The 90,493-nt window shown below is 68.8% G+C and carries 85 protein-coding genes and 5 pseudogenes; 42 read left to right on the forward strand and 48 right to left on the reverse strand.

From position 1 onward, the window contains the following. Window positions 1–104: 104 nt before the first annotated feature. The 3 genes from AB0M87_RS16305 to AB0M87_RS16315 all read right to left on the reverse strand — a co-directional run bounded on the left by AB0M87_RS16305 (window position 105) and on the right by AB0M87_RS16315 (window position 4,118). Window positions 105–1,541, reverse strand: coding sequence for an aldehyde dehydrogenase family protein (locus AB0M87_RS16305; RefSeq protein WP_365853240.1), 1,437 nt, complete (start codon window positions 1,539–1,541; stop codon window positions 105–107). Between the two features lie 156 nt (window positions 1,542–1,697). After that, window positions 1,698–2,882: a thiolase family protein gene (locus tag AB0M87_RS16310; RefSeq protein WP_365853242.1), complete on the reverse strand. Its 1,185-nt coding sequence runs from the start codon at window positions 2,880–2,882 to the stop codon at window positions 1,698–1,700. A gap of 120 nt (window positions 2,883–3,002) precedes the next feature. Then, window positions 3,003–4,118 carry a glycosyl hydrolase family 18 protein gene (locus AB0M87_RS16315; protein ID WP_365853244.1) on the reverse strand — a complete coding sequence of 372 codons (1,116 nt, stop codon included), beginning with the start codon at window positions 4,116–4,118 and terminating at the stop codon, window positions 3,003–3,005. 70 nt (window positions 4,119–4,188) lie between these two features. On the opposite strand from AB0M87_RS16315, the gene AB0M87_RS16320 reads away from it, so the two are divergent. From AB0M87_RS16320 to egtD, 5 genes are all read left to right on the forward strand, one after another. Beyond that, window positions 4,189–4,641: a type II toxin-antitoxin system PemK/MazF family toxin gene (locus AB0M87_RS16320; RefSeq protein ID WP_365853246.1), complete on the forward strand. Its 453-nt coding sequence runs from the start codon at window positions 4,189–4,191 to the stop codon at window positions 4,639–4,641. 184 nt (window positions 4,642–4,825) lie between these two features. Continuing rightward, window positions 4,826–6,115 (forward strand): ergothioneine biosynthesis glutamate--cysteine ligase EgtA, encoded by a 1,290-nt coding sequence (egtA, locus tag AB0M87_RS16325; protein WP_365853248.1) that lies wholly within the window; start codon window positions 4,826–4,828, stop codon window positions 6,113–6,115. After that, window positions 6,112–7,413, forward strand: coding sequence for an ergothioneine biosynthesis protein EgtB (gene egtB / locus AB0M87_RS16330; protein ID WP_365853250.1), 1,302 nt, complete (start codon window positions 6,112–6,114; stop codon window positions 7,411–7,413). The genes egtA and egtB overlap by 4 nt, the downstream gene beginning before the upstream one ends. Further along, complete coding sequence (egtC, locus tag AB0M87_RS16335; RefSeq protein ID WP_365853252.1) at window positions 7,413–8,168, forward strand: ergothioneine biosynthesis protein EgtC; 756 nt, start codon at window positions 7,413–7,415, stop codon at window positions 8,166–8,168. The genes egtB and egtC overlap by 1 nt, the downstream gene beginning before the upstream one ends. Next, complete coding sequence (egtD, locus tag AB0M87_RS16340) at window positions 8,165–9,136, forward strand: L-histidine N(alpha)-methyltransferase (protein ID WP_365853254.1); 972 nt, start codon at window positions 8,165–8,167, stop codon at window positions 9,134–9,136. Before egtC ends, egtD begins: the two co-directional genes overlap by 4 nt. On the opposite strand, the gene AB0M87_RS16345 is transcribed toward egtD, so the two are convergent. After that, the gene (locus tag AB0M87_RS16345; RefSeq protein ID WP_365853439.1) at window positions 9,111–10,331 is read right to left on the reverse strand and encodes an extracellular solute-binding protein; all 1,221 of its coding nucleotides are present in this window, start codon (window positions 10,329–10,331) and stop codon (window positions 9,111–9,113) included. The genes egtD and AB0M87_RS16345 overlap by 26 nt on opposite strands. A 295-nt stretch (window positions 10,332–10,626) precedes the next feature. On the opposite strand from AB0M87_RS16345, the gene AB0M87_RS16350 reads away from it, so the two are divergent. Both AB0M87_RS16350 and AB0M87_RS16355 read left to right on the forward strand, forming a co-directional pair. After that, a complete protein-coding gene (locus tag AB0M87_RS16350; RefSeq protein WP_365853256.1) occupies window positions 10,627–10,842 on the forward strand; it encodes a dodecin in 216 nt (71 codons plus the stop codon). 64 nt (window positions 10,843–10,906) lie between these two features. After that, entirely contained in the window at window positions 10,907–11,914 is a 1,008-nt protein-coding gene (locus AB0M87_RS16355; protein ID WP_365853258.1) for an MsnO8 family LLM class oxidoreductase, read from the forward strand. Between the two features lie 35 nt (window positions 11,915–11,949). Here the strand turns inward: AB0M87_RS16355 and AB0M87_RS16360 are convergent, their stop codons facing one another. Genes AB0M87_RS16360 through AB0M87_RS16370 form a run of 3 tightly spaced genes read right to left on the reverse strand, consistent with a single transcriptional unit; the run spans window position 11,950 to window position 15,363 of the window. Continuing rightward, window positions 11,950–12,696 carry a succinate dehydrogenase/fumarate reductase iron-sulfur subunit gene (locus tag AB0M87_RS16360; RefSeq protein WP_365853260.1) on the reverse strand — a complete coding sequence of 249 codons (747 nt, stop codon included), beginning with the start codon at window positions 12,694–12,696 and terminating at the stop codon, window positions 11,950–11,952. Then, entirely contained in the window at window positions 12,693–14,642 is a 1,950-nt protein-coding gene (locus tag AB0M87_RS16365; RefSeq protein WP_365853441.1) for a fumarate reductase/succinate dehydrogenase flavoprotein subunit, read from the reverse strand. The genes AB0M87_RS16360 and AB0M87_RS16365 overlap by 4 nt, the downstream gene beginning before the upstream one ends. Window positions 14,643–14,658: 16 nt before the next feature. After that, on the reverse strand, window positions 14,659–15,363 hold the full coding sequence (locus tag AB0M87_RS16370; protein ID WP_365853262.1) for a succinate dehydrogenase: 705 nt from the start codon (window positions 15,361–15,363) through the stop codon (window positions 14,659–14,661). 96 nt (window positions 15,364–15,459) lie between these two features. Between AB0M87_RS16370 and AB0M87_RS16375 the strand changes: the two genes are divergently transcribed. Then, window positions 15,460–16,362 (forward strand): LysR family transcriptional regulator, encoded by a 903-nt coding sequence (locus AB0M87_RS16375; protein ID WP_365853443.1) that lies wholly within the window; start codon window positions 15,460–15,462, stop codon window positions 16,360–16,362. Here AB0M87_RS16375 and AB0M87_RS16380 read toward each other — a convergent pair. From AB0M87_RS16380 to AB0M87_RS16395, 4 genes are all read right to left on the reverse strand, one after another. Further along, the gene (locus AB0M87_RS16380; RefSeq protein ID WP_365853264.1) at window positions 16,332–18,515 is read right to left on the reverse strand and encodes an EAL domain-containing protein; all 2,184 of its coding nucleotides are present in this window, start codon (window positions 18,513–18,515) and stop codon (window positions 16,332–16,334) included. The two genes, AB0M87_RS16375 and AB0M87_RS16380, sit on opposite strands and share 31 nt — an antisense overlap. Beyond that, on the reverse strand, window positions 18,512–19,324 hold the full coding sequence (locus AB0M87_RS16385) for an SAM-dependent methyltransferase (protein WP_365853266.1): 813 nt from the start codon (window positions 19,322–19,324) through the stop codon (window positions 18,512–18,514). The genes AB0M87_RS16380 and AB0M87_RS16385 overlap by 4 nt, the downstream gene beginning before the upstream one ends. A gap of 248 nt (window positions 19,325–19,572) precedes the next feature. Continuing rightward, window positions 19,573–20,544 carry an SCO0930 family lipoprotein gene (locus tag AB0M87_RS16390; RefSeq protein ID WP_365853268.1) on the reverse strand — a complete coding sequence of 324 codons (972 nt, stop codon included), beginning with the start codon at window positions 20,542–20,544 and terminating at the stop codon, window positions 19,573–19,575. A 120-nt stretch (window positions 20,545–20,664) separates the two neighbouring features. Next, window positions 20,665–20,982 carry a hypothetical protein gene (locus AB0M87_RS16395; protein WP_365853270.1) on the reverse strand — a complete coding sequence of 106 codons (318 nt, stop codon included), beginning with the start codon at window positions 20,980–20,982 and terminating at the stop codon, window positions 20,665–20,667. Between the two features lie 124 nt (window positions 20,983–21,106). On the opposite strand from AB0M87_RS16395, the gene AB0M87_RS16400 reads away from it, so the two are divergent. The 5 genes from AB0M87_RS16400 (at window position 21,107) to AB0M87_RS16420 (ending at window position 23,961) form a co-directional block, all read left to right on the forward strand. Next, window positions 21,107–21,268: a hypothetical protein gene (locus tag AB0M87_RS16400; RefSeq protein WP_365853272.1), complete on the forward strand. Its 162-nt coding sequence runs from the start codon at window positions 21,107–21,109 to the stop codon at window positions 21,266–21,268. A gap of 15 nt (window positions 21,269–21,283) precedes the next feature. Further along, complete coding sequence (locus AB0M87_RS16405; RefSeq protein ID WP_365853274.1) at window positions 21,284–22,048, forward strand: hypothetical protein; 765 nt, start codon at window positions 21,284–21,286, stop codon at window positions 22,046–22,048. Between the two features lie 32 nt (window positions 22,049–22,080). Continuing rightward, the gene (locus AB0M87_RS16410) at window positions 22,081–22,542 is read left to right on the forward strand and encodes a universal stress protein (RefSeq protein ID WP_365853276.1); all 462 of its coding nucleotides are present in this window, start codon (window positions 22,081–22,083) and stop codon (window positions 22,540–22,542) included. Between the two features lie 141 nt (window positions 22,543–22,683). Next, window positions 22,684–23,178, forward strand: a complete 495-nt coding sequence (locus AB0M87_RS16415) for a hypothetical protein (RefSeq protein WP_365853278.1) — start codon at window positions 22,684–22,686, stop codon at window positions 23,176–23,178. Window positions 23,179–23,304: 126 nt separating this feature from the next. After that, on the forward strand, window positions 23,305–23,961 hold the full coding sequence (locus tag AB0M87_RS16420; RefSeq protein ID WP_365853280.1) for a zf-HC2 domain-containing protein: 657 nt from the start codon (window positions 23,305–23,307) through the stop codon (window positions 23,959–23,961). Here the strand turns inward: AB0M87_RS16420 and AB0M87_RS16425 are convergent. The 5 genes from AB0M87_RS16425 to AB0M87_RS16445 form a co-directional block, all read right to left on the reverse strand. Continuing rightward, window positions 23,949–24,788 carry an amidohydrolase family protein gene (locus tag AB0M87_RS16425; RefSeq protein WP_365853282.1) on the reverse strand — a complete coding sequence of 280 codons (840 nt, stop codon included), beginning with the start codon at window positions 24,786–24,788 and terminating at the stop codon, window positions 23,949–23,951. The genes AB0M87_RS16420 and AB0M87_RS16425 overlap by 13 nt on opposite strands. Continuing rightward, window positions 24,785–25,756, reverse strand: a complete 972-nt coding sequence (locus AB0M87_RS16430) for an aldo/keto reductase (RefSeq protein WP_365853284.1) — start codon at window positions 25,754–25,756, stop codon at window positions 24,785–24,787. Before AB0M87_RS16430 ends, AB0M87_RS16425 begins: the two co-directional genes overlap by 4 nt. A 46-nt stretch (window positions 25,757–25,802) precedes the next feature. Beyond that, the gene (locus AB0M87_RS16435) at window positions 25,803–27,146 is read right to left on the reverse strand and encodes a wax ester/triacylglycerol synthase family O-acyltransferase (protein WP_365853286.1); all 1,344 of its coding nucleotides are present in this window, start codon (window positions 27,144–27,146) and stop codon (window positions 25,803–25,805) included. A 426-nt stretch (window positions 27,147–27,572) separates the two neighbouring features. Beyond that, complete coding sequence (locus tag AB0M87_RS16440) at window positions 27,573–27,746, reverse strand: hypothetical protein (protein ID WP_365853288.1); 174 nt, start codon at window positions 27,744–27,746, stop codon at window positions 27,573–27,575. Window positions 27,747–28,080: 334 nt separating this feature from the next. Then, window positions 28,081–29,535: an SDR family NAD(P)-dependent oxidoreductase gene (locus AB0M87_RS16445; protein ID WP_365853290.1), complete on the reverse strand. Its 1,455-nt coding sequence runs from the start codon at window positions 29,533–29,535 to the stop codon at window positions 28,081–28,083. A 301-nt stretch (window positions 29,536–29,836) separates the two neighbouring features. Between AB0M87_RS16445 and AB0M87_RS16450 the strand changes: the two genes are divergently transcribed. Continuing rightward, complete coding sequence (locus AB0M87_RS16450) at window positions 29,837–30,250, forward strand: SH3 domain-containing protein (RefSeq protein ID WP_365853292.1); 414 nt, start codon at window positions 29,837–29,839, stop codon at window positions 30,248–30,250. 61 nt (window positions 30,251–30,311) lie between these two features. Here the strand turns inward: AB0M87_RS16450 and AB0M87_RS16455 are convergent, their stop codons facing one another. Beyond that, a complete protein-coding gene (locus AB0M87_RS16455) occupies window positions 30,312–32,654 on the reverse strand; it encodes a GH92 family glycosyl hydrolase (protein WP_365853294.1) in 2,343 nt (780 codons plus the stop codon). Window positions 32,655–32,915: 261 nt separating this feature from the next. On the opposite strand from AB0M87_RS16455, the gene AB0M87_RS16460 reads away from it, so the two are divergent. Further along, complete coding sequence (locus AB0M87_RS16460; RefSeq protein ID WP_365853296.1) at window positions 32,916–33,896, forward strand: DMT family transporter; 981 nt, start codon at window positions 32,916–32,918, stop codon at window positions 33,894–33,896. Here AB0M87_RS16460 and AB0M87_RS16465 read toward each other — a convergent pair. Then, a complete protein-coding gene (locus tag AB0M87_RS16465; protein ID WP_365853298.1) occupies window positions 33,866–35,095 on the reverse strand; it encodes a transglycosylase family protein in 1,230 nt (409 codons plus the stop codon). The two genes, AB0M87_RS16460 and AB0M87_RS16465, sit on opposite strands and share 31 nt — an antisense overlap. Window positions 35,096–35,604: 509 nt before the next feature. After that, the gene (locus tag AB0M87_RS16470) at window positions 35,605–36,774 is read right to left on the reverse strand and encodes a sugar phosphate isomerase/epimerase family protein (RefSeq protein ID WP_365853300.1); all 1,170 of its coding nucleotides are present in this window, start codon (window positions 36,772–36,774) and stop codon (window positions 35,605–35,607) included. Between the two features lie 1,711 nt (window positions 36,775–38,485). On the opposite strand from AB0M87_RS16470, the gene AB0M87_RS16475 reads away from it, so the two are divergent. Beyond that, entirely contained in the window at window positions 38,486–39,985 is a 1,500-nt protein-coding gene (locus AB0M87_RS16475) for an APC family permease (RefSeq protein ID WP_365853302.1), read from the forward strand. Next, the gene (locus tag AB0M87_RS16480) at window positions 39,982–40,785 is read left to right on the forward strand and encodes a nitrilase-related carbon-nitrogen hydrolase (RefSeq protein ID WP_365853304.1); all 804 of its coding nucleotides are present in this window, start codon (window positions 39,982–39,984) and stop codon (window positions 40,783–40,785) included. The genes AB0M87_RS16475 and AB0M87_RS16480 overlap by 4 nt, the downstream gene beginning before the upstream one ends. Window positions 40,786–40,850: 65 nt before the next feature. Here AB0M87_RS16480 and AB0M87_RS16485 read toward each other — a convergent pair whose 3' ends face one another. Beyond that, window positions 40,851–41,783 carry a LysR family transcriptional regulator gene (locus AB0M87_RS16485; RefSeq protein ID WP_365853306.1) on the reverse strand — a complete coding sequence of 311 codons (933 nt, stop codon included), beginning with the start codon at window positions 41,781–41,783 and terminating at the stop codon, window positions 40,851–40,853. A 72-nt stretch (window positions 41,784–41,855) separates the two neighbouring features. Here AB0M87_RS16485 and hisD (AB0M87_RS16490) point away from each other — a divergent pair, with 72 nt between their 5' ends. After that, the gene (gene hisD / locus AB0M87_RS16490) at window positions 41,856–43,184 is read left to right on the forward strand and encodes a histidinol dehydrogenase (RefSeq protein WP_365853308.1); all 1,329 of its coding nucleotides are present in this window, start codon (window positions 41,856–41,858) and stop codon (window positions 43,182–43,184) included. Next, window positions 43,181–44,413: an ester cyclase gene (locus AB0M87_RS16495; RefSeq protein WP_365853310.1), complete on the forward strand. Its 1,233-nt coding sequence runs from the start codon at window positions 43,181–43,183 to the stop codon at window positions 44,411–44,413. Before hisD (AB0M87_RS16490) ends, AB0M87_RS16495 begins: the two co-directional genes overlap by 4 nt. A 162-nt stretch (window positions 44,414–44,575) precedes the next feature. Here the strand turns inward: AB0M87_RS16495 and AB0M87_RS16500 are convergent, their stop codons facing one another. Continuing rightward, complete coding sequence (locus AB0M87_RS16500; RefSeq protein ID WP_365853312.1) at window positions 44,576–45,574, reverse strand: LacI family DNA-binding transcriptional regulator; 999 nt, start codon at window positions 45,572–45,574, stop codon at window positions 44,576–44,578. Between the two features lie 234 nt (window positions 45,575–45,808). On the opposite strand from AB0M87_RS16500, the gene AB0M87_RS16505 reads away from it, so the two are divergent. The 7 genes from AB0M87_RS16505 to AB0M87_RS16535 all read left to right on the forward strand — a co-directional run bounded on the left by AB0M87_RS16505 (window position 45,809) and on the right by AB0M87_RS16535 (window position 53,211). Continuing rightward, entirely contained in the window at window positions 45,809–46,948 is a 1,140-nt protein-coding gene (locus tag AB0M87_RS16505) for a hypothetical protein (RefSeq protein WP_365853314.1), read from the forward strand. After that, window positions 46,945–47,757 carry an alpha/beta fold hydrolase gene (locus AB0M87_RS16510; protein WP_365853316.1) on the forward strand — a complete coding sequence of 271 codons (813 nt, stop codon included), beginning with the start codon at window positions 46,945–46,947 and terminating at the stop codon, window positions 47,755–47,757. Before AB0M87_RS16505 ends, AB0M87_RS16510 begins: the two co-directional genes overlap by 4 nt. Before the next feature lie 9 nt (window positions 47,758–47,766). Beyond that, window positions 47,767–49,077, forward strand: coding sequence for a histidinol dehydrogenase (gene hisD / locus AB0M87_RS16515; RefSeq protein WP_365853318.1), 1,311 nt, complete (start codon window positions 47,767–47,769; stop codon window positions 49,075–49,077). After that, on the forward strand, window positions 49,074–49,847 hold the full coding sequence (locus AB0M87_RS16520) for an SDR family oxidoreductase (protein WP_365853320.1): 774 nt from the start codon (window positions 49,074–49,076) through the stop codon (window positions 49,845–49,847). Before hisD (AB0M87_RS16515) ends, AB0M87_RS16520 begins: the two co-directional genes overlap by 4 nt. Continuing rightward, window positions 49,844–50,626 carry an aldolase/citrate lyase family protein gene (locus tag AB0M87_RS16525; RefSeq protein WP_365853322.1) on the forward strand — a complete coding sequence of 261 codons (783 nt, stop codon included), beginning with the start codon at window positions 49,844–49,846 and terminating at the stop codon, window positions 50,624–50,626. Before AB0M87_RS16520 ends, AB0M87_RS16525 begins: the two co-directional genes overlap by 4 nt. 134 nt (window positions 50,627–50,760) lie before the next feature. Then, a complete protein-coding gene (locus AB0M87_RS16530) occupies window positions 50,761–52,107 on the forward strand; it encodes an MFS transporter (RefSeq protein WP_365853324.1) in 1,347 nt (448 codons plus the stop codon). Window positions 52,108–52,212: 105 nt separating this feature from the next. Then, window positions 52,213–53,211 carry an ester cyclase gene (locus tag AB0M87_RS16535; RefSeq protein ID WP_365853326.1) on the forward strand — a complete coding sequence of 333 codons (999 nt, stop codon included), beginning with the start codon at window positions 52,213–52,215 and terminating at the stop codon, window positions 53,209–53,211. A gap of 94 nt (window positions 53,212–53,305) precedes the next feature. On the opposite strand, the gene AB0M87_RS16540 is transcribed toward AB0M87_RS16535, so the two are convergent. Beyond that, entirely contained in the window at window positions 53,306–54,331 is a 1,026-nt protein-coding gene (locus AB0M87_RS16540) for a LacI family DNA-binding transcriptional regulator (protein ID WP_365853328.1), read from the reverse strand. Window positions 54,332–54,459: 128 nt separating this feature from the next. On the opposite strand from AB0M87_RS16540, the gene AB0M87_RS16545 reads away from it, so the two are divergent. The 4 genes from AB0M87_RS16545 to AB0M87_RS16560 all read left to right on the forward strand — a co-directional run bounded on the left by AB0M87_RS16545 (window position 54,460) and on the right by AB0M87_RS16560 (window position 57,889). Next, complete coding sequence (locus AB0M87_RS16545; protein WP_365853330.1) at window positions 54,460–55,311, forward strand: phytanoyl-CoA dioxygenase family protein; 852 nt, start codon at window positions 54,460–54,462, stop codon at window positions 55,309–55,311. Window positions 55,312–55,875: 564 nt separating this feature from the next. Continuing rightward, window positions 55,876–56,343, forward strand: coding sequence for a hypothetical protein (locus tag AB0M87_RS16550; RefSeq protein ID WP_365853445.1), 468 nt, complete (start codon window positions 55,876–55,878; stop codon window positions 56,341–56,343). Further along, the gene (locus tag AB0M87_RS16555) at window positions 56,340–56,912 is read left to right on the forward strand and encodes a DUF4126 family protein (protein ID WP_365853332.1); all 573 of its coding nucleotides are present in this window, start codon (window positions 56,340–56,342) and stop codon (window positions 56,910–56,912) included. The genes AB0M87_RS16550 and AB0M87_RS16555 overlap by 4 nt, the downstream gene beginning before the upstream one ends. Before the next feature lie 263 nt (window positions 56,913–57,175). Continuing rightward, a complete protein-coding gene (locus AB0M87_RS16560; RefSeq protein WP_365853334.1) occupies window positions 57,176–57,889 on the forward strand; it encodes a DUF1990 family protein in 714 nt (237 codons plus the stop codon). Between the two features lie 39 nt (window positions 57,890–57,928). On the opposite strand, the gene AB0M87_RS16565 is transcribed toward AB0M87_RS16560, so the two are convergent. The 4 genes and pseudogenes from AB0M87_RS16565 to panD all read right to left on the reverse strand — a co-directional run bounded on the left by AB0M87_RS16565 (window position 57,929) and on the right by panD (window position 60,054). Next, complete coding sequence (locus tag AB0M87_RS16565) at window positions 57,929–58,675, reverse strand: hypothetical protein (protein WP_365853336.1); 747 nt, start codon at window positions 58,673–58,675, stop codon at window positions 57,929–57,931. Between the two features lie 485 nt (window positions 58,676–59,160). After that, window positions 59,161–59,256: pseudogene (locus AB0M87_RS16570) on the reverse strand (arylsulfatase); the annotation flags it as partial. Window positions 59,257–59,280: 24 nt separating this feature from the next. After that, the gene (locus AB0M87_RS16575) at window positions 59,281–59,619 is read right to left on the reverse strand and encodes a GNAT family N-acetyltransferase (RefSeq protein WP_365853338.1); all 339 of its coding nucleotides are present in this window, start codon (window positions 59,617–59,619) and stop codon (window positions 59,281–59,283) included. A gap of 3 nt (window positions 59,620–59,622) precedes the next feature. Beyond that, the gene (panD, locus tag AB0M87_RS16580) at window positions 59,623–60,054 is read right to left on the reverse strand and encodes an aspartate 1-decarboxylase (RefSeq protein WP_365853340.1); all 432 of its coding nucleotides are present in this window, start codon (window positions 60,052–60,054) and stop codon (window positions 59,623–59,625) included. Window positions 60,055–60,499: 445 nt separating this feature from the next. On the opposite strand from panD, the gene AB0M87_RS16585 reads away from it, so the two are divergent. Beyond that, window positions 60,500–60,739 carry a helix-turn-helix domain-containing protein gene (locus tag AB0M87_RS16585; protein ID WP_365853342.1) on the forward strand — a complete coding sequence of 80 codons (240 nt, stop codon included), beginning with the start codon at window positions 60,500–60,502 and terminating at the stop codon, window positions 60,737–60,739. Window positions 60,740–60,803: 64 nt separating this feature from the next. Continuing rightward, window positions 60,804–60,932 (forward strand): annotated as a pseudogene (locus AB0M87_RS16590) (3-hydroxyacyl-CoA dehydrogenase family protein); the annotation flags it as partial. 359 nt (window positions 60,933–61,291) lie between these two features. Here the strand turns inward: AB0M87_RS16590 and AB0M87_RS16595 are convergent. Continuing rightward, window positions 61,292–61,930, reverse strand: coding sequence for a hypothetical protein (locus AB0M87_RS16595; protein WP_365853344.1), 639 nt, complete (start codon window positions 61,928–61,930; stop codon window positions 61,292–61,294). Between AB0M87_RS16595 and AB0M87_RS16600 the strand changes: the two genes are divergently transcribed. The 4 genes from AB0M87_RS16600 to AB0M87_RS16615 all read left to right on the forward strand — a co-directional run bounded on the left by AB0M87_RS16600 (window position 61,921) and on the right by AB0M87_RS16615 (window position 65,014). Next, window positions 61,921–62,628 carry a hypothetical protein gene (locus AB0M87_RS16600; protein ID WP_365853346.1) on the forward strand — a complete coding sequence of 236 codons (708 nt, stop codon included), beginning with the start codon at window positions 61,921–61,923 and terminating at the stop codon, window positions 62,626–62,628. The two genes, AB0M87_RS16595 and AB0M87_RS16600, sit on opposite strands and share 10 nt — an antisense overlap. Before the next feature lie 12 nt (window positions 62,629–62,640). After that, window positions 62,641–63,231 carry a hypothetical protein gene (locus tag AB0M87_RS16605; RefSeq protein ID WP_365853348.1) on the forward strand — a complete coding sequence of 197 codons (591 nt, stop codon included), beginning with the start codon at window positions 62,641–62,643 and terminating at the stop codon, window positions 63,229–63,231. A 104-nt stretch (window positions 63,232–63,335) separates the two neighbouring features. Next, window positions 63,336–64,532 carry an SMI1/KNR4 family protein gene (locus tag AB0M87_RS16610; protein ID WP_365853349.1) on the forward strand — a complete coding sequence of 399 codons (1,197 nt, stop codon included), beginning with the start codon at window positions 63,336–63,338 and terminating at the stop codon, window positions 64,530–64,532. 266 nt (window positions 64,533–64,798) lie between these two features. Then, on the forward strand, window positions 64,799–65,014 hold the full coding sequence (locus AB0M87_RS16615; protein ID WP_365853351.1) for an NrdH-redoxin: 216 nt from the start codon (window positions 64,799–64,801) through the stop codon (window positions 65,012–65,014). Between the two features lie 546 nt (window positions 65,015–65,560). On the opposite strand, the gene AB0M87_RS16620 is transcribed toward AB0M87_RS16615, so the two are convergent. Continuing rightward, window positions 65,561–65,704, reverse strand: a complete 144-nt coding sequence (locus AB0M87_RS16620; RefSeq protein ID WP_365853353.1) for a hypothetical protein — start codon at window positions 65,702–65,704, stop codon at window positions 65,561–65,563. 421 nt (window positions 65,705–66,125) lie between these two features. Between AB0M87_RS16620 and AB0M87_RS16625 the strand changes: the two are divergent. The 4 genes and pseudogenes from AB0M87_RS16625 to AB0M87_RS16640 all read left to right on the forward strand — a co-directional run. Next, window positions 66,126–66,389, forward strand: a pseudogene (locus tag AB0M87_RS16625) (transposase); the annotation flags it as partial. Then, window positions 66,343–66,537, forward strand: coding sequence for a hypothetical protein (locus AB0M87_RS16630; protein ID WP_365853447.1), 195 nt, complete (start codon window positions 66,343–66,345; stop codon window positions 66,535–66,537). The pseudogene AB0M87_RS16625 and the gene AB0M87_RS16630, both read left to right, overlap by 47 nt. A 28-nt stretch (window positions 66,538–66,565) precedes the next feature. Next, window positions 66,566–66,949: a transposase gene (locus AB0M87_RS16635; protein WP_365853355.1), complete on the forward strand. Its 384-nt coding sequence runs from the start codon at window positions 66,566–66,568 to the stop codon at window positions 66,947–66,949. Window positions 66,950–67,484: 535 nt separating this feature from the next. Further along, window positions 67,485–67,745, forward strand: coding sequence for a helix-turn-helix domain-containing protein (locus AB0M87_RS16640; protein ID WP_365853357.1), 261 nt, complete (start codon window positions 67,485–67,487; stop codon window positions 67,743–67,745). 244 nt (window positions 67,746–67,989) lie between these two features. Here AB0M87_RS16640 and AB0M87_RS16645 read toward each other — a convergent pair whose 3' ends face one another. From AB0M87_RS16645 to AB0M87_RS16660, 4 genes are all read right to left on the reverse strand, one after another. After that, window positions 67,990–68,394: a hypothetical protein gene (locus AB0M87_RS16645; protein WP_365853359.1), complete on the reverse strand. Its 405-nt coding sequence runs from the start codon at window positions 68,392–68,394 to the stop codon at window positions 67,990–67,992. Further along, complete coding sequence (locus AB0M87_RS16650) at window positions 68,394–69,287, reverse strand: phytanoyl-CoA dioxygenase family protein (RefSeq protein WP_365853361.1); 894 nt, start codon at window positions 69,285–69,287, stop codon at window positions 68,394–68,396. The genes AB0M87_RS16645 and AB0M87_RS16650 overlap by 1 nt, the downstream gene beginning before the upstream one ends. Before the next feature lie 43 nt (window positions 69,288–69,330). Next, on the reverse strand, window positions 69,331–70,503 hold the full coding sequence (locus AB0M87_RS16655) for an aminotransferase class III-fold pyridoxal phosphate-dependent enzyme (RefSeq protein ID WP_365853363.1): 1,173 nt from the start codon (window positions 70,501–70,503) through the stop codon (window positions 69,331–69,333). Window positions 70,504–70,607: 104 nt separating this feature from the next. After that, window positions 70,608–71,480, reverse strand: coding sequence for a phytanoyl-CoA dioxygenase family protein (locus AB0M87_RS16660; RefSeq protein WP_365853365.1), 873 nt, complete (start codon window positions 71,478–71,480; stop codon window positions 70,608–70,610). 110 nt (window positions 71,481–71,590) lie between these two features. Here AB0M87_RS16660 and AB0M87_RS16665 point away from each other — a divergent pair, with 110 nt between their 5' ends. Further along, on the forward strand, window positions 71,591–72,577 hold the full coding sequence (locus AB0M87_RS16665; RefSeq protein ID WP_365853367.1) for an alpha/beta hydrolase: 987 nt from the start codon (window positions 71,591–71,593) through the stop codon (window positions 72,575–72,577). Here AB0M87_RS16665 and AB0M87_RS16670 read toward each other — a convergent pair. From AB0M87_RS16670 to AB0M87_RS16735, 14 genes and pseudogenes are all read right to left on the reverse strand, one after another. Next, on the reverse strand, window positions 72,550–73,260 hold the full coding sequence (locus AB0M87_RS16670) for a hypothetical protein (RefSeq protein ID WP_365853369.1): 711 nt from the start codon (window positions 73,258–73,260) through the stop codon (window positions 72,550–72,552). The genes AB0M87_RS16665 and AB0M87_RS16670 overlap by 28 nt on opposite strands. Window positions 73,261–73,799: 539 nt before the next feature. After that, window positions 73,800–73,931, reverse strand: coding sequence for a hypothetical protein (locus tag AB0M87_RS16675; protein ID WP_365853371.1), 132 nt, complete (start codon window positions 73,929–73,931; stop codon window positions 73,800–73,802). Beyond that, a complete protein-coding gene (locus tag AB0M87_RS16680) occupies window positions 73,928–74,350 on the reverse strand; it encodes a TetR family transcriptional regulator (RefSeq protein WP_365853373.1) in 423 nt (140 codons plus the stop codon). Before AB0M87_RS16680 ends, AB0M87_RS16675 begins: the two co-directional genes overlap by 4 nt. Window positions 74,351–74,461: 111 nt before the next feature. Next, the gene (locus tag AB0M87_RS16685; RefSeq protein WP_365853375.1) at window positions 74,462–75,328 is read right to left on the reverse strand and encodes an NAD(P)-binding domain-containing protein; all 867 of its coding nucleotides are present in this window, start codon (window positions 75,326–75,328) and stop codon (window positions 74,462–74,464) included. Next, window positions 75,325–77,577 (reverse strand): AAA family ATPase, encoded by a 2,253-nt coding sequence (locus AB0M87_RS16690; RefSeq protein ID WP_365853377.1) that lies wholly within the window; start codon window positions 77,575–77,577, stop codon window positions 75,325–75,327. Before AB0M87_RS16690 ends, AB0M87_RS16685 begins: the two co-directional genes overlap by 4 nt. Further along, a complete protein-coding gene (locus AB0M87_RS16695; protein WP_365853379.1) occupies window positions 77,574–78,977 on the reverse strand; it encodes an NAD(P)/FAD-dependent oxidoreductase in 1,404 nt (467 codons plus the stop codon). The genes AB0M87_RS16690 and AB0M87_RS16695 overlap by 4 nt, the downstream gene beginning before the upstream one ends. Window positions 78,978–79,032: 55 nt before the next feature. After that, window positions 79,033–79,596, reverse strand: coding sequence for an FAD-dependent oxidoreductase (locus AB0M87_RS16700; RefSeq protein ID WP_365853381.1), 564 nt, complete (start codon window positions 79,594–79,596; stop codon window positions 79,033–79,035). Window positions 79,597–79,648: 52 nt separating this feature from the next. Beyond that, window positions 79,649–80,437: pseudogene (locus AB0M87_RS16705) on the reverse strand (FAD-dependent oxidoreductase); the annotation flags it as partial. Window positions 80,438–80,494: 57 nt separating this feature from the next. Beyond that, a complete protein-coding gene (locus tag AB0M87_RS16710) occupies window positions 80,495–80,911 on the reverse strand; it encodes a nuclear transport factor 2 family protein (protein ID WP_365853383.1) in 417 nt (138 codons plus the stop codon). Then, complete coding sequence (locus tag AB0M87_RS16715) at window positions 80,908–82,422, reverse strand: aldehyde dehydrogenase family protein (protein ID WP_365853385.1); 1,515 nt, start codon at window positions 82,420–82,422, stop codon at window positions 80,908–80,910. The genes AB0M87_RS16710 and AB0M87_RS16715 overlap by 4 nt, the downstream gene beginning before the upstream one ends. Next, complete coding sequence (locus AB0M87_RS16720) at window positions 82,419–83,201, reverse strand: gamma-glutamyl-gamma-aminobutyrate hydrolase family protein (protein WP_365853387.1); 783 nt, start codon at window positions 83,199–83,201, stop codon at window positions 82,419–82,421. Before AB0M87_RS16720 ends, AB0M87_RS16715 begins: the two co-directional genes overlap by 4 nt. Beyond that, the gene (locus tag AB0M87_RS16725; protein WP_365853389.1) at window positions 83,198–84,307 is read right to left on the reverse strand and encodes a Zn-dependent alcohol dehydrogenase; all 1,110 of its coding nucleotides are present in this window, start codon (window positions 84,305–84,307) and stop codon (window positions 83,198–83,200) included. The genes AB0M87_RS16720 and AB0M87_RS16725 overlap by 4 nt, the downstream gene beginning before the upstream one ends. Beyond that, window positions 84,304–85,680, reverse strand: a complete 1,377-nt coding sequence (locus AB0M87_RS16730) for a glutamine synthetase family protein (protein WP_365853391.1) — start codon at window positions 85,678–85,680, stop codon at window positions 84,304–84,306. The genes AB0M87_RS16725 and AB0M87_RS16730 overlap by 4 nt, the downstream gene beginning before the upstream one ends. Next, window positions 85,673–86,284: a hypothetical protein gene (locus AB0M87_RS16735; protein ID WP_365853393.1), complete on the reverse strand. Its 612-nt coding sequence runs from the start codon at window positions 86,282–86,284 to the stop codon at window positions 85,673–85,675. The genes AB0M87_RS16730 and AB0M87_RS16735 overlap by 8 nt, the downstream gene beginning before the upstream one ends. Before the next feature lie 424 nt (window positions 86,285–86,708). Here AB0M87_RS16735 and AB0M87_RS16740 point away from each other — a divergent pair. Further along, window positions 86,709–87,201 (forward strand): annotated as a pseudogene (locus tag AB0M87_RS16740) (fatty acid--CoA ligase); the annotation flags it as partial. A gap of 114 nt (window positions 87,202–87,315) precedes the next feature. Here the strand turns inward: AB0M87_RS16740 and AB0M87_RS16745 are convergent. Further along, window positions 87,316–88,740 carry an APC family permease gene (locus AB0M87_RS16745; RefSeq protein WP_365853395.1) on the reverse strand — a complete coding sequence of 475 codons (1,425 nt, stop codon included), beginning with the start codon at window positions 88,738–88,740 and terminating at the stop codon, window positions 87,316–87,318. Window positions 88,741–89,231: 491 nt separating this feature from the next. Next, window positions 89,232–90,113, reverse strand: a complete 882-nt coding sequence (locus tag AB0M87_RS16750; RefSeq protein WP_365853397.1) for an NAD(P)-binding domain-containing protein — start codon at window positions 90,111–90,113, stop codon at window positions 89,232–89,234. Window positions 90,114–90,493: the final 380 nt, after the last annotated feature.

The following is a 90,493-nucleotide window of genomic DNA, read 5'->3' on the forward strand; positions in this document are numbered from 1 at the left end:
GAGGAACACCTCCGCACGGCGGATGCGCGGTTCGGCTCGGAGGTCCGCCGGTACCCCGCCTCGCCCCGGGCCCCCCCCCCCCCCCCCCCCGGCCGGTTCCGGCACTAGAAAGGATGGTCGGCCGGTTCCCCGCGGACCGTGGTCCAGCGCAGTTCGGTGAATGCCTCGAGATTGGCCTCACCGCCGAACCGCGCCCCGGTTCCCGATGCCGCCACCCCGCCGAAGGGCGCCACCGCCTCGTCGTTGACCGTCTGGTCGTTGATATGGGTGATCCCGGTGGGGATGCGGTCCGCGAGTTCCAGACCCAGAGCGGTGTCCCGGGTGACGATGCCGAGCGAGAGACCGTACGGGCCGGTGGCGGCCATACCCGCGGCTTCGTCGAGTGTGGCGAAGGACCGCACGGGCGCCACCGGTCCGAAGACCTCCTCCTGGTACGCGGGGGTGAGGTCGTCGGCGTCCGCGAGCACGGTGGGCCGGTAGAACAGGTCCTGGTGCGACCCGCCCGCGGCGAGCTTCGCACCCCGGGCCGTGCTGGCCTCCACCAGACCGTGGATCTTGGCGAGTTGGGCCGAGTCGATGATCGGCCCCAGATGGACCTGCGCACGGTACGGGTCGCCGACGGCCAGCGAGTCCGCCTTGGCGGCGAGCCGTTCGACGTACTCCGAATAGAGCGACGCGTGGACGAGATGCCGCCCGGTGGTCATGCAGATCTGGCCCTGGTGGAAGAAGGACCCCCAGGAGGCCTGCGCGACGGCCGCTTCGACGTCCGCGTCCTCCAGCACGATCAGGGCCGAGTTGCCGCCGAGTTCCAGATGCGCCCGCTTGAGCCTGCGGCCTGCCGCCTCACCCACCGCACGGCCTGCGGCGGTGGAACCGGTGAAGGAGATCACCGGTACGCGCGGGTCGTCGACCAGCGCCTGTCCGGCCTCCGCGCCGCCCGGCAGGATGTACAGCAGCTCCTCCGGCAGTCCCGCCTCGGCGAAGACCGCACCGAGGGAGATCCCCCCGCAGACCGCGGTACGCGGGTCAGGCTTGAGCAGCACGGCGTTGCCGATGGCCAGGGCGGGGGCGACGGAGCGAATGGAGAGGATCAGCGGGGCGTTGAAGGGGGCGATGACACCCACGACACCGACCGGGACGCGACGGGTGTACGAGAGCCGCGGTTCCTCGCTGGGCAGGACCTGTCCGGTGGGGCGGGAGGCGAGCGCGGCCGCCTCGTAGCACTCCTCCGCCGCGACGTGCAGCTCGAAGGCGGCCTTGCCCGGTACGGAGCCGGATTCGCGGACCAGCCATTCGGTGAGTTCGTCGGCGTGCGCGGAGAAGAGGTCGCCCGCCTTGCGCAGCACGGCGGCGCGCAGGAAGTGCGGTGTACGGGCCCAGGCGCCCTGGGCCGTCCTGGCTGCCTCGGCCGCGACGGCGATGTCCTCGGCGGTGGCCAGGGTGACCGTCGCGAGCGTCTCGCCGGTGGCGGGCTCGGTGACCGGAGATTCACCGCCGCCGAGCTTCCGGGCCTGCCAGGTCTTGGGATCGAGCAGAGGCATGACGCATCTCCAGCGGCTCAGGGACGTTCAACGCGAGTGTTCAACGAGAGCGTGCAACGGGGTGTTCGAGGGCGGTCGTTCATACGCGGGCGCCGCGTACGGCATCGTAGTCATCCGGTCGCCAGGCCGTACCGGAAAGGGCTCCTGCCCCGGGTCTCAGCGTTCGAGTACCAGCGCGAGCCCCTGACCGACCCCGATGCACAGCGCCGCGAGCCCGGTGCCCGACCCCGCGGCGGCGAGTTGATGGGCCACCGAGCCGGCGAGACGCGCTCCGGAGGCCCCCAGCGGGTGCCCGATCGCGATGGCGCCGCCGCGTGGGTTGACGAGCGCCGGGTCGAGTTCCGGCCACTCGGCGAGGCAGCCGAGTGACTGCGCGGCGAAGGCCTCGTTCAGCTCGAAGGTGGTGAGGTCGGCGAAGCTCCTGTCCGCTTTGGAGAGCGCCTGCCGGACCGCCTCGACGGGGCCGAGTCCGAAGAGCTGCGGCTCGATTCCGGTCACCGCCGACGCCCGGATCCGGGCGAGCGGTTCCCGGCCGGTGGCCCGCAGCCCCGCTTCGTCGACGAGCAGCAGCGCCGCCGCGCCGTCGTTGAGCGGTGAGGCATTCCCGGCGGTGACGGTGCCGTCCGCGCGGAAGACCGGCTTGAGCTTGGCCAGCGTCTCCATGCTGGAACCGGGGCGGATGCACTCGTCACGCAGCAGACCGGCGCCCTCGTACGGCACGACCTCACCGTCGTACAGGCCCGCATCCCAGGCCGCCACCGCCCTGCCGTGGCTGCTCAGCGCGAACGCGTCCTGCTGTTCCCGGGTGATGGCATGTTTGTCGGCGATGAGCTCCGCACCCTCCCCGAGAGCGACGGTCCACTCCTCGGGCATCCGGGGATTGGTCATGCGCCAGCCGAGCGTCGTCGAGTGCAGCTGCTGATGCCCTGCGGGGAAGGCGCGTTCGGGCTTCTGCATCACCCAGGGGGCGCGGGACATCGACTCGACACCGCCGGCGACGGCGACCGAGGCGTCTCCGAGGGCGATGGCCCGCGCTGCCTGGATGACGGCTTCCAGGCCGGAGCCGCACAGCCGGTTGACGGTGACCCCGGGAACGGACGCGGGCAACCCGGCGAGCAGCACGGCCATCCGGGCCACATCGCGGTTGTCCTCGCCGGCCCCGTTGGCGTCGCCGAAGTACACGTCGTCGATGCGCGCCGGGTCGAGGTCCGGTGCGCGGTCCACGAGCGCCCGGACCACATGGGCCGCGAGGTCGTCCGGGCGTACGGAGGAGAGCGCACCTGCGAACTTCCCGATCGGCGTGCGGACTGCGTCGACGATGTAGACGTCGCGGATGCTCATCGAATCTCTCCCACGCCCATCCCGCGCCCGCCCGATGCGTTCGCCTGATGAACTTTTGTTCATGATTGGCTACGCCCGAGTCTCTGCTTCGTGCCCTCCCGTGTCAACGGGCCCGGGCGGTCAGCCGTTCGCGAGTACCTTCCATAGCCCAGGGTCCTCGAATCCGAGCGCCCACAGCGAGGTGTTGCGGACTCCGTACTTCCGCAGGGCCCCCAGATGCACAGCGACACCGCGGGCGTCCTGGTACCAGACGGTTCTGGGCACCTTGCCGTCGCGGTAGGTGAAGTGCGGGGTGCCGGACACCGTGTCGAACTGATAGGAGGCGCCTTCCTTGCGGCGCAGCTCCTCCGCCTGCTTCCAGGTCACGTTGCGCGCGCTGCCCTCGCCGTCGGCCCGCCAGTCCCAGCCGTAGGCGGGCAGCGCCATCTCGATCTTCGCGGGCGCCACCAGCGCGGTCGCCCGCCGCAGGATCTCGTCGTACCAGTCGGTGGAGGCCACCGGCCCGGGCTCGCCGCTCGCCCAGTGCAGGTCGTACGCCATGATGCGCATACGGTCGACGGCGCGGCCGATCGCGGCGTAGTCCCAGATCCGCCCGGTGCCCGCGGTCTGGGCGGAGACGGTCACGACGCACTGTTTGTGCCGGCTGTGGAGGGCGGCGCAGAGGTCGGTGACGAAGGCGGCGTAGGCGGACCGCACCTTTTCGTAGGTGGCCGTGGGCGTCGTGGTGATCGTCTCGTAGTCGATGTCGACGCCGTCGTAATCGTTGCTGTCGGCGAGCGCGACCAGGGCACCGACCTGCGCGGCACGATCAGTGGGTGTGGTGAGGATCTTCGCGAGCCGGCCCGGCTCCATGGTGTCCATGTCCATGACGGTGGGCACCACGTCGATGCCGGCCCGGTGCAGCCCTTCGACGATCCGGGCGTTGCCCGCGCCGGGATGTCCTTCGAGCCGGCCGGCCGAGGCGATCTTGTACCAGAAGGGGCTGACGGTGTGCAGTTGACCCGCATGGCTCAACGCGTCCTGGTACGCGTCCTCCACGTCCCAGTACGGGAGCCACGCCGAGGCGGTCCGGGTCGCCGCGGCACCGCGGGAGGAGCCCGCCGGACCCGGCGATCCTGCGCGGGCCGGATCCGGCGGCGCGGAGAACGCCAGGGTGGCGGGAAGTGCTGTCAGCAGCAGACAGCCGAGCGCGGCCAGGGAACGAAGACGCCGGCGGCGGGGGTGCGAAATGACCATGGACCGAGCCTGCGGCCGGAACCCGGGACCCGCCCCGCGGGATGCTCCGTCCAGGCTCTAACGTGACCGGATGACGACCTGTCGCGACGCACACGCAGACCTGCCGGGCAGCACCGGCCCGCACGCCACGACCGAGGCCGAGCCCCGGGCCATCGGACCGGTGCGCACCTCCTACGCGCCGGACCGCGACGGCGCCCCGGACCCCGGCGAAATCGTCTGGACATGGGTGCCGTACGAAGAGAACGACGGCCGCGGAAAGGACCGTCCGGTGCTGGTGGTGGCCCGGGAGACGGCGGGCACCCTGCTGGCCGTACGGCTCTCCAGCAAGCGCCATGACCGGGACCGCGAGTGGCTGGCCATTGGAGCCGGCCCGTGGGACCGGGAGGGTCGCGAGTCCTGGGTGGATCTTGACCGGGTGCTGCGGGTCCACGAAAACGGCATGCGGCGGGAGGCGTGCGCTCTGGACCGGCCGCGGTTCGACGCCATGGTACAGCGCCTGAAGGAACGGTACAGCTGGGGCTGAGCAGCCACGCGGCCGACCGCGCGGTTCGGCCACGGTGAGCACGAGGTGAACGTCCGCGCAACGGCGATCGGGGCCCTCCATGGCCCACTTGTGCGGACCGCCGGCAGTGGCTTAGGTAGGACGGAGCATCCTTCGGAAGGCACCGGAGGAGGCTTGCCGGTATCTTCGGACCGAGGAGCCGATCATGTCCCTACCCCTGCTCAGCGAAGTGGACGCGGAGGACCTGCTCCGATGCATCTGCTTCAAAACTGGCCCACCGCGACGTATCGGAGTCGAGCTCGAATGGCTCGTCCACGATCTGCGCGATCCCCGGGTTCCGCTGTCCGAATCACGGATCGCACAAGCCCATGCCGCGGTGCGGGCCCTGCCGCTCGCCGCCGCGCTCACCTTCGAACCCGGCGGCCAGCTGGAGCTCAGCTCGCTTCCCGCCACGTCCCTCAGCGAGTGCATCGGATCCGTCTCCGCCGACCTGGACGCCGTACGCGGTGTCCTGCGCGGCCAGGGCCTGGTCCTCACCGGCCTCGGCCAGGATCCCTGGCATCCCCCTCGCCGGCTGCTGCATGAACCTCGCTATGACGCGATGGAAGCCTGCCTGGACCGGAGCGGGCCCGCGGGCCGCGCCATGATGTGCGGGTCCGCGTCGATCCAGGTCTGTCTGGACGCCGGGAACGAGGAGCCGGGTCCGCTCGGCTACGGAAGACGCTGGCGGCTGGCGCATCTGCTGGGCGCCGTCCTGGTGGCCGCCTTCGCCAATTCGCCGCTCCGGCAGCGGCGCCGCACCGGTTGGCTGTCCACCCGGCAGTCCCAGTGGGCCGACCTCGATCCGGTCCGCTCGCTGGCCCCGGCCCTCGGCGCGGAGCCGCGGGACACCTGGGCCGCGCATGTGCTGGACGCACCGGTCATGTGCATCCGTGACGACAACGGTCCCTGGACGACGCCGGAGGACCTGACGTTCCGCACCTGGGTGCGCACCGGGCTGCCGAGACCGCCGACCCGCGAGGATCTCGACTACCACATGAGCACCCTCTTCCCGCCGGTCCGGCCGCGCGGACATCTCGAACTGCGCATGATCGACGCCCAGTCCGGTGAGGACGGCTGGATCGTGCCGCTGGCGGTGACCACCGCGCTCTTCGACGACCCGGCGGCGGCCGAGACCGTGTACCGGGCCGTCAAACCCCTCGCTGAGATCGCCGGCCCGTGCCAGGCGCCGCGCAATCCGCTGTGGACGAACGCCGCCCGGTCCGGTCTCGCCGATCCGGAGCTGCGCGCCGTCGCCGCGGTCTGCTTCGACGCGGCGCTGGACGCACTCCCCCGGATGGGCGCATCCACGGCGGTGCAGAACGCGGTCGCCGCGTTCACGTCCCGCTACGTCGATCGGGGCCGCTGCCCCGCCGACGATCTGCTCGAGGCGGGGCTCGGCCCCGCTCTCCCTCCCGCTCAGCGGATCGACCACCGGAAGGACATCCGGCCATGACCGACGACTCCACGGCGCTGCGGCAGAGCGCGCTCAAAGCGCTCTCCGGCGCGCGCAGCCGCACCACCGCCCTGACCGAATGCGTCGACGACCGTGACCTGACAGCGCAGCACTCGCCCCTGATGTCCCCCCTGGTCTGGGACCTGGCGCACATCTCCAACCAGGAGGAGCAGTGGCTGCTGCGGGCGGTCGCCGGCCGGGAGGCGATACGCCCGGAGATCGACTCGATCTACGACGCGTTCGAGCACCCGCGGGCGATCCGCCCCACGCTGCCGCTGCTTGCCCCCGCCGAAGCCCGCAGCTATGCCACCGAAGTACGCGGCAGGGTTCTCGACGTCCTGGAAAGCACCCCGTTGCAGGGACGGCCCCTGGTAGAGGCCGGGTTCGCCTTCGGGATGATCGCCCAGCACGAACAGCAGCACGACGAAACCATGCTGATCACCCACCAGTTGCGCGCAGGCCCCGCCGCGCTCACCGCTCCGGCGCCGCCTCCGGCGGACGCCACCGGACTCCCGGACGAGGTTCTCGTCCCGGCCGGCCCGTTCACCATGGGCACGTCCACCGAGCCGTGGGCCCTCGACAATGAGCGGCCCGCACACAGCCGCCTCGTCCCGGCTTTCCGGATGGACACCAGCCCGGTGACCAACGGCGCGTTTCTGCACTTCATCGAGGACGGCGGTTACCGGGACGCACGCTGGTGGACGGATCAGGGCTGGGATCTGGTCCGCGGTCACGAGCTCGAAGCGCCGCTGTTCTGGCGCCGGGAGGGCGGTCAGTGGCTGCGCCGCCGTTTCGGGGTCGTCGAACCCGTCCCGTCGGACGAACCGGTGCTCCACGTGAGCTGGTACGAGGCAGACGCCTATGCGCGCTGGGCGGGACGGCGGCTGCCGACCGAGGCCGAGTGGGAGAAGGCCGCCCGGCACGATCCGGCGACCGGCATCTCCCGTCGCTATCCCTGGGGCGACGGGGAGCCGACAGCCGAGCGGGTCAATCTCGGCCAGCGGCACCTGGGGCCCGCGTCCGTCGGCAGCTATCCCGCCGGCGCGTCCCCGCTCGGTGTACGGCAGCTGATCGGCGACGTCTGGGAGTGGACGTCGAGCGACTTCCTGCCCTACCCGGGTTTCGTGGCCTTTCCCTACCGCGAGTACTCCGAAGTGTTCTTCGGCCCCGATCACAAGGTGCTGCGCGGCGGCGCCTTCTCGGTGGACGAAGTGGCCTGCCGGGGTACCTTCCGGAACTGGGACCTGCCGGTGCGCCGCCAGATCTTCGCCGGCTTCCGTACCGCCAGGGATGCCTGATGTGCCGCCACATCGCCTGGCTGGGTGAAGCGGAGCCGCTCGGCGACATCCTCGTGAAGCCCGTGCACGGTCTGTTGCGCCAGTCCTGGGCCCCTCGCCACCAACGGTACGGAACGGTGAACGCGGACGGTTTCGGTGTCGGCTGGTACGCCGAGGGCGACCCGGCCCCCGCCCGCTACCGGCGCGCCGGGCCCATCTGGGCCGACCTCTCGTTCGCCGACCTCGCCCGGGTGGTACGCAGCCGCGCGGTGCTGGCCGCCGTCCGGGATGCCACCGCGCCCGGAGCCGACGGTGAGGCCGCGGCCGCGCCCTTCGCGGCCGACCGCTGGCTGTTCAGTCACAACGGTGCGCTCACCGGCTGGCCGGTGAGCGCCGCGTCGCAGGCCGCGTCCCTCCCGGTGGTCGAACTGCTCGCCATGGAGTCGCGCTGCGATTCGGCGCTGGTCTGGGCACTGGTGCTGCACCGGCTGCGGGAGGGTGACGGCGCGGGCCAGGCACTGGCCGACACCGTGCTCGATCTCGCCGCCGCGGCGCCCGGCTCCCGGCTCAACCTGCTGCTGACGGACGGCCCGTCCATCACCGCGACGGCCTGGGGCGACACACTCTGGTATCTCGCCGAACCGGGCCGCCGCACGGTGGTGGCCTCCGAGCCCTACGACGACGATCCACGCTGGCACCGGGTCCCGGACCGCACCCTGCTGGAGGCGACCCGCACCGACGTCCTGCTCACCCCCCTCAAGGAGCCCCCCGCGTGAGCCCTTTTCAGCTGACCCGCACCCTGCCGGAGGATGCCACCGGAGCCGCACTGCGTGCCGATGTGCTCCACGGCCTCTCCCGTACGCCGAAAACGCTGCCGCCGAAGTGGTTCTACGACGCCCGGGGCAGCGAACTCTTCGAGGAGATCACGGCGCTGCCCGAGTACTACCCGACCCGCGCCGAACGGGAGATCCTGCTCTCCCGCGCGGGAGAGATCGCGGTCGCCACCGGCGCGCGCACCCTGATCGAGCTGGGTTCGGGCTCCTCCGAGAAGACCCGCCACCTGCTCGACGCGCTGCCCGGCCTGGAGGTGTACGTTCCGGTGGACGTCAGCGGCAGCGCGCTGAGCGCTGCCGCCGATGCGCTGCTCGCCGAGCGGCCGGCCCTCTCCGTACACGCGCTGATCGCGGACTTCACCCGCGAGCTGACACTGCCCCGCACCCCGGGTCCCCGGCTCGTCGTCTTCCTGGGCGGGACGATCGGCAATCTGCTGCCCACCGAACGCGCCGCCTTTCTGCGGGCCGTGCGGGAACTGCTGGAACCCGGCGACGCGCTGCTGCTCGGCACCGACCTGGTCAAGGACGCGTCGGTGCTGGTTCCCGCCTATGACGACCGGAGCGGTGTCACCGCCGCGTTCAACAAGAACGTGCTGAGCGTCATCGACCGCGAGCTCGGCGCCGACTTCGATCCGGCCGCTTTCGACCATGTCGCCGTCTGGGACAGCGAGAACGAGTGGATCGAGATGCGCCTGCGGGCCAACAGGGCGCTCACCGTCAAGATTCCGGAGCTCGATCTCGTGGTGCACTTCGACGCCGGCGAGGAGATGCGTACCGAGGTGTCGGCGAAGTTCCGGCAGGACGGCGTCCGGTCCGAGCTGTCCGCCGCCGGCCTGGAACTCCGGCACTGGTGGACCGACACCGAGGGGAGGTTCGCGCTGTCGCTCAGCGCTCCACCAGCTCGTCGGTGAGCAGTTTCGACGCGGCCTTCGCGGCTGTGCCGGGGTCCTCGCCGTTGAGCACCTTCGTCATGTACGGCTTGATCGGGTTGTCCGCCTCGACCGCCGCCCACTGCGGCGAGTTCGGGGTGGCCCGCCCGCGGGCAGCGCCCGCGGCCATCGCCGCGGTGCCCTCCTCGCCCTTGACGGCGCCGGCCAGGGTGGTCTTGTTGGGGACGTAGCTCATGGTCCGGGCCAGCTCGGTTTCCCACTTCTCGCCGGCCAGGGCTTCGACGACGTCGACCGCCGCGTCGGCGTTGTCGGCCTTTTCCGGGATGATCAGGTCGGAGCCGCCGGTGAACACCGCGGCCGGCTTGCCGGCCGTCTTGCCGGGGATGGGGAAGAACCCGAGCTTGCCCTCGAGTTCCGGGTTGCTCTTCACAATGGCCTGCGCGGTGCCGGGCACGGCGATGATCTGGGCGATGTTGCCGCCCGCGAAGACATCGGCCTGCTGGGGGTGTGCCTCGTCCGCGTTCCTGGGGCCGTCGCCGAGCGCCTGCAGAAGCCGATAGAAGGCCATCGCTCGGAGTGCCGCCGGGGTGGCGAGGGCGCCGGTGAACAGGCCACCCGACTCGACGGCGAGTTCGCCGCCCTCGTCCCAGATGAAACCGGAGAGGGTGTACCAGTCCTGGCCGGCCAGATAGATCCCCTGCTGATCACCCTGGTTCAGCTGCTCGGTGTCGTTGATCCATGCCTTGCGGGTCCGGGGCAGCTCGTTGATCCCGGCGTTCCTGAAGAGATCCTTGTTGTAGATGACGACCCGGTTCGCCGCGTACCAGGGGATACCGAACTGTGCGCCGTTGATGCTTCCCGGGTCGGCGAGCCCGGGCAGCCAGTCCTTGCTGCCGAGGTCCCTCACCGATTCGAGGGTGAGGTCGCGCAGGGCTCCGCTGTCCGCGTACATGGCGACCTGGGTGTTGCCCACTTCGATCACGTCGGGACGCCCACCGGTCTTCGGCCCGTCCGTCAGCGCGGCGTTCACCTTCGCGCCGATGCCACCCCACTCCTGGATCCGGATGTCCAGCCGGGTGTCCCGGTGCTTGCTCTCGAAGTCCTCGGTGAACTGCTGGATGAACTCGTCGGACGCGCTGCCCTTCATCAGCCAGACCAGCACGGTCCTGGAATGGCCGCCGGTGCCCGGCAGCGAACCACAGGAGGTGAGCGACATGACCGAGAGCAGAGCGGTACAGACGAGGCCGAGACGGCCCTTCACGACAGGGCGGTATTTCACGAAGGTCACCTCTGCGTATGGAAACGGCAGTTCATGACCCGACGTGGGGGAAGCTCAGACGGCTTGACCGGGCATGGAGGGGAGTTTGGTACAGACCAATCGCCGCGGTCAAGGGGTAGCCGCCCGGTCGTGAGCGGCTTGTGACGGGGTACGACATCTCGCGGAGCGCGGGCGGGTGGGGCACCGTGGAGTAGTCCACCATCGAGCGACGGGACGAAAGGAGTGCGACGCCATGTCGGACAACACCTACCGGGTGACGGAGATCGTCGGCAGCTCACACGAGGGCATCGACCAAGCCATCCGTAACGGCGTGACCCGGGCTTCAAGGACGCTGCGCGAACTCGACTGGTTCGAGGTCACCCAGGTCCGCGGCCACATCGTGGAGGGGCGGATCGAGCACTACCAGGTCGGCCTCAAGGTCGGTTTCCGGCTGGAGGACGGCGAGTAGGGCCGGCTACCGGGGCCACGGCCCGACCGGGGAATGCGGGACCCTCCGACGCGTTGAACCCTGTGTGAGCTCCGCCATCTCCGCCACCCGGTTCTCGGTACTCGACCGCTCGCGCGTTCGCGCCGGCCACGACGGTCCCGGGGCGCTGCGTGACACCGTGCGCTTCGCGCAGCAGGCCGAGGCTCTCGGCTACCACCGCTTCTGGGTTTCCGAGCATCACAGTGTGCCGGGCGTCGCCGGCTCCGCTCCCACGGTGCTCGCCGCTGCCGTGGCGGCAGCGACCTCGACGATCCGGGTCGGTACCGGCGGGGTGATGCTGCCCAATCACCAGCCGCTGGTGGTGGCTGAACAGTTCGGCGTACTGGAATCGCTCTTCCCCGGCCGGATCGACATGGGCCTCGGCCGCTCCGTGGGGTTCACCGACGGGATACGCAGAGCTCTCGGTCACGGCAAGAAGGACGCCGAGGAGTTCGCCACCCTGGTGGCCGAACTGCTCGGCTACTTCTCCGGCGAACAGTCCGCGCATCCCCACGTGCACGCCCGGCCGGCCGAAGGGCTGCGCATCCCCGCTTTCGTGCTGGCGACGGGCGCGGGCGCGCAGGTCGCGGCCGCGGCGGGGCTGCCCCTGGTGATCGCCGCCGTCCGCGGGGAGGGCGAGATGCTGCGCGCCGTCGACGGCTACCGGGACGCCTTCCGCCCGTCCGCCTGGGGCGAGCAGCCGTACGTCGTGCTCTCCGGCACGGTCGCGGTGGCCGCCACCACCGAACAGGCCCGCCGGATCCTGCTGCCCGAGGCGTGGTCCACGGCGTACTCACGCACGCACGGCGAGTTCCCGCCGCTCGCCCCCGCCGAGACGATCGCGGGCCTGCGGATGACCGAACGTGAGCGCGCCCTCTTCGATGAGGCGCAGCGCGGACAACTGCACGGCACCGAGGACGAGGTCGCGGACGGGCTGGAGAAGCTCATCGACCGCAGTGGGGCCGACGAGTTCCTGGTCACCACGAGTACGTACGACCGCGCCGCCCTGCTCGACTCGTACCGGCGGCTGGCGCGGATCACTGCCTCACGCTGATCGCCGTGCCGGGCGACATCTCCCATGGCCGGACGTCAGCGGCTGACCTTGCGGGTGGCGCGCAGCCACTCCTTGTTCATCGCGGTGATCGAGGGCAGCGGGATGCCCTTGGGGCAGGCGGTGGCGCACTCGCCGGTGAGGGTGCAGCCACCGAATCCCTCCTTGTCCATCTGCGCAACCATGTCCAGGACCCGGGTCTCCCGCTCCGGCACGCCCTGCGGCAGCACGTTGAGATGGTTGACCTTCGCCGAGGTGAAGAGCATCGCCGAGCCGTTGGGGCAGGCCGCCACGCAGGCGCCGCAGCCGATGCACTCGGCGTGCTCGAAGGCGAAGTCGGCGTCCGGCTTGGGCACGGGCGTGGCATGCGCCTCGGGAGCCGCACCGGTCGGGGCGCTGACGTAGCCGCCGGACTGGATGATCCGGTCGAAGGCCGAGCGGTCCACGACCAGGTCCTTGACGACCGGGAAGGCCGAGGCCCGCCACGGTTCGACGTCGATGGTGTCGCCGTCCTGGAAGGCCCGCATGTGGAGCTGGCAGGTGGTGGTGCGCTCGGGGCCGTGGGCGTCGCCGTTGATCACGAGGCTGCAGGCACCGCAGATGCCTTCACGGCAGTCGTGGTCGAAGGCGACGGGCTCGTCGCCCTTGACGGTGAGCTCCTCGTTGAGGGTGTCGAGCATCTCGAGGAACGACATGTCCGGCGAGACGCCATCGACGTGGTAGGTGGTCATGGCGCCGTCGGTGGTCGCGTTCTGCTGGCGCCAGACGCGCAGGGTGAGCCTCATGCGTAGCTCCGCTGAGTGGGGTGGACGTACTCGAAGACCAGGTCTTCCTTGTGCAGGACGGGTGCCTCTCCGGTACCGCTGAACTCCCAGGCCGCGGCGTAGGAGAACGCTTCGTCCCGGCGTTCGGCCTCGCCGTCGGGCGTCTGTGACTCCTCACGGAAGTGGCCGCCGCAGGATTCGGCCCGGTGCAGGGCGTCGAGGCAGGTCAGCTCGGCGAGTTCCAGATAGTCGACGACGCGGTTGGCCCGCTCCAGCGACTGGTTGAACTCCTTGCCGGTGCCCGGCACCTTGATCCGGCGCCAGAACTCCTCGCGGAGTTGCGGCAGCCGGTCGAGTGCCTTGCGCAGCCCCTCCTCCGTGCGGGACATCCCGCAGAACTCCCACATCAGTTCACCGATCTCACGGTGGAAGGAGTCCGCGGTGCGGTCCCCGTCGACGGAGAGCAGCAGATTGAGCCGGTCCTCGGTCTCCGCGATCGCGGAGACGACGGCCGGGTGGTCCGCATCGATCTCGTCGTGGTGCGGGTTGCGGGCCAGGTAGTCGTTGATGGTGGACGGCAGCACGAAGTACCCGTCGGCGAGGCCCTGCATCAGCGCCGAGGCGCCGAGCCGGTTGGCCCCGTGGTCGGAGAAGTTGGCCTCGCCGATCGCGAACAGACCGGGGACGGTGGTCTGCAGGTCGTAGTCGACCCAGAGCCCGCCCATCGTGTAGTGCACGGCCGGGTAGATACGCATCGGCGTCTCGTACGGGTCTTCCGCCGTGATCCGCGCGTACATGTCGAAGAGGTTGCCGTACTTCTCCTCGACGGCCTTACGGCCCATTCGGGCGATCGCGTCGGCGAAGTCCAGGTAGACGCCCTGCCCGCCCGGCCCCACCCCGCGGCCTTCGTCGCAGACGTTCTTGGCGGCGCGTGAAGCGATGTCGCGGGGCACCAGATTGCCGTAGGACGGGTAGGTGCGCTCCAGGTAGTAGTCGCGCTCGTCCTCGGGGATCTCGTTGGCCGGGCGCATGTCGCCCTTCGCCTTCGGGACCCAGATCCGCCCGTCGTTGCGCAGCGACTCGCTCATCAGGGTGAGCTTGGACTGGTGGTCCCCGGTACGCGGGATGCAGGTGGGGTGGATCTGGGTGAAGCACGGGTTGGCGAACCAGGCCCCGCGCCGGTGGGCCCGCCAGATCGCCGTCGCGTTGGAGTTCATGGCGTTCGTCGAGAGGTAGAAGACATTTCCGTAACCGCCGCTGGCCAGCACCACCGCGTCCGCGAAGTAACTGCTGATCTTCCCGGTGATCAGGTCCCGGGCGACGATGCCGCGGGCCCTGCCGTCGACGACGATCAGGTCGAGCATCTCGGTGCGGGGGTGCATCTCGACATTGCCCGCGGCGATCTGCCGGCTCAGCGCCTGGTAGGCGCCGAGCAGCAGCTGCTGGCCGGTCTGCCCACGGGCGTAGAAGGTGCGCGAGACCTGCACCCCGCCGAAGGAGCGGGTGTCGAGGAGCCCGCCGTACTCCCGGGCGAAGGGCACGCCCTGGGCGACGCACTGGTCGATGATCTCCACGGAGATCTGGGCGAGCCGGTGGACGTTGGACTCGCGGGACCTGAAGTCCCCGCCCTTGACGGTGTCGTAGAACAGCCGGTAGACGGAGTCGCCGTCGTTGCGGTAGTTCTTCGCGGCGTTGATGCCGCCCTGCGCTGCGATGGAGTGGGCCCGCCGCGGTGAGTCCTGATAGCAGAACTGCACGACGTGGTAGCCCTGTTCGGCGAGGGTGGCGCCTGCGGAGCCGCCGGCCAGTCCGGTGCCGACGACGATCACGGTGTGCTTGCGGCGGTTGGCCGGGTTGACCAGTCCGGCCTCGAAGCGACGGGTGTCCCACCGCTCGGCGACCGGGCCCCGGGGGGCCTTGGTGTCGACGACCGGCGCGCCGGTCCGGTACCGCGCGTAGTCGTTCATATGGGGTTCGGTCATGTCAGTTCACGACTCCGGTCATGACGGCGACGGGTACGGCGATGAAGCCCACCGTGAGCACCAGCGCGAGAACGTTGGCGGTGGTCTTGAGCACCCGGTCACGGGTGGGCTTTCCCGCGCCGAGGGTCTGGGCCGCGCTCCAGAAGCCGTGCCTGATGTGCAGGCCGAGTGCGAGCATCGCGACGATGTAGATGACATCGCCGTACCAGGTGTTGAAGGTGGCGACGACGTTCTCGTACGGGTGTCCCGGCTGGGCGTTGCTGTTCACCGTGAGGGTGGTGAGGTCCAGCAGGTGCCAGACGATGAAGAGTGCCAGGATGATGCCACCCCAGCGCATGGTGCGCGTCGCGTAGCCGGCGCGTCCGCGTTTGTGCGTATAGGCGACCGGGCGGGCCCGCACATCCCGGCGGCTGAGCTGGTAGGCACAGACGGCGTGCAGTACCACCGCTGCGACGAGTACCACTCGGATGATCCACAGCGCCCACTCGTAGTGCAGGAACGGCTCGCCGATGGTGCGCAGCCAGTGCGCGTAGTGGTTGAAGTCCCCCGAGCCGAAGAAGATCTTGAGGTTCCCCAGCATATGGACGACCAGGTACAACAGCATGATCAGGCCGCTCACGGCCATGATCGTCTTTTTGCCGACGGTCGAACCCCAGACCGTCCGCGCCATGGACGGCCTTCGCTCCGTCTTCGTTGCCAGTGCCATGGCAAGAGACGTTACGGCGACACCGGACAAGAGGTCCAAGACATGGAACGCCTCATATCCATAGGCATGCACTATCGCCGCGTTATGGTGGCCAGTATGCAGTTCCAGCAGCTCAGCTATTTCGTCGCCGTCGCCGAGACCCGGCACTTCACCCGCGCCGCCGAGGAGGTGCATGTCGCTCAGCCGTCGCTCTCCCAGCAGATCCGGGCGCTGGAGAAAGAGCTCGGCGCGGAGCTGTTCAGCAGGGCGCGGGGGAATATCGCTCTCACCCAGGCCGGCGAAACCCTGCTCCCGCTCGCCCGCCGCATCCTGGCGGACGCGGAGACGGCCCGTCATGAAGTGCAGGAGCTGGCTCAGCTGCGCCGGGGGCGGGTCCGGCTCGGCGCGACGCCGAGTCTCTGCACCGGACTGCTGCCCGACGTGTTGCGCGCCTTCCACGACCAGCACCCCGGTATCCAGCTGCTGATCGAGGAGGGCGGCTCGCACGACCTCGTACGGGAACTGGCGCGCGGCGCACTCGATCTGGCCCTGGTGGCGCTGCCGCTGCCCACCCCCTCCCCCGCACTCACCACGATCGAACTGCTCCGGGAGGATCTTGTGGTGGTGTCGTCGACGGCGGCCGGCGCCCCACGCTCACCGCTGCGGATCACCGATCTCGAAGGGGAGCCGATGGTGATGTTCCGGCACGGGTACGACCTGCGGGATCTCACCCTGTCGGCCTGCCGGGCGGCCGGTTTCGAACCCTATTTCACCGTCGAGGGCGGCGAAATGGACGCGGTACTCGGTTTCGTGCGTGCCGGGCTGGGTGTCGCCGTGGTCCCCAGCATGATCGCCGTGCGGGCCGGGAGCGGACTGCGGGTGACACCGCTGGCCCGCCCGGGACTTCGGCGCACGATCGCGCTGGCGCACCGCAGCGACGTCGCGCCACCGCGTGCGGCGCGCGTTCTGCAGGACGTACTGCTCGCCAGTCACACGGCGTCGGCCAGCGACAGACTGTGAATCCGGTCGGGTGCGCCCGGCCTGGCGTAGTACCAGCCCTGGGCGGTGTCGCAGCCGAGGTCGCGCAGCTGCTCGGCCTGCGTCCCGGTCTCCACCCCCTCCACGGTGACGGCCAGCTGCAGGCTGTGCGCCAGCGCGACGATCCCCTCGACGATCTTGAGATCCACCGGGTCGGCGGGAAGCTGCTGCATCGACTGGGTGAAGGAGCGGTCCAGCTTCAGCACGCTCACCGGCAGCCGGCGCAGATTCGCGAGGTTGGAGTAACCGGTTCCGAAGTCGTCGAGCGCGATGTCCACGCCCATGTCGGCCAACTGCCGCAGCGGCTTCAGGAGATCGTCGTCCGCCCCGATCAGCGCCGATTCGGTCACTTCGAGGCACAGCGCGCCGGGGTCGAGGCCGGTGCGTTCGAGCACGGCGACCGTGTCGGCGACCAGCCCGGGATGGTAGAGCTGAGTGGGCGAGAGGTTCACATTGATCCGCAGCGGACCGCCGTCGTGGTGCGCCGGATGCCGCTGCTGCCAGCCTCTGGCCTGCCGCACGGACTCCTCCAGCACCCAGCGGCCGAGCGGCACGATCAGTCCGGTGTGCTCGGCGAGCGAGATGAACCGGTCGGGTCCGAGCACTCCGTGCTGCGGATGCGACCAGCGCACCAGGGCTTCCGCGCCGTGCACGCTGCCGTCGCCGAGATGCACCAGCGGCTGGTACTCGATGAAGAACTCGCCGCGCTCCAGCGCCGTGGGCAGGGCGGTGGTCAGTCCGTGCCGGGTGATGGCGCGGGCATCCGCCTCGGCATCGGCCAGCTGGTACCGGTTACCGCCGGCGGCTTTGGCCCGGTACATCGTGATGTCGGCACTGCGCAGCACCTCGGCGGGGCTCTGCATACCGGACGGCCCCTCGACGACGCCGATGCTGCCCCGGACGGTCAGCTCCCGCCCGTCGATCCGGATGGGAGTGGCCAGCGCCGACAGGATGCGCGCCGCGAGCTCCTCGACCTCGTGCGCGGTGTCGTCGCCGGTGGTGAGGGCCACGAACTCGTCGCCACCGAGCCGGGCCACCATCTCGCCGGACGCGGTCGCGCAGCTCTGCAACCGGTCGGCCACCTCGACGAGCAGCCGGTCACCGGCAGAGTGGCCGAGTGAGTCATTGATCGCCTTGAAGCCGTCCAGGTCGAGATAGCACAGGCCGAATCGCGTCCCGTTCTTGGCGGCGAGCGCCTTGTCGAGCCGCTCGAAGAACAGGGTCCGGTTGGGCAGGCCGGTCAGCGCGTCGTGCGTCGCCTCGTAGCGCAGCCGCAGATTCAGCAGCCGGCGCTCGGTGGTGTCCTCCATCAGCGCCAGCTGATACTGCGGCCGGCCCTCCGCGTCACGCAGCAGCGACACGGTCAGGTTCGTCCACAGGACCGTGCCGTCATTGCGGTAGTAAGGCTTCTCGATGCGGTAGTGCTCGCGCTCGCCGCGCACCAGCTCCGCATGCAGTCCCCACACCTGAGGAGCGTCCTCGGGGTGCACCCACTCGGTCACTTTGCGGCTGCGTACGTGATGGTCGAGGCCGCCGAACATCTGCAGCAGGGCGTCGTTGACCTCCAGGACATTCCCGTCGAGGTCGGCGATGCCGATACCGATCGCCGCGTCCTCGAACACCGCGCGGAACCGGGTTTCGGTGACGTGCAGCGCAGACTCCGCGGCGCTGCGGGCGGCGAGTGCCGAGCGGGCGATGGCTTCCTGCTCGGCGAGGGTGCGTTCCCGCAGCGCCTTGGAGAAGCCGGCCGCGATGGCGTGCTGCAGACGGGCGCAGCGTGCCCGGATCTCCTCGGGGGTCAACTCGGCCGCTGCCGCGCTGCTGCCGCAGTAGAGCACCAGGTAGGAGTCGACCACACCGAGGGTGTGGCTGAGCGCATCGGGGTCGGTGCAGTGCGCGGCGACCAGATCGGCCCCGACCCGATGCGCGGGGGCCGGGTCGAAGGGCCAGGCGTGCAGGGCGTCGCTCAGTCGGCGGGCCAGCGGCAGCAGGTGCTTCTCGAACTCGGGCCTGGTCAGGGAAGTGGCGGTGGACGGGAAGATGGCCCGGCTCCAGATGGTCGCAAAACGGCCCAGTCTGTCCTCGGGGCTGTCCTGGTCCGCGGTGGATCCCGGCTTCCGCTGCGGCATGTTCACGCCTTGAGCCCCACACCGACGTAGCCGGAAAAGGCGTACGGATCCTCCTGGTCGACCGGTGTGTCGGGCCGCCATTCCGGCATCTTGACCAGGCCCGGCTCCACGAGTTCGTACCCGTCGAAGAACCGGGCGACCTCCTCGCGGGAACGCATGACGAGCGGGTTGCGGATGTTCTTGTAGACGCCGACCGCTCCGCCCGCCTGTTCCTGCGGTACCGGGATGCCCTCGTACGAGGCGTGGGTGACGATCAGCAGGCTGCCGGGCGCCAGGGCGTCCCGCAGCGCCACCACGGCCGCGGACGGGTCGTCGGAGTCCTCGATGAAGTGGAGCACGGCGACCAGCAGCAGCGCCACCGGCCGGTTCAGGTCGAGGAGTTCCCCGACCTCCGGGCTGTCCAGGATGTCCCGGGGCTTTCGCAGATCGGCGGCGACCACAGCGGTCAGGTCGTTGCCTTCCAGCACGGCCTTGCTGTGGGCGACTGCGACCGGGTCGTGGTCCACGTAGACCACGCGGGACTCCGGGGCTACCGCCTGGGCGACCTCGTGGACGTTTCCGAAGGTGGGGATACCGGAACCGATGTCCAGAAACTGCGTGATTCCCCGGTCGGCCGCGAATCGGACCGCGCGGCGCATGAAGGCACGGTTCGCCTGCATCACCTTGGGCAGGCCCGGCATGAACTCCATGGCTTTACGGGCGGCTTCCCTGTCCACCTCGAAATTGTGCGAACCGCCCAAGTAGTAGTCGTAGATCCGCGACACACTCGGCACCGAAAGATCGATGCCCTGCGGGGCCCAGGCAGGACGCTCCATCAATGTCTCCAACGAGTCGGCACGACGGTCCGGCCATGTCCATGGCCAGTGTTCGAGCCGAATCTACTGACCCACCGGCAAGAGAGCGAGCAAAAACGGAAATTGGCGGTCCGTTATTGGTCACACGCCGCTGGCAAGTGCGACCGGCCCGTCCCTGCGTGGGGGTGCGGGGACGGGCCGGAGTGCTGGAAAGGAACACGGAGCAAAGGGGCTGGAGCAAGGGGGCAAGGCGCAGGGTACTGGAGCCGTTACTTTCCCGCACCCACCAGTTTCGCCTCGGGGGTGATCGCGTACCAGGTGCCGCCGACCCCCTGACCGTTGGTGTCACCGGGTTTGATGTCCCCGGAAAACGTGTAGACGGGCCAGCAGTTGATCGACTGCTGCTTCAGCCCGTCGGGGCGGTTGAAGGTGACAAAGCCCTTTTTGATGATGCCGGCCGTCTGGTCCTTCGGCACCGGTGCGACGACCGGCCACTTGGAGAGGCAGGCCCCGGTGCACGCCGACTTCATCGGCCAGGCGGAGTCCTTCGTCAGGCGGTAGACCGTCATTCCCCGCTTGTCCACGATGATGTTGCCGAGCTTCGGGTCCTTCCGCACCGAGAGCCCGGGCATAGAGTCCGCCGATCCCGCTGCCGTGGCGCCCGCTGCGGCGGGTGCCGCCTTCTTGCCGTCGGGCGCCGACGCGTACCAGGTGCCGCCGACACCCTGGCCGTTCGCGTCACCCGCTTCGGTGTCCTTCGCGTACCGGTACATCGGCCAGCCGGCGATCGTGAGCTGCTTGCTGCCGTCGGCCCTGGTGACCTCGCCGAGCAGCGCGGCATCCGTGCCGGGGGCCGAGGTGACACTGCCGGCGGGCACCGCCGGCCAGGCCTTCGCGCAGTCGCCGTCGCAGTTCGACTTCGGCGGGCTCGCGGTGTCCTTGTCGAAGCGGTAGAGCGTGAATCCCGCGCTGTCCGTGACCACCTTCCCCAGCTTCTTGCTGTTCCAGACGGCGAGCTGACCGGCCGGCTTCTGGTCTCCCGAGGCGGAGACCGATCCGTATCCGCCGTCCGTCCCGTATCCGTCGTCGCCCGGCTGAGCTGCCGCCTGTCCGGCGGGCTGCGCGTCGCCCACGGTCTGCCCGTTCGGGGACGATGTGCCCTTGTCCTGACCGCACGCCGTCGTCAGCGCCAGCACTGCCACCGCCGTCACCGCGAGTGAGGCGTTCCGCCAGGTATTCATGTGAACTCCTGCTGTCCGTTGGGGGTGCGGCGCACGTTGTGTGCCGTAGTTGGCCCTAGGTACGGGTGGCAGCCCCCCTGCCGTTCAATGGACCGCGAGATAATTCCGGTACGCCGGCGGTCAGTTCGGCGCCCCAAACACAAAACAGTAGATCTCCCCTCGTTCCGGCGAATCCGGGCCGATGGCGGAGTGGGCACCGGCGGCCTGGATCATGCTCCTCGGCATGGACCGATCGCCGGGAACGCTCATTCCGCTCGCCGCACGGCTGGTGGCCGCGACGGCATTCGTCTGGCTGACGCTGATTCCCGTGCCGGCGGCGGCGAGCAACTGCTCGTACGCCTCCATCTCCCAGTCCGGGCAGGTCGCGTCTGGCACCGTGGTGGCGGTCGGCGGCAGCGGGACCGGCAGTTGTTCGGCGGGGCCGAAGCCGGCACCCAAACCCCCGCCACCTGCACCGCCTCCTCCCCCGCCACCGGCTCCCGTCCCGCCGCCGGTGTACCACCCGGCGCCTGCCCCGCCGCCTGTTCCGCCACATCCGCTGCCTCCGCCGCCCAAACCGTCGGTGCGGCCGAAGCCGGCGCCGAAGCCGGTGGCGCTCCCGGACTACCGGGCACCGGTCCACAAGAAGCCGTCGAACGGGCCGTCCATCGTCACCCTCACGCTGCTGATCACGGCTCCCGCGGTCTTCGCCGTGGCCGTGCTCCGTCCACGCTCCTCCCGCTGACCGTCGGAGACACCCTTGTCGGAATGGCTTGTTCTCACGATCGCCATGGCGGCCGCCTGTGCCGTCGTCCTGACCATCGCTTTCCTCAACAACCGGCGCGTCGGCGATGACGACGACCCCTCGGAGACTCCGGACGTCATCGAGTACATGACGATGATGATCGGCGTGATCTATGCGATCGTGCTGGGCCTCGCCATCGCGGGCGTCTGGGAGGGCCGCAGCGCCGCGCAGGAATCCGTGCGCCAGGAGGCCCAGGCCCTGCACGAGGTGGATGCCCGCTCCGCGGTCTATCCGGCCGCCGTCCGAGGACGCATCCGCACCGATGTCGGTACGTACGTCAGCTACGTGCTGGACACCGAGTGGAAGCACATGAGCGAACACGGCGAGCTCGCGCCGCAAGGCGGCCGGCTCCTCGAACAGGTGCGCAGGGACGTCACCGACTACAAGCCGCGGAACGACCACGAGGGGCAGGCCTATCAGCCCCTGGTGGACCAGGTGGCGGCGGCCGACGACGCCCGGAGTTCCCGTGGACAGAGCGCGGGGGCGACCATGCCGGGGGTGGTCTGGTTCGGCCTGATCATCGGTGCGCTGATCACGGTCGGACTGATCTTCACGCTGCAGATCCGGCGCTCCGCCAAGGAGTTGCTGCTGGCCGGGCTCTTCAGTGCGCTGATCGCGTTCCTGCTGTTTCTGATCTGGGATTTCGACGCACCCTTCGGCCGCGGCATCTCGGCCACCGCAGCACCGTTCCTCGATCTCTTCCCGCACGTCATGAAATAGGCGGCCGAACGCAGAAGCGATAACCTCCTCGCGTGACAGATCAGCAGCCTCACCAGTTCGAACGCGGTACCGACGGTCCCAAAGTGATCGTTGCCGGCATAGACGGTTCTGATTCGTCGCTGCGTGCCGCCGCGTATGCCGGGGGGCTCGCGAGACGGCAGAACGCGCTTCTCGCGATCGTGTACGTGCAGCCCGTGCTGTCGACGGGGGCCTCGCTCGGGGCCCCCGTTTCCGACACGACCGGCGAGATCGCCGAAGAACTGGTGGCCGAACTCCGGGCGGCGACGGAGCGGGTGAAGGGGATATTCGCTGTGCGCTGGGAGTTCCACACCTTCCGTGGAGATCCCTACAACGGTCTGGTCACCGCTGCCGACGAGCTCAAGGCGGACGCGGTGGTGGTCGGCGCTTCGGAGTCGGCCGGACACCGGATCATCGGGTCGGTGGCCGTCCGGCTCGTCCGGGCCGGCCGGTGGCCGGTCACCGTCGTCCCCTAGCTCCTCCTGTCCGGCGACGCACGCACGGACCAATCCTGCGCTTCTGGCCACGCGCCGGCTCCGGCACCGGTTCAATGCACTCTGGAGTGCCTGGGCGATCCCGGGCAGCACCTGGCCGAGGTACGAAAGAGGCGAAACGGGATGCGTCCCGAGAGCACCAACGGGACCGGCGACGGCGAACTGCTGGTACCGATGGCATGGATGTACGCCGAGTACATCGCCGATGAACTGCTGCGCACCGGTCAGCTGATGCCGCCGACCACGATCGAGTACCGGGCAGGGCGGGACGCCCTGGCGCTGACCGTCTTCCTTTCGGACGGTGCCACCGGCGATGTCCGAACGGTGGCACGGCTCGACGAGTGGCTGTCGCTCACGGCTTACGACTCCGGCTGGCGGGAGTGGGTCTGCGGACGGCTCGACCGGCTTGCGGCGACAGCCTCCGGCGGCCCTGATCTTCCGCTGGCCGCAGCGGCCTGGCACTGGCTCGAGGGCACCGAACTGCTGGCAGCGGACCTCGACGCGGTCGAGCCGGGCGGTGCGGCTCCCGACACGGCGGAGGGTGACTGGCCCCAGGTGTGGACCCCGGCCTGGCAGTTGGGGCTGCCGCTGGGCCACCTGGCGATCCACCTGTTCTAGCGCACCGGGCCGAACGCGCACCGCTGCGGTCATGGACGTCGAGTCGGCATGTGCCCGACGCGCGGGCGGGGGTGAGTGATTCGGCGGTGTGCCGCGTACCTGAGGGTGACCTGAAAGGACGGCTGCATGAGGTCACTGGAACTCCACCGCGCTGTCGGCGCGTATGCCATCGGGGTCCTCGGCCCGGCGGATGCCTTCCGCTTCGAGGAACACCTGACGGGCTGTCCCCGGTGTGCGGTGTTGCTGGAGGAATTCGGCAGCGTGGAGGCCTTACTGGCGGATTACGCACGACAACTGCCACCGGGCGTGGAAGCCGGCGTCCCGGCGAGCGAGGCGCTGCTGCACCGGCTGCTCGACGGGGTGCGGGCCCGTCGGCGCGCAGGACGCAAACGGCGGCTGGCCCTGGTGGCGGCGGCCGTGGTATTGGCCGGCGGCGGCACTTTCTCGGTCGCCCGGTCGGCCGGGGACGGGCCGGGGGCCGGGGTGCGGTGGGCCGCCACCGACCGCACCACCGGGGTGTCGGCGGCGGTGGCCGTGCAGTCGGCCGACTGGGGAACGGATGTCGACGTCGACGTGCGGGACGCTCCGCACGACGAGGTCTGCAGCCTGGTCGCGGTGGGCCGGGACGGCGAGGTGCAGACGGTGGCGACCTGGACGGCGGGCAGGCGGGGACCGCTGCACGCGAAGGGTGCGACCGCGCTCCCGCCGGACGCGATCGACCACTTCGAGGTGCGCACGTCGGGTGGCAAGCGGCTGCTGTCGGTGGGGCCTCAGATCCCGTAGACCCGTGCGGCGGTGGTCTCGAAGACCTGCCGGCGCTCGTCGGGGCTCAGCTTCGCGGTGAGCCGGTGCGCCGTGTCGACCACCTCGGCGTACGACGCGTCGAGGGTGCACACCGGCCAGTCGGAGCCGAACATCAGGCGTTCCGGGCCGAATGCCTCGAGGACCGTGTCGGTGTAGGGGCGCAGTCCTTCCGTCGTCCAGTCCTGGCCTGCTTCGGTGACCATCCCGGAGAGCTTGCACACGGTGTTGGGCCGGGCGGCCAGGGCACGTAGGTCCGCGGCCCACGGTTCCCGGGTGCCGGAGGCGATGGGCGGCTTGCCGAGATGGTCGAGTACGAAGGTGAGTTCCGGCAGTTGTGCCGCGGCCGCAGCGGCGACCGGCAGCTGGTGGGGCAGCACGACAAGATCGTAGGCGAGCCCCGCGGCTGCGACGGCGGCCAGTCCGCGTCGCACCTCCGGGCGCAGGAGCCAGGCGACGTCCGGTTCGCCCTGCACCTGGTGGCGGATACCGACGAGCTTGTCGCCGCCCGGGAGTTCGCGCAGAGCGGCAAGCGTGTCGCCGACGCCGGGGACGGTCAGGTCGGTCCAGCCCACGACCCCGGCGACCGGTTCACCGGCCGCAGCCAGTGCCAGGAGTTCGGGGGTCTCCCCGGCGACGGTGACGGTCTGCACGACCACCGTGGCGTGCACGCCCGCGGCGCGGGCCGCCGGGAGAAGGTCGTCGAGGCCGAAATTCCTGCGCAGTGGCGCGTGTTCCGGGCCGGTGAGCCAGTCCTGGTCCCGGACGGAGAGGTCCCATACATGGTGGTGGGCGTCGATGGTTCTCATCGGGTCACTGCCCCCGACTGCTGGACCCCGGAGAGTTCGTCCCAGAGCGCGTCCGGCAGTGGCAGACGCAGCAGGTCGGCCGCGTCGTTCACCTCGGCGGCGGATCTGGCACCGGTCAGCACGCTCGCGACGGCGGGATGCCGGGACGGAAAGCGCAGGGCGGCGGCCCGCAGAGGCACACCGTGCCGCTCGCAGACCGCCTTCATCCGCAGGGCGCGGTCCAGCACCGCCGGGGATGCGGCGCTGTAGTCGTACATGGCTCCCGGCCTGGGATCGGCGAGCAGACCGGAGTTGAAGACACCGCCCGCCACCACGCTCCTCCCGCGAGCGGCAGCCTCGGGCAACAGGCCGCAGAAAGCGGACCGGTCGAGCAGGGTGCAGCGTCCGGCACACAGCACCAGGTCCACATCGGTGTCGCGGAGGAAACGGGTGAGCATCCGGGTCTGGTTCATCCCGGCGCCGATGGCGCCCACCACACCCTCGGAGCGGAGACTCTCCAGCGCCGGATAGGCATGGCGGAGGGCGTCCTCGCCGTGGTCGTCGGGGTCGTGCAGATAGACGATGTCGATGCGGTCCAGCCCGAGGCGGGCCAGACTGTCGTCGATACTGCGTCGCACGCCGTCCGCACTGAAGTCCCAGACTCTGTGGTGCGAGGCCGGTACGGCGAAACCGTTTCCGAGGTCGTCACCCTCGCCGGGCCCGGGCTCGAGCAGTCGTCCGACCTTGGTCGAGACGACGTACTCCGCTCGGGGTCTGCCACGCAGTGCCGAGCCCAAGCGATATTCCGAGAGACCGAGTCCGTAGTGCGGCGCCGTGTCGAAGTACCTGATGCCCGCGTCCCAGGCCGCGTCCACGGTGGCCTGGGCTTCCGCCGGGTCGACAGGTGTGTACAGATTCCCGATACCGGCCGCCCCGAAGGCGAGTTCCGTGACATCGACCGAACTGCTTCCGATCTTGGTACGCCGCATAGTTCGAATATTCATCGGATCACTGGGGGCGTCAACACCTCTGCGGCTATCTCTCGTTCGTTGCCTCGAGCAGTTCGGCCAGCTCCACGGGGAACAATTCCGCGAGCCGCTCCGCATCCGGCATCGCCCTGCCGTCCGCCACCACCCCGACATGCACCTGCCCGCCGTAGGCGGAAAGCGCCACCGCGAGGCTCTGACCGTGGGCCAGTGGCGCCATCGGATAGATCTCGCGCAGCGGGCTGCCACCGAGCGACAGCGTCGAGCGCGGCAGCGGCACGCTGGTCACCAGGACGTCGAAGAGCATCCGCGCCGCGTTACCCGCCAGTTGGGCGCCGAACCGGTGGGCCAGCGGGGGCAGCCGGTCAGCCAGTACGGCCACCGCACCGGCCCCGCGCAGCGGTCCGGCCGCCTTGTTGCGGTCCATGGCGCAGCGCACCGCACCGAGCCGCCGCCAGGGGTCCGGCTCGGCGACCGGCAGCCCCAGCAGATACGCCGAGAGGGTGTTGCCGGAACCCTGGGGTGCGCCCGGGCGACGCCGGGACACCGGCACCAGCGCACGCGGGTCCGCCGAGGGCAGTTGCTCACCGCGCTCCACCATCCATCGCCGCAGTCCGCCGGCGACCACGGCGAGCAGCACGTCATTGGCGGTGCCGCCTGCCCGTCTGCGGATGCTCAGGACGGTCTTCTGATCCAGTACGGCAGTGGCCAGCTGCCGGGTGCCGCTGGAATGCGCGGCCAGCACCGAGCCGCCCCACAGATCGAGCCGGCTGGCCCGCACCACCGACGCTCCGATCCCCATGGCCTGGCCGAACTCCTCGATACGCTCCCGCGCGAACCCGGCGACCTGATGGGGACCGGGGAGCCAGGAACGCGGCGGCACGCTGCGTACCCGTCTGTCGCCTGCCGTGCGGTCGTCGGCGATCTGGTCGAAGATCCCGGCACCGATCGCGACGGCCCGCATTCCGTCCGCCAGCGCGTGGTGCAGCTTGACCAGCACCGCGAAACGGTCGGCGCCGGCAGCCGACAGTACGTACATCTCCCAGGGCGGCCGGCCCCGCCGCAGCGGACGCTCCATCAGTTCCCCGGCGAGCCGGTTGACCTCGGTCGCGAAGTCCCCACCGGGCAGGCCGACCAGTCGAACATGACGGCGCACATCGAACTGCCTGTCCTCGGACCAGGCGGCGCCGCCGAGCGGGAGCCAGACACCCCGTACGCACATCCGCAGGCGGGGGATCGCGGCGGCGCGGGCCGCCAGAAGATCCAGAGTCTGCTCGTCGGAGGCGTCCGGCGCGGCTTCGAAGACCGCGAGAGCACCCAGGTGCATGGGGTGTCCGGCCGATTCGAGGTGCCAGAAGGCGAGATCAAGCGGGGCCAGTAGCTCGGAACTCAACAGATCCTCGATGTCGTCGGTGGGCGGATGCCGACCCCCGGCAAACTTCCGGGTTCAGCAGTCAAGCGGCAAGGGTCGGTTACGGTCAAGTACGACCCTGATACTTACCGTTACCATTCGGTATCCATCACATTGCCACTCATTCCGCGATCGCGAACTCGCACTGTTGCCACCGGGTACTTCGGCCGCGTACGCCTGCGGCACGACCCTCAACGGGCCCATCGTGGCTGCGGCGTGGGCGTCACGCCCCCGCAGGTCACCGATGACGGCGCCCCGGGGCCCTCGGCGACGGGCAGGGTGCGGTCCGCCTCGACCAGCCGGATCGGGATGGAAACCTGCCTGGATCCGCCCAGGCGAACATACGTCCGGCGTCCGGCGGCATCGGTGAGGATGCCGCCGGACGCCGGGAGTGCGTACGGCAACCGTTCAGTCGATTCCCTGCAGGATGTGCGGCTCGGCGAGGTCGTCCTCGTAACCGGCCAGCCTGATGGGGGCCGACCTGGCCCAGACGTCCAGGCAGAGCAGCTTCTCGGGCCCGCCGGCCCGATTGCTGCGTTCTGCTGGACGCTGTTCGCGCTTTGTCATGGTCTCTGATGTCACCGCGCACTCCTCTGTGTCGCGTAACCGCATGGACAAGGGCAGTTCGGACGCGGTGGCGCCGGTTTCCTGGCGGGACCGCGGCCTCGGTGCGTGCCTGTCCCAGAACGGGCCGGGGAGTCTGGTAGGGCCCCATCGGAAGTCCGTCATCCACCAGAGTAACCAAATGAGCGGGGTTCCGCTCGATAGGGACCGAACCCGTTGGCCAAGTTTTCTTTGCCTGCCGTTCAGGTGCATGCCGCTTCGGCCATGATCGGCCCAGATCCGGAGTACGGCATCCGGGGAGCAGCCGCCCGGGTGCCGCCGTCCCGATCGGCTGCGCCGGAGTACGTCCGCCCTACCAGTTGGCGGGGGCGTAGTCCTTGAGGAAGACGCTGTGCAGGTCCTCGCCCGACTCTCCGCGCACGATCGGGTCGTACACCCGGGCGGCGCCGTCGACCAGGTCGAGCGGGGCATGGAAGCCTTCGTCCGCGAGCCGCATCTTGTCGGGGTGCGGGCGTTCGTCCGTGATCCACCCGGTGTCCACCGCGGTCATCAGAATGCCGTCGGTCTCGAACATCTCCTGGCCGCTGGTGCGGGTGAGCATGTTCAACGCGGCCTTCGCCATATTGGTGTGCGGGTGTCCCGCGCCCTTGTATCCGCGGCTGAAAACGCCCTCCATCGCCGAGACGTTCACCACATACTTCCGCTTGGCCTCGGCCGCGGCCATGGCCGGGCGCAGCCGGCTGATGAGAATGAAGGGCGCGGTGGAGTTGCAGAGCTGGACCTCGAGCAGTTCGACGGCGTCCACCTCCTCGACCGTCTGGATCCAGCTGTTGGTGTCGTGCAGATCCGGTACCAGGCCGCCTGCGTCGATCGCCGTGCCGGCCTCGATCCTGGCCGGCGAGGCCGATCCGGTGACCAGCGCCAGCTCGGCGACGTCCTGGGCGCTCAGTCCGCCGGGGCGCGCACTGGGCAGGGTCAGTTGGGCGCCGCTGCCGAACGCTCCGATGACCTCCGATGAGGGCAACTCGCCGGCGGGCAGCGGCGCCGCTTCGGCGGCGATCAGTTCGCTGTACGCCTGGGGAGAACGCCGCACCGTCTGCGCGGCATTGTTGATCAGAATGTCCAGCGGCCCGGCGGCGGCAACCGAGTCGGCCAGTGCGACGACCTGGGCGGGGTCCCGCAGGTCGATGCCGACGATCTTGAGCCTGTGCATCCAGTCCGCGCTGTCCGGCATCGCCTTGAAGCGCCGCACCGCGTCCTTGGGGAAACGGGTGGTGATGGTGGTGTGCGCACCGTCGCGCAGCAGCCGCAGGGCGATGTACATCCCGATCTTCGCCCGGCCGCCGGTGAGCAGCGCCCGCTTGCCGCTCAGGTCGGTCCTGGCATCGCGGCGGGAGCGGTTCTCCGCGGCGCAGTTCCGGCAGAGCTGGTGGTAGAAGACATCGACCTCGACGTACCGGGCCTTGCAGATGTAGCAGGACCGGGGGCGCTGGAGTATCCCGGCGATCTCCCCGCCGGCCGTGGAGGAGGGCAGCACACCCTGGGTCTCGTCGTCGATGCGGTCCGCGGAGCCGGTTGCGGTGGCCTCGGTGACCGCCTTGTCATGGGCTGTCTTGGCGGCCCGGCGCTCCTGCCGGCGGCGTTGCTTCACGGTCCGGTAGACCCCGGCGGTGGCGCGGCGCACGGCGACGGCGTCCGGATGGTCGACGTCGATCTTGTCCAGCTCGTCGAGCACGCTGAGGCAGAGAGCCAGCCGCTCCGGATCGATGCCGGGGCCGAACGCCTGGCTGTCCTCTGTCACGGTCATTGCGCTTCCTCTGTCGTAGTCCCGGTCGCAAGCGGCAGTCGGAAGCGCAGAAGCGCTGGTCAGACGCGCATCGGGGCCCAGTCGGCCATCGACCAACTCACGAAGGTATACGCAGTCCGGCCGAATGCCAAAATCCGCCCACTGTCTCCCGGATGACGCCTGAGGGCAATTTCTGTGTCACACATTCGGCGGCCCTTCGCCGTTTCGTCGGAAGAGACAGCCGTTTTCGTGAGTATTGTCCCGCTTGCGCCAATGGATTTCATGGCGCGACAGGTATGTGCGTCACGAACAGGAGCCTTCCTTGCCCACGACCGCCACACCCCGCACTCCCTTCCGCAAGACCCTCACGGTGGGGGCCGGTGCTCTGGCCACTGCCGCGACCATCGCCGCCACGCTGCTCGCCGCCGCCCCGGCCCAGGCCGCGCCCACCCAGCCGTACGGCACCGTCACGGCGCGGACCGGCCTGAACATGCGCCAGTTCCCCAGCACGGACTCCTCCACCCGCGGCGTTCTCGCGTACCACCAGCAGGTCGGTCTGCAGTGCAAGGTCCGGGCCCAGTACATCGACGGCAACACCGTCTGGTACCGCCTCCGCACCAGCCACAACTGGATCTCCGCGCGCTACGTGGCCAACACCGGCTACGTGCCGTACTGCAAGGACGTGCTGAAGAGTGACTTCGCGCCCGACCTGGCCGCGCAGCACGCCATGGGCTGATACGCCCCGGCACAAAACCGCCCGCCCCGGTCTCCGGAGGCGGGCGGTTCGCATGTGTGGGTCAGCCGATGGCCGGCGGAGCAGCTGAGGCGCCGGTGCCCCAGTCGGAGGGCCTGGAGCCGACCGTGAAGGTCAGGTCACGGCCGGAGCGGATCTCGTCGGTCGTGAGGTACGTCTTCGGGTGTGCCTTCCCGTTCACGGCGGCCGACTGGATGTACCGGTCGGTGTCCGAGGCGCCCGGTGCGCTCACCGTGAGGTGACCGTGCGGGTAGTAGCGCCGGTCCAGGGTGAGGTCGACCCGCTGGAAGGCGGGCGTCGAGAGGCCCCAGGTGTCGGTGCCCGGCTGCACCGGGAAGATCCCGATGGAGGACAGCACGTTCCAGGCGGACATGGTGCCCAGGTCGTCGTTGCCCGTCATACCGGTCGGGGTGTCCGTGAAGAGCGTCAGCGCGGCATGCACCACGTCGGTCGTCTTCCACGGCTGGCCGGTGGAGAGATAGGTGTAGGGCGCGATCAGGTCGGGCTCGTTCTGCGGGTTGTACTTGTCCGCGTTGTAGTAGTCGTACGGGCCGTTGACCCACACCTCACGGGCGGTCTTCGCCGGGTCGGCGAGCAGCTGGTCGTAGGCGAAGAAGGAGTCGAGGCGCTGGTTGGCCGCTTCCTCGCCGCCGATCAGGCCCACCATGCCGGGGATGTCCTGCGGGACCATCCACTGGTACTGCCAGGACGTGCCCTCGTGGAAGCCCTCACTCTGCGCCGGGTCGGCCGGGCCGGTGAAAGCACCGTTCTCGTCGCGGGCACGGAAGAAACCGGTCGACGGGTCGAAGATGTTCCGGTAGCTCTGGGCGCGGGCCGCGTAGCGCTTGGCGTCCGCCCGGTGGCCGAGCTCGCCGGCCATCTGGCCGAGCATGGCGTCCGAGAGGGCGTATTCCAGCGTGGCAGAAGCACCGTGGTCGAAGTCCGAGTCACCGGGCTTGGCGTGCGGGCGGTTCTTGATGTACGGGGCGAAACCGTCCTTGATGTACTGGACGTTGGCCTCGCGGCCCACCGCGGCGGAGTCCGCGGGCGGGGTCCCGTCGGCGTTCTTCTTGAGTGCCTGGTACGCCTGCTCCTCGTACCCCTTGAGCAGCCCCTGCTGATAGGCGTTGGTGAGGAAGGGGGTGACCGGGTCGCCGGTCATGATGTTCGTCTCGACCGTGCCGTAGCCCCACTTGGGCAGCCAGCCGCTCTGCTCGTCGATCTTCAGGACGGAGATCGCCATGTTCCTCTCCTCACGCGGTGCGAGGAGAGAGAGGAGCTGGGTCTGGGTGCGGTAGGTGTCCCAGAGTGACCAGTTCTGGTAGTAGTCGAACCCCTTGGCGCGGTGGATTTTCTGGTCCCAGCCGGTGTACCGGCCGTCCACGTCACTGCCGATGTTCGGCGCGAGGAAGGACCGGTAGAGCGACGAGTAGAAGGTCCGACGCTGGGTGTCAGTGCCGCCCTGAGCCCGGACCTCGTCCAGCCGGTCCTCCCAACTCGACTGTGCGGCGCGGTGGGCGCGGTCGAAGCTCTTGCCGCCCTCGGCGTGCAGGTTCCGGTCGGCGCCCGTGGCGTCGACATAGCTGATGGCCGTGGTGGCCTCGACCGTGCGGTCCTTGGTGGTGTCGAATCGGACCCACGCGCCGTTGCCCGCCGTACCGGTGGACGTCTTCGAGCCCTCGGTGACCGTGCCGTCCTTCCAGGTGCCCGATGTGGTGAAGGGACGGTCGAAGTGCGTGACGGTGTAGACGGTGTACGGCTTGGTGTCCTGGCAGAATCCGCGGCCGGTGATGGCGGTGCGGATCGTGCGGGAGTCGAGGACCTGGACGGTGGTGGACACCGTGCTGTGCAGCGACTGCCCCGCGTTCAACAGGACGTTGGCCTTGTCCGTGGCGGGAAAGGTGTAGCGCTGGACGCCGGTGCGCTTGGTGGCGGTGAGTTCGGCGGTGATGCCCGAGTCCAGGCCGACCTTGTAGTAGCCGGGGCTCGCCGTCTCGTCGTCGTGGCTGAACTTCGCCGCGTACTTCGCATAATCGGTCTCGGTGATGTCACCGGTGGTGGGCAGAATGGGCAGATCGCCGCCGAGACCGCAGCCCACACCGGAGATGTGCACGCTGGAGAAGCCGCGGATCTGGTTCTGGGCGTGGTCGTACCCGGTGTTGTGACCGGTGTCCGGGGAGAGCTGGACCATACCGAAGGGGACGGCGGCACCCGGGTACGTGTTGCCCTCGTTCTCCGTTCCGATGAACGGGTTGACCAGGTCGGTCAGTTGCTCGCCGTGGTGCGCTGCGTCGGCCTGGGCCGTCGGCGCGGCAAGGACTCCGCCGAGCAGCGTGACGGCCGCGACGGCCGTCCCTGCTCCGCGCAGCCGTTGGGTCCAGTGCATGGGTGTGAACCTCCAGAAGCTCATCGGCACCGCTGTCGGCCCAGGCCCCCGGCCCCCTCCCGACAACGTTGTCAAACGCGATCATTGTTGGTTCCTGTCGGGCTCGCGTCAAGACCTCCGACCGGAAAGCCTGACCGGAGCCGACAGGAAACACCGCCGGGAGGACGACTTGCGACGGACAGCCGTACTGCTCTGGTAGTACGCAGGATTGGGTGCCTGAGGACGACGACTTCCCGTGCCGCGCGGGAGATCGTTGAGGACATGAGTGCCCTTGTGTGGTCCGTGCTTCTGTCGCTGGTCTCCGCGGTCGCGTATGCGGCCGGGGCGATTGTGCAGGAGCGCGTGGCCACCACCGCCCCTGGGCGCCCCTTTGCGCCGCTGCGGCATGGCGGTTGGTGGGTCGCCATGACGCTGAACGGTTTCGGCGCCGCGCTCCACGTGGTGGCGCTGGCTTACGGTCCGCTGAGTCTGGTACAGCCGCTGGGCGCGCTGACCATAGTGTTCGCGCTCCCGATGGCTGCCGCGTTCGTCCGGCGCAGGGCCGGGGCGACCGCCTGGCGCGGTGCCGTCATGGCCACGGTCGGTCTCGCCGGGCTTCTGTCCCTGACCGGCAGTGCGGACACCTCATCGCTTCCCGGCGGCGAACGGGTCGTGCTGGCGCTCGCGACCTTCGGCGGCCTCGCCGTGCTGTTCCTGGCCGCGCGCCGCATGCGCAAGCCGGTGGTGCGCAGTGTGATCCTCGCGGCGGCCGCGGGCATGGCGTTCGGCGCCGCCTCGGTGTTCACCAAGACGGTCGCGGTGGACTGGACCTCCGAGGTACCGGCCGCCGAGTGGGCGAGCCTGCTGGCGATCGCGGGGCTCGCGACGACCGGAATGCTGCTCTCCCAGGCGTCGTATCGCGGGGCCGGTTTGGCCGCTCCGCTCGCGACGGTCACCGTCGTCAACCCGGTGCTTGCGGCGGCGATCGGCGTCACCCTCTTCGGTGAGAATTTCCGGTACGGCGCACTGGGCACCTCGCTGGCGCTCGGCTGCGGCGTGCTGGCAGCCGGCGGACTGGTCCTGCTGACCACGGAGCGGCTCACCGCCGCCCGGACCCCGCGGTCGCGGGCCGATCGGACTGCGCAGCCGGAACCCCTGCCTCGGGTGACGGCGCAGTACGGAATTCCTCAGCGGGAGCGGCTGTCGGGCGGCACGGCGGACCGGGGCAGCGATCAGGCGGTGACACCGCCTGCCTTGAGGTAGGCCAGCGGGTCGATGTCGGTGCCGTAACCGGGGCCGGTCCGGATCTCGAAGTGCAGATGCGGGCCGGTGGCGTTGCCCGTCGACCCCGAGCGTGCGATCCGCTGGCCCTCGCCGACGGTCTGGCCGGCCCGTACGGTAAGCGCGGACAGGTGACCGTACTGGCTGTACTTTCCGTCCGCGTGCCGAATGACGACCTGGTAGCCGTAAGCCCCTCCCCACCCTGCGGAGATCACCCGGCCCGCCGCTACCGCCTTCACCGAGGTACCGGTCGGGACCGGGAAGTCGATGCCGGTGTGGTGGCCGCTGGACCAGGAACTGCCCGATGCGCGGTAGGGAGTGCTGTGGTGGACGGCCACCGGTGCGGTGAGTCGGGATCTCTTGACGGCTGCGGCCTGGTGGCGCTGCTGCGGTGCAGCGGTCGGCTTGCTCGTGGCGGGCCCGGCCTTGGCCTGGTGCCGTTCTCCGGATCGCGTCGTGGGCTGCGGCTGTCCATGCTGCCGACCGCTCAGAGTCAGCCGCTGGCCGGGAAAAATCAGGTCGGGGTCGTCGCCGACCACGGCCCGGTTGGCCGCGTACAGCTGGTGCCACCCGCCGGTGATCTTCTCGGTCTCCGCGATACGCGACAGCGAGTCGCCGCCGACCACGGTGTAGCCGGCGGGGTGGCCGGCGCGCATTTCGGCCCGCTCCTCGTGCTCGGCAGCCGGCTTCGCTCGGGCCTCGGAACTGCTCGTGGGGTTGGTCTTGGGCTTGGTGGTGGGCTTGGTGGTGGGCTTTGTCGTGGGCTTCGGCTTCGGCTGCACGACGATCCTGGGCGCCGCGCCACCCGGGGCGAGCCCTGCCCGTACCGAGCAGACCGGCCAGGCGGTGGGCCCCTGAGCCCGCAGCACCTTCTCGGCTACCGCGATCTGCTGCTCCTTGCTCGCCAGATCGGCACGCGGGGCGTAGACCGCGCCGCCGTAGGCCTGCCAGGTGGAACTGCTGAACTGCAGGCCGCCGTAGTAGCCGTTCCCGGTGTTGATCTTCCAGTTGCTGGTCGACTCGCACCGTGCGACCTTGTCCCAGACATCAACCGATGCGGCGCCCGCCGAACCGGCGGTGAGCAGCGGCAGTGCGATGCCGGCGCCGCCCGCGGTGACCGTCAGCGACGCACGGTTGATTCGGCTCGGCTGGTAACGGCGATGACGACCGGTCGCGGTCATACTCGGCTCCCCCACTCGCGTACAACATGGCGCACGCGCAAAAGTACGGGCCCGGCGTAGGTACTGACAAGAGCGCGGGACACGCGTCCCGGCCGCACCCCCATGCCGTGTTCCGCCCCTCGTCCGCGCCAGGGTGACCGCCCGTCACCGGGCCGGTGCCGGCGAGCGGTCCTTTCAAGCCGGTCACGTGCGGGCGCCCGCGATCAACACGGATTCCGCAGCGGGATCGGTCCTGATCGGTAGGTCGTACCGGCCGGCCGATCCCCGAGCAGTTACCTGACCTCGCAGGGGCAGTGGAGCCGTCCGCCGCTCGTCGTCGCCACGTGGAGCCCGGTGGAGGCGGGCTGGATGGTCCTCCCGTATGCCCGCACAGTCCGGCACCCGTCCACGACCGCGGTGCGCGTCGCACGTGACGGAGCCGGGGGCGACACAACTAGCGCCCGGTCGGGGCTCCTGATGTCGTCCCCCGGCACCTGCCCCGGGGCGTGCGTCGAGGCAGGCGGGGCCGGTTACTTGCGCTTCTTGCGGAGGGCCGCGAGGTTGGCGTAGCTGATCTTCGCGTCCGTCAGCGACTGGCCCGGGTCGGTGGAGCTGGGGGCGTTGTCCTGCTCGACCATCGGGTTGTGGTAGTTCCGGGAGCCGACGCGGGTGAAGAAGGTGGCGTAGTCGATGTCGCCCGTGCCGAACGGAACCATGTCGTAGCCGTCCCCGCTGGCGGTGTTGACGACGCCGTCCTTGGCGTGGAACAGCGGGTAGCGCTTGTCGTGTCGGACGACGAGCCCGGCGGGGTCGAAGATGTTCTCCTGCTGTGAGCCGTCGGGGGCCGTGTAGGTGTGGAACTTGTACTTGGCCACGTGCGCCCAGAAGATGTCCATCTCCAGCCAGACGGTCTTCGGGTCGGTGATCCCGAGGAAATACTCCAGCTTGCGGATACCGGAGCTGCGGGTCGGGTGGCCCTGCGCGTCGAGTGGGCCGTGGTCGAGCAGGAAGTTGTAGGCAGAGTCGTGGTTGTGCGTGTAGAGCTTGAGGCCTTCGCCGCGGGCCATCTCGCCGAGCGCGTTCCACTTGTCGGCTGCCACGTCCCAGTCAGCCTGGTAGCCGCTGTTCGCCGGGTCACCGCCGGTGCCCACGTGGGCCATGCCGAGGATGTTGGCGATCTCCAGATGCTTCTTGAAGGTGTCCAGGTCGGGTGTGGACAGCGGCCAGGAGCCGGGGATGAAACCGTGGTTGCCCTGCGCGCGGAGGCCGTACTCGTCGAGCCAGGAACGCAGCAGCTTGGCCCCTTCGACGGATTCGAGACTCGCCCCGCCGGGGGCGTTGGGGTGCTGGCCGTATCCGGCGAACTCGACCTGCTTGTAGCCGTAGCGGGCCATCTCCTTGAAGACCTCGCGGAAACCGGAGGGCAGATTGGTGGAGAGGGGGTCGCGGCCGGTCGCGTCGCGGACGGTGTAGAGGATGATGCCGCGCTTGGCGGCAGGGATCAGGACGTCTCCGCCCTGGTTGTCGCCTCTGCCCTTGTCCTCGGCCAAGGCGGGCGAACTGCCGAATACGGGAACCGCGATCGCCGCGGCGGCGGCTGCCGTGCAGGTGCTCAGGAACCGGCGGCGGTTGATGCCGAGACTGCGGCGCAGGGCCTCGTCGGTGCCGTCGGTACGAGGGACGTCAGGAAGGTGCGTCACGTGTTCCTCTTTCTTGTGGTGGTCGGCGGCCCATACCTGCTGAGGTTGCTCACGGTGCATGGGACCGACGTCGTCAGTGGGGGGTGGCGTCTGTGAAGGAAGGCGGGTCACGCGCACAGGAGCGCCGTACGCCCAGGGGCGGGAGAAGCAGCCGGACACCGGGTCGTCGTCCTCGCGGGCCGGCACCGACGGCGGGTGCCGCGTAGCTTGCTCGGGCAAGTAGGGGGAGCCGACGGACAGTTCAGCCGGGTCGTAGGCGTAGTTGTGGCGCATCCCGACGAGCCGGACGTTCTTGCCCGCGTCGCTGAGAAGTCGGTCGATGGCCGACGGACCTTCGCAGCGGCGCCGACGGCCTCGAGGTCTGCCGGGCGGCAGGCGAAGAGGCGCGGTCCCAGTGGTCGGCGGCGGCGAACGTCGTGCGGGGTCCAGGGGCGATGCGGTCGAGGATGACGTGGCCCCGGGCCGTCTTTCGCTCGCAGAGGGGCCGAGTCACCGACCGAGTTGCTCTTCACGGCTTTGCCTCTCGGGGGACGAGTGAGGTGCGAGGCCTGCGTCAGCCTGTGGGAGACGACGCGCATACCCGGTCCTGCCGGGCACCCATCCCGGTGCCGGGGACGCACCTGCGGATGAGCACTGAGAAGCGCGGTGTGGAGCTGCGGGGCGATCAGCGGCGTGGCAGGACGGCTCCGTGCCGCGTGGATCCAGGAGGGCGGCAGCGGGGTCGAAGCCGCCCTCCCGGGGTCAAGGGCCGATCGACCGGCCGTGGTGACGGGGAGGTCGTCGACGTCGTCGAGTGATCCCGTATGTCGCTGAGCGGCTTCCCACCGTTGTTCGGGCTGTGGCGCCACTCCCGGCCGGGTTCTTGCTCGATCTGAACCGTTTCCTGTGCACGGACTGTTCTCCAGAGGGATGACATGGGACGCGCGCCGTCGACTCGCGTCCCGGGAGATCACCAGCAGGGGACCGTTCTTGAACCGGTACTTCGATGGGGAAACAGCAGGACCGTAACCGTCTTCGTCCGATACGGAAACCCCTTCGTACGAAAGTCTGTCAACTTTTACCCTCTTGTGGAGAAACGGGATGATGCGCCGACCCATGCAGTCGGGCCGTATCGATCACGTCTTTGCCGCGAGCGCCAGCAGGTCGGCGCCCGGCGCGCGGGCCCTGTCGGGTGGGGGTGAACACGGAGAGGCCGTCGTCGGCGGCCGCCACAGTGTCGTACGCGTCTCGCCTCCCGGCCCCATACGCATGCGGATGGTCGTCTCCCGGCCCACGACGACGGTCCGTACGACTACCCGCCCCCTCCGGACACCACCACGAAGTGCACTGAGGCGACTCGCCCGTTCACCGCATCGGTTCCGGCCGATCCGCACAAGAACGTGGCCGGGCGTCGTCCTGGCACAGTTGAACCCGAGCCCGCCCGGCGGGAATGGGGCGATGCACGACCCGCCCGCCATTTCCCCTGCTCACCGGGGGTGCGCCGTGACCCCGCTGCGCAAGGACGAGCCGTCCCGCAGCCACAGGGAAACCCTATGGGTGACCCAGGGGGCTGGCCCGTTGACCTGTGGCCGAGGGCTATTTAAGGTCACCGACAAGGAGGCCGTCGGTCATGCGCCTCCCCCGGGCACCGCGACGGCGCGGCCGACCCGTTCTCCCGCGCACGCGGCCCGCCGCGTCCGCTCCATCGGACGACCAAGGAGGCCGCACGCCGGTGTCCCGTACTCCATCTCCCCCCGTGGAATCCTCCTCGGGCAGCGCACTGCGCCGCGACCTGAAGGTCACGGACACCGCCGCGTTCTCCATCGGTCTGATCGGCCCGGTCGGTGCCATGGCGCTGCTGGGCGTGGGCGCCGCCGGTCTGCTGGGCCGGGGCGCGACCTGGGCCTTCGTTTTCGCCATCCTCGGGGTCTGCCTGGTGGCGTACGGATTCGTCAAGCTCTCCCGGCACATCACCCACACCGGTTCGGTTTTCGCACTGGTCGGCCGCACGATCGGCCCGCGCACTGGTTTCGTGGCCGGCTGTCTGCTCTTCATGGCCTACGTGACGATCGGAACCGGCTCGACCATCGAGATCGCCCTCTTCTCCAACCGAGTGCTCAGTGGGGTGCACCTGGCCGCCGGGGTGACCGAGTGGTACTGGACCGCACTCGTCGCGCTCGCCGTGACGGTCCTGCTCTCCTTCAGCGAGACACGCGTGATCACCCGCACGCTGCTCGCCTGCGAATTGGGCGGCGCCGTACTGGTGGGTCTACTCAGCATCGTCGTGCTGATCCGTACCGGCGTCGGACATGCCCCTGGTCACGCGCGGCTGAGCTGGGCGTTCCTGGAGCTGCCGCACGGCACGGGTGCGGGGACCATCGCTGCTGCGGCGGTGTTCGGGTTCCTCGCCTTCGCCGGGTTCGAGGGAGCGGCCACGCTCGGCGAGGAGACCGTTGATCCGAAACGGCAGATACCCAGGGCCATCAAGATCACCGTGGTGGTCGTGGGCACGTTCTTCCTGCTGACCATCGTCGGCCAGTCGATCGGGTACGGCACGGATGCAGCAGGCGCTCATGCCTTCGCCGCTGCGGACTCGCCCTACTCGGATCTCGCTCAGCGGTATGTGGGGACGCCTATGGCCGTATTGCTCGAACTCGTTGCGAGCCTCAGCGTCTTCGCCATCACCCTGGGTACGGTCGGAGCCGCCGCCCGCGTCGGCCTCGCTCTCGTGCGGAGCACCGGATGCAGCGGGCCGGTCACCCGGCTGACCCGGCGGGGCGCGCCCATCGGCACGGTCGGCGTGGCCACGCTCCTGATCGCGGTATTCGTCACCGCCCAGCGTTTGGCCGGCACCGGAGCTCTGGCCGCCACCTTCCTGTGGCTCGGTCTGGGCTCACTCGCGCTGCTGGTCGCCTACGGGCTGGCCACGATCGGCGCACTGCGCTACCTCTTTTTCAGCGGGAGGCCGAAGGCCCCCCGCTGGCAGGTGATCATCCCCGTGCTGGCGACGGCCTTCGTCTGCTACACGATCTACAGCAACGTCGCTGACGCCGAAGGCGTGTCCGGGCTGTTCCCCTGGATCATCCTGGCCGTGACCGTGGTGACCGCAGGTGTCGCGCTGGGAGTGCCCGGCCTCGCAGCCCGGGTCCGGCGGCAGATCGGCGCCGCGCCCCCGGCATCCGCTTCTCTCCTCGAGGATCCGGCCTCGGGGAAGGTGAAGGTCTCGCCATGACCCGCATCATGTGCCGGCCGCTCGCTCCTCGGCTGGGGGATCTGGCAGCCAACCAGCGTGCCATCCTCGGGGCCATCGAGTCCGCAGCCGCCGAGGGCACCGATATTCTGGTCCTTCCCGAACTCGCCACCTGCGGCTACGTCTTTCACTCCGCCGCCGAGACCGCCTCCTGCGCCGTCTCCGCACGTGGCCGCGTCGTGGCCGAATGGAGCGCCGCGGTCAGCGGCGACATGGTCGTCGTGGCCGGATTCGCCGAGCGCGGCACGGACGGTCTGATCCACAACAGTGCCGCGCTCGTCGACAGCGGAGGCGTGCGGGCCGTGCACCGAAAGGCCCACCTCTGGGACCGCGAGAAGCTGTTCTTCGAGCCCGGGGACCGGCCGGCACCGGTCGTGGAGACGGCGTTCGGCAACGTCGGTGTGCTGATCTGCTACGACTTGGAGTTCCCGGAGTACACGAGGCGGGCCGCCCTCGACGGTGCCGATCTGCTCGCCGTGCCGGTCAACTGGCCTCTGATACCGCGTCCACGCGGAGAGCGCCCGCCCGAGGTCGTCATCGGCCAAGCGGCAGCCCGGGTCAACAGGACCGTCGTAGCGGTGTGCGATCGGGGTGGCAGGGAGCGCGGGCAGCGATGGACGGAAGGCAGCACGATCATCGGCAGCGACGGCTGGGTCCTCTCGGCGGGCGACGGCGCGGGCCCCAGCGGCGTGCGTGCGGACGTCGATCTCATCGCATGCCGTGACAAACGGTTGACGGAGCACTGCGATCTCTTCGGCGACCGGCGTCCCGCCCTTTACTGACGCCGAGACATACACGGGCCGCCCGGGGTTATTTCGCCGGGCGGCTCTGCGGCGTGCCGCTGGATTCAGCGTCGGCGTGTCAGCATGCGGTGTGCCAGCCGGGCCATCTCCCGTGCGGCGGGCGACAGTTCTGATCCCTGGCGTTGAATGAGCGCGATGGTGTCGTGCATGGGCTCGTCGAAGCCCGTGGTGTGCAGCCCGGCGGGGAATGACCCGCTCTCGGCGACCGCGCGCGAGACCACAGTGTCGCCCACCCCGTGTGCGACGAGGTCCAGGGCCTGTTCCACATGCTCGACCTCCACCCAGGGTTCGATGCGCATTCCGGCGAACTGCGCGCGTTCAGCGATCTGTCGGCGGGTGGGATCCCGCCAGTTGTAGTGCGCGTCGTACAGCACCAGGCGGGCCTGTGCCAGGTCGGCGATCGAGACGGGGCGCTGAACGTGGTCGGGGTCGCGGCTGACGTACAACACCTCGTCGCGCAGCAACGGGGTCACCTTGAGCGCGGTGTCCTCGATCGGCAGCACCACCAGGCCGGCCTCGATGGTGCCTGCCGCGACCTCCTCGGCGACCTCGACCGAGTTGAGCCCGACCATCCGCACCCGTACACCCGGATGGTTGCGGTGGAAGTGCTGGACCAGATCGGACAGGACGTAGAAGGCGGCATTGCGCAGCAGCCCGAACGTCACGACACCGCCCTGCAGGGACCGCAGGGCGCGCAAGGCGTGTGCTCCCTCGTCGACGGCTGCCAGCGCGCGTTCGGCGAACGGCAGCAGCGTGCTGCCCGCACTGGTGAGCAGCAGTCTGCGGCTGCCGCGGACGAAGAGGGTGACGCCCTCCTCGTCCTCGACCTTCCGGATCAGTTCGGAGACGGAAGCCTGCGCCACGTCCATGCTCTGCGCGGCGGCGGTGAAGGAGCCGAGACGGGCCGCGGCGACGAAGGACCGGAGCTGCTTGAGCGTCAGGTGGGTGGCGATATCCGAGAGCGAAGGCTGTTGCATAGGAAAACCCTATGCAGTCCCTAGGTAAAGTCAAGGTTGTCCTGTGACTCCCCAGGTTCTAGCGTCATCTGCATGCGATTCAACCCCTCCCGTCTTGCGGAGTTCGACGGCTCGTACCGCTTCCTCAAGCCCCCGTCGGACGCCCCGGCCGCCCAGCGCGATCCCGCGGTTGCCTCCCGTGTCTCCGACATGCTCTCCACCATCCAGCGCGACGGCATGGATGCCGTCCTGCGCTACGCCAAGGAACTCGACGGCTGGCAGCAGCCCGACGTCGAGATAGGCGCGGCGGAACTCGCCCGTACCGGCGACAAGCTGCCGGCCGGCGTGCGCGCCGCTCTCGAACTCGGCCAGGCCAGGACCAGCGACTTCGCTCGTCGTCAGCGTGCCCATCTCGTCGACTTCGAGGCGGAGCTGGCGCCGGGCCTGGTGGCTGGGCAGCGTTACGTACCGGTGCAGCGCGTCGGCGCATATCTGCCCGCCGGACGTTTTCCGCTGCTCGCCGGTGCCTTCATGACCGTCGGCGTGGCGAAGACCGCCGGTGTTCCCGTCGTGCTCGCCTGCACTCCTCCCGGCCGGGAGGGCACGGCGGACCCGGCCGTCCTCTACGCCGCCCACCTTTCGGGCGCCGACCGCGCCTACGTGCTCGGTGGCGTCCAGGCGCTCGCCGCCATGGCGTTCGGGCTGCTCGGGGAGCGTCCGGTGGACATGCTCGTCGGCGCGGGCAACGCCTATGTGGCCGAGGCCAAGCGGCAGCTCTACGGGCAGGTCGCCATTGACCTGCCGGCAGGCCCCTCCGAGGTCGCCGTCCTGGCCGACGAGACCGCCGACCCAGGCCTTGTCGCCGCGGACCTGCTGGGCCAGGCCGAGCACGGTACCGAGTCGCCCGCGGCGCTGGTGACCACCTCCCTGCAGCTCGGCGAGGCGGTGATCGCCGAGATCGACCGGCAGTTGGAGACTCTCGCCACCCGTGACATCGCGGGCCCCGCCTGGCGCGACTACGGCTCGGTGACCTGGGCCAAGGACGCATCGACGGCCATCCAGCTGATGGACGAGCTGGCTCCTGAACACCTGGAGATCCAGACCGCCGACGATGACATGTACCTCGCGGGCCTGCACAACTACGGCTCGGTCTTCCTCGGCCCCTGGTCGACCGTCGCTTACTCGGACAAGGGGATGGCGGGCACCAACCATGTCCTGCCGACCGCGGGCGGCGCCAAGCACAGCGCGGGTCTCTCGGTCTCGCGCTTCCTCAAGCCCCTCACCTACCAACGGGTGAGCCGGGAGGGCACGGAGGAGCTGGCCGGCGCAGTCGAAAGCATCTCGGCCTACGAGGGAATGGCGGCGCACGGCGCCACCGCAACCCTCCGTCTTCAGGCGCTCCGCAACGGGGAACAGGCATGAAGCGTCCCGAGAACAGCAGCGCGCCCGCCGCGCAGGAGCCGGCCGAAGCGCCCCCGGCCCGCCCCGAGCAGCCGGCCCCGGCACCCCAGCCACATCCCGCCGCGGACCGCACCGACCGGGCGCGGAGGCGGCACATGCCCCCCGACTACAACATCGCGCTCCGCCCGGCCAACGGCGCGGATGCCCCTGGCTTCGTCCCCGGCGAGCGCCGCCACCCGATGCGCGGGTTCGAGGACGAGTACAGCGACATCGTCGACTACATCGTCCGTATCACCCACCGCATCTGGGAGGACCAGGACGTCGGCTACATCTACGACACGTACGCCCCCGGCTGCCGGCTGCACGACGACAGCGGTCTGAAGATCGGCGTCGAGCCGCTGGTCAGCGGCACCATGGCGAGCATCCATGCCTTTCCCGACTGCCGTCACTATGCGGACGAGGTCATCTGGGCGGGCGACGACCGGGACGGCTTCGTCACTTCTCACCGCGCCCAGAACATCGGAACGCACACCGGGGACTGGCAGTGGGGCGCCGCCACCGGAAAAGCCCTGCGCACCTGGGTGATGGCCAACTGCGAGGTGGTCGAGAACGAGATCACCGAGGAATGGGTGCTCTACAACACCGCCGCCAAGCTGTCCCAGCTGGGCATCGATGTGCGCGAGGCGGCCCGGTCCTTCGGCAACGCAGGCGGTCTCGACCCGCTGAGCGACCGTACGCTCGGCGATATCGACCGTCTGGTGGGCGGCCGCAAGCCGCTGCCCTATCCCCGGCGCCGAGACGACAACGGCTTCGATGTGGACCACCTGGTGCGTGCCCTGTTCCACGACGTCTACAACCGGCGTGACCTGAGCGCGATCGACCGCGCCTACGCGCCCAACGCCCGGTGGTACGGCCCTTCCAACCGCTCCGGCTACGGGCGCGCCGATGTCCGCGGAATGGCGCGCGGTCTGCTCGCGACCTTCCCCGATCTCGGCCTGCAGGTCGACGAGGTCTACTGGATGGGCAACGAGGCCGACGGTTTCCGCGTCTCCGTGCGCTGGACGGCGGTGGGCACTCACCGGGGCCACGCGCTGTACGGCCGCCCCACGGGACGCCGGGTATATCTGTGGGGGCTTTCACAGCTGTACCTCTCGCACGGCCGCATCACCGAGGACTGGATGCTGTTCAACGAGTTCGACGTCCTGGCCCAGTTGCTCCGTGACGACCCGGTGGGGCTGGTGGTCGGCTGATCCACGGGCCGGCCGACCGCGAAGCCGTGGGGCCCGCACCCGGCAGGTATGGGTGCGAGCCCCACGGCCCACGGCAAGCGCCGCCGGAGCGGCCTCCGGACCGACCCGGCCCGGAGGCCGGGTCGGTCCGGGGCGGCTTGTCCGCCACGCCAGGGGATCGGATCAGGGAACGCGGGCGTGCGTGGCCCGTGGCACGAACTCGGTGGGCAGGATCAGGCGTTCGCCTGCGGGATCGGCCTCGCCGTTGATCCGTCGTACCAGCAGGCGCGCTGCCCGGTACGAGAGTTCGCACAGGTCGTGCCGGACCGTGGTCAGCCGGAACACCTCCCAGTCCGCCATGGGGAGGTCGTCGAAGCCGATCACGGTGAGTTCCTCCGGAACCCGGAGCCCGGCCGCGACGGCTGCGTTCAGAACGCCGATAGCGACCACATCGTTGCCGCAGAAGACCGCCGTCGGTGCTTCGGCGGCCGCAAGCAGAAAGGGCAGCGCCTGATATCCCGTGTCGTACTCGAAGGATCCGCGCGCCACGCGGTCCTCCGGCAGACCGATCCCGGCATCGGCCAAGGCCAGCCGGAAGCCGAGTTCACGCTCGCGCCCGGTGGTCGTATTGGATGACCCGAAGATGCCCGCGATCCGGCGGTGCCCCAACCCGACGAGCACCTCGGCCACCAGACGGCCACCGCCCTCGTTGTCGACGACGGAAGCGTAGTCGCCCCGCTTTCCGGTGTCCCGGTTGAGAAACACATAGGGCATGCCACGGCGGTCCAGCTGCGCCGGAAGACGCGACTCGGTGGTCGCGGTCGCCAGTACAACGCCGTCCAGCGACTGATCCAGGAGGTTCTCCCCGGCCACAGCTTCATCGGAGCGTTCTGTGATGAGCATCATCCGGTAGCCCAGGCGCTGGAGTTCGTCGTGCAGAGGAGCGACGACGTGGGGATAGAAAGGATTCGTCAGGTCCGTCACGATGACCCCGATGCGACGTGTGGAACGGGTCGCGAGAGTCCTTCCCGCCTCGCTGGGTACGTAGTTCAACGCCTGCGCGGCCCGCTTGACCTTCTCGCGGGTCGCGGCTGACACCCGGTGGTCGTCCCGTAGGGCCCGGGACACCGTCGGCTGTGAGACACCCGCCAGCCTCGCCACGTCGTGACTCGTAATCGCCATCGACCCTCTTCTCGTCGCCCAGTACGCCGACGTTGACGCCCAAGCCGAACACTATACGTATGTAGTCGGCACGCCGGGGAGCCGCCCGCCCCGGACCTCCCGGTTCGGCGTGGCGAGAGCTCGCGCCCCGAAGGGCAGCATACGCCTGAACTCGATCACGGATGAGCCCTTGACATCGCCCGATGGAAGGCTTGTCATGGTTAATACATACGTATTCACTCCGAAGGAGCAACCATGCCCGATGTCGTCGTTTCAACCGCGGAGCTGGGTCGCCGCACGGTCCGCCGCAGCGACTTCGTCTCCTGCAACCAGGCGTTCATCGACTGCCGTACGCCGGGCTCGGACCGAAAGGAGAACTACGCGATGATCGGCCCCGGTGTCTCACAGGCCGCCGGCCAGCACGTCAACCTCCGACTGCCGCACGGTTTCAACATCGGTGCCGCGGCCATGCCGCACGGCATCACCAACAACCTTCACCTGCACTACACGGCTGAGGTGTTCGTCTGCACCGAGGGCGAGTACCTGCTGCGCTGGGGCGCGGACGGTGACGAGGGGGAGCTGCTGCTCAAGGCGGGAGACATCGCGTCCATCCCGACCTGGATCTTCCGTGGCTTCACCAACACGGGTCCGGACAACGGATGGCTGTTCACCGTGCTCGGCATGGACGACACCGGCGGCATCATCTGGGGCCCCTCGGTACTGCGTGAGGCGGAGGGGCACGGCCTGTACCTCACCGCCGACAACGAACTGATCGACGCGGTCGCCGGCGACGGGATCCCGGCCGACGCCGAGCTGACCAGGCCCATGGAACAGGAGTACATCGACCGGCTCCGGCACTACAGCCCTGCTCAGATGAAGCGCCGCATCGCGGCGGCGGACGAACTCGTCTGGTCCGAGCGGCCCTTCCTCGACAGCACGCTGGCCCGCGGAGGCGTGCGGCTGAGCTGCGTCGTCGGGTACGGCATGACGGAAGATCTGCACCAGGAACCCCGGATCTTCAATCCGCACGGCCACAACATCGCCTGGCTGCGCGCCGAGCCCGGCCAGGGCGTCTCCCTCCACCGGCAGAGTGAGACACAGACTCTGATCATCAAGGACGGCCTCTGGGAAGTCACCCTGAACCGCACCGACCCGGTCTCGGTGCGGCTGGGACCACGCGACATTCTCTCCGTTCCGCAGGACGCCTGGCGCACCCTGCGGAATGTGGGGGACACGGAGGGCGATCTCCTGGTCGTGAACTCGGGCGACGGCCGGGTGCGCATGGAGTGGGACGAGGAGGTCGTCAAGAGCGCCGCCGACGCGGGGCTCGGCATCGACCACAACGGCTACGTCGCCCCGTATGCTCTCCTGCCCCGCTCCGCGCGCCGCTGGTGACCACCGCCCCCCGGAGGGAACCCTCCGGGCCCCTGCCGCTGGTGGCGCTTCCCGGCATGCTCTGCGACGCGCGTCTCTGGTCCGACGTGGTGTTCCCGGACGGCCACGAGGTCCATCACCTCACACTGACGAAGCCGGACATCGGCGAGCTGGCCGACGACGCCCTGTCCTCGGTGTCCGGTCCGTTCGTCCTGGTCGGGCTCAGCCTCGGGGCCATCGTCGGCTTCGAGGTGCTGCGCCGGGCACCGGAGCGGATCGCCGGCTTCTGCGCGATGTCGACCAACCCGGGCCCGCCCCGGCTCGAGCAGCACACAACCTGGCACGCGATGGACGAACTGATCACCGACGGCCGGTTCGCCGACGTCGTGGACCAGACGCTGTCCGGCATGTTCGACGTGCCGGATCCGCCGGAGGCGTTGGCGGATCGCTACCGAACCATGGCCCACGCTGTTGGCCCGGACGCCGCCCGTGCCCAGCTCGCCGCGCAGGCGACCCGCGCCGACGCGTTGGGCACGCTGCGGAAGGCCCGATGCCCTTCGGTCGTGCTGTACGGCACCCGGGACAGGCTGTGCCCGCCGGACTTCCACCGGTCGATCGCTGGGGCCATCCCGGGCGCGCTCCTGCGCGAGCTGTCCGGCGCCGGTCATCTGCTGCCGTGGCAGCGGCCACACGCCGTTTCCTCCGCACTGCGGGACCTGCTCAGGGAGGCGGAACGGGCTCGACAACCACAGACCAGCACCACCTCTCCCCCTGCCTCCTCCTCGCTCGTCCGAACCTCATCACCGCATTCGACACTCGACCTGAAATGAGAGCCGTCCATGCCCCGTTTCCTCAAGTCCCCCGTCCCCGCCGGTCAGGTGCGCGCCGCCCGGGCGGACGTCGCCGACCGCGTCAGCGCCATCCTCGACGACATCCGCGAACGGGGTGACGAAGCGGTCCGCCAGTACTCCGAGAAGTTCGACAACTGGAGCCCTGAGTCCTTCCGTCTCGGACCTGACGAGATCAGGAGGATCGTCTCCGGAGTGCCGGACACGGTGCTCGACGACATCCGCTTCGTTCAGCAGCAGGTGCGTACGTTCGCCCGAGCACAGCGAGATTCGATGCGTGATGTCGAGATCGAGACGCTGCCCGGTGTGCACCTGGGGCACCGGCATGTGCCGGTGGCCGGCGCGGGTGCCTACGTGCCCGGCGGGCGCTACCCGCTGACCGCATCGGCGCACATGACGATCGTGACCGCGAAGGTCGCCGGTGTGCCCCGGGTCGCGGCCTGCACTCCGCCGATCCGTGGTGAGATCCCCGCCGCCACGGTCGCAGCGATGCAGTTGGCGGGTGCCGACGAGATCTACCTCCTCGGCGGGGTCCAGGCCGTCGCGGCCCTCGCCATCGGAACCGAGACCATCGGCCGGGTGCCGCTGATCGCCGGGCCGGGCAACGCCTACGTCGCCGAGGCCAAGCGCCAGCTGTTCGGCGAGGTCGGAATCGACCTGTTCGCCGGTCCCACCGAGATCCTGGTGGTCGCCGACGAGCAGGCGGACCCGTTCGTCGTCGCCGTCGATCTGCTCTCGCAGGCCGAGCACGGCCCGGATTCCCCGGCCGTCCTCGTCACCACATCCGAGCAGCTGGGCCGGACCGTGCAGCGGCACATCGACCGGCTGCTCCCCTCCATGCCGACCCGGGACTTCGCCGAGCCGGCCTGGCGCGACCACGGAGAGATCGTCGTGGCCGATTCCCTCGACGAGGCCTTCGAGATCGCGGACTCCTACGCCAGCGAACACGTCGAGGTCCTCACCGAGAACCCGCGCCAGGCGCTGGACCGGATGCGCGACTACGGCGCACTCTTCCTCGGCGAAGGCACGTGCGTCTCCTACGGCGACAAGGTCATCGGAACCAACCATGTGCTGCCCACCCGGGGCGCCGCCCGCTACACCGGCGGCCTGTGGGTCGGCAAGTACCTGAAGACGGTGACCTACCAGGAAGTGACGGAGACCTCCTCGTCGGCGCTGCTCGGCGAGGTGTGCGGGCGGGCCGCACGCGTCGAGCTGTTCGAGGGGCATGCCCGCTCCGGTGACGTACGGGCGGCCAAGTACGGCAACGGCACGCTGCCGTGGAACGACGAGGGCGCCGCATGACCGGCAGCACTGCCCCGCTGGCCGGACGGACCGCACTCGTCAGCGGGGGCGGCAGCGGACTCGGCAGTGCCATCACGCGTTACCTGCTCTCCGACGGCGCCCATGTGGTGATCACCGGCCGTCACGAGAGCAGGCTCAAGGAGGCGGCGTCGGTCTTCGGCCCGGACGTCACCTACCGGGTCTGCGACGTCTCCCAGCCCTCCGACGTCGAAGCGCTCGCCGAGAGCCTCGCCGGTGAGGAGATATCGGTCCTCGTCAACAACGCCGGGATCGCGGGGCCGGTGGCTCCCCTGACCGAAATCTCGACGGACGACTGGGACGAGGTCTTCGACGTCAACGTCCGGGGAGTGTTCCTGATGTGCCGCGCGTTCCTGCCGGCCATGGCGGAGCGGGGTGCCGGGGACATCATCAACATCGCCTCGGTGTCGGGAAAGCGCCCGCTGCTGCGCCGCACGCCCTACTGCGCGTCGAAGATGGCGGTCATCGGCCTGACCGCGACCCTGGCGGGCGAGGCCGGCCCCTCAGGGGTCACGGTGAACTCCCTGTCCCCCGGGCCCGTCTCGGGGCCCAGAATGCAGCGGAACTTCCGCCTCGAGGCGGAACGGACCGGCTGCAGCTACGCGGAGGCGGAGGCGGCCTTCGTGTCGCGGTCCGCGCTCGGGCGGATGGTCACCGAGGAAGAGGTCGGTGCAGCCGTGAGCGCGATGCTGCGGATGCCGGGGCTCTGCGGTGCCGACATCGACCTGTCCGCGGGGATGGTGGCGCGATGACGGCGGCGAAAGAGGGGCGCCGTTCCCTCAGACAACGATTGGCCGCAGGGGAACGGCTCTACGGGGCTCTGCTCCGGCTCCCGTCGGAGACCCTGGTGGAGATGGCGGGCGTCGCGGGTCTCGACTACGTGGTCATCGACTGCGAGCATGGTCCCGCCGACATGACGGCGCTCCAGCACCACGTGACGGCAGCCGCGGCGCAGGGGCTCGAGGTGCTCGTCCGCGTCGGCACGTCCGAGTCCGCACTTGCGCTGCGCTGCCTGGATCTGGGAGCAGCCGGTCTCATCCATCCGCACGTCGACAGCGCGCAGGATGCGCGGCGTGCGGTGGCGGCCGACCGATACCCACCACTGGGGCAGCGCGGGTTCGCGACGTACAGCAGGGCGGGCCGCTTCGGCACGGTCTCTGCGGCCGACCACTTGGCCGCGGCGGAACAGACCCTGGTCGTTGCGATGATCGAGACGGCCCGCGCCTGCGCCGCCGCCGACGAGATCGCCTCCACGGAGGGCGTGGATGCCGTCCTGGTCGGCCCGGCCGACCTGGCGGCGGACTGCGGCTTCCCCGGTCAGGACGTGATCGACGGGCTGATCGGCACGACGCACCGGGCGACCCGTGCGGCGGGCCGGTCGGTCATGACTATCGTGCCCGGCGTCGCCGGTGCCCGGGCGGCAGAGCAGGCAGGTGCCCAGCTTGTGCTCTACAACATGGCGCACGTCCTGATGGACACCTTCCGGACCCTGGCCGCACCTCGGCCCGGGGGCGGGGACCACCGACGCTGACGGCCGGGCCGGCCACCGGCCACCCGCCATCGATGCACCGCGATTCACCTCTTGACGTCCTCCGCCACCGCTCCTTAGTGTTCGGCGGAAGTTCATACGTATGCATTGCAGGTAACCGCGCGAATGGAGAAGCCATGTCCGCTGTAGTGCCGCCCCCAACCGCCGTCGATTCCGAGGGGATCGACGGGGAGAAGCGGAATGCGATACGCCGAGCCATCGGCGCGGGAAGCATCGGGAACTTCGTAGAGCAGTTCGATTTCGGCCTCTACGGCTATCTGGCACCGATTCTGGCCCCCTCCTTCTTCCCCGACAGCAACCCGACCGCGGCAGTGCTCAGCACCTACGCGATTCTTGGTATCGCGTGCCTGTTCCGCCCCCTGGGCGGGACCCTGGTCGGCCGCTGGGGAGACCGGGCGGGCCGCAAGAAGACGCTGCTGTGGACCATCGCGTTCATGGGAGTAACCACCGCCCTGATCGGCGCTCTGCCGACGTACCAGCAGATCGGGCTCTTCGCCCCCCTCCTTCTACTGCTGCTGCGCGTCATCCAGGGCATGGTCTCCGGCGGCGAGTATGTGGGAGCGGTGGCCTTCATCGTGGAGTGGGCGGAGCCCAAGCGGCGCGCCTACTACACGTCGTACGCCTCCAACAGCTGCTTCCTCGGCATCCTCGCCGGGGCCGGTACCGCGGCGCTGACCAGTTGGGTGTTCCACGGCCCGGCACTCGACTCGTGGGGCTGGCGCATCCCCTTCCTGCTCACTCTCCCGCTGAGCGCGATCGGGATCTGGCTGCGCAAGCGCATCGCGGAAACGCCGGAGTTCGTCCGCGCCACGCAGGACGGCACCCAGGTCGTCAAGGCGCCGGTCCGCGAGGCGCTGCGCTCGCAGTGGCGGCCCATGCTCGTCTTCTGCGGTGTCTCGGTGATGCTGGCGATCCTGTCCTACAGCTGGGTCACGTTCTATCCCCAGTACCTGACCGGCACACTGGGCCTGCCTCGCTGGATGGCCCTGATCTCCAATGCGATCTCGATCGCCGTCCTCATCCCGCTGCTGCCACTGGCCGGGATCCTCTCGGACCGGATCGGCCGCAAACCGATGCTGATCGCGGGGGCCATCGGGTGCATCGTCCTGGTTCCGCTGGCCTTCCGCGTCGGCCAGGAGGGCACGTTCGGCACGGCGATCGTCAGCCAACTGATCTACATCATCCCGGAATTCTTCCTGACCGGCATCGTCACGGTCTGCGCCGCGGAGCTCTTCGCCACCCGCACCAGGTTCAGCGCCAGTGCCATCGCGTACAACAGCTCCTTCTCCATCTTCATGGGCATCACGCCGTTCATCGCAGCGCTGCTGGTCAGTACCTTCGGCACGATCTACGCCGTGTGGGTGTACCTCGCGGTGGCGGCGGTACTCGCCCTGGTCGTGGTCAGCGCCTTCATGACGGAGACGTTCCGGAGCCAGCTGGGGGCCGACAAGTTCGCACGGTGAGCCTCCTCGGCCGCAGGGACCACCCTCTGCCCGGAGCCCGCACCAACCCACCGTGTCCGAGACAGAATACATACGCATACATCTACTCGAGAGAGGGACAGTCTCATGCCCTTGGACCCCGTTGCCTATCTCCCGTACAACGATCCGGACGACTTCATCCGTGAGGTGACCGACCGCATCTGGGTCGGTCGGGACGTGGCGTACATCGTGGACAACTACGAACCGGACTCGATCGTCCATACCGGCCTTGGCACCCTCGTCGGTCGTGACGGTGTGATCGAGGGCAGCACGATGCGGATGGGCAGTACGCCCCAGCACATCGGCCAGGCCGAGGACGTGGTGTGGGAGGAGCGCGGCAGCGACGCCTTCCTCAGCTCACACCTGGTCTTCTCCGCGGATGAGCATCTGGTCGGCGGTCAGAACATCCGTATCCGCAAGCGGACTGTCGCCAACTGTCTCTACCGCCGGGGACGGATGGTCGAGGAGTGGGTGGTTCGCGACGAGCTCGCGGACTGTCTGCAGCGCGGCGTGGACCCGGACGACGCGGCGCGCGCACTGCGGTTCCAGGGATACACCGGTTCGATGACGGAGGAACCTCCGAAGAACGTGCTGCGGGCGGGTGTCAGCGGTACGCGTCCGGACGACTTCCGGCCCGAGTGCGAGATGGTCCTCGAGTTCATCGACGAGGTCTGGACGCAGCGCCGGCTGCACAGGGTCAACGACTTCATGGTGCGAGACCTCTTTCTGCACACGATCGGCGACCGGACCGTCATCCGGCCGGAGCGATACCAGAGCGATCTGCTGGCCATGGTCGGCGCCTTCCCCGACGCGCGGTTCGCGGTGCGGGACGTGCAGACCAACTACTCCGAACGTTACGCGGGGCTGCGGGTGGCCGTCCTGTGGACCATGCAGGGCACCTACCGGGGAACGCCTGCCTTCGGGCAACTGACCGACAGCCCCGTCACCGTCCTCGGAGTCTCCCAGTTCTTGATCCAGCAGGGCCGGATCGTTCGGGAGTTCCGGGTCTACGACGAGATCTCACTGCGGGCCCAGATCAACAGCGCCCGCGGTGACGGCCCGCCGGCCGAGGCCAACATCTACTGAACCGGACGAACAACCGTGAGCCGGCCAAGGCGATGCGGCGCGGGCTCCTTCAACGCCATGGGCCTCTGGACCTTGCCCGCCTGCCCGACAGCCATCACCTGGGCCCACCGGAGGACCGGCTGCTGCCACGGACGTCGAGCTGATGGGGGATCACGACATCCAGAGGAGGCACCGCGGCGGCGGGGCTGTAGATACGGTCGGCCAGACACTGCAGCGCCCGTTCCGCGATCTGCTTCTTGTCGGGCACCACGGTGGTCAGCGGCGGATAGGCGTATCGCGCGTCCTCGATGCCGTCGAACCCCACGAACGCGAGGTCCTCCGGGATGTGCAGTCCGCGTTCATGCGCCACGTGCATCGCGCCCAGGGCGAGTTCGTCACTGAACGCGAAGACGGCGTCGGGCCGCGCATCCCGCTCCAGGAGCGAGGCCATGGCCTCGGCGCCGTCCTCGCGGTGCAGCGCCGCCACCGGCCTCTCCAGCGCCGGGTCGGGTGACAGCCCGGCACGGCGCAGAGCGCGGTGGTAGCCCTCCAACCGCTGGCGGGCCGTCTCGTTGTGCAGATGGGGCTGGACACCGATCGCCGCGATCCGCTTGCGCCCGGTGTCCAGCAGGTGGGTCGTCGCCTCGTCGGCCGCGAGGACACTGTCGACGGCGACACGATCCGCCAGCCCTTCCGCGTGTTGCTCCCCCAGCAGGACTACGGGCACATTGCGGGCGCGAGCAGTCACTTCCTCCGCCCTGAGGGCCCAGGGGCTGGTGATCAGGCCGTCGACCAGCCGCCCCCCGGTTCCTTCGAGGAGCCGCCTCTCCGCCTCGGCATCGCCGTAGGTCTGATCGATGACGACCGTCCAGGACCGCTGCTGAGCTGCGGCGACGATGAGGCCGGCGAGCTCGCCGAAGTACGGTGAGTGCAACTCGGGAATGGCCAGGCCGATCAGCCCGGTACGGCCGGCGCGCAGGTTGCGGGCAGCGAGGTTCGGGCGGTAGCCGAGTTCGTCCAACACGGCCTGCACCCGTGCCCGGGTCTCCTCGGCCACCGGTGCCGAGCCACTGACGACATTGGAAACGGTGCGGATCGATACCCCGGCCCGGGCGGCCACATCCTTCAGGCGACTGCTCACGGTGGTCATCTTGGCATGGGCCGATGCGGTGGACCAAGAGAGCCAAGAAGCCGAAAGACGGGTATTGCAACGTTGCATGCGTCGTTGCACGATGAGGTGAAGGCAGTATGGCGCAAGGAGGCCCGCCCATGACCACGCACGCATATCCAGGCATCTCCCCGGAGGGGCTGGACGTCGACGTGTCCGCCGATGTGGAAGCCCTGTACAGCGACGGCATCACCGCCCGGAAAGGCGCGTTCACCAAGGAATGGGCGGACCGGCTCCGGGAGGACGTCGACGCGGCCTTCACCGACGCGTTGGCGCGTCCCGGCGGCGCGGTGGGGCGCGGCCCGAACCGGTACTACGTCGAGATCCACCCCGAGCAGATCAGGGGCTTCGTCGAACTGGTCGACCATCCCTGGGTGCGATCACTCTGCACGGCGGTGCTCGGACCGGACTACCGCATCGTGGAACTCGGCTTCGACGTTCCTCTGAAGGGCGCCGTCAATCAACCGTGGCACAGGGACTTTCCGATGCCCGAGGAGACGCGCCGCGGGCGGCGTCTGACTTCCCTCGCCATCAATGTGACCACCGTCGACACCGGCGAGGACATGGGCCCCTTCGAGATCGCGCCCGGGACACAGTGGGACGACAGCCATGAGTTCGAGCACGGCATGTTCCCGCCCAAGTTGCACTACGACGGTTACCTGGAACGCGCGGTGCGCAAGTATCCCCAGCGGGGGGACATCTCCGCCCGCACCGCGCTGGCGATTCACCGCGGTACGAAGAACGAGTCCGCCACGTCCCGTCCCGTCGTGGTGCTCGGCATCGACGGACCGGAGGCGAGCAACGGCGACCGGCACGACACCGCGGTCACCCGTGCCTACTGGGAATCCCTGCCCGAGCGTGCCCGGCGACACCTCGACTGCCCGGTGGTGGACGAACTGGTACCGGTCACCCAGAAGCACACCATCGAGGGCCTGGTCATGGGCAATGTCTGAGGCGGCCGGTGTCACGGGCGACCACCCGTGACACCGGCCCGCCGGCCGCCGGCCCGCCCATGTCTACGCGGTGGCAGCCGTCCTGCAGCGGCATCGGCATGCAGTCCGTTGTCCGGCTGGTCGGACCCGAGATCCTTCCGCTCAGCGTGCGTGGACCGGCCACCGGCCTGGCCACAGTGACCGTCTGGGGCGACCCACACCAGGCCGCTGGAGGAGATCGAGCGGGCACTGCGCGCCCCCGGTTCGCTGCGGCGAAACCTCGCCGGATGACATGACCCGTGTGCGACGGGCCGGGCGGGCAGGCTTGCCCCGCTTCCGGGGGCCTGCCCGGTGCCGGACGAGCGGTGCTGCCGTGGCGTTCGGACTGTCAGAACTTGCCGGCTGTCCGGCTTGGGATGACGCTGGGTGCAGAGCGGAATGTCAGTCATGGCCCACGCTCCGACAGGGACCTCGTCGGGAGGGAGTGGCCATGAGTACGTGCCGGCGTCGCTTCGAGTCGGCACCGGCACCCGCAACGCCACGATTCAGGTGCCGCAGCCGATGTGGAAGGGGGCGGGTCGCATCATGTACCTCGGCATTGTGCGTGGTCTCGCCGCGGGAGCAGCCGGTACGACGGCCCTGCACGCCATGACGTACGGGGACATGGCCGTGCGTGCGAGGCCTGCGAGCACTACACCGGACGAGGTAGTGGACAGACTCGCCGAGAACTTGGGCCACCCCGTACCGGGAGAAGGGCAAGGCCGGGAGAGCCGGCTTTCCGGCCTCGGCGCTCTTTCGGGAATCGCTGTGGGGTGCGGCGTGGGTTCTGCCGTCGCGCTGACGCGTCGCGCCGGTGTGCGCTTGCCACTGTGGCTGGGCGGACTGGTCACCGGGGCGCTGGCCATGGCGGCCACCGACGTGCCGATGGTCCGCCTGGGCATCAGCGATCCGCGTTCCTGGTCGGCCGTCGACTGGGCCTCCGACGTGCTGCCTCATGTCGTCTACGGACTGGTGACGTACGGCCTGATCACCGCCGGGGACCGGCGGACATGACCGCGGCCGCCCATGCACTGGCCCGGGCGGGCCTGATCGGGGCCGCAACGGGCCTGCGCAGCCAGTACGGACTGGCCGCGGTATCCCTGACCGGCGCCCACCACCCGGCAGGGCCCGGGGTTTCCTTCCTCACTCGGCGGTGGGTCAGAGTGGTGACCGTCTCCGCAGCAGCCGGCGAGTTCCTCGCCGACAAGTCACCGCGCATACCCGACCGCCTTTCACCAGCAGGCCTGGGCCCACGGCTGGTCTTCGCCTCACTGGCAGCCGCCGTACTGACCGTTCGGCACCGAGGCGCAGAGCCTGTGCTGCTCGGCACCGCCGGCGGCGCCTGCGCCGCCGCGGCCACCGCTTTCGCAGGGGCGAAGTGGCGCGAGCCGTCGTCACACCGTGCTTTTCCCGACGCCGTTGCAGCGGTGATCGAGGATCTGGTCGCCCTTGCCCTGGCTCGTGCTGCCTGCGGGCCGGTGCATCATGCCGGCTCGGGCGACAGCCCGGCCCTGGCGGAAGTCGAGGAAGTCATGCCGATGGACGGAAATGCCCCTGGGTCCGGTTCGTGGGAGGTCATGTGATGGTCGTCCAGATTCTTCACAGAGGAGGACTGCGCAGTTCACATATGCATCTGGCGTCGCTGAGTTCTGTTCTGTTGTGTATCGGTTTTTGGACGCGAGCCAAGGGCTATGACCAGGACGAGCGGGGCAATGCGGAGCGCCGAGCCCTCTTCGTCGGCCTGTGGCCACCCATGTTCTGGTTGATCGGGCAGTCGCTGCGGGACCTCGAGAGGTGAACCGGATGGGCGGCATGGCGTCGTGTCGCGTTGCAGAGGGGACGGGACGTGCTGCGTGAGCGCCGCCTGCACCATGACCGGGCTGCCGGACGCCTGCGCGCTCTGTCCCGCTTGGACGTCAACTACCGCTTGCCGGCGGGGTCCGCCCCTTACTGGAACGCCGGCTGGAACCAAGACAGGTTGTGGTGCACTCTCGCCCGCGAGACCCCGGGAGACCCCGTTTCCGGCGGTGCCTGGGACATCGCCTGCCGCTTGGTGCACGACTATCAGTTTGCAGAACCCCGCATCGTGCGCGCGTTGTATGTACGCGACGACGTGCTCCTCGGCCGGAACATGCTTCTGGAGGGACGCTTTTGCGGTCTCCGGTTCGACATGGGTGTTCGCGTCACCTCCGTCATCGACGAAGCACGAGGCACGGGAGAGACGGCTCGGCGCGTGTGGGGGTGGGGCTACGAAACCCTGCAAGGCCACTTGGAACAGGGTGAGATGACCTACGAAGTGGTCAAACACCTGCGCACGGGCGAAGTGGAGTTCGTGGTGACCGGCCATTCCCGTCGGGCACCGCTGGCCAATCCGGTTGTCGCGCTCGGCTTCATCCTGTTCGGACGGATGACACAACACCGCTTCTACCGAGCGAGCGGCCGCCGCCTGCGCCGACTCGTCCAGGCGGAACTACAAGGGTCCACTCCCCTGTCGGTCCAGACGGTACCCGGCAACGCCGCCATCGCCCTCGCCCCCAGCCCCGCGCCGGACGGCCGGTAACGCCCGAGCGGCGTGCCACGCGTACGGGGACACCCGCTGTCAGCAGCCCTGCGCCCCGGCGCACAGCTCCGGGGAGACGGACCGGGTGACAATGCTGATGCCTCCCCGTGGCCGGCCTCCGGCGATCGCTGCCGCCTCCAAGCAGAAGTGCACCCACATGTTGAACTGGATCTCTTTGCTGATGCGCAGCCTGCCGTAAAGCACCTCGGAAAACCGGTCACCGGCCCGCGCCCACGCCTCTACCTGAAAGCACAGCAACTCGTCGGCGGCAGCGGCCCGGAATTCGATCTGCCCGGCTTCCAGATGCCCGCGCAAGGTGGCAAGCCGAAGAGATACCGCGTCACGGTGCACGACGCGTACCGGCCCGTCCCAGGGCCCGGGCATCTGTACCAGGTACTCGTCGCCGGGACAGGCAGACCTGTCCGGACCGACCGTCTTGTGGAAGACGGCCGCACCGAAGGGCGCAGCCCGGTTGAAGTCCTCCGTGATCCGCTCCATGAGCATCTCGGGCTCCATCCGGGAGCCCTCGATAAGAACAGTGAATCGGCGATGCAGCAAGGGACCCGAACCGTCCAGCAGACGCTGGACACACTCGTCCACATACTCGGCGGGCAGCGCCGGTGGAAGGTCGCCGCCGTCCCCTTCCTCCTCGCTGCGGTGCAGTGCGGTGACGCGCCACACATAGCGCCAGGTAACCAGGGTCAGACCGAGGGGAAAGCGCAGCAGCGTACCTGCCCGACGGCCGAAAGGCGGCCGCCGCGGCTGCGCCGTACGCGGTGCTCTCATCCGCCCAGGATGGCACCGGCCCCGGTCGGTCGCCACGCAGCATTCACCGGGGTACACCGGCCGGGCACAGCGGCCGGGGCCGGTGCCCCGTCAGCGCCGGGACACCGGGCCGGGCTGTGGCTCCGGCTCCGGTACCGGGTCGGGCCCGGGCGGCTGCGGAATCGGGTCCGGCGTCGGGGGCGGCGCGGGCGTCGGCCCCGGCACCGGACTCGGCCCGGGTCCTGGCCGGGGCCCCGGCCCGGGTGGCGGTGTGGGCGCCGGGGGTACGGGGTCCGGTCCGCCCGGTCCCGGAATCGGGGGTGCAGGATCGGGGTATGGATGCGTCACGGTGAGCCTCCCTCGGTGACGGCCATTGTCCTGACCAATGTCTCCCGGTACGGGTGCCCGTCCCCGCCGGACCCAACCAAACGCGCCGCTGCCCACAACCCCGGACGAGGACTGGAGAGCACCGGGACGGTACTGCGCATACGCTCTGCGGCGTCGGCCATCAGATGGCGCATCCGCAGGCCGGAATGGTCCCGGTCCCGCAGCGCGTCGAACACCGGGACATGGACGGACGACGTGTGCAGCAATGCCGGCATGATCAGGACCTTCCCCGCTGCGGCTCACCGATCCCGCGAGCCCGCCGCGAGCTGCTTCCTGGCCTTCCCCATCAGCTCCGGCGGAGCCTCCGGCGCTTGGTCGGGGTGGCGCCCGGCCCAGCGGGCTGCATAGGGGCAGAGCGGCACGACCGGCACGCCCTCCCGTGCGGCGACGGCGTAGAACTCGCCGACCAGCGCGCCCGCCACCCCCTTGCCTTCATGGCCGGGCTCCACGACGGTGTGCACCGCGACGAGAGCGGCGGGCACCGCGTCCAGAACGAAGTAGTCGATGCGGCCGATGACCCGGCCGCCGTCGCGCGCTTCCAGCCGTCGCTCGGCCCGGTCGTCGCGGATGGCCGCCATGGCTCAGGCTCCCGCAGTGAGCGGACGGGCGTGCGGGCTTCGTTCCTGATCCGTACCGGGCACCGGCGCGGAGGCATCGGCGCCGAGCGCAACGATCCGGTTGTCCGCGTCGACATGAACGATGCGCGGCTGAAGTGCGCGGGCCTCCGCGTCGTCGACCTGGGCGTAGCTGATGAGGATCACCAGATCACCGGGGTGCACGAGGTGGGCGGCGGCGCCGTTGATGCCGATGACGCCGGAGCCGCGCTCGCCCTCGATGACGTAGGTCTCCAGTCGAGCGCCGTTGTCGATGTCGACGATGTGCACCAGCTCGCCGGGCAGCAGATCGGCCGCTTCCATGAGCTCCGCATCTACCGTGACGGACCCCACGTAGTGCAGGTCGGCCACGGTGACGGTGGCGCGGTGGATCTTGGACTTGAATATCGTTCGTATCATTGAGGTACTCCTGGCCATAGGCTCCCTGCCTGCATTTTTGCAGGTCAAGTGCTGTTTCCACACTCTACAACGAATCGCAAGTTCAGGCAGCTGCGCCTGGGTTTTTCAGGACTCATGCTGACCACTTGCTGACCTTCCTGACGCATCATCAGGCAGCGATGGAGGGCCCCCGACCGCTCTCCCGACCTCCACCCCACGACCCTCAAAGCCTACGCAGCACTCCTCTCAAGAGCGCTCGTGATCATCGTCACCCCAACAGCAGGGTTACGCCCCGGACGCATACGAGGGCCCTGTCTTCGCAAGAACCTTCGAAGCAGCGCGCCTACCTAGCATTGAATCCCGGTTCGGCAAAGCCGGCGACTCTCGTGACTATGGCCACGACCCATCCACCGTCCCACCGCCACAACGGAACGCGACCCGCTACTCGCAAGGAGCCGCCTCCCCCATGGAATCGCAGCCGCACCCCTCCGAAAACAGCCGACCACGCAAGCATCGACCCGTAGAGGCCGTCCTCATGGAAACCTCCGAGGTCGCCGCTATGCTCAGCATGTCAACGAGTTGGGTCTACAGGGAGGCGTCGAAACTGGGCTTGAAAGGGTACAAACTCGGCCGAGGAAAGAACGCCAAGGTCCTGTACAAGTGGGCTGAGGTCTTCAAATGGCTGGAGCAACAGAAGGTGCACTGAACTTCGATCAAACTCGGAACTCCAAGCCGCCGCATGAACCAACGAGAGCGCAGGCCACAGGGCCATACACAGCGCTGACCAGTTGTACGCGGAGTACAAGGAGCCGCTGTACGCCGCTCCCCCGCTGCTGCAGCGCATGGTCGACGCGGGCCGTCTCGGCCGCAAGACGGGTTCGGGCTTCTACCCGTACTGACCGTCCTACCGACAGGCCCGGCGCTCACGTCGCCGGGCCTGTCGGGGGCGCATTGCCCGAGGTCAGACCCAAGTGCGGCCCGCAGCGCCTCGCCTTCGAGACCTACGCATTACGAGTACCAAAGTAATCATGCCAAGCAGTGTTGACCCGTACCCTCTCATGCCGTCCTTGCTGGTCAGGACGCATGAGCCGTCCAGGCTCCACTGTCCCGTGCTGCGCCGTCCAGAGGCGTCCGCGCTCCCCTTGCGCTCCCCGCCACGGTCCCCTGGTCCCCCTTTGAGACCTCGGGCGATTTCAGAGTCCGCTCAAACGGCGTCGCTTCTGCTCCCCTCATCTCGGGGCTTCTCCGCGGCGACTGCTTACGACAGCGGTCCGTACCGCCTCTTTCCGGGCTGTAACAAGCCAACAGGCAGCCGCTGTCCATGCCCCGCGTCTGCCCGTCTTATCCTGGCCACCCGGCAGAGGCTCGCCAGCAGCACCGTCTCCGGCCTCGTCGGCCAGATGATCACCACCGGGCCCGTCGCCCTCGAGGTCGACCCTGCCGACCGCCGTGCCTCCGTCGTCGTCGTCGCCGTCGTCGCCGTCAGGATGCAGCCCGTCGAGGCGACGATGTCGAAATTCGGCAGGACCTTGATGCCGCGGCGCTCTGTGTCGACGAGGGGCGGCGCGGGGATGTAGGCGGGGGCGCGGCCTGTGGCGTACGCACCAATTGGGTTCAGGCGCAGGGCGAGCAGGCTGGCATAGCGGGAGAGTTGGTCAAGGTCGTCGCCGCCCCGGTTGTCGCGGTAGTCCTCGGGGGCGCCGACGGGCGGAACATACTCGATGCCGATGAGGCCGAGGGTGGCGGCGTATTCGACAAGGACTGCGAGCGTGTAGCGGTCCTGGAGCATGGGCCAGTCGTGGAATCCGTCGTAGCCGAGGCTGTCGTATGCAGCGCCCACCATGGCAGCGCCCGGCCTCACGTGTTCGAGTTCAGTAGCGTGGAGGGATGAGAACACGCGGGGGGAGGCTCGCAGTCGTCGCGAGTCTGGCAGGCGGCGCGGTCCTGGTACTGGGCGGCTGCGGCAGGATCAGCCCAGGGGACACCGGCACGGGGGACATGAGCGCGGCAGAGCTCGGGTTCAAGAAGTATGCGGGCGGGGTGGACTACCCGTCGGTGACCGGCCCGCACAACAAGGGGTATGTGGCGCCCCGCGAGGGTCTGCGCCAGCTGGTGCCGCTGGGTGACTGCGCCCTGGGCGAGGGGACGTTCGCCAACGGGTACCGCTATGTGAACGTCAACTGGACTGGTTCCGGCGGCTGTACGAAGCTCTCGATCACTCCGAAGCCGGGCGCCGACGACGAAACCGACGTGCCGTACTCCATGCGCAGCGGCTGGCCCGGTGGCGGCCTGCCGGGCGACGTGGTGGTGCCGTGGGGCGACGGTTCACTGATCGGTGTCGGCGCCATGTTGACCCGCCGGGCGCCGAACGGCGAGCAGTTCCGGCTCGCCACGCTACCGCTGACGTTCAACACCCACCCCGAGCAGGAGACCGCGGACGACGCCTCCGTGAACACCGCGGTCAAGGTCGGCTCGCTCCTGCTGATCGGCGGCGGCCAGACCGTCGACCAGATGGAGTCTCCGTACGTGTTCGCGTCCGACGACGCGGGCAAGACCGTGCGTCGCGTGCCGCTGCCGACGATCGACGGTCGGTAACCGTCCACGCCCGTGGGCGACTTCGGCGTCAACGGCAAGGAGGTCGTCGCCTTCGGTGCGGCAGCGACCAACGCCTACGACTTCCACTCCTCGGGCACGATCCCGTTCTGGAGCAGCGCGGACGGTGGCGCGCACTGGATGTCCGGCGAAATCACCGGGATGCCACCCGGCACACAGGTGCACAGCGTCCTGTACGCGCCGGACCACTGGTTCGCCGTGGGCGGCTATGCCAGGGCCGGCGCCTTCTACGACTCCCTCCCGCTGGTTCTCACCAGCAAGGACGGCATCCACTGGACCCGGATGGGCACCTCGGCGATGGACAACGGCGTGATCACTGCCGCGACCGTCGACTCCGCGGGCCACCCGGTCCTGGTCGGCTCGGCCCCCCGGCCCAAGTCCAAGCCGAACACCCGCACAGTGCTATGCGGTTCCGTCTGGGTCGGCAACGGGACGACCACGGGCTGGAAACGCGGCGGCCTCGGCTGCAGCGAGGACCCCCCGAGCGCGGCGGTCACCCTCGCGGACGGGCGCGTGCTGATCGTGGGCAACCGGGACCTCTGGCTCTCCCGAAGCCCGGGGCCGGGGCGCGGTCACGGGTCTTGATCTCTCCCCGCGGCGGGTGGGCGTTGCTGAGTCGGGCCGCAACCCGTTGTCGTTCATGTGGTGAGGTGAAGTCGGACGACGGAGAGCGAGAGGCGGAGGGGACGATGGGTGGGCGTGCGGCGTGGCGGCCGTTTCTGGAGCAATGGAGCGCGGAGTGGATCGCGGGGCACGACCCGGACACAGACGCACCGCTCGCACCGGAGGTCGTGCGTGACACCTGGCTCGGGTTCGCGCCGGCCAGTGAGGCGGAAGTCGCCGCGGTCGAGACCCGACTGGGGCACCGGCTGCCGCCTTCGCTGCGGGAGTTCCTGCTCGTCACCAACGGGTGGCGGGACGCGGGTAACTTCATCTACCGGTTGGCGGGAACCGCGGAGCTGGAATGGCTGCGGGACACCGACGACCGCACCTGGATCGAGGCCTGGGAAGACCTCGCGGAGGACGACGTCGAGGAGGATGAGGACGGTGAGGAGGCGTTCGGCGTTCGGGAGGCGAAGGTTCTCGCCCGTTCCCTGCGCCTGTCCCTTGAGGGTGACGCGGCGGTCATGCTGCTCGACCCTGACGACGTGGAAGAGGACGGCGAGTGGGCGGCGTACTGGCTCGCCTCCTGGTCCGGTGAGGGACCGCAGCGGTACGGCTCCTTCCACGACCTCATGCGCCGGCAGTGGGTGTCCTTGCACGCCCTGCGCAAGCCGCCGGGCGCCACCCGGGACCACTGGGACGCGGAGGTCGAGCGGGGCCGATACGAGGCGCTGGCCGGGGCGGTCGACGGACCGCTGGCGGTGTTCGCCCAGGCACACGAGTACGGGCGGGAGCGGGCCGACGTACTGAGCATGCAGATGAAGGCGATGCTCGGCGATTGGCGCCGCCGCGTCGCGAGCCTGATGTGGTACCGGCCGGGGAACGACGACCTCCTGCTCAGCCCGCTCTTCGCCGCGGAACTCCTGCCGCTCCTGGTCCGGCAGGACCAGCTCGCGCGCCCCCACGACCTGCGGCCCCTGCCGCGGCTCAAGGAGTACGCGCCCGCACCTGTGCGGGCGCTCGTCGCCGACTACGAGGCCCGGGCGGCCGAGCCGGGTTTCCGGCTCACCTTCGGCGGACCCGAGTTCGACGCGGCCGTGCACGCCGTCGCCGACCGCCTCGCTGGGATGCCGGCCTTCCAGGCTCCTGTCGAGCCGCCGCTGCGGACGGGTCCGATCGTCGTCACCCTGTACGCGGGCGGCGGCCTGCGGCCCGAACCCGACCCACTGTCCGACCCCGCCGAGGTGCGCACGGCCCGCGCGGCCCTGTGTGACGAAGCCTAACCCGAACTCCGTGCAGCGCTGCGCCTGTGGCACCCGGTGTGCGAGGACCATATTGCCCCGATATCCCCGTTCGCCGACCCGGCCTTGGCCCAGCTGATCACCCCGGACCGCGGCCGCGAGATCCTGGCCACGCCCCGCGGTACCGACCCCGGCGTCCATTAGGCTGCAAGTTCCAGCCGCCAGGGACAGCAACAGCGTACGGGGGAAGGGCATGACCGAGGAAAGCGACGGCGTCGTGATGTACTGGCGGCCCGGCTGCGTGTTGTATGAACCTGCTGCTGAGCCTGCTCTTCACCCGCCTGCGCTACACCAAGCGGAACATCTGGCGGGACAAGGACGCAGCGGCGTTTGTCCGCTCCGTCGCGGACGGGAACGAGACGGTGCCCACCGTCACCGTTGCCGGGCACGCCATGGTCAACCCCTCGAAGCGACAACTGCTGGACGCGGTCCGCGAGTACGCGCCGCACCTGCTGGTGTCCTGACCTGGCGCTGAGAGCAGAGGGCCGGGGCCCACGGCCTGTGGTCGGTCTGGTCCCGGTCGAGGGCCGTCTGGCGCCACTCCAACGCGAGCCCGCTCTGCCGTCGTACAGAGGCAGTCGATCACGCAGACCTTCCATTACAGGGACTGCGACGGCGTCGTAAATGGCTCGCCTGACTTCCTACCGGGTCCGCGCCCAACCCCTCCACCTGCGCCAGATGGACAGCGGACACCAGCACGGGGTATGCACGCGTATCGCCCTGCTTCATCATCCCGGAACTCGAGGACAATCCGTGCGTCAAACCCAGCTCATACCCGGAGCGGCCGTCTTGCTACTCGCAGCCGCTCTCGCGACCGGAGCAGAGCCCTTTGAAGCTCTTCGGGGATGGTGAAGCGGGTGCATGCGCTGCCGTGATACGGCAGGCCACACACCCGCTGTTGTGCGTGCCGGGACAGGATCGCGGCTGTCGTCGCCCGTGCTGGTCTCGTCGAGGTCCTTGTGTCTTCCCCGAAAGCGCCCGAGGCGGATACGGTCCGGATCTGGCTCGACTCACTGGACGAGGCGGTTGTGGAGCGAGCCGTTCGTCTGGGAGCCCAGCGGCTCTGGCAGCCTGACCTTCGCCGTGGCCGTGCTCTCCTTGGTGACCCGGAAGTTCTGTCCCCGGACGGCGAGGTGAAGGTGACCTGCACCCACACGACGTCCGTCATCGAATCGGTGAGCACTGCCTTCAGCTTACGCACGCGTGCGTGAGCACCCCTGGGCGCCCGCATGTCGAGGAGCAGCGTGCGCCGGTCCCCGCTGAGACGGACTCCGGTGACCGCGGAAGGCTCCATAGTGATCCACGGGATCGGCTCGGCTGCCACCGGTGAGGTGACCTCCCCTCCTCCGCCTCGATGACCTCGCCGCGGACGCTGTCGGGTGCGCCGATGACGCTGCACTCGGCGACCGCGGGGTGCTGGGGCCCTCACGACTCGGAGCCTGGCCAACGTGCCAATGGCCCCCGGCCCGCGCGAGCTCCACAGTGTTACGCCCCGCTGGCGCGCGGCAAGTGCTGCTCCGCCCAGATGGTCTTGCCGGATTGGTTATATCGACTCCTTCCATTCCGGGCCGCTCGAAGGGGCCCAAAAGCGGTCCCAGCCCGGTCGACCGCGCACGGCCGGGCAGCAAGCACCACGTCCTTGTCGATGGGCAGGACATCCCACTCGCGGTATCGCTGACCGGCGGAAACCGCAATGATGTCACCCAGCTCATGCCACTCCTGGCGAAGATCCCGTCGGTGCCAGGGCTCGTGGGAAGACCGCGTCGGCAGCCCGGCATCCTGCTCGGTGACCGTGGCTACGACCACGACAAGTACCGGCGCCTGGTCCAGGCTCAGGGACGCCTTCAAGCCCTACCTGCATCAGCGCTGGCAGGAAGGCTGCACCAACGCCCGGACACTGTTCGAAGAGATCAAGTCCGCCGGGTTCCAAGGCCAGTGCACGATTGTCCGCGAGTACCTGCGCCCATTGCGATCCGGGCTGGGATAAGGCCGGCCGCGCGTCCAAGCCGCCCTCGGTGCGCGATGTGACCGGCTGGATTACCAAGCACCCCGACAGCATCGCCGAGGAGGATGATCTCGAGATCAAGAGCATTCTCACCCGGTGTCCCCAGGTCAGCACTGCCGCCGAACTCGTCCGCTCCTTCGCCGAAATGATGCGCGACCGTGCCGGCCACCACCTGGCCAAGTGGCTCGATGAGGCCGACGCCACCGACCTGCCGGAGTTGCAGTCGTTTGTGGTGGGGATCAGGTCTGATCTTGGGGCGGTGACGGCGGGGTTGACGTTGCCGTTCAGTTCGGGCGCGGTGGAAGGCCAGGTGAACCGGATCATGCTCAAGAGGCACATGTTCGGCCGGGCCGGAATGGACCTCCTGCGCAAGCGTGTCCTCCTCGCCCACTGACCGCCTGCCGGAAACGACTCGGCGGTCACTGTTCGTCACGCCTGCACTGAAAGTATTCCAGAACCCGAATTCGGCCGTTGCCGACACACCCTCCACTTCCCCGAACGCTGGCCCTGGCAGGACGCCTTCGACGCCCTGTTCCATGCGGTGCACACCCCGCCCCCACCCGCCTGACCAGGACATTTCCGATGCGCCCGTGAGGGCCCGACAGCTGTGGACAGGTGGAAACGCTGGGCAGACCAGCGGCCTTCCCCTGCCCACAGCCGAAAGCACCGACACGATCACCCGCGAACTGAGCCGGTGGATCAAGGCTGACTGAGCGGGCCAGTGCTCATGTCCGCAAGAACTGCTGAGTTCGCCGGGTCACCAGGCGCAACGATGCTGGGCGGGACTTTACTCGGCGCCTGGGCAGAGCATGTGAACGTCATCGAACAAGAAATAGGAGACCCCCGCTTACCACAAAAGCACAGCACGCCCAAACCGCGACTCGTCAGGGACTCTTGCAGTCGGTCGATTCGACAGACAGGAGCGCACCATGAACGAGAACAAGACCCGCATGCCCGAAATGGCATTCCCCACGTTGCACAAGGCAGCGGTCTATCTCGGAATCTCTCCCAACACCCTTTACGTGTGGCGCCATCGCCGACAAGGGCCGCCCAGCTTCCAGATGGGCCGACGCGTGATGTACAGGATCTCCGCGCTTGACGAGTGGGTGGACCGGCAAGAAAGGGCTGACTCTCGATCGAATCCTGCCTTGAATCCACTGAACCGCAAGCCGCTGCGTCGCGCATCGTGACGTCCACGGCAGCACAGAGCATCGAGACCAACCCGACATCAATTCCAACTGTGACAGCGGGATATGACCTGTCGCGAAAAAGCGTTCCCAACACCGTCAAGTACCCGGAACGCGTCATTCGCACAGGTAGGAGGCCCCCACCTCAACTTCCGTCGGCCGAAGAAGCCGCTGCCGTGGCTCCTGATCGGCACGCTGGCCGCTGTCCTCGTGATCCTGGCCATCGTCATCGGCGTTGCCTCTGCACTCAGCGACGGAGGCAGCCAGGACAGTCCACTGGCACCGCGTCCGCGGTCCGCACCATGATTCTGACCAGGGATCCGCCTATTTCCACCGTCTCGACCAGCACCGACGACAGGTGATGCAACAGTTCCGCCAACTCGACATCGCACGCCACCAGGGTGGGCTCGATGGTCTCGACCCACGAGGAAGTGGCGACGACAGCGACATCGGCGTCGGGCAGCTCGTCGACCGAGACTACGACCGCCACCGGCGGCGCCCCCGGCACCACCAACGACAGCGGGGCGCCAGCGATGCCCGGCTGGATGTCGGCCGCGCCGACGATGCGGCAGTCGGTCCGCGATGCGAGCGCCTCGGTGATCGCCAGGCCGGTGGCTCCCAGCCCGACGATCACCACGTCGACCACGGGCATCAGGCGTCGTCGTTGAAGTCGGCGTACGAGTTGCGGGCCTCCCCGCCGTCCTTGAGGAGGAAGATCGGGTCGGCCATCGTGCCCTGGTAGTCGACGAAGCCGGTGCCCGGAGGGCAGACCGACCAGCCGAGCAGCTGCTGAATGTCCTCGTCGAAGGACTTCATCACCTCGGTCGAGTACGTCAGGTAGGCGTTCTCCTCCTGGCGGAGATTGCCGAGGTCGAGGCCGAGAGTCAGGCCAATCCGGTTGCTGTCCGAGGTGTTGGTGCCGCCGCCGTGGAACGTGCCACCGACCCAGATCAGGGCTGATCCGGCGCTCATCACCGTCGGCACCGCCTCGTCGGCACGCGGGCCGCGGTCGTCATCCCACTTGTGGCTTCCGGGCACCACCATGGTGCCGCCGTTCTCGGCGGTGAAGTCCGTGACCGCAACCATGATCTGCACACGGGCCTGGCGGTAGCCCTCGGGGTGCCTCCACTGCCAGACAGTGTCGTCCCGGTGCAGCGGCTGGGCACCCTCGCCCGGATGGATGTCGATGATCGAGGTGACGCCGACCTGGTAGTTGGGGGCCAGCTCGATCAGGTCCTCACCGACGTAAACCGGCTTCGGGACCTCGAGGAAGTGCTGGGCGATGCCGGCATAGTGCGGGTGCCGCACAGCGGTCGCCGCGTGCTGGGTGTGCTGGAAGACGCCGTACAGCCGCTTCGTGCGGTGACCGGAGAAGTCGTCCTGACCCCACGGCGTGTTCGCCATGGCGGCGTCGATGTCTGAGCGCAGCTCCTTGAGGACGTCGGCGTCGAAGAAGTCGCGGATGATGACGCCGCCGTCACGCTCGACGACTGCGATCGCTTCCTCCGTGCTGCAGGTGGCGTCAAGGGTGGTGAGGGTGGTCATGGCGCTGCCTTTCGTGTTGCTCTGTGTTGAATGGTGGGTCGGGTTACAGCTGCCCGAGGACCTTCTCGAGCGCCTCGGCGGTCGCCTCGACGTCGGAGGCGGTATGGGCGGTGGAGAGGAAGACCTTGCCGGAGGGCATAAACAGGAAGCCTTGGCGGACCATCCCGTCGAGGATCACTTCCCACAGACCGCCCGTGCCGTGCAGACCGGTCGCCCCGTCGGCGGGCGCGTACTGTAGGAGCGAGCCCACGCGGTTGAAGGTGCCGCTGCTCGGCACAGCGTCGAGGGCGGCCCCGACGACGGCGTCGAAATACGCCGAGATCGTGCCCAAGGTGTCGTACACCGCAGGATCGGCCAGCACCCGCATCGTGGCCTCGACTGCCGCGAGGGCGATCGGGTTGCCGTTGAAGGTGCCGGCGTGGACGACGCCGTCGTCGACCTGGTCGATCAGGTCGGCGCGTCCGACGACAGCACTCTGTGTGAAGCCGCCAGCCATCGCCTTGCCGAAGACGGAGAGGTCGGGGCGGACGCCGTACTTCTCTGCGGCGCCGCCGCGGGCGATCCGGAAGCCCGCGATCACCTCGTCGAAGATGAGGACGACGCCATGCTTGTCGCAGAGCGACCGCAGCGTGGGCAGGAACTCGGCGGACGGCGCCTCGACCCCCCCGTTGCTCAGGATCGGGTCGACAAGCACGGCAGCGATGTCGCGCTCCAACGCGTCCGCCAGGAGCCGCTCAGCCAGGGCGACGTCGTTGAAGCCACCCACGACCAGGTCGTCGAGCACGCTGGGCGACTGCCCCTTGCTCCCCGGCGCGGCGGGCTTCCCGCGGTCGGCTTCGGCCAGACCGGCATACACCGAATCGTGCCAGCCGTGGTAGCTGCGGGCGAACTTGAGAACGCGCCGTCGGCCGGTCGCGGCACGAGCGAGGCGTAGCGCGACCTGCACGGCCTCGGTGCCCGTGTTGCTCCACAGCAACCGCTCCCCGTGAGGTACGGCGTCGAGCACGGCCTCGGCGGCCAAGTACTCGAGCTCATGGCCGGTGCCGACCACCTGCATCCGGGTCACCATCCCGCCCACCGCCTCGGTGATCCGGGGATCGCCGTGCCCGAGCACCAGCGGACCCCACGCCATCACATAGTCGAGGTAGCGGTCGCCATCGAGATCCCAGACGTACGCACCGCGCGCCTCGCGGACGAACAGGGGGTGGGGCTGCATCGCAGCACGCAGGCCGGATCCCACTCCCCCACCGACGCTGCGCCTCGTCCTCTCGAAGGCGGTCCGCGAACTCTGCAGTGCCACGTTGACTCCCGCCCCTGTCCTCAGCCGTCGAGGCCGAGATAGTCACCGAGTTCGGCGTAGTCCACCTGCCACAGGGCCGCGCCGTTCGAGGGGTACTGCGACCGGAATCCGAGCATCCTCTGCACGCGCGGCGACAGCGTCTTGGCCAGGTCGAGGTCGACCAGGAACGGATAGGCTTCCTCGCCCGTGAGGAAGCCGAGGTTCAGGGCGAACGAGACGGCTCGACGGTACTCTCCGGACGTCCGGTTCGCGCCTCCGCCGTGGACCGTCTTGCCGCTGAAGAACAGCGCATCGCCGGCGACCATGACGGCGGGGATGGTGTCCTCCGGCGCACCGCGGTCCTCGAAGTCGTCCCAGTGGTTGCTGCGCGGGATGACCCGGGTCGCGCCGTTCTCCTCGGTGAAGTCCGTGAGCGCGACCAGGAAGTTGACGACGGCCTCGGGGCCGTTCTTTCCGAGGGCGACGAACGGATACCAGTTCTCCAGGTCACGGTGCAGGGGCTGCGCGTCGTTGCCAGGACCGATCTCGATCACCTGGGCTGTCGTCATCCAGTAGGTGCCGGACTCCGCGACGAACACCTCGTCGCTCAGGTCGTGAACCAGCGGGTGGTCGATGATCTCGTTGCGGAAGGTCGGGCTCAGCGTCACCAGGTTGGTGAGTCGCTTGGTGTTCGTGCCGTGGAACGCCTCCATGAACTCGTCATCATGGGTCGATCCGGGTCGCAGCACCTGCATGGCCGGCTCGACGTCCGCGTTGAAGCGGTCGATCTGATCGCGGCTGAGGAAGTTCTTGAGGACCACCCCGCCGTCGCGGGCCACGATCGCGAGGATCTCCTCGATCGGGGTGTCCCGAGAAACGGACTGCAACGACTGGGACTGCGTGGACACGGTCATGGAAGAAGTCTCCTTGCGTCGACCGACTTGTTCAAACGACTGTATCATTTGATTCACATGATGGGGAGCCCCCCTTCACTTCGCTTTGAACCACACCGTCGGGAGACGACATGACCCAGCCGCTCTGGCAATCACTGCTCGACGAGGAGGCACGTCAGGTGGCTCGGCAGCTGGCCGACCTGCTGCCTGGTCCGCTGCATAACCTGGGTCTTCAGGGCGTCAGGGACTTTGCGGCTCCCCTGCCTCCGCCGCGCAGCACCACGATGGCGGCCGTGCGCGATCACCGGGTAGGCGTGCCTGCGGTGCTGGTGCGGGAGTACTGCCCCTGCCCCTCCGAGCAGCCGGCGTCGCCGACCGTCCTGTACGTCCACGGCGGCGGCTTCACGGTGGGCAGCCTCGATGGCGTCGACGAGCTGTGCCGACTGATCGCCGCCGGAGCGGAATGCACGGTGTTCTCGGTGGAGTACCGGCTGGCGCCAGAGCACCCGTATCCCGCCGCTCTGGACGACGTCCGCACCGCGCACGCGTGGCTCACCGCGAATGCTGCCGCTCTGGGGGTCGACCCGCACCGTATCGCGGTCGCGGGCGACTCTGCCGGGGGCGGCCTGGCGGCGGCGCTCTGCCTCGACCTGCGCGACCGCGGCCTGCCGCAACCGGTCCTGCAACTTCTGGCCTACCCGGCTGTCGACGACTCGTTCGAGCGACCGTCCTGGACCGAGTTCGCCGACGCGCCGCTGCTCGGCACCGAGGACGCCCGTTGGTTCTGGCGTCAGTACGTCGGCGAGGCCGGCGTCGCTCCGGACGTGCTCGCCGCCCCGATGCGCGCAGCGAGTCTCCGTGGCCTGGCCCCGGCGCACGTGATCACCGCCGAGGTCGATCCCCTCCGCGACGACGGCGAAGCATACGCCGACCGCCTCGCGGAGGAAGGCGTGCCGGTCACGCGCCAGCGGTATCGAGGCGTCTTCCACGGGTTCTTCACCGAGGTCGACACGTTCACAGCCGCCGGAACGGCGGTGACCGACGCCTGCGGAAGGCTACGGGACGTCTTCGAATCAGGCTTGGCCGCGAATCAGCGCACCAGCATGCCGAGCGCCTGATCCGTGCCGATCCGGCGATAGGACTCGGTGACAGGGCCACCATCCACCAGCGTCCGACGGCTTTCGACAGCCCGCTCGTGCACGTGCGCAGGCTGCTCGTGCAGCGACGACTCGCAGCCACATCCGGTTTCGAACTCGGCGCCGTCCCACCGCCCAGCGAAGTCCTCAGCCGTCATTGCGCCGTAGGCATCAAGGCCAGATTGAGGGTCGAGCGTGAAGGACGCGTTCATCTCCGTAGCCGGATCGAGGCCGGTGATCGTGGAGTCGGGGTTCGCGACTCGACCCCCAGCGGAATAGGCACAAGCGCTCGTCAGTCGCTCCAGGACCGAGTTGCGTTCGGACCAGCCTGCGGAGGTCAAGCGCGGGAAGTCAACTGCGGTCTCCGTCACATCCGGCACCGCGAGGCAGGTGATGGCTCGGTCGTTGAGCGCGGCGAGGCCGGCCAGCGGACCGTTCTCCACGAAGACCTCCTTTCTGGCGGGCCAGAAGTCGAAGGCGCCGAGGTCGCCGAAGCATCCCCCCACGTGGATGGCGTAGATCTCGGGATAGATCCGCAGCCCCTCGCGGCGAGTCGGGACGGCATCGAAGTGCTGAGCGGTGGCGGCTTGGACCAGCAAGCTCGTGCCGAGCGCACCGAAGGGTTCCACGACGACGATCGCGAATCGATCGTGGGGCCGCCACACGGGGAGCAAGTCCTCGACCTCGGAGTCTCAGCCGTCCACCCGGACAGCGAAGTGAGACTTGTCGAACTGTGTAGCGGTGTGAATGGTGGCTCCTCGGGTGGCGAGCTGATTCAGTCGTCGGCTGACCGGGAGTGCCCGGACGTGCCGCTACAGGTCGAGGCAGAGCGGGCCTGAGTTCGGCTCCGCCCGGGAGACGAAGATGCAGAGCGTCTCGTTGCGCTCCTGCTCCGCCTTGGTCAGCACTGAGTCGCGGTGATCTGCACGCCCGCTCAAGAGGTCGTCACGCAGGTGCCGCCGGTGCCCTGCGCCGGAACCGTGCGAGTGATGCCGCGAACCATCACCGTCTCCACGGCGTGGAGCACCGGTTCGGGACCGCACGCGTAGGTTCCCGTCTCGTCGTCGGAGGCCAGCGCGCGCCGTACACCAGTCGCCAGTCGGCGCCGGCGAGCTCGAGGTTGTTGCGCTGCTTGCTCACCTCGACCAGTTCGGCAGCTCATCAATCGCGTGCACGTCGCCGCATCCTCATCTCCGCAGCGTCGCTAGGCGTCACCGCCGTACGCCATCAGCATCTTGCGTGCGGTCTCGGCCTCGCGGAGGACCGCCAGATCATCGCCGTGGGTGATCAGCTGCAAGCACAGGCCGTCGATCACCGCCACAAAAGCCCTCGTCAAGGTCTCGAGGTGCTCCTCGGGAAGCGGAGCCAGCGCCTGCCGGAGGCAATCCTTCCAGGTCTGGATGAACATGTCGTAGATTCGCGACGCGAACTCCGGGTATTGCGTCTCGCCCAGAGCCAGATCTCGATCTGCGCCCGATTGGGGGCCGGGTTCTCGATCGCCCATTGAACGGTCTCCCGGAGCAGCCGAGAGACGAGAGCGATCGCAGCATGGTCGGAAGCGTTCGCTTGCGCAAGGTCGCTGCGGACGACCTCGGCCAGGTGTTCGAACACGGCCCAGAGCGGCTTCTCCTTGGCCTGGAAGCAGTAGTGCAGCGTTGCCAACGGCGCCCGGGCCTCGTCGGCGAACTTCCGCGTGGTTGCTCCATCGACGCCTTCGCGGGCGATGACCGTCATCGCAGCGTCGATGACGGTCATCGCTGGACCTGCGTGGGAACGCGCGCCATGGTCAATATTCCGTCCGACTAAGTCATCTGAACATGCGCACGCTAACAGGTGTCACGCGTGTGACTTGGCCCGGTAGGGGCCTCAGCGCCGCGATCGGCTGAGGTCGTCGTACGCCGCTGCGAGTGCCAGGTGGCCCTTCTCCTCGGTGACCTCCGCCAGCACGTCGACGAAGGCGCCCAGCATGGTGGCGGGCTGCCCTTTGTGCTGCATGTCCGAGCGATTGACGAGCATCGAATCGAAGTGGGTTCGCATCGCAGCCTGGTCGGTGGCGAAGTCTCCGCTCTCCAAGTGCTCGACGGCAACATGGCGGGCATGCGAGGTCAGGGGGCCTCCGAGCCGTTCGTGAAACTCCAGGAAGGCGGCGGGGCTGACTCCGTAGTGCGCGGCGTAGGCGGCGGCCTCGTAGAACGCGGCCACCTCGATGTGGTGGGCGATGCTCCCAGCCGAGCCGAGGATGTTCGGGAGGGCCGGGTCCGCCCCGTCGTACGTCGGACGAGCGAGGACGGAGAGGACATCCGCGTGTTCGTCGAAGACCGAGCGGTCGCCGGCGTAGGACAGACCGGCGGAACCGGGACCCAGACCGTCCGGGTAAACGTAGATGTTCCCGTCCAGGTACCGGCCACCGCGCTCCTCCACCCAACAGCTCATCGTGCGCGCCTCGTCGGGCGTGCCCCACGTGACGTTCACGACAGTGCATCCGGCGAGGTCGGCCCGATCGAGGACCGCCCGGACATGTTCGTACCGGTCGAGACACACCACCGCCAGCGGCACGTCGCTCACAGCAGAGGCCGGGTCCTCCACCAGCTCGGCGCCGGCCGCCACGAGGGGTTCCGCCTTCGAACTGGTTCGGTTCCAGACCTTGGTGGCCAGTCCTTGCTTCAGGAACAGCCGGGCTAGGGCCGCACCCATAGGTCCGAGACCGAGTACCGCTACGTCGCTACGTGTCATGGGTGCTTCTCCTTGTGTGGGGTGCACCACCGCACGGTGGCCGTGACGAGCTTTCCGTCCTCGACGTCCACGACGACGGTGTCGCCCGGGGCGAGGTCGCCGGTCAGGACACTCCGCGACACGGCGGACGTGACCTGCTGCTGGACGACGCGGGTAAGCAACCGTGCGCCGTGCTCCTCGTCGTGGCCGAGCCCGGCCACCAGCTCGCGGGCCCCATCGGTCAGCCGCAGGCCGATCCCGCGATCGGCGAGTCGGGCGGCCACCGCGGCGACCTGCAGCTCCACGAGCCGGGCGACGTCCGCTCGGTGCAAGGGCGCGAGCTGGACCACGTCGTCCAACCGCGTGACGAAGTCGGCCCGGAACTGCTCAGCAGCCGCAGCGGCATCGACGAGGCTCGAGGTCATCGCCAGCACCACGTTGCGGAAGCTGACGACCCGACCCTGGCTGTCGGTCAACGACCCCTGCTCCATCACCTGGCGCAGCAGCGCGTGGACGTCGGGGTGGGCCTGCTCCACGTCGTCGAGGAGCACGACCGCGTAGGGCCGGCGGCGTACCGCTTCGGTGAGCTGGCCGCCCTCCTCATAGCCCACGTAGCCCGGGGGCGCGCCGATGAGCCGGGCGACCGACTGCTTCTCGGTGTACTCCGACATGTCCAGCTGGATCAGGGCGTCGTCACTGCCAAACATGAAGTCGGCGAGCACGCGGGCGAGATGCGTCTTGCCGACACCGGACGGCCCGCAGAACAACAACGAGGCGAGCGGACGCATCGGGTCGGCGAGCCCGGCGCGCGCGTTGCGGAGGGCAGCTGACACACGGGCGACAGCGCCTTCCTGGCCTACGACGTCCTGGCCGATGCGTTCCTCCATCGTGGCGAGCTTCTCGAGCTCCGCTTCCTGCAACCGCGTGACGGGGATACCAGTCCATGCGGCGACGACCCGGGCGATGTCGTTGTCGCCGACGACGTCGCTGTCTGATGGCAGCTCCACGCTCTCCCGCCCATCGAGTTCGATCCTGCGCTGGGAGCCCGCCTCGTCGATCAGGTCGATCGCCTTGTCCGGAAGGAACCGATCGGGGATGTAGCGCTTGCTGAGCGAGACCGCCGAGACGAGTGCAGCGTCGGTGATGCGAACGCCGTGGTGCGTCTCGTAGCTGGACCGCAGTCCCCGCAGCATCGTGACCGCGCTGGCGAAGTTCGGCTCCTCCACGTGGACAGGCTGGAACCTCCGTTCCAGGGCAGCGTCCTTCTCGACATACCTGCGGTACTCGTCGAGCGTGGTCGCTCCGAGCGTGCGGAGCTCGCCGCGCGCCAGCATCGGCTTCAGGAGGTTCCCGGCGTCCACCGCGCCCTCGGCGGCGCCCGCGCCCACGATCGTGTGCAGCTCGTCGATGAACAGGACGATCCCGCCCTCTGCGTTACCCACGTCGGTCAGGATCGCCTTGATCCTGTCCTCGAACTCGCCGCGGTAGCTTGCGCCTGCCACGAGTGCACCCACGTCGAGCGCGACCAGCCGCTGGTTGCGCAAGCCGGCCGGCACGTCGCCTGCAACGATCCGCCTGGCGAGTCCCTCAGCGATCGCCGTCTTCCCGACGCCTGGATCACCGATCAGGACAGGGTTGTTCTTGCGGCGACGGCCCAGCACCTGCACCACCCGCTCGATCTCGGCATCCCTGCCGAGAACAGGATCGAGCCTCCCCCGAAACGCCAGCTCGGTCAGGTCGCGACTGAACCGGCGGAGCTGGGTCGAGACGGGTGCAGGGCGCCACAGGACGTCGAGGTAGGTCAGCTCGGGGTCGGCGTCCTCGACGACTGCCGGGCCACGCACCTGAAGGACCGCGTCGAGCATCGACCTGCGGTCGATACCGAACGCTCCGACGATCTCCCCGACACCGTCGCGGCGAGCCGCCAACGCGATCAGGAGGTGCTCGACCGACACGAAGGCGTCGCCGAGCTGCTTCGCCTCGTGCTCGCCGGCGCGCAGTACCGAGCTCAGCGCCTGCGCGTCGACATCCACCGGAGCGCTGAGCTCGGCGGCCAGGGCCGCGACGTCGACGCCGAGTTGCTCGAACACCGGTCGAGCGATCGTTCCGTCCTGCTGGAGCAGGGCGCGCATCAGGTGCCTAAGACCCGTAGCGGCCGCATCGGCCCCAGCCATCGAGTCCGCAAGATCGAGTGCCTCGAGCGCCCGCCGGGTGTAGGCCCTGCGGATTTCAGACCGTGAGGCGGTGGGCTGCTCGACCTCCACGATCATGCTCGCGCCTGAGCGGACGTTGATGCAGCGGCCGATGCCTTGGCGCGTGCAGGCACCTTGGACTCGATCATCTCCCGCGTCATGAGTCGCTGGGCGTCGACGGCAGCCTTCTTGCCCATCTCGACCGCACCGTCCATCCACGCCAGGAAGGTGTGCGCGATGTCGGCCGTGGCGAAGTGGAGCCGGCCCTCCGGCTTGCTCAGCTCGGAGTGGGACTTGCTGATTCGACCCGGCTTGTAGGCGATCCAGTCACCCTCTCCCGTCCACTCTTCATCTACAAATGGGTGGATGTCGTAGTCGATCAGTTCAGCACCGGGATAGAGCGTCTGGACGAAGCGCTCCACCCCCTGGAAGTCGGTGCCGAAGCTCTCACGCTCGGGGTGCTGGAGGAAGAACCCCACCATCAGCTGGTCATCGCCCTCCATCTCCGCCTGGGTGAACATGAGGGCGGCACCGTGGGAGGTCTCCGGGTCGGGGAGGGTGTAGGGCAGCGGGGTGGCACCGCGGACCTGGGCCCAGACCTTCACACCGTAGGCGACGTGGTTCTCACGCGTTGCTGCGTCCTTGTGAGCGCTCAGCGGCGGGTTGAATTCGATGTTCTTCCAGCACGCCATCGGCGTCGCGACCACAACAGTCCCCGCCGAGAAGGTCTCGCCGGAACGCGTGGTCACGAGCACTCCGCTATCGCTCTGCTCCACCCGGTCGACGGGGGTGCCGAGCCGGATGTCTGCACCCGAGTCGTCGGCGATCGCCGTGATCAGCGTTGCCGTCCCCTCCGCCAGGTACTCGTCGATGACACCCCAGGCGCGGATGAAGCTGTTGCCCATCTGAGCAATGAACTGCAGAGGAGGAAGCGCAGACACCTCGTCCTGATAGCGACCCGTGAAGAAGTTGCCGAACGACGCTACGAAGGCGCGTGCCGCGTCACTCACGCCAAGGTTGTCGAGGTACTCAGAGAAGGGGATGTCCAGGTCCTCAAGCCGCTGCTTGTCGAGCGGGATGCCGAGCTCGATGCGGTGCGAGTCCGAGATGACCTGGTGCACGGCCCTCTCGAGGTCGAACACGTCCTCAAGAGGAACCGGGAGTGGGCCCGGGTTGTGCCGGCCGTTACGAAGCGTCGGGTAGTTGACGGGAGCAGGCGAATGCTTCAACGTGAGCCCGTAGCGCTCGATCTCAGCCATCATGTTGACCTGCTGGTCGGGATAGACCCACTGACCGCCGAACTCGACGGTCCCCTCCCAGCCTCCGATCTTCTTGTGTTCGGACCAGGTGCGGCCACCGAGACGGTCTCGCGCCTCCAGCAGGAGGACCGAGTACCCCTGCTCTGCCAGGTCGCGGCAGGCCGTCACCCCGGCGAAGCCTCCACCGATCACGATCGTGTCGAAGTCATGCTTTGTCATCTCGAACTCCTTTGACGTGGGGCGTGGACCCCGCTGTGAATCGTGTGCGTGTCATTCAGGACCGGACGGGCGATGCCACAGCCGCTGACGCCTTGGCGCGTGCGGGCACCTTGGACTCGATCGCCTCGCGAGTCATGAGCCGCTGCGCATCGACGGCCGCCTTCTTGCCCATCTCGATCGCACCCTCGAACCAGACCAGGAACGTCTGGGCGATGTCAGCGGTAGCGAAGTGCAGTCGCCCCTCGGGGCGCGTGGTTTCCGTGTGGTGTTTGCTGATGATGCCTGCGGGCAGTGCCAGCCAGTCGCCGTTGCCCGACCATTCGTCCTCGTTCCAGTCATGGAGCTCGAACGCGACCAGCTCGGCTTCCGGGAAGAACGCATGAAGGAACGCCTCGACGCCCGCGAAGTCCATGCCGAACCGGTCGTTGTTGTCCGGGTGGTTCGTGTAGAAGCCGGTCATCAGCTGCCCGTCCTCGCCGAGGTCGGTGTCGGTGTAGAGACACCAGGCACCGTTCTCGGTCTCGGTGTTCGCCAGCGCGAACGGGAGGTGGGGTGCCTTCTTCACCTGCATGTGGACCTTGACCGACGCGGAGTTGTGGTGGCCACCGGCCGGCAGCATCTTGCCCTCGCTGAGGTGCGGGCGGGTCGAACGTGATGTTCTTCCAGCACGCCACGGGGGTCGCCACCACGACCGTGCTCGCCGTGAAGGTGTCGCCGGCGATCGTCGTCACAGCGGCACCTCTCTCGTCCTGGCTGACCGATGCGACCCGCGTACCGAGGCGGACGTCGGCACCCGAGTCCGCAGCCATGGCGTCGACAAGCGTGCTGATGCCCTCCGCGGTGTATTCGTCCAGGACACCCCACGCGCGAATCAGGCCATAGCCCATCTGCGCGACGAACTGGAGAGGCAGCAATGCCGAGACCTCGTGCGGGTAGCGACCGGTGAAGAAGCTCCCCAGGAAGGTGAAGAAGCCGCGGGTGCCGGGACCGACCTGGAGGTTGTCGAGGTACTCGCTGAAGGGGATGTCCAAGTCAAGGACGTTCTGCCGATCCAACGGGATGCCGAGCGTGATGCGCCTCGCGTCGCTGATGATCTGGTAGGACGCCCGCTCGAAGTCGAAGATCTCCTCGACCGGCACGGGCAACGGCCCGGGGTTGTACTGGCCGCGATCGACCGTCGGGTAGCACTCGGGCATCGGGCTGTGCACAACCGTGAGGCCGTAGCGCTTGATCTCAGCCATCACGTTGACCTGGCGGTCGGACCAAACGTACTGGCCACCGTGCTCGATGACACCCTCCCAATCGCCGATCCGGCCGCGCTCGGAGAAGACCCGGCCGCCGAGGCGGTCTCGAGCCTCCAACAGCAGGACCGAGTAGCCCTGTTCGGCCAGGTCGCGGCAGGCCGTCACGCCGGCGGAGCCTCCGCCCATCACGATGGTGTCGAAGTCACGGTTGGTCATCTCGAACTCCCTTGTGGTGCGTCGACCCCGGACCTCCCACTCGGGGTCATGGGTTGGTCAGGCGACGCCAGCCGCGGCGAACTTCTCAGCGACGCCCGCTTCGTCGGAGAAGGCAACCTCCCGCACCACCTTGAGCGTGGCGAGGTCGAACTGGTACGCGATGAACAACGGCCAGCTGATCGTGACCTCGTCGCCCGACGGCGTCTCTGCACTCATCGACGCTTCGAGCGTGACGGCAAGGACGTCATGGACCCGGTGCACGGTCGCGAGATCTACCGAGAAACCACTGTCGGCGGACCACAGCTCCTGTACGTACTCCTTGAGGGCGGCCTTGTCCCTCTCCTTGCCGTTCTCAAGGAAGACAAGGGCGTCGTCGTAGCAGGCCATCAACGCGTCGATGTCCTGGGCCTCCATCGCTGCGGCCAATTCGCCAAAACGGTCCTGGAGGGCGTCGTGTTCCTGCGTCGTGCTCATGATGCTCCTTCGATGTTGATCCACGTGGTCTTCAGTGAGGTGTACTTCTCCAGGCCGTGCACGCTCCGGTCTGCGCCGTGGCCTGACAGCTTGTGCCCGCCGAAGGGGACAGAGCTGTCGCCCTCCTCGTAGCAGTTGACCCAGACCAGTCCGGCGTCGATCTCGCGCGAAAGGCGGTGTGCCCGGCTGAGGTCCGCGGTCCAGATGGCCGAGCCGAGGCCGTAGTCGGAGTTGTTCGCGATGGCGATCGCCTCCTCCTCGGTGGAGAAGGTGAGCACCGACAGGACCGGGCCAAAGATCTCGTGCTGGGCGAGCCGGCTGCCAGGATCGACGTCGGTGAAGACCGCGGGCGAGACGTACAACCCGTCGTCACGCTTCTCGTCCGAGCCCATCACCAGGGTGGCGCCGTCGGCGATACCCTTGCGGATCTCGTCCACGACGTCGTCGCGGTGGACGGCGTACGCCAGGGGGCCCATGGTGGTGGCCGGGTCCAGCGGATCGCCGATCACGTGGGCCTCGAGGTGCTTGACGACCCGGGCGACGAAGTCGTCACGGATCTCCTCGTGCACCACCAGCCGTGAACCGGCGGTGCACATCTGGCCACTGTTGAAGGAGATGGCCCAGGCAGCCGTGGCCGCCGCCTTGTCGAGGTCCGGCGCGTCCGGGAAGACGATGTTGGGCGACTTGCCGCCCAGCTCGAGCGAGACCGGCTTGGCGTTGGACTCCCCCGCGTAGGTCAGCAGCTTCTTGCCAACCTCGGTGGAGCCCGTGAACGTGAGCGTGGCGACGTCATCGTGCAGCGCCAGCGCGGAGCCCACGACGGAGCCGCTGCCGGTCACAACCTGCAGGACACCCGCCGGGAGCCCGGCCAGAGCGGAGAGCTCGGCGGCCCGAAGCAGCGACAACGGCGTCTGCGTGGCCGGCTTGACCACGACGCTGTTGCCTGCGGCGAGCGCCGCCGGGATCTTGAACATCGCGAGCGTCATCGGGAAGTTCCACGGCGTGATCGCACCGACGACGCCGAGGGGCTCACGCGTCACCAGGGCCAGGGCACCGTTGCGGCCGCGCGGTGACTCGTCGTACAGCTTGTCGACGAGCTCGCCGTACCAGCGGATCGTGTTGATCGTCGTCCGAAGCTCGACGTTCCAAGCGACGGTGACCGGCTTGCCCATCTCCAGCGCGAGCAGTAGCGCCAGCTCGTCGCGGTGTTCGTCCAGGAGGTCCGCCCAGCGGAGGAGCACCTCGCCGCGCTGGCGCGGCTCGAGGAGGGACCAGCTGCCCCGCTCGAAGGTCCGACGTGCACTCTGCACGGCACGGTCGACATCTGCGGCGTCCGCGCTGGTCACGTTGGCGATCACGGATCCGTCGCGCGGGCTGATCAGCGGGAGGGCCCGCCCGGACGCCTGGTCCCAGGCACCGTCGATCCACATCGCCGACGGGATCGCCGTGCGCGCCTGCAGGTCGAGCCAGTCGTCGAGGCTGGTCAGCGTGCTCACGCGGGGCGTTGTCATGCCATGGCCTTTCTGTCGAGGACCAGCTCGTCGGCGGTACGCCGCGATGCTGCGTCCACCAGCCAGTCGAAGATCGGTTCGGGTTGGGTGGCGGTCCACTCGGGATGCCACTGCACGCCCACGACCGGGCGGTCGGCGAGCTCGATGCACTCGACCACCCCGTCCGGCGTACGGCCCACCACGCGGAGGCCGTTGCCGGGACGGTTGACCGCCTGGTGGTGCCAGGAGTTCGTCACGCGCCGAGCGCCGTAGACCACGTGCGGCACGGACCCCTCGGCGAACTCCACCACGTGGCCCGGGTCGCCGTCGCTGGGCGCGGCGTAGGAAGCGGAATGCACGATCGGTCCCTCGTCGAGGTGCTCAATGAGGGTGCCGCCGAGCACGACGTTGAGCAGCTGATGGCCGCGGCACACGCCGAGCAGTGGCGTTCCGGAATCAACCGCGGCGACGATCAGCGCGGCTTCGTAGGCGTCGCGCTCGGCGTCGTGGGCGTCGTGGTCCCACCGGGGATCCACGGTCGGGTCGACCGCGGCGAGCCCACCCCAGCGGGCCGGATGCACGTCCTGGCCGCCGGTGACGACGATGCCGTCCAACTGAGCGACGACGTCGGCCGCATCGGCCGCGAACGGGATGAGGACGGGGATGCCGCCGGCTGCGGCGACGCCGTCGGCGAACGCCGAGAAGTAGCTGCCGATCCGCTGCTCGCGGAACCGCTCGGAGGTGTTCGCCACCATGCCCAGCGCGAGCTGGCGGCCGGTGATGCCGATCAGCGGCTTCATGCCCGGCCTCCGATGCGCGCCACGACACGGATCTCGTCGCCCGAGGCGAGCGCCTTGAAACCCTCGTTGATGGTGGCCAGGTCGAACTCGGCGGTGACCAGGTCGTCGAGTCGCAGGACGCCCATCCGGTTGAACTCGGCGTACATCGGGATGTCGACCTTGAAGTGGTTCGACCCCATGAAGCAGCCTTGCAGCCGCTTCTCCTCGAGGAACAGCTCGGCGCCGCGAATGTCGATCTGATGCCCGTCCGGGATCATCCCCATCACGGTGGCCGTCCCTCCGGCGCGCAGCATCGCGAACGCCTGCCCGACCGTGCGGCCCGACCCGACGGCCTCGAAGGCGTGGTGGACGCCGCCGCCCGAAAGGGCCCGGACGGCGGCAACAGCGTCACCGTCGCGCGCGTCGACGACATCGGTGGCGCCGAACTCGAGGGCCTGCCGCAGCTTCTTGGGTACGACGTCGACGCCGATCACCTGCGAAGCGCCGGCCAGTCGTGCGGCCTGGAGAGCGGCGAAGCCGACACCCCCGAGCCCGATCACGGCCACTGACTGCCCGGGACGGACTCGCGCGCTGCGCAGGACCGCGCCCATGCCCGTCGTGACCGCGCAGCCGAGGATGCTCGCGGTGGCGGGCCGGACCTCGTCGGAAATGGCCACGAGGGAGTTCTGGTGCACCAGCGTCATCTCGGCGAACCCGCCGATACCCGCGGTGGGCCGAACCGCTTCGCCGCGCGCGTTGGTGAGCCGCGGCCTCGGGCGCTCCTGCTGGAGCCGGCCGCGATCGGCGCACAGGGTCTGCCGACCGTCGAGACAGTAGGAGCAGGTCCCACAGAAGACCGACAGGCAGGTGACGACGCGGTCGCCGGGCACGAACCCAACGACGGCGCTGCCGACCTCGACGACTTCCCCCACGACCTCGTGCCCAAGGACGATCGGCACGGTCGTCTCGAATGTGCCGTCAATCTCGTGCAGGTCGGAGTGGCACAGCCCGGCGTGCTCGACCCTGACCAGGACCTCCTCGGGAGCCGGGTCGTCGAGGAGGAGCTCCTCGACCTCCAGCTGTCCGGGCGCGCGGTTGAGGACCGCGGCCGCGATGCGCCTGCTCATACGAGCTCGAAGTAGCGGGCGGACTCCCACGCCGTGAGCCCGGTGTCCGGGTCGCCGCCGCCCATGGTGTGGAACGCCAGCCACTCCCAGCGGCGGGTACCGAGCCAGTACCTCACGAACTCCTCACCCAGCACCTCGGGGAGGACCTTGTCAGCCTCGAGCGCAGCAGCGGCCTCGGTGATGGTGGTCGGGAGCAGTTCCACGCCCGTGCTCTCGGGCCGGCACCACGCCAGCCCAGCGAGCGGCTCCGGGGGCTGCACGTGGTTGATCACGCCGTAGAGCCCCGCGCCGGCGACCGCGGCCGCGACCAGGTAGACGTTGGAGTCCGAGCCCGGCAGCCGGTACTCGATGCGGGAGTAGGCGGGGTGGCCGGTGATGGCGCGCACGGCGGTGGTCTTGTTGTGGTGACCCCAGGTGACGGTGGTCGGGGGGCCTTCCAGCGGAATGAGTCGGCGGTATGAGGTGATGAACGGAAGAGCGATCGAGGTGGTTCCTGCCATCGCTGCCATGACACCGCCGATGAAATGCTCCATGACTTCGGAGGCGCCATCGGGGCTGTAGAAGGCGTTGCCCTCGGCGTCGGTGAGCGAGAGATTGACGTGGGACGCCTGGCCCCACGCATCGGACCACTTGGCCATGAAGGTGACTGTGCGACCGAGCTCGTAGGCGACCTCGCGCATGATCTGGCGCGTGCGCGCCCAGCGGTCCGCGACATCGACGACGTCCCCGACCGCGACGTTGATCTCGACCTGGCCGGCCGCGGCCTCGTCGTTCCACGCCTCCCAGGCGATCCCGACCGAGCGCAGCCGCTGCTCGACCGCCTCGAGGTACTCGCGCCAGTCAGTGGACTTACCCAAGACATAGGCCGATCCGGCCGTCCCGCCGAGCGGTGTGAGGCCTTGGTAGCCCTTGGCGCGAGCCGTCTGCACGGACTCCTCGAAGATGGTGGCCTCGATCTCGATGGCGCCCTTGACGCCGAACCCCAGCTCTGCGGCCTGCGCGGTGACCTTACGCAACAGGTTGCGCGGACACACACTCACCGGCTCGCCATCCTGAGTCCAGAAGTCACCGATCACCGCCGCGACGCCAGGCCGCCACACGCACAGCGTGTTGAGGTCGGGACGCAGGAAGATGTCATCCATCTCGCCGCGCCAAGACGGGAACGCGAGCCCGAGCACCGGGAAGTTGCCCAGGTCATTGCCGAAGACGATGTCCGCGAACGGGTAACCCTGTTCGAGTCTGCCGAGGAACTTCTCGCACGACAACGTCTTCCCGATGAAGGTGCCGTCCAGGTTCGTGGTCTGGATCTGCACCGAGGTGATCTCGTTGTCGACCATCCACTGCTTGATCTCTGAAGCCTGCGTCTCAACCACCGAACCGCACCTTCCAGTGAGCACCGCACATCGCTGACATGTGTGCGCCAGATCCGACGACCGTGACCGCCCCAGCGGCGACCGCGTAGAGAAAGTGGTCGACCTGGCCACTGAGAACCGCCGAGAGGGCCGGCCCGTAGCCATGGACCTCGTACACGTCGCCTCCCTCACCGAAGGCGATCTCGGCCTCCTCGTCGAGGCAAACCAGGACCAGGCGGCCGGGGAAGCCGGGCGTGCCCTGGTTCACCTCCCAGAAGTGGGCGGCCGCTTCGCGCCAGGGGGGCAGCGGCGGCGAAAGCAGCTGAGCGGCCGCGAGGCCGACCGGGTCCGTCGTCTCGCCGACGGTGTACTCCGGGTCGAACAGCAGGTCCGCCTGCTCCGCGCCGTGAGCGAGCCCGTGGCTCACGAGCACGCCGGACCCGTCGAACGTCAGCGACGCGCACTGCGCGTCGGTGACCGAGCGCAGCGCGATGGCGCCGTTGGTCTGCGTGATCAGCTCGCGCAGCTCCGGGGCCTGGGCACTGGCCCGGAGGGTCCGGGCCAACGAGAGCACGAGCGGCGTGGGGTCGGCCTCCGTGGCGACAATTGCTGCTGGGCTGTTCATGACTCACCTGCTTCATTGCTGATCGAACGACTAGATCGATTGACCAAGTATGGCCCGGGTCACCCCGGCCGTCAATGGCCAAATGACCCGGGTCCAGGGATCAGGACGCCACCGGCGAGCCGGGTGAGCTCGCGTCGGCAGCTCACCGGGCCTGTCGGTTCGAGCAAGCAACAGATCGCCCCGACCCCCTACGGGGTCGGGGCGATCTGTCGTTCGGAGCGTCAGGCGCGCGCGGCCGGCGACAGCAGCGCGGCCGCGACGTGGGGGCATCCACTGCAGGAACGCCGCCGAGGACGGTGGCCAGGTAGAGGTTTCAGGAGGCGAGGGTTCCGAGGTCGACCGGGAGGCATGTGCCGGTGATGGCCGACGCCTCTTCCGAGGCGAGGTAGGCGATGGCACTGGCTACCAATGAAGGCGTTCGAAGGAGCAGCACGGCGTGAGGATCCTGTACAGCCGAGGCATGACCGAGACCTCGTCGCTCGGCGCGGTCGCGCATCCGCCGGCCTGGGCCTCGGAGGATGAGGCATGGCCCTACCGCGTCAGCCAGGGTCAGCTGCGCACCGGGGACGTCGGCCGGATCAGCCTGGACGGCTATCTCACGCTGGCCAATCGCACCAATGACGTCATCAAGTCCGGCGGTGAGTGGATCTCCTCGGTCGGCCTCGAGAACGGTGTCATGTCGCACCCGGACGTGGCCGGGGCCGCCGTCTTCGGCGTACCCCCGACGAGAAGTGGGACGAACGTCCCTGTGTCGCCGTCGTTCTCTGCGAGGGCGCCACAGCCGACGTGGAGGCGCTGCGCGCCCACCTCTCCGGCTCCTGCACGAAATGGCAGCTGCCCGAGCGGTGGACGTTCATCGCCGAGGTTCCGAAGCCGAGCGTCGGGAAGTTCGACAAAGGACGCTGCGCAAGCAGTAAGCCGCGGGCAAGCTCGACGTCGTCAGAGCCAGCTGAGCTACAGCGCATACGAACGACGACATCGCCGGTGGCCGAGCGGACGTCGGCTACCGGCGATGGGCGTTTCAGCAGGTCCTACATGCGACCGATGTGCCGGTAGATGTCAGGCCGGACGCGCTTCAGGGTCACCGCGTAGAGGACGCCTGCCCCGGTTGCCCCCGCGAGCACGACATACGTGATCGTCACCGCCCCGCTGCCCGGGATCAGCAGCTCGATGTTCTTCGTGGCCAACCACAGCGTCACGACGAGTCCCGCGAGGGCCAGCACAGGAGCGATCACGCGGTGCCAGACCGTGGTGTCGGACGGACGCGTCCGCCTCATGAACACGAGGACGGCGAGCGTGGTCAGGACGAAGAGGATCTGGAGCGAGTAGCCGAAGATGCCCCACAGCTGCGCATACAGGACCGACGGGTCGGCCTTGAGGAGCACACTGACGAGGTAACCGATGACGACGACGGCGCTGGCGAAGATCGACGCCTGGTGAGGCGACCCGTGCCGGGGGTGGACGGCACCGAGGCGGCGAGGCAGGATCCGGTCGACGCCGAGGTTGAACAGGTAGCGCGCAAGCACGCCATGGACGGCGATGAGCGACGCGAAACCGCTCGTGATCACCAGGACCGAGACGAGATGCACACCGACGCCGCCGAGGAAGGTCTGGAAGGTTGCGGTGACGCTCCCGGTCGGGTTGGTGGCTGCAGAGGTGACAGCGTTGGCCGGTCCGTAGGCCTGGATGATCACCCACGTGGAGACGGCGTACCCGACACCGATGACTGCGACGAAGCCGTACGCCGCCCGCGGAATGGTGCGCGCCGGGTCGCGAACCTCGTCACGGAAGACCGCGGTCACCTCGAAGCCGCTGAAGCTGAGCGCGGCGAACAAGAGGCCAATGCCGATGCTCCCCGACGTGATGTTGTGAGGAGTGAAGGAGGACGCCGACAGGCCTGTCGCACCACCGCGCGCGAGGACGACCGCCTGGTAGACCAGGATCAGCAGCGACTCACAACACATGAAGAACGTCAGGAAGCGTGCCGACAGCTCGATGTTGAAGTAGCCGAAGATGCCGACGATGATCTGGCAGACGGCCGCCCAGACCCACCACGCGACGTGCGGCCCACCGAGTATGTCAGTCACGAAGCTGCCGATGAGGACACCACCGAGCGCGTAGCCGCCGAGCAGCAGCAGGTAGTAGGTGGTGACGGCGAGGAAGGACGCACCCAATCCGGCCTCGCGACCGAGGCCGAGCGCGATGTAGGAGTAGAAGCCTCCGGGGTTGTCGATGTGCCGCGACATCTTGAGGAAGCCGCTGGCGAACAGCGCGATGATCGCGCCCGACAAGAGGTAGCTGACGGGGGCGCCCAGCCCGTTTCCGTAACCGATGGTCAACGGCAGGAATGCGACGACCGCTACCAGGGGGGCGTTGTAGGCGAGGATGCCGAAGAGCAGCTGGAAGGCGTTGAGATCGCCGCGGAGCTTGTGGTCCTCTGCCTCAGGTGGCGCCATGGCGCCAGTGTCTCGGCTGTTGTCGATGCCTGTCATGCGTCTTCCTTCTGTCCTTCTCGGAGGCTGCCGCCGGACTGAGCGCGGCCGGTTCGAGGTGATGCACAGCACGCCATGCTGGACACGGTCATTTGATCAGGTAAACTGATCAAGTCATATGTAGCTTCCGTAGTTCCGGGCAGTGCGGGCGAAACGGTCCCCGGAACCCGCGCAGTCGACGTCGCCGCCCAATCGGCGGCCTTGCTCACATACAGCGGGGTGGGGCCGATTAGGGATACAAGTCGCCTAAGTCGCATGATCCAGACATCCGACCTTGGCAATTTCTTGATTTTCTGCGCGACAGCGCTCGCGGCTGACCGGCATCGCGCACGCCAGGTAGACACGGCTCGCCGCTGTTCAGCACCATGGCGATGGACAGGGACGCCGCAAGAGCTTGCGATGCCGCCATCCCAGCCATTCACACGCCCATACCCGGCCGGCCACGCCTCCCGGATTCAGAGGGTCCGAAGCTTCACCAGGGCCGCGATGTCCTCTTCGCCCAGCCCTTCGTCGACGCCACGGCACAGGGTGGCCACGGCAGCCGTGAGCATGGGGGCCGCGTCCCGCGTAGGCATGGACGCAAGCCAGCCTTGCGATGCCTCTTGGTAGACCTTCAGCGATGCCTGATCCGTCGCGAACTCGCCGCCTTCGACGCGCTGCAGAACGTCCCGCATCTCGCCTTCCAGCTGCGATGAGGCGTATCCGAGGAGCGACTCGATCACGCTTGTGGACGCGCCGAAGGCGGTCATGTGCCGGGTCGCTTCGATAAAGGCGATCACGCTCGAGATGAAGAAGCCGCCAGTAAAACTGGCATCGATCACGCTGGCGGCACCGTAGTCAGGGCCGACATGCAGCGAGGAGCCGGCGAGGTCGTACACGAGACTTGCGTGGGCTTGCCACAGCTCGTCGCTGCCGGCCACAAGGATGCAGGCCTCCTGCGTCCCGATCTGCTTGGGGTACGCGAGGATGGCCCCGTCGAGGTAGGAGACTCCGCGAGCGTCGGCCCAGCGGCCTATCGCGACGCTGTCCTCCGGCCCACCACTGGTGACATTGAGAACCGTCACCCCGGCGAAGGCCGCCGGGCCAACGGATTCCAGCACTTCGCGCGCATCCGCGGGGGTGCCGACGCAAAGGATGGCGATCGGCGCGGATCGGACGGCGCCCTCGGCGGACTTCATCACCTGGGCTCCGTCCACGACCAGGGCGCGCGCACGGGCAGCCGATCGATTCCAGACAGCGACCCGGCGCCCGGAGGCGAGCGCCGCACGGGCGAACGCAGAACCCATGTTCCCGCATCCGAGCACGGCAACATCGTTCTCTACAGACCCAATGGACATTCTGAACTCCTCAGCCCTCAGTCGTAGGCAGCTTGAATCCGGATGGAAATGATCATCCGACTGGATCTGATGACTAATTCGGATGAGTGACTTTGGCACGGGCGGAAATGGGCTGTCAAGAACCTGAAACAGTTGGACTTGTGGCTGCTCGAACAAGGGTGGTTTTCACAACCGAAAGGGCGCCCTGCTCGCGGACGTCATGCCTGTGTCCGCGCTCAGAGCGCCTCTGACGAAGTCGAAACCTGGGCCGCATGCGGCAGATCAGTCCCCGGCGTCCCCTGGCACCTGACGCAGGATCTTGTCGAGGGCGTCGGCGGTGGCGTCGATGTCCGCCTGGCGGTGCGCTGTGCTGAGGAAGATCTTGGCCGAAGGCATGAACA

The sequence above is a fragment of the Streptomyces sp. NPDC051320 genome (assembly GCF_040682175.1).
Lineage (GTDB): Bacteria > Actinomycetota > Actinomycetes > Streptomycetales > Streptomycetaceae > Streptomyces.

Excerpts from the sequence above, each read along its gene's own strand:
- AB0M87_RS16465 (WP_365853298.1), bottom strand. The coding sequence starts at position 35,095 with ATGACCGCGACCGGTCGTCATCGCCGTTACCAGCCGAGCCGAATCAAC.
- AB0M87_RS16345 (WP_365853439.1), bottom strand. The coding sequence starts at position 10,331 with ATGTCGCTCACCTCCTGTGGTTCGCTGCCGGGCACCGGCGGCCATTCC.
- AB0M87_RS16660 (WP_365853365.1), bottom strand. The coding sequence starts at position 71,480 with ATGACCGTGTCCACGCAGTCCCAGTCGTTGCAGTCCGTTTCTCGGGAC.
- hisD (WP_365853308.1), top strand. The coding sequence starts at position 41,856 with ATGCGATTCAACCCCTCCCGTCTTGCGGAGTTCGACGGCTCGTACCGC.
- AB0M87_RS16520 (WP_365853320.1), top strand. The coding sequence starts at position 49,074 with ATGACCGGCAGCACTGCCCCGCTGGCCGGACGGACCGCACTCGTCAGC.
- AB0M87_RS16640 (WP_365853357.1), top strand. The coding sequence starts at position 67,485 with ATGAACGAGAACAAGACCCGCATGCCCGAAATGGCATTCCCCACGTTG.
- AB0M87_RS16690 (WP_365853377.1), bottom strand. The coding sequence starts at position 77,577 with ATGATCGTGGAGGTCGAGCAGCCCACCGCCTCACGGTCTGAAATCCGC.
- egtC (WP_365853252.1), top strand. The coding sequence starts at position 7,413 with ATGTGCCGCCACATCGCCTGGCTGGGTGAAGCGGAGCCGCTCGGCGAC.
- AB0M87_RS16710 (WP_365853383.1), bottom strand. The coding sequence starts at position 80,911 with ATGAGCACGACGCAGGAACACGACGCCCTCCAGGACCGTTTTGGCGAA.
- AB0M87_RS16370 (WP_365853262.1), bottom strand. The coding sequence starts at position 15,363 with ATGGCACTGGCAACGAAGACGGAGCGAAGGCCGTCCATGGCGCGGACG.
- AB0M87_RS16555 (WP_365853332.1), top strand. The coding sequence starts at position 56,340 with ATGACCGCGGCCGCCCATGCACTGGCCCGGGCGGGCCTGATCGGGGCC.
- AB0M87_RS16750 (WP_365853397.1), bottom strand. The coding sequence starts at position 90,113 with ATGTCCATTGGGTCTGTAGAGAACGATGTTGCCGTGCTCGGATGCGGG.
- AB0M87_RS16505 (WP_365853314.1), top strand. The coding sequence starts at position 45,809 with ATGCCCGATGTCGTCGTTTCAACCGCGGAGCTGGGTCGCCGCACGGTC.
- AB0M87_RS16480 (WP_365853304.1), top strand. The coding sequence starts at position 39,982 with ATGACCCGCATCATGTGCCGGCCGCTCGCTCCTCGGCTGGGGGATCTG.
- AB0M87_RS16725 (WP_365853389.1), bottom strand. The coding sequence starts at position 84,307 with ATGAGCAGGCGCATCGCGGCCGCGGTCCTCAACCGCGCGCCCGGACAG.
- AB0M87_RS16430 (WP_365853284.1), bottom strand. The coding sequence starts at position 25,756 with ATGCGGCGTACCAAGATCGGAAGCAGTTCGGTCGATGTCACGGAACTC.
- AB0M87_RS16445 (WP_365853290.1), bottom strand. The coding sequence starts at position 29,535 with ATGACCGTGACAGAGGACAGCCAGGCGTTCGGCCCCGGCATCGATCCG.
- AB0M87_RS16680 (WP_365853373.1), bottom strand. The coding sequence starts at position 74,350 with ATGACCGTCATCGACGCTGCGATGACGGTCATCGCCCGCGAAGGCGTC.
- AB0M87_RS16565 (WP_365853336.1), bottom strand. The coding sequence starts at position 58,675 with ATGAGAGCACCGCGTACGGCGCAGCCGCGGCGGCCGCCTTTCGGCCGT.
- AB0M87_RS16550 (WP_365853445.1), top strand. The coding sequence starts at position 55,876 with ATGTACCTCGGCATTGTGCGTGGTCTCGCCGCGGGAGCAGCCGGTACG.
- AB0M87_RS16525 (WP_365853322.1), top strand. The coding sequence starts at position 49,844 with ATGACGGCGGCGAAAGAGGGGCGCCGTTCCCTCAGACAACGATTGGCC.
- AB0M87_RS16610 (WP_365853349.1), top strand. The coding sequence starts at position 63,336 with ATGGGTGGGCGTGCGGCGTGGCGGCCGTTTCTGGAGCAATGGAGCGCG.
- AB0M87_RS16545 (WP_365853330.1), top strand. The coding sequence starts at position 54,460 with ATGACCACGCACGCATATCCAGGCATCTCCCCGGAGGGGCTGGACGTC.
- AB0M87_RS16485 (WP_365853306.1), bottom strand. The coding sequence starts at position 41,783 with ATGCAACAGCCTTCGCTCTCGGATATCGCCACCCACCTGACGCTCAAG.
- AB0M87_RS16695 (WP_365853379.1), bottom strand. The coding sequence starts at position 78,977 with ATGACAAAGCATGACTTCGACACGATCGTGATCGGTGGAGGCTTCGCC.
- AB0M87_RS16720 (WP_365853387.1), bottom strand. The coding sequence starts at position 83,201 with ATGAAGCCGCTGATCGGCATCACCGGCCGCCAGCTCGCGCTGGGCATG.
- panD (WP_365853340.1), bottom strand. The coding sequence starts at position 60,054 with ATGATACGAACGATATTCAAGTCCAAGATCCACCGCGCCACCGTCACC.
- AB0M87_RS16655 (WP_365853363.1), bottom strand. The coding sequence starts at position 70,503 with ATGCAGCCCCACCCCCTGTTCGTCCGCGAGGCGCGCGGTGCGTACGTC.
- AB0M87_RS16700 (WP_365853381.1), bottom strand. The coding sequence starts at position 79,596 with ATGCTGCCGGCCGGTGGCCACCACAACTCCGCGTCGGTCAAGGTCCAC.
- AB0M87_RS16350 (WP_365853256.1), top strand. The coding sequence starts at position 10,627 with ATGTCGGACAACACCTACCGGGTGACGGAGATCGTCGGCAGCTCACAC.
- AB0M87_RS16600 (WP_365853346.1), top strand. The coding sequence starts at position 61,921 with ATGAGAACACGCGGGGGGAGGCTCGCAGTCGTCGCGAGTCTGGCAGGC.
- AB0M87_RS16500 (WP_365853312.1), bottom strand. The coding sequence starts at position 45,574 with ATGGCGATTACGAGTCACGACGTGGCGAGGCTGGCGGGTGTCTCACAG.
- AB0M87_RS16495 (WP_365853310.1), top strand. The coding sequence starts at position 43,181 with ATGAAGCGTCCCGAGAACAGCAGCGCGCCCGCCGCGCAGGAGCCGGCC.
- AB0M87_RS16360 (WP_365853260.1), bottom strand. The coding sequence starts at position 12,696 with ATGAGGCTCACCCTGCGCGTCTGGCGCCAGCAGAACGCGACCACCGAC.
- AB0M87_RS16415 (WP_365853278.1), top strand. The coding sequence starts at position 22,684 with ATGCGTCCCGAGAGCACCAACGGGACCGGCGACGGCGAACTGCTGGTA.
- AB0M87_RS16390 (WP_365853268.1), bottom strand. The coding sequence starts at position 20,544 with ATGAATACCTGGCGGAACGCCTCACTCGCGGTGACGGCGGTGGCAGTG.
- AB0M87_RS16420 (WP_365853280.1), top strand. The coding sequence starts at position 23,305 with ATGAGGTCACTGGAACTCCACCGCGCTGTCGGCGCGTATGCCATCGGG.
- AB0M87_RS16530 (WP_365853324.1), top strand. The coding sequence starts at position 50,761 with ATGTCCGCTGTAGTGCCGCCCCCAACCGCCGTCGATTCCGAGGGGATC.
- AB0M87_RS16745 (WP_365853395.1), bottom strand. The coding sequence starts at position 88,740 with ATGGCGCCACCTGAGGCAGAGGACCACAAGCTCCGCGGCGATCTCAAC.
- AB0M87_RS16320 (WP_365853246.1), top strand. The coding sequence starts at position 4,189 with ATGACGACCTGTCGCGACGCACACGCAGACCTGCCGGGCAGCACCGGC.
- hisD (WP_365853318.1), top strand. The coding sequence starts at position 47,767 with ATGCCCCGTTTCCTCAAGTCCCCCGTCCCCGCCGGTCAGGTGCGCGCC.
- AB0M87_RS16645 (WP_365853359.1), bottom strand. The coding sequence starts at position 68,394 with ATGCCCGTGGTCGACGTGGTGATCGTCGGGCTGGGAGCCACCGGCCTG.
- AB0M87_RS16575 (WP_365853338.1), bottom strand. The coding sequence starts at position 59,619 with ATGGCGGCCATCCGCGACGACCGGGCCGAGCGACGGCTGGAAGCGCGC.
- AB0M87_RS16715 (WP_365853385.1), bottom strand. The coding sequence starts at position 82,422 with ATGACAACGCCCCGCGTGAGCACGCTGACCAGCCTCGACGACTGGCTC.
- AB0M87_RS16365 (WP_365853441.1), bottom strand. The coding sequence starts at position 14,642 with ATGAACGACTACGCGCGGTACCGGACCGGCGCGCCGGTCGTCGACACC.
- AB0M87_RS16375 (WP_365853443.1), top strand. The coding sequence starts at position 15,460 with ATGCAGTTCCAGCAGCTCAGCTATTTCGTCGCCGTCGCCGAGACCCGG.
- egtB (WP_365853250.1), top strand. The coding sequence starts at position 6,112 with ATGACCGACGACTCCACGGCGCTGCGGCAGAGCGCGCTCAAAGCGCTC.
- egtA (WP_365853248.1), top strand. The coding sequence starts at position 4,826 with ATGTCCCTACCCCTGCTCAGCGAAGTGGACGCGGAGGACCTGCTCCGA.
- AB0M87_RS16385 (WP_365853266.1), bottom strand. The coding sequence starts at position 19,324 with ATGGAGCGTCCTGCCTGGGCCCCGCAGGGCATCGATCTTTCGGTGCCG.
- AB0M87_RS16460 (WP_365853296.1), top strand. The coding sequence starts at position 32,916 with ATGAGTGCCCTTGTGTGGTCCGTGCTTCTGTCGCTGGTCTCCGCGGTC.
- AB0M87_RS16585 (WP_365853342.1), top strand. The coding sequence starts at position 60,500 with ATGGAATCGCAGCCGCACCCCTCCGAAAACAGCCGACCACGCAAGCAT.
- AB0M87_RS16425 (WP_365853282.1), bottom strand. The coding sequence starts at position 24,788 with ATGAGAACCATCGACGCCCACCACCATGTATGGGACCTCTCCGTCCGG.
- AB0M87_RS16615 (WP_365853351.1), top strand. The coding sequence starts at position 64,799 with ATGAACCTGCTGCTGAGCCTGCTCTTCACCCGCCTGCGCTACACCAAG.
- AB0M87_RS16535 (WP_365853326.1), top strand. The coding sequence starts at position 52,213 with ATGCCCTTGGACCCCGTTGCCTATCTCCCGTACAACGATCCGGACGAC.
- AB0M87_RS16310 (WP_365853242.1), bottom strand. The coding sequence starts at position 2,882 with ATGAGCATCCGCGACGTCTACATCGTCGACGCAGTCCGCACGCCGATC.
- AB0M87_RS16650 (WP_365853361.1), bottom strand. The coding sequence starts at position 69,287 with ATGACCACCCTCACCACCCTTGACGCCACCTGCAGCACGGAGGAAGCG.
- AB0M87_RS16305 (WP_365853240.1), bottom strand. The coding sequence starts at position 1,541 with ATGCCTCTGCTCGATCCCAAGACCTGGCAGGCCCGGAAGCTCGGCGGC.
- AB0M87_RS16685 (WP_365853375.1), bottom strand. The coding sequence starts at position 75,328 with ATGACACGTAGCGACGTAGCGGTACTCGGTCTCGGACCTATGGGTGCG.
- AB0M87_RS16315 (WP_365853244.1), bottom strand. The coding sequence starts at position 4,118 with ATGGTCATTTCGCACCCCCGCCGCCGGCGTCTTCGTTCCCTGGCCGCG.
- AB0M87_RS16665 (WP_365853367.1), top strand. The coding sequence starts at position 71,591 with ATGACCCAGCCGCTCTGGCAATCACTGCTCGACGAGGAGGCACGTCAG.
- AB0M87_RS16735 (WP_365853393.1), bottom strand. The coding sequence starts at position 86,284 with ATGAACAGCCCAGCAGCAATTGTCGCCACGGAGGCCGACCCCACGCCG.
- AB0M87_RS16455 (WP_365853294.1), bottom strand. The coding sequence starts at position 32,654 with ATGCACTGGACCCAACGGCTGCGCGGAGCAGGGACGGCCGTCGCGGCC.